We start from the raw sequence: 115,343 nt of genomic DNA on the forward strand, positions 1-115,343 counted from the left end.
TCTGCTTTATACGTACCTTTATCCGTTTCAATTTGTTCCACTCTTTCATTTCCTTTAAATGCTTTCACATTTTCATTCGTTAAAATTTCAATATTGTGTTTATCTGCTTCTTTATGTATATATTCAGCCATATCTGCATCATAAATCGTACCGATATGATCATTTCGCTCAATCATTCTTACTTTCTTACCAAGTTCGACGAATGTTTCTGCCATCTCCAGTCCAATCGCACCACCGCCAATAATGGTTACATCTTCAACTTTATTCGTTTCTAGCGTTTTTAATATACGCTCAGCATCTGGAATTGTTTTTAAAAGATGAACGCCTTGCAAATCTCGACCTTCCCACTCTGGCATAACAGGACGTACGCCAGTTGCAATTAATAAACGATCGTACGGAAATTCAAAAATATCTTTCGTCTTCGTATGCTCTGCGTACACCACTTTCTTTTCCGTATCTACTTTCGTTACTTCATGTCGTACTTTCGCATCAATTCCGTATTTATCACGAAACGTCTTCACATTACGCGCAATTAATTTTTCCGTTGAAGCGATAGCACCACTAATGACATATGGTAACCCACACTGCGCGTACGAATAAATTTCACCTTTTTCTAACGTTACAACAGTTGCATTTTCATCGTTTCTAACAATTTGCATAGCTGCGCTCATACCAGCTGCATCTCCGCCAATAATGACATAGTTCACTTTACCACTCCTTCTTTTCTACATACTCTTTACGTTTTCCATATTTTTCAGAAATAACACCTACTTCCATTGTAAAGAAAGATAATTTCATCTTCAAATTTGGTGCACAAACCTATGCCTGAATAGGTAGCCGTCGTGTCTTATAAATAACATGTTTAATATGCTATAACAGTAACTATCGAAAGTAGGTGAAACATATATGTGTGCCGGCCTTCTCGCTCAAACTCCAGAGGAACCGCAAGAACCGAAACCCGCCGTGTCACTTGACCAAGAATTTTCCATTAACGCAACATTATACAGCGCTCGCGCTTGGTTATCTAATGATGAAACCTTCGCACAAACGATTTGGAAAGGCTCTCACTTCGCTTCAGCATCACACGCTGGCAAGTCTATCTTACCAATCGGTACTGTAAAAATTTTAAACTTATCTGATGATACAATAACAGTTACTGCATCATCAGAATCAGATGATGCCCTCAAAATAGTGGTACCGCCTCATTCTGAAGGTGTGTTAACATCTAGTGCATTATCTGATGTGCAAGCAAGTACATCAGGAGGAGCAAGTAAAGTCACATTCCTCTTTCATATCTTTTTTTCAAGGGATCCTGGTTCAGCTAAAAAACCATAGAAAAGGTACAGCTATGCACTGTACCTTTTTCACATGTTTATTCTCTTGCTTTAATCAGTTCCACATTATAGGATTCAATATTGGTTAACGTTCCTGAAAAATACGGATTTTCTCTATACCAAGACTGTTTTGAAAAGTACGCTTGCATATCTTTCGTTTGAAAAATATTTCCATGTCTTGCGTATATTTCATTTCTAGCAATTTTCAACTGTTCTTTCGATAAATATGTTAATTCTGCACTCGTTAGTTTTCGAATATCACTATCCGGGAAGATGAAACCATTATATACATACCGAGTCGTAGGCGGCGGAGTAACATTGTAAACAACTGTTTTTTCCGCACTTTTCTTTTCGAATGGAAGATTATAAGACGAAAGTGCCGTTACCGTTTCTACCTTTGTCGTTTCCCTTCCACTTTCTCCATTTCGTTCTAAATAAATCGTCGCACTTCCATCAGTTGCTACAGGCCCCCATGTAATTTCTTCTCCTGCCAGCGCTGTAACTGGTTTTTGATTCACATACAATGTTGCACCAGGCACGTTCGTTTGAACCGTAATATATTGTCCTTGCAACGTTAAATCTATCGTTACGTTATTTTGACCTTGTTTCATAAGTACAACCTTTTCTTCACGTGATAGTTTCACATAATCATTTTTATATTCTGCTTGAAACACTTGAGTTCCTGGAAGAAACGGTCCATATTGCTTCTCAAACTTTTTGTCATCTGTTTTATCTATTTCTTTTCCGTTCATTTTTAAAGATGTACCTTTTTCATTTGTAAGCAATGTCGTATAATACGTCTTCGCTTTCAATTTATACCGATCAAATAAAAAGAAATACTTTCCGTCTTTCGTTAACGAAAAGTCTGCTCTTTCGATTCCGTTCCCTTGTTTTTCACCTATCCTCAACTGTTCTTTCAATTCATTCACATAAGATGAATTTTCTTTTATATACGAAAATAGTGGCATTAGACTCTCTCTCGTTACAGTAACTGATGGATCATCTGCCGTGACGATTTCAGCTAACTTCTCCCCGTTCCTCTCTTGTAAAATAGTAATGATCCGATCTACTTGTGCCGCCTGCTTATAATACGATGATCCGTACAAATACAGTCCAACAATCACTACAGCAAGTAATGTTAAAATTGTAATGCCAACCTTTGTACCGCTGCTCATTTTCTTCTTTACTGCAAGACTCTCCCTCTTCCTCCCGCAGCTTTGACAAAATTGCACACCATCTTCAAGCTGAGTCCCACACTTTGTACATACATTCATCCATTCAACCACCTTTTCTTTAGAGGCCCTTTAATCCCTGTGTAAAGGTTTGAATTATCGTGCTAATGTAAGACCACAGTACAATGAATGTTGCAATTCCAATGAAAATATTTGCGATAAAAAGAGTGTAAACAAGATCTAATCCACCGTTATCTAGTTTTACTGTAGCTACAATTATACTAATTCCCATATATGTTGTAGCCAGCCCTAATAAAATTGGTAAGAAAAAGATTAATAAAAAGCTAAACAGAAAAGAAAGCACTAATATAGCAATTACCGGAGTTGCTATCGTTCCCCATATTCCAAATACTTCAAGAAACGAAAAAGATGATTTCATCATCTTCCCACTGACAAAAATAATAAATCCGACAAATAAAGTTAAAATAAGTAAAAATAAAAAGACCGTTACAGAGTCCAAAAAGAATGTAGGAGTAGATATATCTGGTGCAAATGTTTTCGTAACAGCTGCTGCAGCACTCATCATTCTATAAAAAATACATGCCCCTAAAAAACAAATAAGAACAAGACTTACAATTCCATTTCGTACTTCAACCTTGCCACTTTTCATAATAGCTGTCGGTGCTTGTAATGCGTGTTTAAAAAACTGAAAGTAGCCACTTGCAAACCGCTTCGCTTGCTCTACCGTTTCATTTGATCGAGTTTCCTCTGCTGGTGCTACGCGTGCTTGTTGCTCACCTTCCTCCTGTGCACCACTCGCTACGGCTTCCTCCGTCAACGAATGTCCACAATTCCCGCAAAATTTTGCCTCTGCTGTATTTTCCGTATGACACGCCGGACATTTCATTATCGCATCCCCCCCCTTAAGCAGATACCATATAGGGTGTTACAAATTCAATATATGACTTTGTACATAAAACATGACTACAAGAAAAAGATTATGAAATCCTTCTTTCAAATGAAAATATATGTGCTAGCAATCTTGAAAAATAATGCTATTATGAAACAGAACAAATAACATTTTTAACAGATTGGATGACTGGTAATGGAATTAGTAAACTCAATTTTTCAAATACTCCTTACAAGCGTAATCCAATTATTTTCTTTAATTGGCGTTATCATTGTAATTGGATTTCTATTAGGTTATTTAGAATCTCTCACACGCATGTATTGGTCGAGAGCTTTCGGAAGAAAAGGATTCCTTTTAACGGCGTGGATTGGTGTTCCTATTCATGAACTTGGACATGCCATTATGTGTGTACTATTTCGTCATAAAATTGTAGCAACGCAGTTTTTCCCAACAGATACAAGCCAAGGTGCTTTAGGCTACGTACAACATCAATACAATCAAAAAAGTGTATATCAACGAATTGGGAACTTCTTCATTGGAATCGGTCCTATTATTTCCGGTATTACTGCGTTAATCCTTTTAATGCGCTATTTCGTACCAAATTCATATTTCTTATTTAATACAACCCTCGAAAAAACAATCGCTTCTACTTCTATTAATATAGAAATGGTTCAAAACATGCTTTTATCGACGTTTGTATTATTGAAAAGCTTATTTACAATAAGTAATTTATTAAATCCTTCTTTTTGGTTATTTTTATTTATCGCCATTTGTATTTCTGCACATATCGCTTTAAGTAAACCAGATATTAAAGGATCAATAGACGGTGTTATCGTCATGTTTATCGTATTATTTTTATTCAACATAATAGCAGGACTATTTCAGTACGACAGTAACCAGCTCATTGGAAAAGTGATGAAGTATAATATGTACCTCATTGCGTTTTCTAGTGTGGCTCTGCTGTTCTCTTGTATTTCTACACTTGTTAGTTTTGGGTTTTATAAAATAAGAGGAGGGCGTTCGTTTTGAACGCCCTCCTCTCATCATTTATTTCCCTTATAATCACAATGCTCAACCGGAACACGAGCATGTCCTTCTTCATCAGTACACCATGACTGTGATTGGAAGGCAAGAAAGATACCGATCCATTCTTCTTCCTTTTCAAAGTGAATAAGTATTCCCCCGTCTTGCCATATACCATTATCACCTTTCCATTTCTCTACATTCCCTTGATTCATATGAATATCGTGTATACCGTTTCCTGGCTCGAAATGAAAGTAAGAATCAGGTGTATTTTCTTCTGGTCCCCATCTTTCACCGAACGCATAAATAATTGCTTTTTCTTCTACCGCTCGTTTTATATAACGCTCTATTTTTTCATTTAAATCATTATCCACTCCTGCTTTTTCAGCTGGTAAAGGAATCATTTGCTTCGAATCAAATACATTACCTCTTACGTAGTCTAAAGCTACTTTCGGCTCATTGTTTTTAACTTCTGTAAAACCGAATGGTAATGTCGGTAAAATGTGAATCGCCTCTGACCGAATATCGGTACTCGCAAAATATAAAACCTCTGACGGATAACTTTGCGATTTCACGTTAATTGCAATACGATAATCTACTCCTGCTTCGCCTTGTAAATGAACTTGATAATGAGGTGTTTTCCCTTTTCCAATCTTTGATTGTATAACTGTACCTTTTAACACGCCGTAGTTTTTTAGGGGCATACATTTCATCTCCTATTCATTTAGTAGAAGCTTTTCATACTTAAGGCATTATCCATATAAAAAGAAAATCCTCCTTTCTCAGGAGGATTTCTTATTTTCTCAACAGATACCAAAAAATAACCTCTACCACTACAAGCAACACCGCACCAAAAATCATTAACGTCGTCTTCTTTAATAGTTCATTTTCACGATACGGTATATTACATAAATAAGCACCTAACGTAATCCGTGACGGGCAAGCGATTGTCGCTACTGATGATGCGGTGTTTTGCAGTGTTGTAACGTATTGCCAAGGGAGTGCTACGTTTTGCGCAGTTTGCATTTGTAGTTTTATGAACATCGCATTTGATCCTGCGTTACTACCTGTTAAAAAGCCACCGATTCCGCCGATAAACGGAGCAACGAAAACGAAAAATGTTCCAAATGTTTCACCAGCTGTTTTTGCCAGTAATGAATGCATGCCAGATGCACCCATTAGTTCTGAAATGGTGATAAACATTGTCGTTGTAATCGCAAAAGGAATCCATTGTTTTATCGTTTGCGAGAGTGATTGTTTAATAATATGAGATGGAATGCGGAAGAAAATAATAGTAAATAAGCAAGTCATACCGAGCCAAAATCCTGGTGAATATAGTAGCTCCAGTTTATAAGAGTATGATTTTAAATCAAGGACTGCATATGATCTGAATACATCATGTAATGCTGGTACGAGGCGAGAAAGTAAAATACAAACTGTTAGGAATATATAAGGGCTAATAATTTTTATAATAGATACTTCTCTCTCCGTTGCCGCAGCATGTTCTGTCATTAAATTTTGTTCATTTTTCCCTTTTAATTTAATGATAAGAAAGCCAAATGCAATTGTAACGATGGAACTTAATATACCTGCTAGTTCAACACTTACGTATGCGTTAGAAAGATAGATTCCGAGAGAAAATAATAGAAAGAAACCGAATCCTTCTTTCCACTTTTCAATAACAGCCTGCCAACCACCAACAACGTGTAAAGAAAGGATGACGAAATAAGCAAACATCGGAATGCTTAGTAGTGCCGTATTTGTGCCAAGTGTTGTAAGCGGCATATTTATAAGCTGCGAACCGATAATCGTACCAGTTGCCATTGCGCCCCATGAACTAGCTAGTAAACCAATAAATGAAAGTAGTACAGCTTGAAACGGTTTATAGCCTAATGATAGAAAGATAGGTGCTGCAACCATGAAGCCAATTCCGAATCCACTTACTGATTCGATTAGCGGACAAATACCAAAACACATAAGGAGCATTTGTAATAAACGATCGTGCGTCACTTCTTCTAGAAAACGTGCTACTTGATCGATGTACCCCATTTTGTTCATGAGGTGAAATAAAAAAATACCGAAAAACAACACGTACCCGACAATAAAACAAATTAACCAACCTTTAATCGTTGCGTGCACAGTTTCACTTATCCCTAGTTGAAACGTTGGCGAGAGTAAAACGATTCCAACAGACACAACGTAAGCAATTAAAGAGGACCTTAATGACGTTTGTTTAAATAAAAATAAACAAATGAAAATCATCATAATTGGGATAAGTGCCAACAATACGGCCATGTTATCATCTCTTTTCATTAAAAATACAATTTTTAACTATTATATAACAGATATCATAATTTTCAATTGTTTTTACTACAGATTCAAAAAAGGAGCCATTTAGCTCCTTTTTTGAATCACTCCCATTTTCTTTTATCCTGAAAAACGCTCTGCTGTCCAACTATTTTGTCTAATACAACAAACACAATATAAGCACATATTACTTGCAATACAACATTTCCAAATTTCATTAATTCAAATGAATGGATCCAGCGAAATAATTCGTTTAATAATACAATCGAAACGATACTAAATAGTTCTATACTAATCGAAAATATACATATTTCTAAAATAGATTGCTCTTGAATGCGATTTAAGTTGGAAAAGATGAATACATATCCTAAAAATAGAGCCATCACCTCTATTTTCGTCATGCTAATGAGCCAAGCGTATAATGGTACAGTTAGAAGAAGATATAGTAGTTTCCGTCTTAGCATGCTTTCTCACCCTCTAAGTTATATGTATTTTCTGTATATTTTAACATTTATTACGTAAAACAAAAAGAAGAGACTTATGCCTCTTCTTTTTGTTTTGTTGCCTGTATTAATTCACATATTTCTTCTCGTTTTTCATTTTCTAACAGCTCGATAACTTTACTTCCAACGACTACTCCATCACATATTGTAATCATTTCTTCTACATGTTCCTTCGTTGAAATACCGAACCCTGCCACTACCGGTAAATGTGTATGTGATTTTACTTTTTCTAAGTAACTATGAATCTCACCTTTAAAGTTTTGACGTACTCCTGTTACGCCCGCTACTGTAACAGCGTAAACGAACCCTTCTGATTCACTCGTAATTTTTTCAATTCGCTCAATTGGGCTCGTTACTGTAACGAGTGGAATTAGCGCAATGTTTGCCTCTCGAAGTAACGGGGCAATAATATTTTGTTCTTCATACGGTAAATCCGGAACGATCATACCGTCTACACCTGCTTCTATACAGTTTTCGATGAATCGTTCTTTTCCGAATGCGAGTACTGGATTTAAATATGTCATGAGTACAAACGGAATTTGTACTTTTTTCCTTACCTCTATTAATGCTTGAAAAATGCCTTTTAATGTTACACCGCTATCTAGCGCTCGTTTCCCTGCTCTTTGAATCGTTGGACCGTCTGCGACTGGATCTGAAAACGGAATACCGATTTCAACGATACTTGCTCCTGCTTCGTCTAGAAAACAAATTCTTTCTTTTAATTTTTCAAGGCCACCATCTCCGCCCATTACGTACGGAATAAATGCTTTCTTACCATTTTCAAACGCTGCTTTAATTTTTTCTACTCCCATTTTTTACACCTCTTCCATATAACGTTTTATACTCTCTACATCTTTATCCCCGCGGCCAGATAAACAAATGACAAGCCCTTCGTCTTTCTTCATTTGCGGCGCTAATTTTAATGCGTATGCGACAGCATGTGAGCTTTCTAACGCCGGAATAATCCCTTCTTTTTTCGTTAATAATTGAAATGCTTCTAACGCTTCTTCGTCTGTTATTGAATTATAAGAAACGCGTCCAATATCTTTTAGCAAGCTATGTTCTGGCCCAACACCTGGATAATCGAGTCCCGCTGAAATAGAATGTGCTTCTTGAATTTGTCCTTCTTCATTTTGCAGAAGGTACATCATCGATCCGTGTAAAACACCAACGCTTCCTTTCGTTAAAGTAGCTGCGTGCTTTTCTGTATGAACACCTTTCCCAGCTGCTTCTACGCCGTAAAGAGCGACTTCTTCATCGTGTACGAACGGATAAAACATGCCCATCGCATTACTACCACCACCAATACATGCAACGACTGCCTCTGGTAATTTCCCTTCTAACGCTTCATATTGTTTTTTCGTTTCTTTCCCAATTACACTTTGGAAATCACGAACAATTTGCGGGAATGGATGTGGTCCAAGAACGGATCCCATAATGTAGTGTGTATCGTGTACATGTGAAACCCAGTAGCGAAGCGCCTCGTTTACCGCATCTTTTAATGTGCCGCTACCTGCCGCTACGCTTTCTACTTTCGCTCCGAGTAATTCCATTCGGAACACATTTAATTTTTGACGTCTCACATCTTCTTCTCCCATAAAGATGACGCATTCTAATCCGAGTAGGGCACATACAGTAGCTGTTGCAACTCCGTGTTGTCCTGCTCCTGTTTCAGCGACAACTTTTTTCTTGCCCATTCGTACTGCAAGTAGTGCCTGACCGATTGTATTGTTAATTTTATGAGCTCCTGTATGGTTCAAATCTTCACGTTTTAAATAAATCTTTGCACCGCCGCAATACTTCGTCATATTTTCAGCGAAATAAAGCGGTGTTTCTCTTCCGACGTACGTTTTTAAATAATGATTTAATTCCTTTTGAAACCCTTCATCTTGCATTGCTTCTTTATATGTTTCTTCTAGTTCTAATACAGATTGCATTAACGTTTCTGGAACGTATCGTCCTCCGTATATACCGTAGTGACCTTTTTCATCTGGATATGCGTAATTCATTTGGAACACTCCTTCGCTTTTATAATAAATTGTTTTATTTTCTCTACATCTTTCTTTCCTTCTGTCTCCACTCCGCTACTTACATCGACCATGTATGGCTGAATAGTTCGAATCGCTTCTTCTATATTAAGAGCGTTTAACCCACCAGCTAATATCGTTTTCTCTCGCAATTTTTTTGACATATGTGCGAGTAACTCCCATGAAAATTTCTTTCCATTTCCCCCGTGAAACTTTTCTTTCGGACTATCAAACAATATATAATCCGTTTCATATGTTTGAGCATTTTTCATATCACTCTCTGAAGTTACCCCAAGTGATTTTATAGACGGAATATTCAATCTTCTGATTTGATGATTGTCTTCATCTCCATGTAGTTGCACATGTGTTAACCCGCAATCATCTGCAATTTTCTCGATTACTTCTACTGATTCATTTACGAAAACACCAACCTTTAACACGTTTGTTGGAAGCTCCTGAATGATTTCTTTCGCTAGCACTGGAGTGATTTTCCGCTTACTTTCTGCAAAAACAAATCCGAGTGCATCAGCTCCGTATTCGCAAGCACGTTTTGCCGTTTCAACATCAGTGATACCGCAAATTTTCACTTTCATATGTTCACCTTACAATATTCAAAAAAGGTATGAATAGAAGATGATGTCATAAGTGCTTCTCCAACTAATACACCTTTCGCTCCAGCTTTTTTAACACGGATAATATCTTCCTTTGAATGAATCCCACTTTCACTAACCCAAAGTAATTTCTCCTCGTTTAATCGTTTTCCAAGCTTTTCTGTTTGGCTTAAATCGACTTCGAATGTTTTTAAATTACGGTTGTTAATACCGATAACGTGCGGATTTAATTGAATTGCAATTTCTAATTCCTGCTCATCATGAACTTCAACAATTGCCTCTAATCCTTTTTCTAGTACGTAGCTGTACAGCTCTTTTAATTTTTCTTTCGTTAACGCCGCTACAATTAATAAAATAATATCTGCTCCAGCTTCATACGCCCTATCAATTTGAATCTTATCAATTATGAAATCTTTACATAAAAGCGGAATGTTACTTTCTGCTCTTGCCGTTTGTAAATCGTGAAACGACCCTTTAAAAAATTGACCGTCTGTTAAAACAGATACTGCTCCTGCGCCGCATTCTTCATATATTTTCACTTGTTTTCGTACATCAACGTGTAAATTAATATCTCCTTTTGATGGTGATGCTCGCTTTACTTCTGCAATGACAGTAAACTGCTGTAATGCTTCTACAAGTGAAAGTGTCTTTCTACTTTCTTTTAATGGCGTATACGTTTCATATAATGCCGCAACTTCCTTTTTCTTTTGGTCTACAATTTTATCTAAAATCGTCCCCACGTTAATTCACCCTTTCTAATTTTTCATTACTTGCTGCAATTAATAAGTTTAGTTTGGCTAATGCTTTTCCAGAGTCAATGCTATATGCCGCTAGTGTAATTCCTTCTTCAATCGTTTCTGCTTTTCCATTTGCAAAAAGGGCTAGACCTGCATTTAATAAAACTGTATCGCGGTAAACATTCTTTTCTCCGCTTAATACTCCGAGCGTAATCTTTGCATTTTCTTTCGAATCCCCGCCTCTAATCTCTTCGTTTTTCACTATTGAGAAACCATATTTCTTAGGTTCAATACTCGTTTCTACTATTTCATTATCTTTCAAAATGACAACATAATTCTCTCCTTGTAATGATGCTTCATCTAAAAATCCACTTCCGTTTACGACAAGCGCTTGTTTTCTGCCTAGTTTCTGTAATACTTGCGCAACTGGTAGTAACATATCTCGTTTATAAATGCCGACAAATTGTGTTTCTAAATTTACCGGATTTGTTAAAGGACCAATTAAGTTAAAAATCGTCGGCACATTCAATTCTTTTCTTATTTTCATAATGCGTCTTAATGCTGGATGCATCGCTGGTGCAAATAAAAATGCGATGCCGACATGCTCTAATAAATGATCAATTTCGTTTGGCGTACTGCTAATATTTACACCGAGTTCTTCTAATAAATCTGCACTTCCTGTTTTACTAGAAACAGCTCGATTACCATGTTTTGCAACCTTTACGCCAGCTCCTGCCAGTACAAATGCCGATGTTGTACTAATATTAAACGTTTGGGCACCGTCACCACCCGTCCCACAATTGTCCATCGCTCCTTGTATATGGTTCGAAAACGGTAATGCCTTTTCACGAAGAGCTCGAACAAGGCCGTATATTTCTTCTGCTGTTTCACCTTTCGCTTTCAGTAATACTAAGAAAGCTGCAATTTCACTCTCCAATATGTTTTCATTTAATAAAAGAAGCCCTGCTCTATACATCTCCTCTTCTGTTAAATGTTGTCCCTCCACTAATTTACGAAGATAGTTATTCATACTCTTTCCTCCTCCTTCACTTCTGTTAAAAAGGCACGTATTAACTTTCCACCTTCTTCTGTCGCGATTGATTCCGGATGAAACTGTAATCCGAATAGCGGATAATAATTGTGACGAACTGCCATAATTTCTCCATCGTCCATCGCTGTCGCTAGTATGTCAAAACACTCTGGCAAGCTCGTTTGCGCTGCAACAAGGGAATGGTAGCGCATCGCCGTTAATGGCTGTGTTACATATGAAAAGATTGAAGTTCCATTATGTTTTACACGTGATGTTTTACCGTGTTTAATGCGTCCTGCTCTTACAATGTCTCCTCCAAATGCTGATATAATTGCTTGATGACCAAGGCAAATACCTAATATGGGAACGTTCTTATAAAAATGACGAATCACTTCGATACAAATGCCAGCATCCTCTGGTTTTCCTGGTCCTGGTGATAGCACAATTCCTGTTGGATTCATCCCTTCTAACTGTTCTATCGTTATTTGATCATTTCTTACGACAACAATTTCTTCCTCGCATTCACCTAACAGTTGATACAAGTTATATGTGAATGAATCGTAATTATCAATTAGTACAATCATTTCATTACCTCCAATAGTGCTCTCGCTTTATTTAACGTTTCTTCATATTCAGCTACTGGGTCTGAATCATAAACAATTCCCGCTCCTGCCTGAACGTATGCTTTTTCATCCTTTACGACCATTGTTCGAATGGCGAGCGCCATATCAAGATTCCCTGAAAAACTAACGTATCCAACTGCACCTGCGTATACATTTCTTTTTTCATTCTCTAGCTCATTTATAATTTCCATCGCTCTAATTTTCGGAGCTCCCGACACTGTTCCTGCTGGTAGGCAATACGCTAATGCATCAAATCCACTCATTCTTTTTCGCAATATTCCGTAAACTTCAGATACAATGTGCATAACGTGAGAGTATTTTTCTACTTTCATATATTTATCTATCGTCACGGATCCAATTTCACTTACTCTGCCAATATCATTTCGCCCAAGATCTACAAGCATCATATGCTCCGCTCGTTCTTTCTCATTTTCTAACAGTTCTTTTTCAATTTCCGCATCTTGCTCCTTCGTTTTCCCTCTCGGCCTCGTACCCGCAATTGGATTCGTCATCACCTTATCTTCTCTAACTGATAACAAGCTTTCCGGCGAAGAACCGAGTACAACATAATCTTGAAAATCGATATAGAACATATATGGTGACGGATTGGCAATTCGAAGTTTTCGGTATAACGCGAATGGATCCCCAATACATTCACTTTGCAAACGCTGTGACAGTACGACTTGGAATATGTCCCCGGCTCTTATATGTTCTTTCGCCGTTTCTACCATCGCGCAAAATTCTTTTTCTGTTATAGAAGAAGTGAATGATAATGTTGATTTTATTTCAGTTACTTCCGCTTCTTCTCCCCTCAGCACTTCCTCTTTGTATACTTGCAATCTTTCATATACTTCTTCATAATCTGCTGAATCATCTTCCCTGCATACATATACAAATGATAATTTTTGACGTAAATGGTCATACACGATAAACTCACGATATAGTAAAAGGTGTACTTCTGGAATATTTAGTGGATCGTGTAAATCTGCTCCAATGTTTTCATATTGCCGAATGACGTCATAGCCAATATAACCAACTGCTCCTCCGCAAAATGGGAATGGACTGTCTACTTGAGCTGACGCGATTTCTTCTTCTAACACTTGTAGTACGTTACCTTGCAACTCTTCTGCCCGGCCGTAAATCGTTCGTTCTACTTCCGTACCAACACTTTTCACTTCACCATATGGATTACATCCTAAGTAAGAATAGCGTCCTTTATCTTGATGAAGCTGCGAACTTTCTAATAAAAACTTTTTCTTTCCCTTCATACGTCTATATAAAGAAATTGGCGTAATGCTATCTCCTTCTTCTTCAGCGATTACTAAAAATGCTCTTCCCTGTTCTTTTTGCTTCATAAATTCCTCTTTTGTCATCATGCCTTTCACCTCAATCTGAAAAATAAAAAAGTCCCCTACATATCGAAAATATGTAGAGGACGATAAATTTACCGTGGTACCACCTCATGTTGGACGCAAAAGCATCCCGCTTTATTCAGGTACAAAATATATACCTTATCCTTGTAACGGCGGAACCCGGGTTGCCTACTGAAAATAATTGTTCAGCATACCTCTCGTAAGCCCATTCCGTATATGGCACCGCACCGGGCTCCCACCTATCCCCGGTTCTCTGTAACGTCTCCAATATACGTACTCTTCTTACTTCAACGATTTCATTTATTTAATTTTTTGTACACAAAAAGGGAGTACTCATCCTATAGAAAGGACGGGTACTCCCGTGGTGCCACCTTAATTCGTTACGAATGTAACGCACTTTACCGTATCAAAAACAATACGTGTCTCTTGTATCGATGAGATCATGTCGCCAAAGCCTACTTCTTTCGTTTCGGTTTGGAAGCTCCGAAGCCCATTCCACATCAATTCCATACTGATTCGCACCAACCATCAGCTCTCTGACATGTTCATCATGTGTACTCTTCTTCATCAACGCTTGCATTTTTTTAAGTTGCACTCATTATAGACCTTACTTTTTTCATAAGTCAATACTTTTTAAAAAATTTTATTTTTCTCTCCTTTCAATATTATATTGACAAAACAACCTCTTTTTATGTAAATATAATAAATACTCTATTAAAAATAAGGTTTTTTGTATAAATATTATATATTAAAAAAGTAAAATGATATCAAAAAACGCTTACATTTCTGAAAATTCATATTTCTGTATGGATTTTTCAGAATAATCATGATAGATTATAAATATGCATAACGCATCAAAAGACATGACAAAAGGAAGGGGAACTTCATGAGTACGCAGATGTTAACTTTAACTTCAATCTCTATTTACATGCTCGGGATGTTAGTCATTGGCTATTTCGCCTATAAACGAACGTCCAACTTAACAGATTATATGCTTGGCGGGCGTACACTAGGCCCCGCAGTAACAGCATTAAGTGCTGGAGCATCCGATATGAGTGGTTGGCTTTTAATGGGCTTACCCGGTGCAATGTTTAGCGTTGGATTGAGTAGTAGTTGGATTGCGATCGGCCTAACACTAGGCGCATACGCAAACTGGCTTTATGTCGCTCCTCGCTTACGTACCTACTCTGAAATTGCAAACAACTCTATTACTATCCCAGAATTTTTGGAACACCGCTTCCACGACAAATCTCACATGCTACGCTTAGTATCCGGACTTGTTATTATGATTTTCTTTACTTTTTATGTAGCTTCAGGATTAGTTTCAGGCGCTGTATTATTTGAAAATTCATTTGGTATGAACTACCACTTTGGGTTATTCATTGTTGCTGGCGTTGTTGTCGCTTACACATTATTTGGTGGTTTCTTAGCCGTAAGTTGGACAGACTTCGTACAAGGAATCATTATGGTAATTGCTCTTATTCTTGTTCCTATCGTAACAATTATGAATTCGAACGGACTTGGGCCTGCATTTGATACAATTCGTTCTGTAGATCCAACACGTCTAGATATTTTTAAAGGTGCCTCTACTTTAGGAATGATTTCCTTATTCGCATGGGGCCTTGGTTATGTTGGACAACCTCATATTATCGTACGCTTTATGGCGATTTCTTCTGTAAAAGAGATTAAAAGCGCACGAAGAATTGGTATGAGCTGGATGATTTTCTCTGTTGTTGGAGCTATGTTTACTGGTCTTATCGGTATCGCTTACTACTCACAACAAGAGTTAACATTATCTAATCCAGAAACAATTTTCCTTGAACTAGGAAAAATTTTATTCCACCCACTTATTACTGGATTTTTATTAGCAGCTATTTTAGCAGCTATTATGAGTACAATTTCATCTCAATTACTCGTTACTTCTAGTGCTATAACCGAAGACTTATATCGTACCTTCTTTAAACGCTCTGCTTCTGATAAAGAGCTTGTATTTGTCGGTCGTATGGCTGTACTTGTTATTGCATTAGTTGGGTGCGCATTAGCGTTTAAACAAAATGATACGATTTTAGCTCTTGTTGGATACGCTTGGGCTGGTTTCGGTTCTTCATTCGGACCTGCTATTTTATTAAGCTTATATTGGAAACGTATGACGAAGTGGGGCGCACTTGCTGGTATGATTTCTGGTGCCGCTACTGTTATTATATGGACTCAATTCGAATTCTTAAAAGATTTCTTATATGAAATGATTCCAGGTTTCGCTATTAGTTTACTAGCCATCGTAATTGTTAGTTTACTAACACAACCTTCAAAAGAAGTTGAAGAGCAATTTGAGAATTTCGAAAAACAACATAGTCATAATCTATAAAGGAAAAGCTCTGCTGTTATCGTATCAGCAGAGCTTTCTTTTTATGAAAGTTCCACAATCTTCTACTCGAATTTAACAATTTCTTTATGTTTCGTTAAATTAAACATAACACTAGTCCTTTATAGTAGTACTATCAGCACTTATACAGGAAGGGGACTCCAACATGTTAGCAGCTTTCCAGCAACAACAAACACGAAAATTTTCACCTATTACAAATACTTCTGCGTCTCGTTTGAACATACAACCTAATCCACCTAAAATTTCAATCGCTCCTTCTGTTATTTCAGTCATTGGTGTTCATATGGAAAAAAATAAGTTGAAAGTAAGAACTGGACAAAGCACTGAGTTATCAGCCTCCGTTTTACCAGTGCAAGCAACGAATAAAGAACTTATTTGGACAAATATGAATGCTGATGTTATCACAATGTATCCAAAAGGTGATACGGTAACGATTACTGGAAAAAGTGCCGGAAGAGCAGTCGTAATTGTCACAACTACTGAAGGAAAGTTCCGTGACCTATGTATTATTCATGTACAACCTTATATGACAAATCCAAAGTAAAAGAGTGGCTTCCTAGCCACTCTTTTACTTGATTTCAATGTGTGAATTTTTACTTGTAACAAGGTTGATGAATTGGTCTTTATCTTTAGGAGAAATAACTTCTGTTTTATGTGCGCCGTAAACAATTTCAAGTCGATCCAATGACAATGCATGAGCAGCTATTGGATTTTTCGTATTTGAAATTTGTTTTATATCTCGTATAAATATGCTTTTTTTAACGAGACCTGATCTAATTGTAATTGTTTCTTCTCCGACGATGTATTTTGTCGAAAACCAACTCCACATAAATAATATTGCTAACGGAATTGTAAAAAATAAAAGAAAATACTCTTTTCCTGCAAATAGAGGAGCAAAACACGCTCCAATGACAACGAAAAAAATCGGATATAACCATATATCTTTTTTTGATGGAAATTCCATTAAACTTCCCTTCCTCCCCTATATTTCTGTAAAACAAAAAGAGAAGTATCACAACTTCTCTTTTCTCCTCTAACATTATAATTCCTGTGTATACGCCGGCTCATTTACTACATTTTTTGCTGTTCGTTTTTGTTGCTGTAGTAAGAAAACAGATACACCAAACAATACGAGCATGCTACCGATAATTTGCATGGCATTTAGTCTTTCACCGAGTAAGAAGAACGCTAATATAGATGCTCCAACTGGTTCACCTAAAATACTCATTGAAATTGTTGTTGCATTTACGTAGTTTAATAACCAATTATTAATGACGTGTGACACTGTCGGCACGACCGCAAGTAAAAGAAAAACGGTCCAATCCCACTTCGTATAACCTGTAAAAGGCACTTGCAATACTATATTATAAATCCCCATAAAAATACCTGCGAATGCAAAGACTGTAAAGCTGTAAATCCAATGTGATACTTTCTTTACCGTCGTTTGTCCGATAAATAAATAACCGACAACTGCTATTACACTTAAAAAGGATAATATATCTCCATAAATTGCTTGTTCACTTAATCCTAAATCTCCCCACCCAATACACATTACGCCTAGTATCGCTATTCCCATTGTCGCAATGGCTGAGTATGTTGTTCTTTCTTTAAATAAGAAAAAACCTCCAACTAAAGATACGATTGGTTGAAGTGCTAAAATAATCGTCGAACTAGCAACTGTCGTATGCTTTAAAGATTCAAACCACAAAAGAAAATGAAGCGCTAAAAAGAAACCAGATCCAATTAAAAATCCCCAATCTTTTATTTGAATCTTACTAAACTCTTCCTTTTTTTTCCAAACGATAGGCAGCATAATAAGTACGATAATCCATAATCGATACATACTTAATATTGAAGATGGTGCTGAGGACATCTTTACAAAAACTGCTGCGAATGAAATGGCTATAATGGAAATTGCTAATGGTAGTGCGATTGATCTTTCTTGTTTCAAATTCCGTCTCCCCTCTCACCTGTCAAAAATCCCACTTCATTATATCCGTTTTCTTTTATAACTTAAATACTAATTTTTTAGATTCTTCGTACCATTATGGTAAAATAGAAACGAAAGCACCTATTAGTGAATATTTCTTTCTTTTTCACTACAAGCGTCGCTCTTACAATCATTACAGTAAATTTTTATTTAGGGGGATCCACATGAATCAAACAATAGGGAGAATTGAAGAAATTTCATTTTATAGCGCATCACTTCAAGAAGATGTTACACTTCTCGTTTACTTACCAGTAAATTACACACCACTACACAAACATACAGTTGTAATTGCACAAGATGGTAGAGATTATTTTCAGCTTGGTAAAGCGCACCGTGTAATTGAGCGCCTTCGTGAAACTGAAGAAATTGACCGTACAATTATTGTCGGTATTCCATATAAAAATGTACACGATCGTAAAGAAAAATATTTCCCAAATGAAGTGAAAAACGCTGCGTATATTCGTTTCCTTGCTCATGAACTTGCACCATATATCGATGAAAATTATCCAACGTACCAAATCGGAAAAGGTCGTGTGTTAATTGGTGATTCTCTTGGCGGAACAGTTTCCTTTATGACTGCACTTATGTATCCGCATACATTCGGTAAAGTCGTTATGCAATCACCATTTGTCGATGACACAGTGATGAATTTGGCAAAAGACTTTAAAAATCCGGAGGCGCTAGACCTTTATCACGTCATTGGGACAGAAGAAACAGCTGTAAAACGCACTGATGGACAAGTATCCGATTTCGTTGGGCCGAACCGTGAGCTCAATACGCTTCTGACAGATAGAAATTTCATCACGCATTACGAAGAATTTGAAGGTAACCACACGTGGAAATATTGGCAAACTGATTTACCGAAAGCTTTCTCTCATATTCTATCAATGAAATAATAGAGAGCAGTATTCAGAATAATTTGATATAATAGATTAAGAGAGTTATTTTCTCAAAATCTAACTAGACTTACAAAGGGAGGAATTGGAACATGAAATTAGGCATTGTAATTTTTCCATCTAAAATGATTCAAGATAAAGCGAACGGATTGCGTAAACGTTATGATCCGCACTACGCATTAGTTCCGCCACATATTACATTGAAAACACCCTTTGAGACGCAAGATGAACAATTAGAATCGATTGTAAAAGAGTTACATACAATCGCAAGTAAAACGAACCCTTTCACCCTTCATGTCGGAAAAGTTGGTTCATTCGCACCTGTTAATAATGTTCTTTATTTTAAAGTAGAAAAAACACCTGAACTTACTTTCTTAAATGAGGAAATGCATAGCGAATTCTTTATACAAGAACGCGAGTACGCTTTCGTACCTCATTTAACAATCGGACAAGGCTTATCCGATGCAGAGCATGCTGATGTATTAGGTCGATTACGTATGAAAGATTTCTATTATGAACAACCAATTGATCGCTTCCATCTTCTATATCAATTAGAAAACGGAACGTGGACTGTATACGAAACATTCCACCTTGGAAAGGGGAACAACTAATTTGCACGCACAGATCGTACAAACGGACGAACAACTAAGAGATGCATTCTCTGTACGTAAGCAAGTATTTGTGAATGAGCAACAAGTTTCTGCTGACGAAGAGTATGATGAGTTTGAAGAAACTTCAACACACGTTGTTATATATGATAATGATGTTCCAGTTGGTGCTGGTCGTTTTCGCATACTGGATGGAATAGGAAAAATGGAACGCATTTGCGTACTAGCTTCCCATCGTAAAAAAGGCATTGGAAAAATTGTTATGGATGCACTTGAAGCGTATGCGAATGAAAACTCGCTACCAAAATTAAAGCTGCATGCCCAAACACATGCTGAAGATTTCTATAAGAAACTTGGATATGTAACGCATTCTGATGTATTCATGGAAGCAAATATTCCTCACGTCGTTATGATAAAAGAATTGTAATTTGAAAACAGGAGGTATCCCCTCCTGTTTTTTACATTGCTATTTTCTTTTTCTTCCGCTAAAGTTAAATGTTGATGCTATAGTTTTGAAGGTGAATATATGACACAAGAAAAATTTTCACAAAAATCATTAACGCACGCTGACATTCCGCGTGCAACATATCATATTCCGAAAACATCTACCCATTTAATTATGGAAGAAGATGCAGATGCGGCGTATTTTCGCGCTCTCGAACAACAAAATGTTTTTTTAAATGAAAAACAATTAGAGGCTGTGCGAACGACAGAAGGCCCTGTCCTTACATTGGCTGGTGCCGGAAGCGGGAAAACATCTGTTTTAACAACCCGCGTAGGTTATTTAGTAAATGTAAAACAAGTTCATCCACGAAATATTTTATTGCTTACATTTACACAAAAAGCAGCTGAAGAAATCCGAAACCGTGTAGCGAATTTACCAGGTATGAATCGCGCCGCAAGTAGCTACGTTGTTGCTGGTACGTTCCACTCTGTCTTTTTAAAATTACTTCGTAGTCAAGGATATAGTCAGCAAATTTTAGCAAACGAAAAACATAAACAAATTATGATAAAGAAAATTTTAAAAGAATTACGTTTAAAAGACGATTATGATGCTGAAACAATGCTCGCGATGATTTCACTTGAGAAAAACAAATTGAATCGTCCGAAAGATGTACAAGCAAAAACACCCGTTGAACAAGAATTTAAAGAAGTATACGAACGTTTTGAAGAAGTGAAACAACGATATAATTATATTGATTTCGATGACATCCTATTAGAAACATATTATATGTTAGAAAATAACGCTCCTTTGCTTACCCAATTACAACAACGTTTCCACTATATTGAAGTAGATGAGTTTCAAGATACATCGTATGCACAATATGAAATTGTAAAATTGTTAGCCACGCCAAGAAATAATTTATTTATCGCGGGTGATGACGACCAGGCGATATATGGCTGGCGAGGAGCAAGTCACCAAATTATTTTATCTTTTCCAAAAGAATTTGATAACACTACGATTATCGCACTTAATACGAATTATCGATCCAATCCTTTTATCGTCGGACTTGGAAATGAAGTTATCAAACTAAATCAAGAACGTTTTGATAAAGAGCTATATTCTGTGCGTGAAGAAGGTGTACAACCTTTTTACGCAAGACCTGCTACGACTCTTGATGAAGCAAATCAAATTTTGCAGCTCATTCAAGAAAAAGTAGATAGCGGCGAACGCAACTATAAAGATTTTTGTTTACTGTATCGCACACATTCTGTAAGCCGTTCGTTACTTGATCAGCTTACAATTCACAAAATCCCATTTATTAAGCACGGGGCGAGTCAATCATTTTATGAACATTCTTTAATTAAGCCTGTATTAGATCATTTAAGACTGGTGATTGAACCGTTTCGACTAGAATCACTTTCAAATATATTGCCAACTATGTATATCGGGCGTGATGATTGTATTTCATTTATTGAACGTGAACAATGGAAATATGGTGAGGGGCGGTTCCCTTCTCTTCTTCATTTCTTATTATTAAATCCGAGCTTAAAACCTTTTCAAGTAAAAAAGGTAAATGAGCGTATCGATTTTATTAAATTTATAAAAGAATTAGAACCGAAAAAAGCATTAAAAGAAATTATTCATGGTAAAGGAAAGTATTTAGAGTACTTACAAAGTAACGATCGTTCTTCCTTTACGATGCATAAAGATATACAAGAAGAAATGTTAGAAGAATTAATGGAGTCCGCAACTCGTTTTACCGATATTCCAGCTTATTTACAATTTATTGATGAAGCAATTCAAGGTCAAAAAGAAATGGAAGCATTAAAAACAATGCCGGAAAAAAATGCTGTTTCGCTTATGTCTATTCATAACGCAAAAGGCCTTGAATTTCCATGCGTCTTTTTACTTGGAGCGAGCGATGGTATTCTTCCCCATACTTCTTCTTTAAAAGATGCAAATGATCGTGTTACAGAGACTTCTGAAGCTTTAGAAGAAGAACGTCGACTACTTTATGTCGCAATTACACGTGCGAAAGAAGAACTTTACATTTCCTCTCCGCAATTTTTTAGAGGAAAAAAATTAGATATATCTCGTTTTTTATATACTGCGCGAAAAGATTTACCTGAAAAGACATCCACTAAATAAGGATGTCTTTTTTTATATTGCATTATGTACATCCCTACTATATAAATTCCCTGCTTTTATCGTAAGAATTAACGTAATATCAACCATATCTCATTCATATTGTAATAGTGTATGTCAGAACTCACGATAAGGAGTGAACATAATGAGCTGCAATTGTAACGAAGACCATCATCACCATGATTGTGATTTCAACTGTGTATCGAATGTCGTTCGTTTTATACATGAATTACAAGAATGCGCAACTACAACATGTGGATCCGGTTGCGAAGTTCCATTTTTAGGTGCACATAACAATGCATCAGTAGCGAATACACGTCCTTTTATTTTATACACAAAGACTGGAGAACCTTTTGAAGCATTTGCACCATCTTCAAGCCTTACTAGCTGCCGATCTCCAATCTTTCGCGTAGAAAGTATAGATGATGATGACTGTGCTGTATTACGTGTATTAACTGTAGTTTTAGGTGATGGTACCTCTGTACCACCTGGTGATGACCCAATCTGTACGTTTTTAGCTGTACCAAATGCAAGGTTAGTATCGACATCTACTTGTATTACTGTTGATTTAAGTTGTTTCTGCGCTATTCAATGCTTACGTGATGTTTCTATATAAAACTAAATATTAATTTAAGCATGGATTGGGTGGCAGAGTTTTCTGCCACCCAATCCATGCTTAAAAGCTATTATTATGTATTTTTCATAAAATTGGGAACTTGTCTAGAACATAGAACCTGTCCTTTTCATTAACTGAAAGTAGAAACAGATAAAGGAGTGAAAAACATGTTCTCTTCTGATTGCGAATTTACTAAAATCGATTGCGAGGCGAAACCAGCTAGTACACTACCTGCCTTCGGTTTTGCTTTCAACGCGTCTGCACCTCAGTTTGCTTCACTATTCACACCATTACTATTACCTAGCGTAAGTCCAAACCCAAATATTACTGTTCCTGTAATAAATGATACAGTAAGTGTCGGAGATGGTATTCGAATTCTACGAGCTGGTATTTATCAAATCAGTTATACATTAACAATTAGTCTTGATAACTCACCTGTTGCACCAGAAGCTGGTCGTTTCTTCTTATCATTAGGTACGCCAGCTAACATTATTCCTGGATCAGGTACAGCAGTTCGTTCTAACGTTATTGGTACTGGTGAAGTAGACGTATCCAGTGGTGTTATTCTTATTAACTTAAACCCTGGTGATTTAATTCAAATTGTACCAGTTGAGTTAATTGGAACTGTGGACATCCGTGCTGCAGCATTAACAGTTGCACAAATTAGCTAGTAAAAAGCGGTATTTCTTCATTAGAAATACCGCTTTTTATATTTATAATAAAAAACACTCACAGTAATATGAGTGTTTCATTCTTCATAATGTTTTATTGTGTTCTTCTTTTTCCCGCAATTACATCCCTTTTTCTTCACAAATCCTTGTTGTTGTAATTGTTCTTGGTATGCCTGTTGTTGTGCTTGGTGTTGTTGCTGTATATGATACCATTGCTGCAGGTCATATGAATTTTGCCTTGGACTATTACTCACAGCAAACATCTCCTCTACTGTCAATTCTGTCTATTTACTATATGAACAACTCTTTATTTCCGTTCCCTCATTCCTTTAAACTCCGCTTTTTCTCGTATTATGAAAATATATTATTCTCCCATAAAATATCCTGTAATCGTTTCAATGATTGCCGCTGCTCCTGCAATAGCTAATAATGCAAGTAAAGGCTCTGCAACGATAGGAATCCAATTATATAAAACTAATAAAAAAGCACTAACCCATACACCTGTACACCAATAACAGCTTAATAATTCGCCAACCCACTTTCTTAATCCTTTACCTTTTACTTTTGTAAAAGTTGATACACTTCCATCTGGCTCTGTAATCTCTAACTCATCAATAAACGGTCTTCGCAAAAAGGCTGTAATTTTATCATAAACAATTAAACGAGTGAGCCTAAAGGCAGCTAACGCAAAAATAAAAAATAAAAGCCAGCTTGTAAACAGCATGATTCCACCTTCCCTTATCTTCTTTCGCCTATTTAAAAAAAAAGGTCTTGAGATTGTGACCAAATCTCCTCGACTCCAATATCTTATTAATGTAAATACAAACAAGAAGATAAGGAGTGACATTAATGAGTTGTAACGAAAATAAACACCATAGCTCTTCTCATTGTGTAGTTGACGTTGTAAAATTCATCAATGAATTACAAGATTGTTCTACAACAACGTGTGGATCTGGTTGTGAAATTCCATTTTTAGGTGCACACAACACTGCATCAGTAGCAAATACACGCCCTTTTATTTTATACACAAAAGCTGGCACACCATTTGAAGCATTTGCACCATCTGCAAGCCTTACTAGCTGCCGATCTCCAATTTTCCGTGTGGAAAGTGTAGATGACGATAGCTGTGCTGTCTTACGTGTGTTAACTGTAGTATTAGGTGACGGTTCTCCTGTACCGCCTGGTGACGATCCAATTTGTACGTTTTTAGCTGTACCAAATGCAAGATTAATCTCGACATCTACTTGTATCACTGTAGATTTAAGCTGTTTCTGTGCGATTCAGTGCTTACGCGACGTTTCTATCTAATAAGTTAAGTAAACTAAAAAACTATTGGGGTGGTAGAAGATTTGCTACCACCTTTACATATTTAAAAGCCCGCCATACTAATCGATTGGATATCATCTATAGACAACTTAATATCTCGCATACTATTTGGCGGCATAATAGCTACAATTCCATTACGATACGATATGATTGATCCAACATATGAGACTGTAGCTGTTTTTATTCTGCACCTTATTTTCGGAATATAATGAGGGCGGTTTAATAAAAAATGAATCTTCTCTTCATTATTCATATCCTTAAATGATTTATTATACGGGACAGTTCTCACTGGCTCTTGTTGTTCTTGTTGTTCTTGTTGTTCTTGTTGTTCTTGTTGTTCTTGTTGCTCTTGTACTTGTTCCGCTTCTTCCATTTTTTCTTCTACTTGTTCCTCTTCTTGTTGCTCTATTACCTCTTCCACAGCACTACTTACAATGTTTTCGTTTCTATTACTTTCCTCTTTTCGATCTTCATTTTCAAAGTTTGTTAAGATAATTCTTTTTATTTTCGGTGCAGCAAGTTCCAAATTTACTTGCGCAATATATAACAACGGTTTTCCAACTGTTGAACTTTTATTTTTATTCTTCACACTCGTCCCTCCCACTTCCATACGTAGCTGAATAAATTGTGTACTATTATAGTTATATTCATAACGTGGTAAGAACTTTCGTTAAAAATTGTTCTTTCTAAGAACAAATAAAAAGGACAATCTCAACATTTAGAGATTGTCCTTTAAAAATTAATATTATATTTATCCTAGGATATGATACCCTGAATCAACGTGAATGTTTTCTCCTGTTACGCCGCGTGCTAAATCACTGAATAAGAATACTGCTGTATCCCCAACTTCTTCTGGAGTTGTTGTACGACGAAGTGGTGCGCGCTCCTCAATTTCTCTTAAAATTGAGTTAAAGTCGCCTACGCCTTTTGCAGATAACGTACGAATTGGTCCTGCAGAAATAGCGTTAACGCGAATGCCGTGTTGGCCTAAATCGTTAGCTAAATATTTTACGCTCGCTTCTAATGAAGCTTTCGCAACACCCATAACGTTATAGTTTTTCACAACGCGCTCGCCGCCAAGGTATGTTAACGTTAAAATATTTCCGCCTTCTGTCATTACTTTCTTCGCTTCTCTTGCTACAGCTGTTAAAGAGAATGCACTAATATTTTGTGCAAGTAAAAATCCATCGCGAGAAGTATCTACAAATTCACCTTTTAAATCATCACGATTTGCAAAAGCAATACAGTGTGCAACACCGTGAATTGTACCAACCTCTTGCTTGATTGTTTCAAAGCAAGCTGTAAGTTCTTCATCATTTGTTACATCACAAGGTAATACAAGTGATTCTTGTCCTTCTAATGTGTCCGCTAATTCACGAACGTTTCTTTCTAAACGTTCTCCTGCATATGTGAATATTAATTTTGCACCTGCATTATGCAAAGAGCGAGCAATTCCCCACGCAATACTTCTTTGGTTCGCAACGCCCATAACAACAAATGTTTTCCCTTGTAATAGTTCCATGATATATCCTCCCAGAATTACTTATACTTGTTATTAGTACCTGATACTATAATTATAGTACCATAAAACCTCTTAAAGGCAAACAAAAAAGTCATTAACTTAAATTTTGTTAATGACTTTTTGTTTCTATAAAAAACCGCTCTAATCCTTCTTCCCAAGAAGGCATTTGTGAAAAACCATTTAATCGTAGCATGTTATGTTGGAAAACAGAATATTTCGGTCTAGCTGCCGCCGATCCAAATTCTTCGGTTGAAACAGGTAATACATTCACTTTCATATTTGCATCCGAGAATATTTTTTTGGCAAATTCAAACCAAGAACATGAGCCTCTATTTGATACATGATACGTACCGTATAAAGAAGTGTGAATGAGCTTATTAATCATCACATTTAAATCCGCCACATAAGTAGGAGAACCAATTTGATCCGCTACAACAGATAATTCTGCTCTTTCTTTTCCTAACCGCATCATCGTTTTCACAAAATTGTTTCCATACTTACCATATAACCACGATGTTCGAACGATAAAATATTTATTATGTAACTCTTTGACAAACTGCTCTCCCGCATACTTAGAAGCCCCGTATACATTTATCGGTGATGGATTATGAAACTCATGATAGCCATCTGGTCTGTCACCTTGAAATACATAATCGGTACTAATATAAACTAATTTCGCCCCTACTAATTGTGAAGCAACCGCTACATTTCGAGCTCCTATTGCATTTATTACATAAGCAAGGTCTTGTTCTTTCTCAGCATGATCAACCTTCGTATACGCTGCACAATGAATAATTATATGTGGCCTTATTTCTTGTACCACTTGCTGCATTCGGGATATATTTGTTATATCTAGTAACTTTTTATCAAATGGATATATGTCATATTCTTCAGCATTTAACTCTTCTTGTAGTTGCTTTCCCAATTGACCATTTGCTCCCGTTATGATAATCCGTTCTTTCATTTATATGCCCCTTATTTTTCTTTTAGTGGTTTCCACCATTCTATATGATTTTCATACCATTCCACCGTTTCTTTTAGCCCCTGTTCAAACGTATACTGTGGTTCCCACCCGAGCTCATTCTTCATCTTTTGTGCATCAATCGCATAACGACGATCATGCCCTAAACGGTCTGTAACATACGCAATATCTTCTTTCGTTTTTCCTAAGAGAGAGATAATTTGTTCCACAACATCTACATTGTTTTTTTCATTATTTCCACCTATATTATATACTTCTCCTATACGTCCCTTATGCAGAATAACGTCAATCGCACTACAATGATCCGTTACATGTAACCAATCTCTTACATTTAATCCATCGCCATATAACGGTAGTTTTTTTCCTTCCAGCGCATTCGTAACCATTAACGGAATTAACTTTTCAGGATATTGATACGGCCCATAGTTATTGGAGCAACGCGTTACTATAACTGGTAATTGATATGTTTTATAATAAGATAAAGCTATCATGTCGGCGCTCGCTTTGCTTGAAGAATATGGACTATTTGGAGCTAACGGGGTTTTCTCGGTAAATCTACCTATCTTACCTAACGAGCCGTACACCTCATCTGTTGATACTTGCACGAGTTTAATATGTGGATATTTTTTTACTAATTCTAATAAGGTGACTGTCCCAATTACATTTGTATCATAAAAAGGGATCGGATTCTCAATACTACGGTCCACATGTGATTCAGCTGCGAAATTGACAATTACTTGCACATCACGTTCCTTAATAACATGCTCCAGCAGCTCTCCATTTTGAATTTCACCTTTTACAAAATAGTAATTCGGATGATCTTGAATAGACTTTACATTATTTAAGTTTCCACTATATGTTAATGCATCGAAATTAATAATTTTATATGTTTCATAGCTTTGTAACATATAATGCACAAAATTACTTCCAATAAATCCGGCCCCACCTGTTACTAATATATTCATACACAACTCTCCTACTCAAAAACTATCTTCATATTCCTGAAGTAACGGTAATATTCGATCTTTATCAGACAAAATAGGGCTTGTTACCGGCCATGGAATTGCTAAGTCTTTATCGTCCCAAAGTACCCCTGAGTCATGATTAGCACTATAATACTCATCTACTTTATACATAACAATAGTATGCGGGACAAGTGTACAAAAACCATGTGCAAATCCTTTTGGCACTAATAATTGCCGATGATTATCCGCGCTTAAAATATATCCTCTCCACTGTTTAAACGTTGGTGAATTTTTTCGCAAATCAACGATAACATCATAAATTGCTCCTTGCATAACTTGAATAAGTTTCGTTTGTGCTTTCGGATTTTTTTGAAAGTGTAATCCCCGAATCGTTCCCGCTTCTGCCGAATACGAAACATTATCCTGTACAAATGAATACGTAACTCCCAATGTTTCTAGCACCTTCTTATTATAACTTTCAGTAAAAAAGCCACGCTCATCTCCAAATAACCTCGGTTCTAACAATTTCGCGTCGGTAAAGTTTGTTTCTATAACTTTCATATTCTCACCTATTCTCCGTTAAACTGTTTACCAAAGTTTATATCCCGCGCTAACGTATTCGCCCTTTGAAGAGAAACATGAGTTCCTGCATCAGTCCACCAACCGCTCATTTCATTATAAGTAAGTACCCCTCGTTTTAAATACCAATTATTGATATCTGTAATTTCAAGCTCTCCCCTTGCGGAAGGTTTTAATTCTTTTATATAAGAAAAGACTTTCGGGTCATATAAATAAATTCCTGTGACTGCATAGGAACTTTGCGGCTCTTTCGGCTTTTCTTCAATTTCAATTATTTTACGATTTTGAATATTTGCTACGCCAAATCTCTCAGGATCACCTACAGATTGCAGCAGTACTTTCGCACCTTCTTTTTGATTTGCAAACTCTTCAACATACGGACGAATATCATCCGAAAAAATGTTATCGCCTAATATAACTACCATGCGATCATTCCCAACAAAATCTTCACAAAGCCCTAATGCTTGTGCAATTCCGCCAGCCTTATCTTGCACACGATACGTAAAGGACACGCCAAACTCTTGACCGCTTCCTAAAAAACTAACAACATCTCCCATATGCTCTTTACCTGTAATAATCATAATATCTGTAATCTCACATTGTTTCAGCTTATATACTGCATGATAAATCATTGGGTAACGTCCAACAGGAAGCAAATGTTTATTCGTTACTTTCGTTATTGGATATAGCCTCGATCCAGTACCACCTGCTAAAATAATCCCTTTCACTCTGCATCTCTCCCTTATGATGGAGATAAAATATCTTTATACTGTTCTACAAACACTTTTCGATCTTTCTCATATGTATCCGCATCAAATTCATCTCCGTTATAATGAATACACCATAAATTTGATTGATTTGGGATACCAATTAAATAACCAGCCCTTTGAAACTCTAAAGACTGTGATACATCATAAAAGTGGAACCCTTGAAACAAATCTTCTCGCCACGGAATATCATACTGCGTTGCCATGAATAAGCCATCAATTGCCTGCACCGACATAAAAGATTGGCTTCCATAAAACCCCTGATCTAAATTTAATAATTGATAATTCCGTCTTCTATACTCAATCACTTTCCCTACTAAATTTTTCCCTTCCCACCATATCCCGTTACTCGGTAAAAATTGGGCTCCAGCTACTCCAATTAAGCCGAGCTTTTCATTATCTTTAAAAAGGGAAATAATTGTATAGAACATCTCTCGATTAATAAGATAAGTATCCTGATGTATATAAACCTTATACTTCGCGGGATATGAAAGTGCTCGGTTATATGCGCTTGCCATACTTTTCGCATCTCGTATCGGAAAAATTTGTACGACATAATCAGGGGGAACAAAAAGGTTTCTTATTTGTCTCTCGCATTGTTCAAATAGCTCTTCATTATTTACACAAACAACAACTAATATTGTACGATCCTTCATTTTGTAGCCCCTCTATTCGTCTTGATTTACATCTGACATATAGTTCTCCACAAATATCTTTCTATACTTGTCATAGTTGGTCATATTCACATCAATATGATAGTGAATGCACCACGCATCACGCTGTACAGGAACCCCAACTGTATAGCCAGCTTTTCTAAATTCAAACGACTGAGATACATCATAATAGTCAAACCCATCAAACAAGTCTTCTCGCCAGGGAATATCGTATTGCGTTGCCATCAATAAACCGTCGATACATTCCACAGGCATAAATGTTTTTGACTCATGGTACGGCTGTTCTTGAGTTGCCATATAAAATAAATCGTTCATATAACCAATTACTTTCCCAATAACTCCCTTGCCTTCATTCCATATCCCGTTTGGAGGAACATATTGGGCTCCAATCATTCCAATCATTCCAAGATGTTCATGTTCGTTAAATAATTGAAGTAATCCATATAAAAATGCCACATTCATAATGAAAACATCTTGGTGTATATATACTTTATATTTCGCTGGATGCGAAATCGCTTGATTATATCCGCTCGTCATACTTTTCGCATTCCGAATTGGCATAAATTGTACAGTATACCCTGGAGGCACTGCTAAGCTCAATATATGTCGTACACACTGTGCATACATTTTCCGATCATTTATACATGTAACAAATAATATTGTTTTTTCAGCAGCACTCATAGCTGTGATTTTTCTGCTTCAATAATATACTGAAATACGACCGTCTCAGCCATGAAGCCACTTCCAAGACGATATTTTTTACAAATTCCATATAATTCCTCAATAAGTGGTTCGTACATTTTATGATCAACATATACACGATCTACTTTACTAATCGAATAACCTGCTTTTAAAAACATTCGGAGCATTTCATTAAATGTAAAGAAACGAATATGCGTTTTATCTAATAAACCATATTCTGTATACGTCCAATTTCCAGCAAGTAACGGCGCTAATACTGAAATGTGAGCAACGTTTGGTATACTTGCTAAAATCACACCATTTTCTTTTATATATGGCTTTACTTTTTCTATTACAGCCCACGGATCAAATAAATGCTCTAATACGTCTCCGAATATGACGCAATCAAATTGCTCCTCCTCATACGGCATATCCATTGTTTCTATATCGCCTAAAACAACATGATCTAGTTTTTCTTTTGCTTGTTCTGCCGCCTCTGGGAATGCTTCGATTCCTGATACACGTGTGCCATTTTCTTTTATGACCGCTCCCAATGCACCACTCGAGCAACCGATATCAAGAACTTCTTTCCATTCCTTTTTTATATGCTTTAATAAATTCGGATTCACTGCATTATAATAATGCCCGGACTTTTCTTCGTATAAAGAATTTTTTGGGGAATTCATTTTACACACTCCTTATGCAAATTGAATTTGAAATATAAATCTCATTCACCAAATATTGGTTCCATTACTGATACACTAATATATAACCAATCTATTAGTGTTAGAATAACGATAAATCATTTCTAACAAAACGAAACTTATTACACTTTATATTGTTTATCAAAAACACCCCGAAAATATTTGCGGTTATATTCAATTGCAGCATTATTCGGAACATAAGAAGCTGCTAGTTCATTGTAATAATAAGCTTTATCTTGCTCTCCTAACTTGCTATAACAAATACACATTTGTAAATAGGGAAGCCATGTGTAGCTCGCTGGACTATGAAACGGACTCTCCGTCGCCATTGGTACTTCCGTTGCAAGTTTAAACCAAAATATCGCTTCGTTATATTTTTGTTGTTCCATATATATATATCCTATTCTTGTACAATTCTCTCCTCTAGGAACATCATATCGAAACGACTTCACGCAAGATTCAACTGCTTTCTCCCACATTCCAATCTTTGCATAGCAATCTCCTAACTTACCACATGCATAAATTTTCTCTTCATACCATCCTTCGTCTTGATTAAGAAATGTTTCATATAGTAGAACTGCATCATCATATTTTTGATTATCCATAGATTCATTCGCGTAATAAAATAAATCTCTCGGACTCAATTCTTCTCCAGCTGCTACAGCATCTTGAAAAATTTTCAAATTACGATTTGTTACCTTTTTTTCTTTTTTATGTGTAATAGCAACATTACTACTAAAAGTTTCACCAGAAATAGCTAAATATTCATGAACCTTTCCAAACCATTGAAATTGTTTTTCACGCTTTACAAGTCGATTTCTTTTTGTACAATATAAAGGTTTCCCGTTAGAATCCATTGCAAGATGATACGGCATCGAAACTGCATCCACATTAGGATCTAATTCTCTTTTTAATAGGATCAATGCCTCTTGAGCATCTTCTAATAACACATCATCAGCATCTAGCCATAATATATATTCTTGTGTTGCTTTCGAAAAAGAAAAATTTCTAGCTGCCGCAAAATCATTAATCCATGGAAAGTCATATATGTTGGAAGTATATTGAGCTACAATTTCTTTCGTTCGATCAATGGAACCTGTATCAACTACAATAATTTCATCAACAATTTTTTCTACTGCCTCTAAACATCGACCTATTGTATCTTCCTCATCTCGAACAATCATACATAAACTAATTGTGATTCCTTGCTTGTTCAACATAATCACCCTCTTCCAAATCAATCATATGTTATACATACAATAAACTTTCCACTTTTTTAACTTACACAAGCAGTTTAAGATTTCTTTTCAATAATTCAAATGTCCGTGTCATTTTCTTCCGGTTTTGCATCTACTATATAATGAACGCTTTATGGAGGTGAATTTATGTCAAATAATAATTATTCAGATGGATTGAATCCCGATGAATCTTTATCAGCTAGTGCATTTGACCCTAATCTTGTAGGACCAACATTACCACCAATACCACCGTTTACCCTTCCTACCGGACCAACTGGGCCGACTGGGCCGACTGGGCCGACTGGGCCAACTGTACCAACTGGACCGACTGGACCGACTGGGCCGACTGGACCGACTGGACCAACTGGACCGACTGGACCGACTGGACCGACTGGACCAACTGGAGACACTGGTACTACTGGACCAACTGGGCCAACTGGAGACACTGGTGCTACTGGACCAACTGGGCCAACTGGAGACACTGGTACTACTGGACCGACTGGGCCAACTGGAGACACTGGCGCGACTGGACCAACTGGTGCTACCGGACCGACTGGACCAACTGGGCCAACTGGACCGACTGGACCATCAGGACTAGGACTTCCAGCAGGATTATATGCATTTAACTCCGGTGGAATTTCTTTGGATCTTGGACTTAATGCTCCAGTACCATTTAATACTGTTGGATCTCAGTTCGGCACAGCAATTTCTCAATTAGATGCCGATACTTTCGTAATTAGTGAAACTGGATTCTATAAAATCACTGTTATCGTATATACTGCAGCCGTAAGTCTATTAGGAGGACTTACAATCCAAGTAAATGGGGTACCTGTACCTGGTACTGGAACGACTTTAATCTCAGTTGGAGCACCTATCGTTGTTCAAGCAATTACGCAAATTACGACAACTCCATCATTAGTTGAAGTAATTGTTACAGGACTTGGATTATCATTAGCTCTTGGTACGAGTGCATCCATTATTATTGAAAAAATCGCTTAATTTTTTCCTTAGCAGTAAAACTGATATCAGTTTTACTGCTTTTTCATTGGTAAATTCAATCATTAAATCCTTCTTTTCTACATAGTCATAATGTTGTATGACATTCTTCAGGAGGCAATTATATGGAAAATAAATCGGCTGTCCAGCTTTATCTTGAGTTATTAAAGAAAACAATTTTATTTGAAATATGGCTAGAATACGAACCATACTTACCTGCTTCTTTACATATATCTAAAGAACTATCATATGAACCAGTTACGGTTCCACTTCCTTTATTTCTTAAGCAGTATATAGAAAATCACAATTTAAAAATCGTTAATCCTAATGTTTCAAACGATGAGCGTCAAGGTGGCAAGGATTGGCCAAGAGCTGCACACAGTATGGTTGGTCGAAAACGTATGAATCAATTACAAGAGGCGATGGAAACTGTAGTCAGGGAAAATATAGAAGGCGATTTTATTGAAACTGGTGTATGGCGCGGAGGATCATGCATTTTTATGAATGGGTTTTTACAAGCAAACAACATTAAGGATCGTACTGTATGGGTTGCCGATTCGTTTGAAGGTCTGCCCGCACCTAACTTAGAACAATATCCGAAAGATTACGGTGATTATTTGCACACATTCGATTACTTACGAGTTTCTTTAGAAACAGTGCAAGAAAACTTTAGAAAATATGATTTATTAAATGATCAGGTGAAATTTTTAAAGGGTTGGTTTAAAGATACATTGCCTTCAGCACCGGTAGAAAAAATTGCAATTGCTCGCCTTGATGGTGATATGTATGAATCAACGATGGATAGTCTTGTAAATTTATACGATAAAGTTTCAACAGGTGGCTTTATTATTATTGATGATTATGGATTGATAACATGCGCAGAGGCTGTAACAGATTTCAGAAGTGAAAGAAACATAAAAGCTCCTATGACTCAAATTGATGATTTCGGTATTTATTGGCGAAAAGAATAGGATACAATTTTATTTTTTTGAGGGGTTCTATCACACTACTTATTCATAAGGACCTATCATGTAAAGTTCCCCTCACTATAAATGATTAACTTATATATGCAATAAAAATCTCTTACTTTACTACAAGGACGGAGTGAATGTATGAACGAAAATGAGAAAAAAATCACATTAATTCCACCCCCAGAACTCGTTCAATATGTAGGTGGTGACTTTGAAGAAGTTGGAAAAGAGTTTATACAGTATTTTATTGAATTTGGAAATTTAAAATCAAATGAAACAGTGTTAGATATAGGCTGCGGCATCGGCCGAATGGCGGTTCCATTAATGAATTATTTAAGTGATGATGGTACTTATTATGGATTTGACTTATTCAATGCGGGAATTACATGGTGCAAAAATAACATTTCAACACGCCGTAACAATTTCCATTTTGAACATGTCGATATATATAATCAATTCTACAATCCCGAAGGAAAAGAAGATGCTTCCGAATACAAGTTTCCATATGAAGATGAATCATTTGATTTTATTTTTTTAACGTCAGTATTTACCCATCTCCTTCCGAAAGAATTAGAACATTACGTATGCGAGATTGCACGAGTTCTAAAAAAAGATGGGAGATGTTTTATTACTTTCTTTTTAATTAATCCTGAATCTTCCTATTACTTAAACGCAGGACTAAGTACGTTAGGTTTTTATCATCAAATTGACAATTGTTATGTTCTAAATAAAGATATCCCGAACTTCGCAGTTGCCTATCCTGAAGAAGATATTCGTATCCTATTAAATAAGTATGGGCTAGAAGTACAGACTCCCCCTCATTATGGTTCATGGTGTAGCAGAACTAAACACACAAGTTATCAAGATATTATTCTTACACAAAAAACTTCTGAAAGGTAGTTGTATATGAATAATATTAAAAATCCGCCTCTCGTTTCCATCCTTATTCCCACCTATAATCGACCACATTATTTTAAAATTGCTTTAGAAAGTGCATTAGCACAAACATATTCAAATATTGAAATTATTGTAGGAGACGATAGCACAAATAATGAAACAGAAAAATTAATATACAGACATTATTTACATAAGCATAAACATATAACGTACATTCGAAATGCTTCTACTCTAGGACAATTTCATAACGCCCTTATGCTCTTAGAACAGTCAAATGGAGAGTACATAAATTTCTTAATGGACGATGATATATTTTATAATAATAAAATCGAAAAAATGATGTCTTATTTCCAACAAGACTTAAATAAAAATCTCGCGCTTATCACATCCTATCGCACTTGGATTAATGATAATGGAGATATAATTGAACAACATCCCTCCATGAAAAAATTATATGATGAAGATACTCTACTAAATGGGAAAGCTTTTGGAAACCGTATGCTTATACTGGGACAAAACATTATTGGTGAACCTACGACTGTACTCTTTCGAAAAGATCTATTAGCAGAACCATTCGGCACTTTAAATGGTAGAAAATATGGTTGTAGTGTTGATATGGCCTCTTGGATAAGTTTACTGTCAAAAGGTGATGCAATGTATATAACTGAGCCCTTAAGTTCATTCCGCCTTCATACGGGACAGCAAGTACATTACAAATTCCTTGAAGGCTGTGAAGATTTTTTACATCTCGTTTTAACCTCCAAAAAATATGGTTTCTTACAAGATAGCACCCGTTATAAATCGAGTCTGTTAAAAGCTTGCGAATGGCACGATGATGCTGTGAATTTTTATCAGCTATACCCAAACCTCATTCCAACTTCCGATACACATGCCCGTCTCTCCTATTGTTTAAATATCATTACAAAAGAACTCCGAGAAATATAGTCCATCACACGGTAGGCACTATTCCTTCCGTGTGATGTATGACTTCCCACAAATAGTGGAATAAATGTATGCATAGTCTGCTTGTATATTATTTTTATCATGACATGATCCATATACTTACTAGGCGATAGAAAGGAATACATACATTGAAAGATCCAAATTCTCAATATCAAATAGACTACGTATTACTATTCATCTTATTTGCCATTGGGACTGTTAGTTGCTTTGCAATTGCAAGTGCACAAGCCTCTTTACCACCATTTTTGCAAAATGTAAATTTTGTATTAAAGCAAATCCAATGGTACTTCATTGGATTTATAGCCATCGGTTTTATTATGATTATCGATTTCGATCGTTATCAAAAAATTGCTTGGTATTTATATAGCTTTGCATTGGTACTACTAATTGGACTAGAACTTCAAGTACCAGGTGCCGTTACAATAAAAGGTGCGACCGCTTGGTACAGGCTTCCAGGCATCGGAAATTTCCAGCCTTCTGAAATTATGAAATTGTTTTTAATTATCGTCACCGGACGAATTATAGCAAATCACAATGAGAAATATTTTTTCCGAACAATACACAGCGATTTTTTATTACTCGGAAAAATATGTGCAACAAGTTTGCCACCCCTACTACTTATTGCAAAGGAACCTGATTTAGGAAACACAATGGTAATTTCAGCTATGCTCGCAGCAATGATACTAGTTTCTGGTATACGTTGGCGTTTTATTTTCGGATTAGTTTCTGGTATTTTTGTAGCTGGCGTTACATTAACGTATATTTTTTTTACTCATACAAAATTCTTTAAAGCACACATTTTACAAGAATATCAACTAAATCGCTTCTACGGCTGGTTAGCGCCATACAAATATGATGCGCAAGGCTATCAATTAAGACAAGCTTTCTTAGCTACTGGATCAGGGGAAATGCAAGGAAAAGGTTGGGAAAATGGACAAGTATACTTTCCAGAACCACATACGGATTTTATTTTCACCAATGTCGCTGAGCAATTCGGCTTTTTAGGCGCAAGTGTCATTGTTTCACTTTTTTTCCTACTTATTTTCCGCATGATTCATATCGCTTTAGAAAGTAATGACCCTTTCGGTAGTTACATCTGTGCTGGTACAATCGGAATGTTTACTTTTCAAGTATTTCAAAATATCGGGATGACCATCGGATTACTACCTATTACAGGAATTACATTACCCCTTATGAGCTACGGAGGAAGTTCCTTACTCACATACATGATAGCGATTGGCTTCGTTTTAAACGTTCGCTCAAGAACGAAAATCTTTATGTTTAAATGACGAGCAAAAACAGTATATTTTTATCTCTATCCTTTTTTAGATATACTAATGAAAAATATGGTGGAGGTTTAAATATGAAATTTGACATTATAGGGGATATTCATGGATGCTTTCAAGAGTTTCAAGATTTAACGACGAAACTCGGATACAACTGGAATAGTGACCTGCCGTTTCACCCTGACCAACGTAAGCTTGCTTTTGTTGGTGATATTACAGATCGCGGCCCTCATTCATTACGTATGATTGAAATTGTATGGGAACTTGTCATAAATAAAAAAGTAGCTTATTACGCTCCGGGAAATCACTGTAATAAACTATACCGTTTTTTCCTTGGGCGTAATGTGACAATCGCTCATGGACTCGAAACAACTGTTGCCGAATATGAAGCACTGCCTTCTCATAAACAAAACATTATAAAAGAAAAATTTATCACCCTTTACGAGCAATCCCCTTTATATCACGTACTCGATGAGAAAAGGTTAATTGTATGTCACGCTGGAATTCGGCAAGATTACATAGGAAGACAAGATAAAAAAGTACAAACCTTTGTATTATATGGCGATATTACAGGAGAAAAACATGCTGACGGCTCTCCTGTCCGTCGCGACTGGGCACAAGAATATAAAGGAAAAGCTTGGATTGTATATGGACATACACCAGTTAAAGAACCTCGCTTTGTAAATCATACAGTCAATATTGACACTGGAGCTGTATTTGGTGGCAAACTAACCGGACTACGTTATCCTGAGATGGAGACCGTTTCCGTCCCTTCCTCCCTGTCTTTTGTCCCTGAGAAATTTCGCCCAATTTCATAACTATCCTTATTTCAGATACCATTCACAAATTACGAGGATTACCGTATCATTTAGGCGGCTCTCCTATAAAAACTAAGTAAAGTAATTAAAAAAAGATGCAATAAAGTGCATCTTTTTTTAATTACACGGCATATACTGTCGCAGGAGGTGACAGAATGAAGAAAAAATCTTCTAAACAAAAAAGAAAATGCCCGCCTTTTTATCTGCCCATGTACGGAATTAACAACTGGTGCAGCATTCGAGCTGCAGCTTTAGAAGAACCGGACGGACAAGGGGCTTCCCCCAAAAACAAAGCTAAACCAAAATATGTCTCTTTAGAAAATGCTGTAATGAGCCGCATAATCGATAATAGAAAAACAAAGATGCAGCAAAAAAATAAACCTCTCTCTACTCACACTGAACAGGTTGTGCCTTCTGAGCAAACAGAGAAAAATACAGAAGAAGACATCCCTGTAGCAATAAATAAAAAAGCAGAATCAGAAATTCCAGCTGCTATTATAAATCAAGTGAAAAAAATAAGAAAAGCATTAGCACCATCCAATGATATACAAACAGAAAAAACGATCATAATTCAAACTCCTACACCTGAAAATACAAAAGTAAAAAAAGGGGGACGATATGCACATGCAGAGGGGCTTCACTCTAATGCAGAGGGTACAGCTTCACATGCAGAAGGACTTCTTACACACGCAAAAGCTTCTTTCTCTCATGCGGAAGGATCAAAAACGAAAGCAACTGGACATAGTTCCCATAGTGAAGGAAGTGAAACGACAGCAGGTGGCTCTTATTCTCATGCGGAAGGTAAACATACAATCGCTTTAGGCGAAGCAGCACATGCAGAAGGAACCGCGACTATCGCTAACGGATTCTCTTCTCATGCGGAAGGTAATCATACATCAGCAGCTCATTTTGCAGGTAGCCATATTATGGGGCGCTTCGGCACAGCAGAAGAATCTTATTCTTGGTTTATTGCAAACGGCACAAATGAAACCGATCATAATATCGGTGCAAAGTGGCTTGCTCATAATGGGGAAATGTATATTGATGGCGCTTCTTACAATGCAAGTGGAACTGATTTTGCACAAATGTTTGAAACAACAGACAATAATTTTATTGATGTAGGTTATTTCGTTACATTTAGTAGCGAAGAAAAAATTCGGATCGCTACTTCAAACGATTCATTCATTTTAGGAATATCTAGTGCAACCCCCGCCCTTATAGGAAATAGCGGTGCTTTAAGTTGGCAAAAACGCTATAAAACAGATAACTTTGGAAAACGCCAATATGTACGTACGGAATCGCAAGACATACAACCTCTTTTAAATACAGAATGGGATCCAACTTGCAAATATATAGCAAGAAAAGATCGTACCGAGTGGCTTCCTGTCGGATTAATTGGACAAATGTTAGTACGCGATGACGGCACTTGCGAAACGCATGGATATTGTCGTCCAAATAACGATGGCATTGCTACAAAATCCGAAAGTGGCTTTTTCGTTATAAAGCGCACGGGTGAAAATCAAATTTTAATATTATTCCGCTAAGAAAAAAGGGAACAAAATTCTTCGTTACATAAGAATTTTGTTCCCTTTTTAAGTATGCCTTAATACCTCTTCCATATCGCTTGGAATCGTTGTAGTGAAAGACATTTCCTTCTCTAAAATAGGATGATAAAACGTCAAAGATGTACTATGAAGTGCTTGACGTTTTATCACATCTCTTCTTCCTCCATATAAATCATCACCAAGTAACGGGTGGCCTATATGAGCCATATGTACACGAATTTGATGCGTTCTTCCGGTCTCAAGCTCAAGTGATACATGCGTCTTATGATTGGCGCTATCCATCACTCTAAAATGAGTAACTGCTCTTTGCCCATTTTCACAAACGGTTCGCTCAATAATGCTATCCGATTTTCGTCCAATCGGTGCATCAATCGTTCCTTCTCGTTCTATCATCTCACCGTGAACAATTGCTTCATATGTTCTTTTCACAGCTTTTTGTTGATGCTGTTTCGATAAAAGATGATGCACGAAACGATTTTTTGCAATAAGCATAAGCCCTGAAGTATCACGATCTAATCTTGTTACGATATGCACCGTACTTGCAAGATGCTGCTTATCATAATGAGATAAGAGCGCATTCGCAACACTACCTGCCGGATGTTCTCTAGACGGAATCGTTGACATGTTCGCCTCTTTGTTTATGACAAGAACCGCATCATCTTCATATACAATACATAAAGGGGTATCTTCTTTAATCATCCCTTCACTTCTTTCTTCCACTGGAAAAAAGACACGTAATTCTTCACCAGCTTGCAACTGATGACGAACACTGGCATGTTGATTATTTACTTCAATAGCTCCGCCGCGAAATTTTATATCCGTTAAGGCGGCTTTAGAAATCCCTTTTGTTTTTAAAAATTCTCTAACTAAAGTTCCCTCTTCAGCCGATTCTATATCCCATTTCAACGTAAATCTGTTCAAATATATAAACCCTTTCTATTTATCTGCAACAAACGAATCACGAACTCGTTTCCAGAACGGGAACGGACGGAAACGAACAAATCGTACTTTCTCGTTTGCAACGCGATACTGGATTGATTTCACATCTTGATGAACCATCGTTAAATGGTCCACCGTAATTTGTAAGTTCATTCCCGCAGCCGGCTTCAACACACATGTATGATGCTTCGGCAATACGAGTGGCGAGCCTACAGTACGAAACACACGGTTATTAATAGATGCCATTTCTGCAATTTGAATCGCTTCAATAGAAGGGTGAATAATCGCTCCGCCAAGCGCCTTATTATACGCAGTACTTCCCGAAGGAGTAGAAATACAAAGGCCATCCCCGCGGAACGTTTCAAAGTACTCTCCGCGTATTTCCACTTCTGTTACTAATGTACCTTCCGCACTTTTAACAGTTGCTTCATTCATCGCCAAATACTGTGACTCTTTACTCCCATTCACATAGCGAATAATCACTTCTAAAAGCGGATATTCCACCACTTGGAATGGTGTTTTAGCAATTGCAATTACTAATTTCTCTACTTCTGTCGGTAACCAATCTGCATAGAAACCTAAATGCCCTGTATGTACACCAACAAATGCTGTTTCATCCAATCGATTATAATAACGATGAAATGCATATAAAAGCGTTCCATCTCCCCCAACAGAAATTACAATATCGGGTTCCTTTTCATCCATTATAAATCCAAAATCTAGCAAGTATTCTTTCATCGTGCTTGCCAGTGTATCTGATGATTGATCTCCCTTTGACATAATTGTAAATTTCATCGCCCAACACCCTTTAGTTTATGATTCGGAATCTTTCGTTTCTTGTTTTCTTGAAAAAGCTTTCTGCGCTTCTTGAATCTCAAGACGAATAGAAGACATTTCTTCATCTAATAAAAACGCCGCTTCCGCTGCGCGTTGCAAGCGTATTTTAATATCTTCAGGAAAACGTCCACTATATTTATAATTTAAAGAATGCTCAATTGTTGCCCAAAAATTCATTGCTAACGTGCGTATTTGGATTTCTACCAATACTTTTTTTTCTCCCTGAATCGTTTGAACGGGGTAACTAATGACAACGTGATAAGAGCGATAGCCGCTATCTTTCTTTTGCGTGACATAATCACGTTCTTCCACGATTTCAAAGTCATTTCGTTTTCGAAGATATTCTACAACAGGCTTAATCTCATCAACAAATTGACACATCATTCGAAGGCCCGCGATGTCTTGCATATCTTCTCTCAGCCGATCTAGCGGTACATTTCTCTTCTCCGCTTTATCAATAATACTAGCAACCGACTTTACCCTACCTGTTACAAACTCAATTGGAGAATGCTCTGTTAACATTGCAAATTGAGTACGCATTCCTTTTAGTTTCACTTTCAGCTCTGCCACCGCTTGATGGTAAGGTGCTAAAAATTCTTCCCAATTTCGATTCATTTCAACCACCACCAAAATCAATCCATTTGCTTATAGAAATACTTTTTCTACAGCAGTTACTAGTTCTTCTCCGTAATTTGCATTACCTTCAATATTTTCAACTAAATATTCTACTTCTTCTTTTAAATTTTCTAATTCCATTTCAACGTCATTCACACGAACGAACATTACTATATCGTTATTCATCGCTTCATGCATTGCTTCCCAGCATGTGTGCGGAATACTTACATAAATGAAAGATGATTCGTTTTCTAAAATATATAAAAATGATAAATTGTCTGAGTCTACAAGTACGTGATTACGCGCACTTAACTCCTTTACCTCTATTTCATTATTTTCCGCACAAAAAATAAGCGCATTCTCTCTCTTTTCTACGCTCTTAACTTGAATTTTATTTTGCATGCTCTAACTCCTCCATCTCAACTTCCTGTCTTACTTAACAGTATTATTGTATCATAACATGGACGCAAACAAATAAAACATTGAACCAAATTTATGAAAAAGCGATAATGTGTAAAGAATTATTTTTTAAAAGGAGCGCGCATACAATGACACAAGAAATTGAAATTGAATTTAAAAATATTGTTACAGAAGAAGAATTCGATACATTATGTAAATCATTCTCTATTGAGGTATTTACGAAACAGGTGAATCACTACTTTGAAACACCGGGCTTCTCGTTAAAAGAAGCTGGCTCTGCACTTCGTATTCGTCATAAAGGAGAAACTTATACATTAACATTGAAACAACCTGCAGAAATCGGCTTGTTAGAAACGCATCAAGTCGTAACAGAAGACGAAGCAAGAATGATGATGGAAACAAACGGAATCATTCCAGGGGCTGTAATGGATCAACTACACAAATTACAAATTCCTGTTTCCACTTTAACTTATATGGGTAGTTTAACAACTGAAAGAGCCGAAACACTATTTGAAGGCGGAACGCTTGTCTTTGATCATAGTTTCTATTACAATCACGATGATTATGAAATTGAATTTGAAGTGCAAGATGAAGAAACAGGAAAAGCTGCATTTATTCATTTATTAAAACAGCACGACATACCAATCCGTCATACAAATAATAAAGTAAAACGCTTTTTCCTTGCCAAACAAAACAAAGCACGCTAAAGTGAAAATTCCACTAGTGAATACGTTCTACTAGTGGATATATCTCACTTTTTAAAAGGAAAAGATTCTTTTACATTTGAAAAATAAGCAAAGAACGTTATGAAGGCTGTTTATTTGCCCTCTAGAACATTCCATTGCTACAATAGATATACATTTCATGGAAAAAGGAGTTTATAAAGGATGAGCAAGCAACCGATGACACCATTTGAAGCAATTGGCGGTGAACAATGCATTGCAATATTAGTAGACACGTTTTATTCCTATGTCAGTAAACACCCTGACCTATCTCCCATCTTCCCGGATGATTTAACAGAAACCGCTAGGAAGCAGAAACAATTTTTAACGCAATATTTAGGTGGTCCTAATTTGTACACTGAAGAACATGGTCATCCTATGTTAAGAGCACGCCATCTTCCGTTTGAGATTACTCCAAAACGAGCAGAGGCTTGGCTATCATGTATGGAGCAAGCAATGGATGACACAGGAGTGCACGGTCATATAAGAGAGTTCGTTTTTGAACGTTTAGCGCTAACTGCTCAGCATATGGTTAATACTCCAAACGAAACAGGTGAAGTGTAATGGATAAGCAGGAAGCAATGCATATAAATATGCCATCTCCTTCCGCATGTGAGCATAAGTCTGTAGAAGCATATTTATTTATTGATCCACTTTGCAAAGATTGCTGGGAAATTGAGCCCTTTATTATTAAACTATGGCTTGAATACGGGAAATACTTCTCTATTCGTCATATCGTAACAGGAAAAGTGGATGGAACGAACGCTTCCTCACACAAATGGAATAAACCTGCTAATATTCGATTTGTGTGGGAAAAGACAACAAGTTTACAAGGTTTTTCATGTGATGGAAAGGTACATATGCAAGAAGCATCGTCAACACCATATTTAGTTTCGATGGCAATTAAGGCAGCGGAGTTACAGGGCCGAAAAGCAGGTTCGAAGTTTTTGCGAAAACTCCAAGAATACATTTTCCTTGAAAATGTATCAAACCCTGACTGCGAATTATTACTTGCATGTGCAAGAGATAGCGATATTGATGTAGAAGAATTTAAAAAAGACCTACATTCCGCTAGCGCAAAAAAAGCTTTCCAATGTGACTTAAAATTTACAAATGAGATGCACATTACAGAAATACCTTCTCTCGTATTCTTTCATGCGAATTCAGATGAAGAAGGTATTAAAATCGCTGGAACTTATTCCTACGACGTATACGTACAATTATTGAAAGAACTTGTAAAATGTGAAATCGAGCCAGAACCATTACCACCTTTAGAAGTGTTACTAGAAGCAACGCAATTTATATCTTCAAAAGAAGTAGCATTTATATATGACTGCTCGCAGCAAGAGATCGAGCGTGAACTGAAAAAATTACAACTGAAACGAAAAGTACAAATGATTGACGTAAAATGTGAGCGTTATTGGAAATGGATAGCAAAAGAAAAAGACCTGGTGTAAAACACCAGGTCTTTTTCTTTACGGCTTATAAAAATATTAAAGGGGATGGGAGAAATTTTCACGTTCAAACAAAGGGGTATATGTTTGTATGTGAATTCGTTCACGCTTATTATATTACAAGATTCGACGTCAGATGACAACCCCTTTTGTCGAATTTCACACTTTTGTCACATTCTAAACGTTTTCATTTCTGAATAAGCTATAAAAAAGCTATTTTGGAGGTGTTCCGTATGAAAAAAACGTATATTTTACTTATCTTACTAGCTGTCATCGTTTCTTTTTTCTTGTACATCCTCTCTCTACTACAAGCTTTTCCTAAAATTATTGCCTTCCCTCTTTTATTTGGAGTCATTGTCATCGCTCTCTCTTATTTCAACCATAAAAAACGATTTAAAGGGTTTTAACTACAAAAATCCCCTGTAAAACTGCCTTCTAATTTAGAAAAAAGAAAGAAATTCACCTTATTACTTCGACAAATATCGACAAAAAATATTAAAAACAAAAAAGACGAGGTAAATTCCTCGTCTTTACAATTACTTCTCTTCAAATAATAATGCTTCTAATTCATTTAATTTCTCTTCAAATACTTGTAGCGCTTCTTTTACCGGTTCTGGAGATGCCATATCTACTCCAGCTTTTTTCAGCACTTCAATTGGATAATCTGAGCTTCCTGCTTTTAAGAACTCATTAATGTAACGTTCTACTGCTGGTTGCCCCTCTTCTAAAATTTGTTTAGATAAAGCCGTTGCTGCACTAAATCCTGTTGCGTATTGGTATACGTAATAGTTGTAGTAGAAGTGCGGAATACGCGACCACTCTAAACCAATTTCTTCATCGATTACTAAAGCATCACCGAAATATTTCTTATTTAAATCATAGTAGATCTTCGTTAACATGTCTGGCGTAACCGCATGTCCTTCTTGTACTTTCTTATGAATAATATGCTCAAACTCTGCGAACATCGTTTGACGGAATACAGTACCACGGAATCCTTCTAAATAATGATTTAATAAGTATAGACGCTCTTTCTTATCTTCTGTCGTTTTTAATAAATAATCGTTTAGAAGTGCTTCATTACAAGTTGATGCTACTTCCGCAACGAAGATTGAATAATCACCGTATACGTGCGGCTGCGTCTTTCTTGTATAGTAACTATGCACGGAATGACCGAACTCATGAGCAAGTGTATATAAATTATTTACATTATCATGCCAGTTCATTAAAATATACGGATTTGTTCCATATGCACCAGATGAATATGCTCCGCTTCGCTTTCCTTTATTCTCATACACATCTACCCAGCGATTTTCATATGCTTCTTTTAAAATGTCAACATACTCATCACCAAGTACGTTTAAAGACTTTAATAACATGTCTTGTGCTTCTTCATACTTCACGTTCATTTTCACTTCTGGTACAAGTGGTGTATATAAATCATACATATGAAGCTCATCAAGTCCTAGTGCACGCTTACGAATATCAATGTAACGATGTAGCAAGTGTAAATTATCATTTACAGATTCAACAAGTTGATCATACACCGCTTCAGGAATATTATTATTACTTAATGCCGCTTGACGTGCAGAATCGTATTTACGAACACGCGCATTGAAATTATTACGTTTCACAGCTCCGCTTAACGTGCTTGCAAATGTGTTCTTATATTTCCCGTACGTTTCATATACAGCTTTGAATGCATCTTCGCGCACACGACGATCATCACTTTCTAAAAACTGAATGTAACGACCATGTGTAATTTCCACTTCTTCTCCATCCTCACCTTTAATAGATGGGAATTTCAAATCCGCATTATTCAACATACCAAATGTATTACTTGACGCACTCATTACTTCAGATGCTTCTGCTAATAGAGCCTCTTCCGCTTCAGATAATACATGCGGGCGTTGACGCGTAATTTCTTCTAATGCATGTTCATATACACTTAAGTCTCTATTTTCTGTCAAGAATGTTTGCAGTGTATCTTCTGAAATCGATAAAATCTCAGGCACAATATATGCTGTGCTACTAGATACTTGTGAATATAAATTTGTTGCGCGGTCATTTAATGCTTGATACACAGAGTTTGTTGTATCTTGATCGTAACGCATATGCGCATATGTATATAGCTTACCTAATCGCATTGAAATTTCGTCTTCATATTGCAATGCTTCAAGTAAATTGTTCGCAGAGTCACCAAGTTTCCCTTTAAATTCAGTTAACTTCGGTAATAGCTCTTTAATGGCTTGGAATTCTTTTTCCCATTCTGCATCTGTTTGGAAAATATCTTCTAGTCGCCACGTACTTGATTCTTCAATCTCTTTGCGATCTGGTAATGTTTTTGCTGTGTTTTGTTCAGACATCCTTTAAGCCCTCCTTTAAATATCTCTACTTACATACAATTCGATTTTTCTTATGTAATTCCTTCACGATCAGTCTTTATTATATCCCCTTTTCCTTCTCTCATGTTGTACTTTGCCTCAAATAAAGATAAGGCATACGTTAAGCAAATTTCATCATATTTTATAACTTCCTCCTCTGTTTTTAACATAACTACTTCTCTTTTTTTCCGGTACTTATAAGTCCCTACTTTCTGCAATACACCTACATAACATAAAAATGTTATATATTCAGCAACTGCTACTTTCCATATATGCCGTGAAAAGTACGGGAGCATGCGCCTTTTCGTATACGTTTTCACATAACTACATACATATCGAAGGGAAATACATTCCCCTACCGTAAGCTCACCTATACATTTTATATATAGAAAAGCTTGCCATATAAATGGATTTGTTTGAAAAGCAAATGAGGACGGGAGTGGCACACCGATTTCAGAAGGAAAATTTGCTGGGGTACATTTACATTGATATAAAAGGCGTAATAGTGACTTATGATTGTAATTCCAAATCGGCAGAGCATTTTGCCGAAAATAGCTCTTTCGCTTTTTCCATTCCTCACCTAATGTTTCTTTTCGGAAAGAGACGGGAGAAAAGAGCATTTCAAAAGTAGTCGTTTCAGTTGGTAAATAGATAATATGTGAGAAAGAGACGCTTGTAGAAAATGAAGTGAGAAACGCGCATTTCATAAATGATTTTTGTTTCGAACAGAAGAAAATAAGAAATGGCTGAGGATAAGATTGTAAGGAGAAAGCCATAAGTGAGGAGAATTTCATCCAATATGCTGATTGCCTTTTCAATTGATTTCCACCAATGATCCAAATGACCTGTATACCCGCTCGCCAATACGAATAGGTTCGTTTGTACAGCTGCTCTATAGAGAGATTGGCGCATTGGTATTCAATCGCAATTGTTCTCCCTGCTCTCTCTATGAAAATATCTGGTCGTTGCTGAATTTCTGGAAGATAGTGCTCTATATACACAGGAAAGTTTTGACGTTTGAACCACCTATATAACAATTCTTTACCGTGCATATGATACATAGATTCTGCTTCATAAAAGGCAAGACACGCGTCCATTTTCTTATGAGCAAAATGCCAACTTTTTTGTTTCCCTAATTTCATTTGCACTTCCTTCCCGCAAGCTATGCAAAAGAAGCTTTCCTTTTTACGCATACGATGTAAAAGCTCTTCATCATGATGATAGAGTAGATGGATTTTTTCTCCGTTTTCTCTTTTGGCGATAAACATCGGAATCACACCCTTTCAGCTCCTTATATTCTACAATTTATTACAAATTCCTTTTAAAAAAGAGATGTCCCAATTTCGGACATCTCTTTTTATAATAAAGGTGATAATAATCGATACGTCGATTCAACAATTCGTCTATGAAGACGCCTTTTATGAAAACGATCGACATGAATTTCACTTGATTCTTCTATATCCTCTTTATAATCTTGAACAAGTTTTCGAATGCTGTCTGTATCATATAAAAAGGCATTTACTTCAAAGTTCAAATGAAAACTTCTCATATCCATATTAGCAGTTCCAATTGAAGCTAAATCAGAATCGACAATGACAACTTTACTATGAAGAAAGCCTTTTTCGTATTCATATATCTTTACCCCTGCATCTAAAAGCTCTGGGAAGTACGATCTCGATGCGTAAAAGACGGTGCGCTTATCAGGCTTACTCGGCATTAACAAACGGACATCAATACCAGCAAGTGCAGCTACCTTTAATGCGGATAAAATATCATCATCTGGAATGAAATACGGCGTCGCAATCCAAATTGATTTCCGTGCAGATGAAATCATGGCAAAGTATAAATGTTTAATTGTTTCCCATTTATTATCTGGTCCACCTGCAACGAGCTGTACGCCTCCCCAATGATCACCCTCAACTGCTTTCGCTTGTAAATATTCAGGGGCCAACACAGCCTCACCAGTCATATAAAACCAATCTTGAAGGAAAATAAGTTGCAAACTTTGAACAGCTTCACCACGCAAATATAAATGCGTGTCTCGCCAAAAACCGAAATATTTATCCTTCCCTAAATATTCATCACCAATATTTAATCCACCGACAAATCCTTCATTTCCATCAATAATAACGATTTTCCGGTGGTTTCGATAATTAATCTTATCGTTTAAAATCGGAAAGCGCACAGGGAAAAACGGAATCATTTCTACTCCTGCATCATTCAATTCTTCAATATATGAATTCGATAATCTAAAACTTCCAACCGCATCATATAAAAAACGAACGACAACACCTTCTTTTGATTTCTGTATTAAAATATCTTTAATTTCTGTTCCAAGCTTATCATCACGCACAATGTAATATTCCATATGAATGTGGTGTTTCGCTCGTTTTAATCCATCTAAAATGGCCTGAAACGTTTCATCTCCATTTGTTAATGTTCTCGTTTCAGTTTGAAATGAAATATTTAAAGCGCCTAAGCGGTCCGCTAAACGAAATAACAGCTCTTGGTGCTTATGATTGCGTAAAATCCGTTCTTCGTAATCTTCATGCCCTTTATATTGTAAAAATGCTTGTTCATCGAGCAACGCCTTCTTTTGGAACATTCTCTTCCTCCGAAAGTTCTGTCCAAATAATAAATAAGCGAAGAATCCAAATACCGGAAAAATACCTAACACAATGAGCCATGTAAGTGTTTTAGACGGATGACGGTTCTCTAAGAAAATAACGCAGCCAATTAAAAATGCAGATACCGTAAATAAAATACTAATAATACCTAAAATCGAAACATCTTTTATACCAATTACATCCGAATAAAATGCTACATCAATAAACATACGTAACGAAACAAATAACGCGAACAATAGTAAAACAAAGAAAATCAACTTTAACGTATTTTTCATCTCTTACCTCCTTACTAAGAAAGCTTTCCTATTCTTCATATAAAAAGCCGATTTCATACTACAGAAATCGGCCTACGTTTTAGCAGGAAAATTATTGCGAATTGTTTCAAGCGCATGCTCTTTCACAATTTGTTTCCCATACTCACTTACACGATGAATTGTTAAAGTTGATTCTTCTCCGTATTCTAAAACAATACTTAAAATACGATCAATTTCTTCTTCATCATGTAGCACTTCATCGAATTCCACATATACATAATAGCGGTTCTCAAATGAATACAGCTCATCTTTTATATCTTCAAAGATAAGACGGTGGCTTAATGAAATGACATCTTCAAAATCATTAAATTTAATTAAAAATCCAAACGTACCATCTTCGTTAAAGTTTGTTCCTGCTTGTTCCTCTACCTCTTCCACTAATTCTTGCTGGAATAATGATTCAATGCCTTCATCTAGAGGAATGTCTATAATTTTATCTACACCTATTGGTAGTTCTAGCTTTTGTCCATCCTTTGAAAGCTCTGCTTTCGTTACAAGTACTTCAATCCCTTTATCGACTGCTTGCACTTGAATCCATAACGGTCCATCAATAAAGAAATCATCATGATCACGAGCTTCGTCCATCATCTCCCAAAAGAGCTCTTCACTTCGTTCGCGGTCATACCAAATTTCTTCACGATTAAACCCTCTATCCTCTATATCAATGTACGTAATAAAAAATTTCATCGTATGGTCATTAATTCTTTCAATATCCAAAATACAACTCTCCCTTCCTGCTTAGAATTGTTATGAAGGGATTCCCCACTCATATGACAAATCAATAGATTCTTGTACTCTCATTTTATGATAAGATTCTCCAGAATGGAAATAAAATCGATTTATTTTACAAAAATAGTTATATGCCTATCTTTATTCGACCATCTACACAAATATATCATTATAGCGATTTCTCACTCATGAAAAATTTGGACATACATTTCCACCCTCCCCCGTACACTGTAATAAAGTGAAACTTTTATTAGAGAAGGTGATTTAGTCTCTCTCTTCACCACATACATACAGTTCGCTTATTAAAACATTATAAATGGAGGCAGACGAATGGACTTAGAGTTTTTAACATCTGTACTAATGATTGTCGGTATCGATGTTGTATTAGGTGGTGACAACGCAATCGTCATCGCACTAGCTAGCCGAAATTTACCTGAATCGAAACGAAATAAAGCCATTTTGATTGGTACTCTTTTAGCAATCGTTCTAAGAATTATCCTTACTATACTAGCTGTCTATTTACTCGACATTCCATTTCTACAACTTATCGGGGGCGTTTTACTTACATTAATTGCAGTAAATTTACTAACTGATAATAGCAACGATCTTTCTGCTATTCAGGGGAAAACAACTTTATTTCAAGCTGTGCGTACAATTGTATTCGCAGATCTCGTTATGGGGTTTGACAACGTTATTGCCATTGCAGGTGCAGCTCACGGAAGATTTTTACTCGTAATAATCGGCTTACTCATTTCTATCCCGATTATTATTTGGGGCAGCAAACTTATTTTAATACTTATGGAACGCTTTCCATTCCTCATTTATTGCGGAGCAGCGATTCTCGCCTATACAGCAGGAAAAATGGTTACACATGAAGACAGGCTTGCAACGTTCTTTCATAATAATCCAAATTTCACCACAAACATGCCTTTCTTATTCATTTTCACTGTTCTATGCATCGGTATTATCGTGCAACAAGTTCGATTACGAAATGTGAAACATTAAAAAAAACCTTCTACTATATAATAGGTAGAAGGTTTTCATATTATTATAATTAATTTACAAGACGCTGTGCTTCACGTAATTGAAACGTTCTTACTGTACGTGGTAAGAAACGGCGGATTTCGTCTTCATTGTAACCTACTTGAAGGCGCTTCTCGTCAATCATAATTGGACGACGTAAAATCCCTGGATAGTCACGAATCATCTTATATAAATCTTGAAGTGGTAAAGACTCTAAGTTTACATTTAATTCTTGGAAAACTTTCGAACGAGTAGAAATAATCTCATCCGTTCCGCTTTCTGTCATACGTAAAATCTCTTTAATTTCCTCAATCGTTAATGGATCTGAGAAAATATTACGTTCTGTATAAGGAATATGATTTTCCTCTAGCCATAATTTCGCCTTTCTACAAGACGTACAGCTTGGAGAACTATATAATGTTACCATACAAAGCTCACTCTCCTTAAAGAGTACAAATTCTGTACTAATTACAGTTTAAATTTCTAAATTCAGCAATTTTTTACGATACCTTGTCTTATAACAAAGTGCAAAAAATCTCATTTCATGTAAGCAACAACTTTGAGCAAACAACAATTACTTTTAATAAGTAACTTCTATAATCATTATACAATAGATTTTGCAAGAAATATACAGTAAATTTCCTTCTAATTGAGAAAACTCTTCCGTGTATTCCACTGCTATGTAACATGATCACACTCACTTCAGCTGTAATTTAACAATAACCTTCAACCCTCTTAATACTGGCTTGTCATAGATTTTTCATGTGATATACAGTTATTTCCCCATAATCTTCTCTATGAAAAAGAGAACGTTTTCTTACCTTTTCTTCATAAATCAATTAAGAAATGTAAGACTATACAAGTGAGAATCGAAAGGAACATTTGTTCTCATTTTAACAAACATCCTCATCCATGTCTATACGATTTCTAAAATAAATCAATTATTTTTCTGACATTTCTTTCTTTTTTATCTTTTATCTCATACAATAAACATACAGACAGGCAAAGGGGGAATTTGCAAATGATTGCTTTTTTTATTGATTTTGTCACTGTTGCTGCCCTCATCATCGGAATCACAGCATTGATTGGTGTCATTACAAATAGCATTGGTGAAAAACTCTTTGGCGGTAAAGAAAAGATGAAGTTTGTTAATAAAAGTTTGGATGTACAATCCAGCTGGAACCAAGTTGGCGGGAAAGGTATTTATAAGAAACGTACGTATTAAAAAAAAAGCAGGCAATCACCTGCTTTTTTCTTATTTCTCTACTGACGCCCATTTAAAGCTTAAATCACCGCCATATTTATGGTTGTACATATTTTTAATTGATTCTCTTTGTATATATGCTCTACCACGTTGATATACTGGAACAATCGCAGCGTCATCAAGTAACATTTTCTCTGCTTCTAGTAAGTTTTTCCAACGGGCATTTACATCACTTCCATCTTTCTTCGCTTTCATGATAATTTCATCATATTTCGGATTAGAGTATTTCATTTTATTTTGCGATCCGTCCGTCACAAACATATCAAGGTATGTAACTGGATCTGGGAAGTCTGCACTCCATCCAGAGAATGACATGACAAAATCGCCTGCATCTTCTAGTTTTAGTTTTTGCGCAAATGGTTGTTGTTTAATTTTCACTGTTAAACCTGGTAAATTCTTTTCTAACTCACCTTTTAAATATTCACCTGTTTTCTTCGATAATTCAACATCTTCATTTAATAGCTCTAATTCAATTTCATTTTTACCAAGCTCTTTTTTACCAGCTTCCCAATATTTCTTCGCTTCTTTCACGTTTGGTTTTACAATATCTCCATTTACAGCACGGAAGTCTTTTTTATCCGGCCCTTTAATGAAATTATCAGGAATTAATCCTGTCGCTGGCTTAGAACCGTTATTTAATAATGTATCAACGAACGGTTTACGTTCAAAAGCAAGTGAAATTGCTTTACGAATATTTTTATTTGCTAACGCTGGATCTTTTTGATTTAAACGAAGGAAGAATACAGATGTATCTTCTACTGTTTGGAAATCTGGTTTTCCTTTATATTTATCGATGAACTCCGCTAATAACGTCGCTCGATCGACTGCGTTTGTTTCATATAAATTAATTGGTGTAGACGTATCTTTAACAATATTAAAGTTTACTTCCTCAATCTTCACTTCTTTATTGTCCCAATATGACGCGCTCTTTGTCATTTTAAAGCTACGTTCATGTTGCCAATCACTTAATGTAAATGGTCCGTTATAAAGTGTTGTATTCGCTTCCAAACCAAACTTCGTACCTTGTTCTTTTACAAACTTTTCATTCACAGGATAGAAGATTGGATATACCATTAAATCTACAAGGTATGGAATTGAATTGTCTAATTCCACTTCTAATGTATGATCATCAATCGCTTTTACACCTAATTGATCCGGACTCATCTCTTTTTTATTAATTTTCTCTGCATTTTTTATATCATACATAATGTACGCTGATTTCGCAGCTGTATCTGGGTTAATTGCTCTTTGCCATGCGTATACGAAATCTTTCGCCGTCACAGGCTCACCATTTGACCATTTTGCGTCTTCACGTAATTTAAATGTATATTTTTTACCGTCTTCTGACTTTTGGAATTCCTTCGCTACACCAGGAACTAGCTTATCATCTTTTCCTAAACTGTATAAGCCTTCCATCGTATTAGTCATTACTCTTGAAGAAACCGCATCAGCTGATAACGCTGGATCCATCGTTGGAATTTCTTGCGTTTCAATTAGATTAATAACTTGCTTCGCACCGCTTTTCCCGCTATCCCCTTTTGCGTTCGCTTGCGGTTCATCTTTTTGGTAGCTACATGCCCCTAACATCATGCTCATCGCTACTGTTGATACTACAAAAACTGGCATCTTTTTTTTCATACTTCCACCCTCCACAAAAATGTTAGCCCTTTCATTTTCAAACAAAAAGAAATATATATATGTTCTAACAATTCATATTATACACACAAATATATTTTTTGTATATTTATATTTCTATTTTATTAAAATTTTCTGTTAAAAAATATACCTTTGTAAACGTTTCATATTGCTGATTATCCTTACTAAAGTGTTGAAAATGAATGTTTTTATATTTTTCTAAATTATCAGAGAAAAATAATTTTTATATCCTATAATACTTTGTGCATAATTATCCTTCTCTTTTTATCATAAAATAGCGCTCCCTTCATAATAAAGATATGTAGGTTAAAATGAGTGCAAAGGATAAGAAAGTATGTTACGATACACCTTGCTAAAAATAGATATCGGTAAAGAGGGGACGGACATGGCAGCAATTCAGGCAAAAAACGGGCCGACAGAGAAATTAAGTTTATTCTTATTAACATGGCCTATTTTTCTAGAAGTTTTTCTATTTATGTTAATGGGGATCGCTGATACTTTCATGTTAAGTGCATTATCAGACGATGCTGTATCTGGGGTTGGTGCAGCGAATCAATATCTCCATATCGCTATTTTGGTACTAGAAGTCATCGGGAACGGCGCAGCTATCGTCGTATCTCAATACCTCGGTTCCAAACGTTTTATGGAAGCATCTAAAATATCAGCTTTAGCCGTCACATTAAATTTAGTGGTCGGACTCATTATAAGCGCTGGTTTTCTTTTATTTTCAAAACATATGATGATGGCAATGAACTTACAAGGCGATGTACTCATGTATGCGCAAAACTATTTATCCATCGTCGGAGGCGCTATTTTCCTTCAAGCTATTATTAATTCATTAGCCGCAATTATCCGCGTACACGGCTTCACAAAGCAAGCGATGTTTATTTCACTTGGAATGAATATTATTCATATCGCTGGAAACTATGTACTCATTTTCGGGAAATTTGGTTTCCCAGAACTCGGTGTACAAGGGGCTGCCATTTCTTCTGCTGTCAGCCGACTTATCGCACTTATCGTTTTCTTCTGGTTACTGTACCGCGTTATGGAATACCGTGTGAAATTACAATATTACTTCACCTTATCAAAGGAATACATCGGAAAAATTTTAAAAATCGGGATTCCATCTGCATTTGAGCAGGTTATGTATCAAGCTTGCCAAATTGTCTTCTTATACTATGCAACATACTTAGGAACGGAATCATTAGCGGCTAGACAATACGCTACGAACATTTCTATGTTCACTTATTTATTCGCGATTGCGATCGGTATGGGAACAGCCATTATTATCGGACGCCTCGTTGGCGGTGGTGAAAAAGATGAAGCGTATGAACGCGTATGGAAAAGTGTAAAATGGGCAATTGGCGTCACTTTATGTATGGTCGCTCTCGTCGTTACATTCCGTACACAATTAATGGGACTATTTACAGATAATCCGCACATTATTACGTTAGGTGCGTCAGTTCTTTTACTAAGTGTGCTACTTGAAACGGGACGTACGATGAATATCGTCATTATCAATTCACTTCGCGCAGCTGGTGATGCAAAGTACCCAGTTTTGATCGGAGCATTCTCTATGGTGTTAATGAGTTTACCACTCGGTTACTTTTTCGCCTTCCATTTAGATATGGGGCTCGTTGGTATTTGGTTAGCGATTGCTATTGATGAATGGACACGTGCCATTATTATGTTCTTCCGCTGGAAAAGTAGGGCGTGGGAACGTTATGCACTCGTTAAACCTGAAGAACAAGAGGAAATTGTTTCTGTTCAAGCACAGTAACACTCGTTTAATTAAGGTGTAGTCATTCGTAAAGGAAACTTATATCTGCGATTCTTTAAATATATCGACTTACCGAGAAATGTTGACAAATCTATTATATAGTAGAAAAAAGCCAATCTTCTTAACGGAAGATTGGCTTTTTTATTATTGATAAATCTCTTTATATTTCTTATACTCTGCTTCAGAACATAATACGAAATGTCCTGGGCGAATTTCACGCATTGTTGGTGCTTCACTAGCATAATCATGCTGAGATGGATCGTATACGATACGTTTACGATTGCGCTCATAATCTGGATCTGGAAGCGGAATTGCTGATAATAGTGATTTCGTATATGGATGAATTGGATTCGCATATAACTCTTCACTTGTTGTTAGCTCAACGATTTGACCACGGTACATTACGCCGATGCGATCACTAATGTATTTTACCATTGATAAATCATGGGCAATGAATAAGTATGTTAAACCTTTTTCCTTTTGTAACTTTTTCAGTAAGTTTACAACTTGCGCCTGGATTGATACGTCAAGTGCTGAGATTGGCTCATCGGCAATGATAAATTCAGGCTCTACAGCAAGTGCGCGAGCGATACCGATACGTTGACGTTGTCCACCTGAGAATTCATGCGGGAAACGGTTTGCGTGCTCTTTATTTAAACCAACTGTGATTAATAATTCATGAACACGGTCCATACGCTCTTTTTTGCCTTTTGCTAGTCCGTGAATATCAATACCTTCTGCAATAATATCCCCTACTGTCATACGAGGGTTTAATGATGCATATGGATCTTGGAAAATCATTTGCATTTTACGGTTGAATTTCTTTAGCTCTGCACGTGATTTTTTACCATGTACATTTTCACCATCGAACAACACTTCACCAGCAGTTGCATCATATAAACGAATAATCGTTCTTCCAGTTGTCGATTTACCACAACCTGATTCTCCTACAAGACCAAATGTTTCTCCGCGGTAAATATCAAATGAAATATCATTAACCGCTTTGACAACACCACCACTCACGTCGAAGTGCTGTTTTACATTTTTTACTTCAATTAATTTCTCACGTTGTTTAGTCATGTTGTTCACCTGCTTTCATTTGAAGAATGCGTTTTTCAACGACTGCCGGTGGTTTTACTTCTGGAGCTTGCTCGTGAAGTAACCAAGTTGCCGCATAGTGTGTATCACTTACTTTAAATAAAGGTGGGTCCATTTCAAAATCAATTTTCAATGCCTGTGGATTACGTGGTGCAAAAGCATCCCCCTTTGGCGGCTTTAATAAATCTGGAGGCGTTCCAGGGATTGCGTATAACTCTTCTTCTGAACCATCTAAACTTGGCATAGATGCGATTAAGCCCCAAGTGTATGGATGTTTTGGATTGTAGAAAATTTCATCAACCGTTCCAATTTCAACAACTTTACCTGCATACATAACTGCTACGCGGTCCGCAACGTTTGCCACTACACCTAAGTCATGTGTAATGAAAATGATTGCCGCTTCTGTTTTTTGCTGAATGTCCTTCATAAGCTCTAAAATTTGCGCCTGAATTGTAACGTCTAGCGCTGTTGTCGGCTCATCGGCAATTAATAATTTTGGGTTACAAGCTAACGCCATCGCAATAACTACACGCTGTCTCATACCACCTGAGAATTGGTGAGGATATTGTTTTAAACGCGCTTCTGGATTCGGAATACCTACAAGGTCGATTAATTCTAACGCAACTTTACGTGCGTCTGCTTTACTCATCCCTTGGTGTTTAATAAGACCTTCCATAATTTGATTCCCAATTGTCATCGTTGGATTTAATGATGTCATTGGATCTTGGAAAATCATCGCGATATCTTTCCCGCGCACTTGCTGCATTTCTTTTTCTGTCAGTTTCGTTAAGTCACGACCTTCAAATACGATTTCACCGTTTTTAATACGCCCTGGAGGATTCGGAATTAATCCCATTAACGCTTTAGAAGTAACTGATTTACCAGAACCAGATTCTCCTACAATCGCTAATGTTTCTCCTTTTTTTAAATCAAAAGTAACACCGCGTACAGCTTGTACTTCACCTGCATGTGTATCAAAGGAGACTTGCAAATCTTTTACCTCTAGCAATGTTTTCATTTTTACTTCTCCCCTCTTTTACTTACGCATTTTTGGATCTAACGCGTCGCGTAATCCGTCTGCCATTAAGTTGAATGCTAAGATTAACATACTGATGACAACCGCTGGGATGAACATCATATGTGGATACGTTTGAATTGATTTATAACCGTCATTTACAAGAGAACCAAGTGATGCGAATGGTGGCTGAATACCTAAACCGATGAAGCTTAAGAACGCCTCACCAAACACTGCTGTTGGAATTGTAAACATTGTCATTACGATAATTGGTCCCATTACGTTCGGGATTAAGTGTTTTACAATTAATTGTGTATTTGTTGCACCTAATGTACGAGATGCTAATACATATTCTTGATTTTTTAATTTCAGGATTTGTCCACGAACGATACGTGACATCCCTATCCAGCCTGTAATCGCCATTGCTAGTGTAATTGACCATATACCAGATCCCATAATGATTACCATTAAAATAACGATGATTAAGTATGGAATACCGTTAATAATCTCCATAACACGTTGCATAATATTATCTACTCTACCGCCATAGAACGCTGAAATACCTCCATAAGCAACCCCAATTACTAAGTCAATCGCCGCTGCTAAAAGAGCGATATATAATGATACACGCGTACCTTCCCATGTTCTTGTCCATAAATCGCGGCCAAGATCATCTGTACCAAACCAGAAATACTCTTTAATATCACGTTTTTCATATTGGTCAACACCATATTGATCCGTACCGTCAAATGGTAGCCAATGAACATTTTCAATAACAGGAATTTTCGGTGGTAATTTCGCACGACCTAAGTCTTGCTCTTTATACGAATGCTTACTTACCATCGGTCCTAAGATGGCTAGTAATATAATAAGCGCTAATAAAACGAAACCGAACATTGCTCCTTTATGTTGGAACAAACGTCTTCTTACATCTTGCCAAAACGTTAAGCTTGGACGGGCAATGACTTCATTATCAACATTATTTTGATTGGCTTGTTGAAATAAATCTGGAGATAATTTTTGTACATCTTTCATCATTTTTTCCCTCCCGCTAAACGAATACGAGGATCAATAATTCCGTATAAAATATCGACAATGAAAATAACTAAGATGAAAATCGCACTATAGAAAATTGTAGTTCCCATAATAACTGTATAGTCATTCACTGTAATAGATTTAACGAACTGTTCCCCTAGTCCTGGTACAGCATAAATTTGCTCAATAACTAATGTCCCTGTAATTAAACCTGCAACCATTGGTCCTAAAATTGTTACTACTGGAATTAACGCGTTACGAAGTGCGTGTTTAATAATGATAACACCTTGGCTAATTCCTTTCGCTTTCGCTGTTAAAATGTAATCAGCTTGCATAACTTCAATTAACTCTGCACGAGCGAAACGTGCGATTGTTGCGATAACTGCCATCGATAAAGCGATTGTAGGCATTACGGTAAACTCTGGTCCTTTCCAGAATGCTACTGGGAACCACCCAAGTTTTACCCCTACGAAATATTGTAGTAATGCGGCGAATACGAACGATGGTACCGACATCCCGAGTACGGAAATAATTGTCGCCCCATAATCGACCCACGTATTGTTACGAAGTGCCGCAACGATTCCTAAAATTAAACCGATAAATGTTCCTAATATAATCGCTTGTAAACCAAGTTGTGCTGATGGTCCAATGCGATCCACAATCATATCTGTTACTGGACGGTTATCATATTGGAATGATACCCCTAAATCACCTTTTGCTAAGTTACCTAAGTAACGTGCATATTGAACTGGTACTGGATCATTTAAGCCATATTTTTCAAGAATGATTTCTTTTTGTGCCGGTGATAGTTTCTCCTGGTTTTTAAGCGGAGAACCCGGAAGTAATTTCATCAAAAAGAAAGTCAGTGTAGTAATTAAAAATAATGTCAAAGCCATGTACACGAAACGTTTTAATACATAACGTCCCATAGTCAAGCACCTCCCCGTTTTTCTCAAAAGCAATAAGATAGTTTAAAATATTCTTACTTTTATTTTTTTAAAATAAGAGCATACGCCCATCATAGGCATATACCCTTATTCATGATGGAAACCATTTTTAGTTTTTTAGTTCAACCCACTTATAGCTAAATTCTCCGCCATATTTATGTTCTAATAGGCCAGTAATTGAGCCACGTTGTAAATAAGCTTTTCCTGGTTGATATACTGGAGCAATCGCTGCATCTTCAAGCAGTTGTTTTTCTGCTTGTAATAATGCATCCCAGCGAGCTTGTACATCAACTTCTGTTTTCGCTTTTTTAATTAAATCATCATACGCTGCATTTGCGTAATTTACTTTGTTTTGCGCATTACCTGTCGTATACATTTCAAGGAATGACATTGGATCCATATAATCTGGACTCCATCCCGCGTATGACATTGCGTAATCTCCACTTGCTTCAAGTTTTAATTTTTGTGCAAATGGCTGCATTTTTGTTGAAACTGTTAAACCTGGTAAGTTCTTTTCAAATTGGCCTTTTAAATACTCTCCGATTTTTTTAGCATCATCAGTATCAAAGTTTAATAGCTCTAACTCTACTTTGTCTACACCAAGTTCTTTTTTACCAGCTTCCCAGTATTTTTGAGCTTCTTTAATATCCTCTTTTATAAGCTTTCCGTTTTCTTCACGGAAGTCTTTTCCATTCGGACCTTTTGCTAAGCCTTTCGGAACAAAACCATATATCCCCTCTGAACCATCGTTTAAGATAACTTTCCCGATATTTTCACGCTCAAAGGACATTGCAATTGCTTTTCGGATATTTTTATTTGCTAAAAATTTATTCTTTTCATTTAAGCGAATAAATTGTGTAGATGGTCTCTTAATCGTTTTAAAGTCAGCATCTGATTTGTATTTGTCTACAAACTCTGATGTTAAGACTACACGATCAATTGCTTTCGTTTCATATAAATTTATAGCAGTTGAACGATCCTTAACAATATTGAAGTTTATTTCCTCAAGTTTTACTTCTTTATTTTCCCAATACGTTGGATTCTTCGTAAGTTTGAAGCTTTGTTCATGCTTCCATTCATTTAATACGAATGGACCATTATAAAGTGTCGTATTGGATTCTAATCCAAATTTTGCTCCTTGTTCTGTTACAAACTTCTCATTCAAAGGATACAATGTTGGATAGACTGTTAAACTTACAAAATAAGGAACAGGGTTATCTAATTCCACTTCAAGTGTATAATCATCAATTGCCTTTACACCAAGCTCTTCAACTGGCAATTCTTTTTTGTTAACTTTCTCCGCGTTTTTAACATCAAATAGTATGTAAGCAAACTTGGCACCTGTGTTTGAATCTACAGCTCTTCGCCAAGAATAAACGAAGTCTTTCGCTGTTACAGGTTCACCATTAGACCATTTCGCATCTTCACGTAACTTAAACACATACTTTTTGCCATCCTCTGATTTCTCATAAGATTTAGCGACACCTGGAACAAGCTTATCGTCTTTCCCCAGACGATATAATCCTTCCATTGTGTTATTCATGATGTTAGAAGATGCTGCATCTGTTGATAACGTCGTATCCATAGTTGGGATTTCAGCTGTCTCGGTTAGATTTAACACTTGCTTGTTTGAGGATTTTTCTTTTGCGCCTGCTTTATTATCCTCTTTTTGGTAACTACAAGCTCCTAACATACTGACAGTCAACGTCGATGCAAGTAATAACGGTATCTTTTTCTTCATGTTGTGTTGCCTCCCCTAATTGCACTTCCTGTACCCTCACTTGTAAAAAAGTAGAATTGAAAGAATAATCTCCAAGTTTCTACAATTTTCATTATACATATAATATAACAATTGTGAATATAATTTTTTGTTTTTTTGTTAAAATTTTTAATAAAATGTTTATTTTTTTATTTTTTTGTAAAGGAATACGTTAACATTGCTACCATCATCTTAAAATCAGACCTTTAATTGCGTATAATTTTCAAAAAATTAATTCTAGTACATATTATAGCTTTTATAGTATAATAATTCTAGTAATATTTTGACGGAGGGGAACATTTTGAATAAAGTTTTTTTTCATACTTGTATACTAATTTTCATAGCGATAATCGCTTCTAGTATTGGCGCAATCCTCGTTTCATCGCGATTTTTGTTGAATTTTGTCAATATATCGTTTTATGCCGCACTATTTTTTATTCTTGTCGGCGGTTTTTTATTCATATTTCAAAATGGATTTTTTAACGTAACAATTTACGCCTTTCAAAGAGTGTTTGGTACGAACAAAAAAATTGACTCTTTAATTGAAGAAGCAGAGGAACCTGTCGATAAGAAAGAACGTATTTATAAAACATATTCATTCAAATGGACGTATCCAATTTGTATTACAGGTATCGTTCTTGGGTTGTTCTCAACCCTCATTAGCTTTACTATTTTGATGTAGTTTGCAAACACTATCCCATATGATATAATAATCAGCAAAACATTTTGTTATAAAACTTTAGTTCTTTCATATTAAAAGAGCTTAGGTAACAATAAATAAATTTATATGTATGCGATGATAAAGAAGAGTACATATTGAGGCAATTTCAGAGAGCTTGTGGCTGGTGTGAACAAGTAATTGCGCAGTATGGAATGGGCTTTTGAGCACCAAACCGAACCGAAAGTAGTAGGCTTTGGCGTTATATCCAAACGTTATTATGGATTAGAGAGATTTCACAGTAGTGAAATAATTAGGGTGGTACCGCGGTCCATTCGTCCCTATAGTTTTTGGGATGAATGGGCTTTTTTGTTTGCCTTCTCTTCCCCATCACGCATTCAAATTTAGGAGGAATTACTTATGTCAGTTATCTTTTCTGGTATTCAGCCGAGTGGAACGATTACACTTGGAAACTATTTAGGAGCTATGAAGCAATTTACAGAGCTTCAAAATGAACACGACTGTTATTTCTGTATTGTAAACCAACATGCGATTACAGTACCTCAAGATCCCGTACAACTTCGTAAAAACATTCGCAGTCTTGCTGCACTTTATGTAGCATGCGGCATCGATCCTGAAAAAGCTACTTTATTTGTACAATCAGAAGTACCAGCACACGCTCAACTAGGATGGATTATGCAATCAGTTGCTTACGTTGGAGAATTAGAGCGTATGACTCAATATAAAGATAAATCTTCTGGTAGAGATTCAGTTCCAGCTGGATTACTAACGTATCCACCATTAATGGCGGCTGATATTTTACTTTACAACACTGAAATCGTACCTGTTGGTGATGATCAAAAACAACATATGGAATTAACACGCGACCTAGCAGAGCGTTTCAACAAACGCTTCCGTGAAGTGTTCACTGTTCCTGAAATTCGTATTCCAAAAGTAGGAGCTCGCGTTATGTCATTAACAGAACCTACGAAAAAAATGAGTAAATCTGATCCGAATCCAAAAGCAATGATCAGTATGCTTGATGAACCAAAAACAATTGAAAAGAAAATTAAAAGTGCTGTAACTGATTCTGAAGGTATCGTGAAATTTGATAAAGAAAACAAACCTGGAATCTCTAACTTATTAACAATCTACTCTTCATTCTCTGGAAAAACAGTTGAAGAAATAGAAGCAATGTACGAAGGAAAAGGATACGGAGACTTCAAAGGCGACCTAGCAGCAGTAGTCGTAGAAGCAATTCGTCCAATCCAAGACAAATATAACGAACTAATCAACTCACCAGAACTAGACGAAATTCTAGACAAAGGTGCCGAAAAAGCAAACCGCGTTGCATTCAAACAACTACGCAAAGTAGAAAACGCAATGGGACTAAGCAGAAAACGTAGGTAACATATAAAGCGGAGGCGACTGTTTAGCCCTGACGGCTAAGGTTCTTTCCCACAGAAGGTGCTTTTTACCTTCTCGTGGGGAAGGTTCTTAGACGCGAAGGGCTAGGAGCCGGAGCTGGATTTCTTATAAAGCGGAAGCGGCTCGCTTAGAATGTGAGGGGGATGGAGCTCCTGACGTAGAGGCGCTTTTTGCCTCGCAGGAAGGCGCGAAGCCACCGAACATTCTTGCCGCTGGAGCTAAGTTACAACAAATTAAAAAACCGCCAATTGGCGGTTTTTTTAATTTACCTTTTGCTCGTTTTCCATTTCCCATAACTTTTCAAAAAATGGCTGTCCTTTTACGAGACGCTCGCATAATTGTTCGTGCTTCTCAGACCAGCCTGTTTTCGCTTCATCATACAGTTTAGCCCAAATATCTTCAAATTCCATATGTTGAACCATTCCGTATGCTGATGGATCCCACTCTGTGAACCAATAGCGAATTTCTGCTGTGTTTTTCGTTGTATGTAATTGATCTAACGCCATAAATAATAATTGTTTCAGCTGTCTTTCTTTACGAGTTAAGCCATTCATAATGAAAGGTGATGGTGATAAAATATGATGTTCTTTTTCCATTTCTTCTACTTGGAACTCATACTTTTCTGCTTGTACGTTTTCTACCATCTCATATACCATCTGCTCTTGGCGCGGTATAAGTCTGCTCTTTCGAATTGGTACATTGTAACCAATTGTGTCAATCGCAATAATTCCTTTTCCATCTGTAACAACAAAGCAATACTCTTGCTGCAAACGTTCATGATTTTTACGAATATATGCCTTATGATGTACGTCTTCCAACAATTTTTGCGGAAGCTCTAACAATTCGTCCTCGATGTAATGATATAATGTGGCATCTACTTTTAATAATGGCACTTGATCTAATAGCTCAATCGTATCATCTTTCCGCCATTCGTAAAAATGACAAACGTTATACCCATTCTCTTCACCTTCAAACCAATTTACCCATACATCATGTAGATATAACATTCACTACCCCTCACTTCACTACTGTTTGTATCAATCATTATGTTCAATTTTTCTTAACTTTATTCCACCTAAGGAAATATATTCTAATTATTATTTTTTCTTCTATTAATACTAAAAAAAACAGGAAATAGAGCTCCTGTTTTTTATATATGAAATGTATTTGCTTTATTCAATATTTCTTTTGCATCTATAGATAATAAAGAAAGTGTATCTTCTCCTTCCAATGTCACACAATCTTTGACAATATGAAATCCAAGCGCATAGCCCAGCATCTTTGGATAAGAGTGAAATCCATTTAATAAGATGTCGTGCTCCCTTGTTCCTCGTTTTATACTTATTCTTTCATGTACAACATTTTTCCAATAATAAATAGCCTCTTCTTTTGAAAGATACGTCGTCCACGGTGCATTGTTTTTTTCTGAATATCTTTCCGTTACCGCTTGCTCAGCTAGCCCTTCCATAATCATCGTATCAAGTAATGTATATTCTGTTTCTTTCGTCTCAATTTGATGTAACCTGCATATGTGATGATATTCATGCGCCAATAACACCTTTAATTCTTCCACCGAATTCCGTCCACATACGAATAAGAAAATAACGTGACGCATAGATAATCCCGCCCTACCGTTATACTCTTCTTGTACAGTTCGATTATAGGAATCTGATAATAAAATAAAGACAGGGACATCTGGACCTTTTAACCAGGTTTTCAGTTTCTCATACTCCGTACGTAACTCTTTCCAAACTTCCTTTTCCTCTAACTCTTTTACTTCTTGTTCTCCTCGTATAACTGGGCGGTACATACCTTTAGAAATTAAAAAGCGATACAACCTGTCTTTTGGCAGCGGGATATACTTCGTAAACTTTTCACACAGCTTTTCTGGCCGTCCATAATATAGATGTAACCACTCAGCAGTTTCAACAATCCCCATCTTTATCCCTCCTTTTTCTTATGTATATGCAAAAGGAGAAAAAGACGTAAAAATAAATAAGGAGTTTTTTCGCAATATATTGCGAAAAAACTCCTTATCTCATCTATTATTTATACGATTTAAATACTAATACTGCGTTATGACCACCGAATCCTAGTGAGTTACTTAATACTGCATTTACTTCTTGTTGTCTCGCTTTATTCGGTACGTAATCTAAGTCACATTCTGGATCTGGTGTTTCATAGTTAATTGTTGGAGGGATTACTCCGTCTGTAATTGATTTAATTGAGAAGATCGCTTCAACAGCACCAGCTGCTCCTAATAAGTGACCTGTCATTGATTTCGTTGAGCTAATTGCTACTTTGTACGCATGCTCACCGAACGTTTCTTTAATTGCCATCGTTTCATACTTTTCATTCGCATCCGTACTTGTACCGTGCGCATTAATGTAATCAATATCTTCTGGCTGTAGACCTGCATCTGCTAAAGCTTGACGCATTGCACGCACGCCGCCTTCACCGCCAGGAGCCGGCATTGTAATATGGAATGCATCACCAGTTGCACCGTAACCAGCGATTTCCGCATAAATGTGAGCACCACGAGCTAATGCGTGCTCTAATTCTTCGAGAATTAAAATACCTGAACCTTCACCCATTACGAAACCACTACGGTTTTTATCAAATGGACGGCAAGCTGTTGCTGGATCTTCATTAAATGTTAATGCTTTCGCTGAACTAAATCCTGCAAATGCCATACTTGTTAACGGCGCTTCTGCTCCGCCTGTTATCATTGCATCAGCATCACCGCGTTGAATTGCTTTAAATGCATCACCAATTGAGTTTGCACCAGATGCACAAGCCGTTACAGAACAAGTGTTAATTCCTTTTGCTCCTGTTGCGATCGATACTTGACCTGCTGCCATATCTGGGATCATCATTGGTACGAAAAATGGGCTCACGCGGCGCGGACCTTTCTCAGTAAAAATCTTAAATTGTTCTTCGTATGTTTCCATACCACCAATACCAGAACCAATCCATACACCAATTCGAGGTCCGTTTTCTTCTGTAATTTCAAGCTTTGCATCTGCAACTGCCATTTTCGCTGCTGCTACTGCATATTGTGTAAAGCGATCCATACGGCGCGCTTCTTTTTTATCAATATATTTCTCGACTTCAAAGTCGTTAATTTCTGCTGCTACTTTTGCTGGAAACAGTTCCGGATCAATTCTTGTAAGTCGTCCGATTCCAGATACACCCTTTTTAATGTTTTCCCACGCTGTTTCAACATCTGTTCCGATCGGTGTAACAGCTCCTAGTCCTGTAATTACGACCCTCTTTTTCTCCATACAAAATACACTCCTTTTTTTCTCTCAGTCCTTATTTACCCCAACGAAGAGCAACTGCTCCCCATGTTAATCCGCCGCCGAAACCAACAAGTATAATTAAATCACCATCTTGAATACGTCCATTTTGCAATTCCTCTACCATTGCAATTGGAATTGAAGAAGCTGATGTATTACCAAACTTTTCAATTGTCATACTCATTTTTTCTTGTGGTAAATTTAATCTCTCTCTTGCAGATTCCATAATACGAATATTCGCTTGATGTGGTACTAAAAAATCCACATCCTCTTTCGTAAGTCCCGCTTTTTCTAACACGCGAAGACAGGAATCACCAAGTTGGCGAACAGCAAATTTAAAGACTTCTCTGCCGTTCATCATAACATACTCGTCTTGATAAAGATGCTTACCGCCGCTTCCGTCTGCTCCTAATTCGAAAGATAGAACGCCTCTTCCTTCTGAAACCGCCCCCATTACGATAGCACCGGCTCCGTCTCCAAATAGTACTGCTGTATTTCGATCATTCCAGTCTACAATTTTAGATAGTTTATCACTACCAACTACTAATACATTTTTATAAGTTCCCGTTTGAATAAATTGTTGCGCTGTAATCATTCCGTACATAAAACCAGCACACGCTGCACTTAAATCCATTGCGGCTGCGTGTTTTGCGCCAATGGCTTCTTGAATGACACAAGCTACTGCTGGGAATGCGCGATCTGGTGTTACTGTTGCCACTAAAATCAGGTCGATATCCTCTCCGCTAATCCCGGCATCTTCAAGTGCTTTTTTAGAAGCCTCTACCGCCATATATGAAGTATCTATTGTATCATCGGCAATGCGTCTTTCTGCAATTCCCGTTCTCGTACGAATCCATTCATCAGATGTATCTACGATTTTCTCTAAATCGTGATTTGTGACTACTTTTTCTGGCACATATCTTCCGATCCCTAAAATGCCCACGTTCACATCGCAGCCCTCCGTTTTATATCAATTATTATGACTTGGTACTAATTTTAAAACATAAATGTATTTTTGTCTAGAATATATTTCAGCTAAAACATAAATCCAGCATTATTCACTTTATTGTTTATTAAAAGAAACAGAAACATACCTTTCCTGTTTCTTTTGAAATATAAAAAGGCCCGAACCGCTTCTATCCACGGTTCGAGCCTCTCTTCCCTTCCAAAAAAGAAGGTTTTATTCTTTATCTGCTTTCCCAAGCTCATATGCTTCGTTCATAACTTTCATCAATAACTCTAATACTGGTTGTGCTTTCTCCATATCAAGCGCAATTCCATTCGAATCTAAGATGGCCTTTGCTTCTGGTAAATGCTTCATTGCGATTTGTAAAAATTGCATGCTTTTCTCATTCATATTATGTTCTTCCTCTCCATTAAAACTTTCACATACATAGTGTAACACGCTCGCTATCCTTCGTATAACTCTTTATATTTTTTCATATGTGCCAATTGTTTATTTAAACCGTATTCTAACGGGGTATTTCTTTTTATCGAAATAACCTCGACAGCATCATTTCGTTCTTCCTCATTCTTTTTATTCACTTTATCCGCTGCACGTAAAAGGTTCATACCTTTTTTCCATAATGACTTTTTACCACTAAGTAAATTGTATATGCCGAGATGCTCCTCGTTCATTCCATTTTCCCATAAGTATTCACATACATCTTCCACGTACAATAGATCACTTCCATTTTCCTCGCTCGCATAATGGCACTCTTTCTCATCCAGTTCTGATAAAATGAGCTGATGATACATCATAAAAGATGGTTGCCATGGCCCATATAATGTAGGAACTCGAAATACACTATATGGTGCCTCTCCTTTTTTCAATCCTTCTTCCACTTTCAAAAATAAACGTTTATTTTCAGATTCATCTGCGTTTCCTACTTCAATAGAAGAAATTAGATTTAACTTCACTTTCTGCTCTGCACACAGTCTTATAATCCGCTTTAAATACTGTAATATAACTCTTTCATTCCGAAAACCACTTTGTTGATTTGGCTCATACAAGCAAAAGTAAACCGTATCGAACTTCTCTCCTTCTACTGATCTCCATCCATCTTCATCTCTTATCGAATAATACGTAAATAACGCATTTCGTCCAATCAACAATAACTTCTCTTCATTAATTTTTTTCATATTCTCGAATTCATCAAAATCAAGACCGTACACTTCTACTTCTTCTGCAATCATTTTATTCACAAGGTGATAACCTACAAACGTAAGTGCACCTATAATTAGCACGCGCTCCATACCACCAACCCTTTCTCCTTGAAACAAATAGCTCCTCATTTATGTATATGGGAGCTTCACAATTCTTCTTCATATTTTTTAAAGAAATCAGTCGTTTGCCTAACCATTTTATATTTCACATCTTGCAGATGGAATAAGACAGAAGTATCGCATTGATTGAATTGCCTCATTTTCTCATATTTACGTAACAACTGTTTTCTTCCTCTTTTTTCTTGTGTTGATACGAAAACTTTAACAGGTACACAAGACGGAAGAAGCGTAAATGATTTCTTATTTATTTTGGATTCTAATTCTTCTTCTTTGGAATCATACGCCAAACTTAATTCCTTCACTAATCTTTTGTAAAAAAACTTATGCTCTTTTTCAAACTCCACATATTCTGGTAAATCTAAACATGGATTTAACATAATGACAGAGCGTATACATTCAGGGTATTTGTTCATCATTTCAAGTGCTACAAGTGCACCCATACCATCTGCCATAATGTGCATTTTCGCATTTAATGTCTCTTTTCTCAAAACAACGTCATATAAACGTTTTGCTAGACGAACAGATTGGTCGTTTCCCCAATGTCTTCCGTATAAATTAGAGGAAAAGACCGTGTAGCCTTCCTCAATAAGGCCATGTAAAAAATAAGATCTACCTGCATGCTGTGTCCATAAACTTGTACCATTCTCAATAAAGTAGTTATAATCACCGAGAAGCATAACAGAAAATCCATTTGGCTTCTCCGGTAAATAAATGACACATGGTTCTTTTTCTAAATAAAAAAAACGTTCCGTAATACTCATTTTTCCCCCGCCTTATTTTCTAAACGTATAAAAGTACTCTTCTATAATGTATGAACGGAATGCAAATTTGCGTTGAAAAATCTACAAATATTTTTCTATATTCTTTTTTCAATTGTGTTACAATAAGGACAGATTGAACGAATAGAGGTGTAAAATATGCGTTTCATTTGGGCATTAATTTGGTCGTTCGCGCTTGTACATATGATGAGCTACGTAATCGGCTCTATGACTGGCGGTACATACGATTTTAACCAAGCGTCTATTTTCTCAGTTGTTCTTGCGGTATTAGTACTAGCAATTTCAGCTACAATTCCAAACGAGCCAGTAGAACAACACTAAAAAAAGAGTCCGGATTTTATCCGAACTCTTTTTTATTTTACTTTACATGAACGACTAATTCGTTATTTTCTACATCAACAACTACGTGACTGTTATCAGTAATTGTTCCTGCAATTAATTCTCTCGCTAATTTCGTCTCAACTTGACGCTGTACATATCGTTTTAATGGACGAGCTCCGTACATCGGATCAAAGCCAGCTTCTACAACAAATTCTCTCGCTGCGTCTGTTAATTCTACTGTAATATGACGGTCAGCTAAACGACCTTGTAATTCTTTTACAATTTTATCAACAATACCTTTAATTTCATTCGTTGTAAGAGGTTTGAATAAAATAATTTCATCGACACGATTTAAAAACTCTGGTCGGAAATGTCCTCTTAATTGCCCCATTACAAGTTCTCTTGATTCCTCTTTAATTGAGCCATCTGCTTCTAATCCATCTAACAAATGAGCAGATCCAATATTTGAAGTCATAATAATAACCGTGTTTTTAAAGTCTACTGTACGTCCTTGAGAATCTGTAATGCGTCCATCATCTAACATTTGTAATAAAATGTTGAATACTTCTGGATGTGCTTTTTCGATTTCGTCTAACAAAATAACTGAATACGGTTTACGTCTTACCGCTTCTGTTAATTGACCGCCCTCTTCATATCCAACATATCCAGGAGGCGCACCAATTAAGCGTGACACAGCATGTTTCTCCATATACTCAGACATGTCGATACGAATCATTTGCTCTTCACTATCGAATAAAGACTGCGCTAACGTTTTTGCAAGTTCTGTTTTACCAACACCTGTCGGTCCTAAGAAGATGAAGGAACCAATTGGACGGTTCGGGTCTTTAATACCAGCGCGTGCACGAAGAACTGCGTCTGATACTAAGCTTACCGCTTCCTCTTGTCCGATGACACGCTCTGATAAAATTTGCTCTAAGCGTAGTAATTTCTCGCGTTCACCTTCAACGAGTTTTGCGACAGGAATACCAGTCCAGCGTGAAACAATATCAGCAATCTCTTCTTCACTTACTTCCTCACGTAATAAGCGATTCTCTTGTTTATTATGTGCACCCATTTCTTCTGCTTCTTTTAACTCTTTTTCAATTGCAGGAATTTTCCCGTGACGAAGTTCCGCTGCTTTATTTAAATCGTAATTACCTTCTGCTTCTTCTAATTCACGGCGCAGACGCTCTAAATGTTCACGTAAGTCACGCACTTTATGAATATCTTCTTTTTCTTTTTCCCATTTCGCTCTCATACCACTTGCAACTTCTTTTAAATCCGATAATTCACGTTGCAACGTTTTCAGGCGTTCTTGGCTACCAAAGTCCTTCTCTTTTCCAAGAGCCGCTTCTTCAATTTCCAGCTGCATAATGCGGCGCGTTACTTCATCTAATTCTGTTGGCATAGAATCAATCTCTGTTCGAATTGTTGCACACGCTTCGTCAACAAGATCGATCGCTTTATCTGGTAAGAAACGATCCGAAATATATCGATCTGATAAAACGGATGCTGCTACAATCGCGCGGTCATGAATATTTACACCATGATAAATTTCAAAACGCTCTTTTAAACCACGTAAAATGGAAATTGTATCTTCAACAGTTGGTTCTTCTGCTAATACTTGTTGGAAACGTCTTTCTAGCGCTGGATCTTTCTCAATATATTTACGATACTCATCTAACGTTGTCGCCCCGATACAATGCAGTTCACCACGCGCAAGCATCGGTTTTAACATATTTCCTGCGTCCATCGCACCTTCTGTTTTACCAGCGCCGACGATTGTGTGAAGTTCATCAATGAATAATAAAATGCGACCTTCACTCTTTTTAATTTCATTTAATACAGCTTGCAGACGCTCTTCAAACTCACCACGGAATTTCGCTCCAGCTACAAGCGCACTCATATCTAATGCGAAGATTGTTCTATCTTTTAATCCTTCTGGTACATCCTTCTTCACAATACGCTGTGCTAATCCTTCAACGATTGCTGTTTTACCAACACCGGGTTCACCAATTAAAACCGGGTTGTTTTTCGTTTTACGTGAAAGAATGCGGATTACACGTCGAATTTCACTATCGCGACCGATAACAGGATCAATTTTCCCTGCTCTCACTTCCGCCACTAAATCACGACCATATTTTTCCAACGCTTCATAAGTTGCTTCTGGATTTTGACTAGTCACTCTTTGATTCCCCCGAACTGTCATTAAAGACTGTAATAAGTTATCTTTCGTAATGTGAAATCTTGTAAGTAATTGATTTATATCGCCTTTTTCTTCTGAAAAAGCAAGCAATACATGTTCAACTGAAATGTATTCATCTTGCAATTTCTCTGCTTCTTTTCCTGCTCTTACAAGTAGTTGTTGCAGAGCACCTGTTATATATAATTTTCCTACTTCTGCACCGCTTCCCGTTACAGAAGGTTTTTTCTTAATTAAACTTTCGGCGCCTTGCTTTAACGCTTCTATATCGACATTCATTTTTTGAAAAATACGCACTGCTAATCCATCTTGCTCTTCTAATAATGTAAACAAGAGATGAACAGTATCTACTTCTTGATGATGATGAGATACCGCTAAAGATTGGGCACTCATAATCGCCTCTTGTGTTTTTGTTGTCATTTGATTTAAGTCCATCTTTACAGTCCTCCAAATGTTTGACTTTCTTTGACCTTTGATTTGATTATACGCCAACTGACTTTTTTATACAATAATTTTGCTTATGTATTTTCAAACTTATTATTGGAAAAAGAAAAAGGGAACATTCATTATACAACTGAAAAAATATACGCAATGCGTAACGACAAAAAAGCCGCAATAATGATTGCGGCTCCTGTTACGGTTTTCTTTTATATGTCCACTGACGGTTATGATTCGCGTTATCTGGAAATTTTTCACCCGCAGTTAATTTCACCATTTGCGGATCTTTTACCATACTTCCTGTTTCACCAATTTCTACGTAAATACCATCGTTTGGCGCTTTTTGTCCAGAACGAAACCTGCGATTTTGTCCCATTTCCATTCTCCTTCCATGACGTCTTTGCCTCATTAGTATATCCATTTTAAAAGAAAGCTTTTCTGTCATGTTTAGGAAACAAGTACTACATTTCGTTCTTGTACATATACATGAATGACACAAGCTTAGGAAGGGATTTCTTTCCTATTTGTAGAAAAAAAAGAAACCAACCTACTATAGGCTAGCTTCAAAGGAGAGTCAAACATATACGAGAAGATTACATGTTCATTATAAGCCTCATCATACGAGCAATGTAACCCTTTTCACAATTTGTACATAATGAAAGAAACATTGTTTGAACTTTCTAAAAAGACGTTGACTTTTCTTAATTTCCAGCGAGAAATAGTAGACACCGCAGCACTTTGCGACGTAAGATGGATATATAGTGAACTTTCCATCTTTGGTGTTCTCACCCAGTTTAACCTCTTATTTCTGCATATTAAAAACGGAAATACAGATAGAAACAAAAAAATATTATAAGAGGTGAAATTATGAATAAACAGCATTTAATCGCATTAGACTTAGACGGCACTTTATTAACAGACAACAAAATAATTTCCACTCGAACAAAACATACAATTGCAAAAGCAAAGGAGCAAGGACATATTGTCGTTATTTCAACGGGACGTCCCTTCCGTGCTAGTTTTGATTACTACAAAGAACTCGGTCTTAATACACCAATCGTAAACTTTAATGGTGCTTACGTACATCATCCTCTTGATTCAAAGTGGGGAACACATCACTCTCCCCTTGAGCTAGCAACAGCCCAAGAAATTGTCCGAGCTTGCTTTGATTTTGGTGTAAAAAATATATATGCTGAAGTAATGGACGATGTGTATGTTCGTGAAATTGATGAAGATAAAAAACATATTTTCGAATTCGGTTCTCCAAAGATTTTTACAGGAGACTTATTAAATATTTTAAACGATCATCCAACCTGCTTATTAATTGACGCACATGACGAGCATTCCAGTGCAATTCGTCAACATTTAACTGATATGCACGCTGAAGTAATCGACCATAGAAAATGGGGCGCACCTTGGCCGATTATTGAAATCGTGAAAAGTGGGTTAAATAAAGCTGTCGGATTACAAAAAATTTCTAGTCATTACAACATTCCACAAGAGCGAATTATCGCTTTCGGTGATGAAGATAACGACTTTGAAATGATTGAATTTGCTGGTCACGGCATCGCAATGGGTAATGCAATTCCTGAATTAAAATCACTCGCAAATCATACGACATTAACGAATGAAGAAGATGGTATTGCGCTATATTTAGAAGAGGTTCTTGGATTATAATCTAAAAATTCCCTGCTTATAGTTTCTCGTCAAACGCTCATACTATTATTAGACGCAAAAGTCAGCGCGTCGATTGTTTTCAGCTAAATAAAGGGGGTTTTTCGAATGGGTAAAAAGAACAAATCAAAACGTTTTATCCAACAAGGAGCCGATGCTGTTATGAAGCATGATGCAAGATTCCCGTACCGTGGTACATTAGCTGAGGCAGAAAAAGCGAGAAGTAACTCTTCTTTTGGAGGGGTTTAAATGGGGAACTTACTATTCCAACAAGCTAGAGATGCCGTTGCAAATGCCGTCACTTGTTCAAGCGGTACTGAGCAACAAGATCTCGTATATAGAGCAAAAAACGCTTTGCACTCTGCTTATGCAAACTCTTCAACAGCTGAAAAAGTTCAGCTACGTGAAATGCAGGAGCAGTTGCAAAATATTACGAATTTACATTAAAAAAGAGGACCAGCTTTGGTCCTCTTTAATCTTTTCGAAACAAACCAAACACTCCGACCGTCTGTAATACGTTTGTAAATGCACCTGGGTCCACTTGCCTAATAACCCTTTCTAATTCATATAACTCATAACGCGTAATAACAATCATTAACATTTCCTTATTTTCATTTGTATAAGCGCCTGTTGCTGGTATAGTTGTAATCCCCCTCACTAAGCGTGAATGAATCGCCTTTCGTACATCTGTCCCATTCTTCGTAACAATTAGTGCTGTAATTTTCACATGACGTGTATGAATCGCATCAATAATTCGCGTTGACACATACAAAGTCACCAAAGTATATAATGCTTTTTCCCATCCATACACATAGCCAGCCGCAATAATGATAAGTGCATTAAAGAAGAAAAAATACGTACCGACAGGCTTATCTTTAATCTTTGATAAAATCATGGCGATAATATCTAAACCACCTGTAGAAGCCCCCCACTTCAACGCAATCCCTACCCCAATCGCTGAAATAATCCCACCAAAAATCGCATTTAATATAATATCGTTCGAAACCGCTCTAACCGGGATAATTTCTAGAAACAAAGTCATAAATATCACGCAAAGAAAACTAAAGAAAGTAAAGGCCTTTCCAACCTTTTTCCATGCTAAAATAACGACGGGAATATTAAACAAACTAAACAATACCCCCGTTGATATGTGAATAGATAAAAAGTCCCCTAATATTTGTGATAACAATTGAGACAATCCAGCAAAGCCACTCGCGTACACTTTCGCTGGCGTTAAAAATAAATTCATTCCAATCGCGTTTAACAAACCTGCGACAATTACAACGATTAACTTCTTTATAAGTTCGGTATAATTCAACTTCAAATCCATTTCTAATCCACCTTTATTATTCATGAATGCACTGCTATACATAGTCTTTACGAAAAAGGAAATGATAAACGTACAACGGTTAGAAATGGAGTTGATACATATGCCACATACGAGTGATAACGACAAAAAAGCACGCGATAATAATGCAAAGCGCACACAAAAAAATGAGCAAGAACAAAAAAATATTCAGCAAGGTAAGCGTGCCTATTCTAAAAAGACTGATCACCTTTGATCCCATCGTACATCAACAATATTGTTGATGTACTTTTTTTACATTTTACAGGGAAAAAACATTAAAAATTCACTTCATGTTCACTTCTATATTCTACAATAGCGATAACATATTCGGATGAGGTGTTGGCATGAGAGGGAAACACATTTTCATTATTACTGCACTAATAAGTATATTAATGCTAGCTGCTTGTGGACAAAAAAACAGCTCAGCTACAGTCGCTACAGCAACAGATTCAACCATTAAGAAGAGCGACTTCGAAAAACAGTTGAAAGATCGTTACGGAAAAGACATGCTATACGAAATGATGGCACAAGACGTTATCACGAAAAAATATAAAGTATCTGACGATGATGTAGATAAAGAAGTACAAAAAGCGAAAAATCAATATGGAGATCAATTCACAGCAGTACTCGAAAACAATCGTTTAAAAGATGAAGCTGATTTCAAAAATCAAATTAAGTTCAAACTTGCTATGAATGAAGCAATTAAGAAAAGTGTTACAGAAAAAGACGTGAAAGACCACTATAAACCAGAAATTAAAGCGAGTCATATTTTAGTAAGTGACGAAAATGAAGCGAAAGAAATAAAGAAAAAATTAGATGCTGGCGCTTCATTTGAAGAATTAGCAAAACAAGAATCGCAAGATCTACTATCAAAAGATAAAGGTGGAGACCTTGGATACTTCAATTCAGGCAGAATGGCGCCTGAATTTGAAACAGCTGCCTATAAACTAAAAGTCGGACAAATTAGCAATCCCGTTAAATCACCAAACGGTTATCATATTATTAAATTAACTGATAAAAAAGATTTACAACCTTACGATGAAGTGAAAGACTCCATCCGTAAAAACTTAGAAGCAGAACGTATTGCCGACCCTACATTCAGTCATAAGTTAATACAAAAGGAATTAAAAAAGGCAAACATTAAAATAAATGATAGTGACTTGGAAGATACGTTTACTCTTGCACATGAGCAAGGGAATTAAAAAAGCACCGCCTTATTTTTACAGCAAAATAAGGCAGTGCTTTTTATTTAATTTACTTCTTAAAATACGTCCAACCTTCTTCTTGGTAAATCTTTTCTTCTTTCATCAACTTACCAAGCGCACGCTTAAACGCAGCTTTACTCATGTTGAAACGTTCTTTAATATCTTCTGGGTGGCTCTTATCCCAAAACGGCATTGCTCCGCCTCGTTCTTCCATATATGCATAAATTACAGTAGCATCATCTTCCATTCCTTCTTCTTTACGAGGAAGAAGTGAAATATTAATTGTACCGTCATCTTTCACGTCAATAATACGGCCCGTTACACGTTCACCGATGCGGACTTGTTCTTTTCTTTCAGTATGGTGTAAGAAAGCACGGAAATGCTCATCAGTTAGTATGAATGAACCAACTTGAAGTGAACGATACACACGTCCATTTACGTTTTTATTACGCATAGATGGCGTCGCATCTACGATAATTTCTTGCATATCACTGTCTCTTGCGGGAAGAGCGATAAGGCGATCACGATTCGTTAATTTTAACGTACAATATAATTCGTCTCCAACCTCTGGCCATACTGGCATATAAATCGGGAACTCATCAGCTGGGATTAGTATATCTTTTGATACACCAATATTAACAAACACACCTAAACTAGGAATAACTTCTACAACCTTTACCCAGTTCCAATCAAAAGTTGTAATAAGCGGCTCCTTCATTGTTGCTGAAATACGATTTTGGTGATCAAGGTATAAGAATACATCAATCGTATCGCCTTCTGCAATTTCTCCAACTAATTCGTTTTTATGTAAGAAGATTTCTTCTTCTTCATTCCCAACCATATAGCCGATTTCCGTTTCGCGTAAAACAGTTACCTGTTCAATCGATCCTAATTGTAAATACATATTTTTTAATTCCCTTCTATATATATAAAATTAACTTTTTTATATTTTTTATCATTCCAAACAAAAGTTAATTATAACACGATTTTTCCTTTATTTGTCCAACTGCCCAAAATTCACTATAATAAAATGAGGTTACATAAATATAAGTATGAAAACACTTAAGTCTAGGCTCGTTTTCAGCTATACTTTAGTATGTACAGTACATAAAAAGATTAGAAATTTATTTGGAGGTGCTAACTATGGCAAAAGATAGTTCTTTTGACATCGTTTCGAAAGTAGAATTACCTGAAGTAACAAACGCAATTAACATCGCATTAAAAGAAATCCAAAACCGATATGACTTTAAAGGAAGTAAAAGTGATATTAAATTAGAAAAAGAAGTACTTGTTTTAACTTCTGATGATGAGTTCAAATTAGACCAAGTAAAAGACGTTCTAATTTCTAAACTTGTAAAACGTAACGTTCCAATTAAAAACTTGGATTACGGAAAAGTTGAAGCTGCGACTGGTAACACTGTTCGCCAACGCGCAACACTTCAACAAGGTATCGATAAAGATAACGCGAAAAAAATTAACAACATCATTAAAGAAATGAAATTAAAAGTAAAAACACAAGTACAAGATGACCAAGTACGTGTTACAGCGAAAAGCCGTGATGACTTACAAGCAGTTATCGCAGCAGTTCGCAGTGCTGACTTACCGATTGACGTACAATTTATTAACTACCGCTAAAAAGAAAAACACCCTCTGTGTAGAGGGTGTTTTTCTTTTTAGCGTGTAGAGAAAATATTACAAAGTCTAAGATTACGAGCAATCGGATAGTTAGAATAAGTATTTAATTATTATGCATAAATGAAGAAGGTCCTTTTAATAATCGGCGCAAAACCTCCCTCCCTACTCAAATGTAACAAATTATGAGTATAAGAATATTTTCCACCCTTTCATGTAATGTAAAATTAGTAAGGAATTTATTTTATGAAAAAATGTTAATTAAACAAGAGTTAGAAGTGGTTATTTGAAGAAATTAATACTATGTTTTTTATTAACTACATTCTGTCTATATATTGCAGGGTGTTCTAATAATATAACTACACCCGAGGATACACCTAAAGCTTCAACACCTGCGAAGTGTAAATACATCAACAAAGCTTGGTATAAGAAACCTATAAAATGTAATAATTGATGATATAAGTTATAAAAAAGACACCGTAAGGTGCCTTTTTTTATAGAAATTAATAAGATATTCATCAGAAATTATGAATCATTTTTTATTTTGTTTTTCAAAATATTTTTCTTTAACCATTTTTATTAGATTTTCTTTTTCTGTTAGTTCAAAGATAAATAATGCTTTTTTCATGTTGTCAGCCACATCTTCTTCATTATATTGTTCTAACTTTAGCAAGTTCCAAGCTTTTCCATAATATAATTCGCCTAATAAATATAAAGTATTTAGATTAATAGCTAATTTAATCCCCATATCATTGTATTTTATTGCCTCTTCATGTTGATTTGCAAGACCTAAAATTTTCGCCAAATTAAAAATGATTTTTAATTTAATCTCTTTATCTCTAGGAAAATCTAACTTATTAAAATTAGTTAAACACCTTCTTAATATAGTAATACTCTTTTCATACTCTTTATTTGCCCAATGAAATATAGCCATCGACTGCATAATATCTATTTCTCTTTCTGATAAAAAATCAACATTCGTTACAGTTAGTTTTAGTGCACTATTTAAAAGATTTAAAGCAGTTTTTATTGATTTATTTACATGAAATATAGCAATGGCTTCATGCCATATTAGAAATTGTTTATCTTCTTTTAACTGGAAATTATTTTCGTTTTTCTCTTGTTTCACTATTTCGTAAAGTTCATTATATTGTTTTTGTTTTGTACAATCTCTCATTACATATTTTACATTTTCTACATATTTTAGTTTTTTATTTTGCGTTAGTGCGAAAATATTATTTGAATCAATACCAAGTCTTTCAGATAATTGATATAACAATATGCTAGATGGATAAATCATACCTTTTTCTATTTTGCTAATTTGACTTTGCGAACATATTCCATGACACAATTCAGATTGTGATATATTCTTTTTCATTCTAAGTTCTTTAATGGTAATACCCAAATCGTAAAATTCCATTTTTCCTCCTCAAATATAGCCCTCAATGAGTAACAGAATATTTTTCACCCTTTAATGTAATGTAAAATCAATATAGTTGCAATTATTGTTTTTCTAAAGGTCTTTTCATTTCTTTTCTCAGCTGCATTTCGAAGCGAGAGTCTTACTTCACAGAAAAACAGACTAGGGAGAAAGTTTTCTCCTTAGCCTGTCCCACCGAGATTTCGCATTTATTAAGAGCAACACCATATTGCTTTATCAAATGATTTTTTAGGTATGTATACTTTATCATTTTCGATTTTGTATTTTATATCGTTTCTTTTCAGAACTGCCGTATCAACAGAATGAACACTATCGCCCCACCGAACAAATTCCCCTTCATCACGCTTTTCCCAAAAATAAAAACTTACGAATACGATAAAAACACATAAGCATAGAGCGAACCACTTCTTTTTCCGCAAATACCTCACCACCTTAAACTGAAGAACTACTAAAAAAACGCTACTCATTTCCGTCTCTTTTTAACCGCAATTAAAAAAGCAATAAACAATACGTTCACACCGACGATTAAAGAGATAAATAGCCAATTCACACCTGTTTCCCCGTTAACTTTATATACATTTGATTCTTCACGCTTTAAAACAAGATAAAACTTTCCGTTTTCTTCTCTTATAATTTCATCTTCTAACAATCCTCTTAACTCTTGTTGTTCGCCAATTGCACTTACAGGTAAAGCAACTTTTTGTGTTTCTTTCGTATTATTAATCGCTACTAATGTTACTTCATCTTTATACTTTCGTTTCAGTACACTCATTCCATCTTTATCGTATAAAAGCTCAAACGTTCCATGGCGTAAAGATGGTCTCGCTTGTCTAAGCTCACCGAGTTTCGTTATGTGCTGCACAAATTTTTCATCTGATTTGAAATCCATTAATCGTCTATTATCCGGGGTATCCCCTCCATCTAATGCAATTTCAGTCCCGTAATAAAAATTCGGAATACCTGGTGATGTTAATAAATATGTAAGGGCTAGTTTCAAACGAGATGGTGGATAATTCATATTCTCTTTTGCAATACGGGCAAACCTTTTTGTATCTTGATTATCTAAAAATGTAACGAATTCCCCTTCTTTTTTACTCACATCATATAAAGGTTTCACCGATACATCCACTTTAGAAAACGATTCTACTATTTTTTCGTTATATTCACTATCTTCCTTTGTCATAATACGAAAATCTTTCTTTATCACTTGCATATCTTTTTGCACGTCATCCCAGAAAGAACGCGACTTTTTTTCACTATGTATCACATAACTTCCATCTAAATCGACTTCTTTGATCCACCATTTCATCGCGTCTATAACTTGTTGTTCGTTTTCTCCAAGCGGAAATTGGAATATAACTTTCATCCCTTTTGCATGCGCTTCTTGTACAAGTTCTTTCACATCATTTTCTGTTCCGAAATGTTCATTTACCTTTTGAAAATTTTGTACATCTAACCCATCGTACTTTCCACTTTCAAAAAACGGTGAAAGCATAACAGTGGTAAAACCCATTTCTTTTATGTAATCCAGTCTTTTCATAATCCCTCTTATATCTCCACCCTGATATCCTTCTAAATTTCCAACTTCTAACTGTTTGTCATTTTTCGGTTCTCCATTATTGAAGCGATCAATCATAATGGAATATACGACTTCGTCTCGCCACTCTCTTTTTTCATCTGCAAACGTATGTATTGGCACAAACAAAACGACAGCTAAACAAAAACAAATAAATAATTTCCTAGTCCGTATTTTCCTCACACGCATCCCCCATGTTTTTTAATTGTAAGAATATTATACCAATTTTCAGGACGAATCACATACGTTGATTTCATTCCCCCAAAAATACTTCATGTTAGATTCCCTAACATGAAGTATAAAGTTTTCCGAATTTTTAGTTGATTTTTCATTTCATTTCGAATATGATATGAAACATAACAAATCGATGTTATTTTTTCTAACATCATAGGAGGAGAGAGAATGAATACAGGAGATACGGTTTTTATGTTTGTAACGACAGTAATGGTCATGTTAATGACACCAGGATTGGCACTTTTTTATGGGGGCATGGTTCGCAGTAAAAACGTACTCAGTACGACAATGCATAGTTATAGTGCAATGGCTATCGTTTCGATTCAGTGGATTGTGATCGGCTATTCTTTATCATTCGGACCAGATTGGAACGGACTTATCGGTACACTCGATTGGTTCGGTTTAAACGGAGTTACCTCCGCACCAAATCCAGACTACTCATCTACTATTCCTCACAATTTATTTATGATGTTCCAACTCATGTTCGCCATTTTAACTCCCGCTTTAATTTCAGGTGCATTCGCCGAAAGAATGCGATTTTCTGCTTTCCTTATTTTCATCCTTCTATGGACAACAATCGTTTACAATCCTGTCGCTCATTGGGTATGGGGCGTTGGCGGATGGCTAAGAGAACTCGGCGCATTAGACTTCGCTGGTGGTAACGTCGTTCATATTACATCTGGCGTGGCTGGCCTTGTATTAGCTATTTTCCTCGGAAAACGAAAAAACATAAACGGTACTTCTCCTCACCATTTACCATTTACAATGTTAGGCGCAGGCTTACTATGGTTCGGCTGGTTCGGTTTTAACGTCGGAAGTGCATTATCTTTAAACGACGTAGCTTTAACCGCATTTATTAATACAAATATAGCAGCAGCTGCATCCGCATTAACTTGGATGCTTTCAGAATGGTTCTTCCAATCAAAACCGACTGCGATGGGAGCTGCTTGCGGTGTAGTTTCCGGTTTAGTCGCTATTACACCAGCTTGCGGGTTCGTTACACCTTTCTCCGCTCTTCTTATCGGAGCAATTGGCGGCGTATTATGCTTCGGAGCAGTCTTTTTCTTAAAAACAAAATTCGGATACGACGATACACTCGATGCATTCGGATGCCACGGTATCGGCGGAACTTGGGGCGGTATTGCAACAGGACTCTTTGCAACTACTACTGTAAATGCTGATGGCGCTAACGGATTATTTTACGGAAACGCTGCTTTACTGTTTAAACAACTGGTAGCAATTGGCGCAACATATGCATTCACAATCATAATGACGTACGCCATTATTAAAGCAATTAACTTCTTTCTCCCTGTTCGGGTAGATGAACACGAAGAACATATGGGACTTGATATTTCGATGCACGGAGAGAAAGCTTATGAGTACACAGAGCGAGTGAACTAAAAAAAGAGATGCAATCTATTGGTAGTAGATTGCATCTCTTTTTATTGTACTTGTCGGCGCAGTATACCCCACCTAGTATTCCGGTGAATATATCAACGATTCTTCGGATATATCGACGATTTTTTAAATATATCAGCGATTATTTCAATATATCGACGTTTCGACACGATATATCCATTTACCAACAAATTCCGACATGACGAAACTGAAAAATACCCCGGCGTAACTTTACATACATACAAAAAAGACGACCGTTTAACAGTCGTCTTTTCCTACTTATTTCGGAGAATTCCCCACATATTGCGTAATATCAACATTTAGCGCTTGTGCTAAACGCATACCGTACTCTTGATCTGCACGGAAGAAGTTACAAACAGCTAGTAATTTCGTGCGCTCATTTACGTCTTTTAAGTCATTTGTTAAGTTTGCAATTAAGTTGTCTTGCTCTTCTTTAGAGAATGAACGGTAACGCTCACCTGCTTGTTTGAAATCATTTGGTTTGTCAATTTTTTCACGAGATACGTAGCCTTCTACTTTCATAGTTGAATCGCGGTAAGTTGGGTCTTCAACTGGATTTTCAGCATGACGGCTCGGTTCGTAGTTAATTGTAGATGGGTTTTGATTGATTTGCATCGCACCATCACGTTGTTGGTTGTGAACAGCTGCGTATGGGCAGTTTACAGGAATTTGTAAGTAGTTTGCACCAAGACGGTAACGCTGTGTATCTGGATAAGAGAATAAACGACCTTGTAATAATTTATCTTCAGATGGTTCAATACCATTTACAGTTGCACTTGGAGAGAACGCCACTTGCTCTACTTCCGCAAAGAAATTTTTCGGATTACGATTTAACGTCATCGTCCCCACTTCAATTAATGGGAAGCGATCTTCTGGCCATACTTTCGTCGGATCTAATGGATCGAAATCTAAAGAATCCGTTTCATCTAGTTGCATCACTTGTACGTGTAAATCCCACTTCGGATAATTTCCTTTTTCGATTGCATCGAACAAGTCACGAGTTGCATGGTTGAAGTCTTTTCCTTGTACTTCTTGCACCTCTTCTGCACTTAAGTTACGTACACTTTGCTGTGGTTTCCAGTGATATTTAATGTAGACGATTTTACCTTCTGCATTAATCCATTTAAATGAGTGAACACCGAAACCTTCCATTTCACGATAGCTTGCTGGTGTACCGTAATCAGAAAATACCCACGTCATCATATGTGTAGATTCCGGGCTTAACGTCATGAAATCCCAGTAACGATCTGGCGTTTGAATGTTTGTATCAGGTGCTGGTTTTAAAGAATGCACCATATCAGGAAATTTAATTGCATCACGAATGAAGAAGACCGGTAAATGGTTACCTACGATATCGTAATTTCCTTCTTCTGTATAAAATTTAACAGCGAACCCACGTGGGTCACGAGCTGTTTCCGGAGAACCTTGACCATGAATAACCGTTGAGAAACGAACAAATACAGGCGTTTCAGTTCCTTCATTTTGTAAAAATGCTGCCTTCGTATATTGCTTCATGCTGTTTTTCGTTACGAATACACCATGAGCACCTGCACCACGTGCATGCACAACACGCTCTGGAATACGTTCACGATCAAAGTGAGCTAGTTTTTCTACTAAATGATAGTCTTCTAATAATACCGGTCCACGGCGACCAGCTGTACGAGAATTTTGGTTATCTCCAACCGGAGCACCTTGGTTTGTTGTTAAGCGATTATTTGGATTCATCTAGGGGATCCTCCTCTTTCTCTTTTAGTAATCATTGTTTATTTAAAATTATTATAAACTAATTATTATTTAAAACTAGATTCTTGTCAACTATTTCCTTCATTTTTTTGGAAACAATTTCAGCTAAGCAATCAATAAATACAGATTGTGAATTTGGCATATTCGGTCTAAAATATGCCACGTTTAATTCATCAGTTACAACTTTACATTCGTAATCATTGTCATATAAAACTTCTAAATGCTCTGCCACAAACCCAACCGGACAGTATACGAAAGATTCATAGCCATGCTTTTCAAATAAATCTCTCGTTAAATCTTGCACATCCGGACCAATCCATGGGTCAGGCGTATTTCCAGCACTTTGCCAACCCGTTGTATAGTTTGGAATATCGGCAGCCTCCGCAATTAAATCCGCTGTATGTTGCAATTGCTCCACATAAGGGTCTCCTGCTGCAATAATTTTCTCTGGTAAACTATGTGCTGAAAAAATCAAGACAGCTTTCTCTTTATCTTCAATCTTTGTAAATGTTTCTTTTAGTTGCTCTGTCCAATACGAAATAAATTTCGGTTCATCGTACCATTGTTCAATCGGTTCAATAACAGGACCACCAATTTCTTCCGAAAGACGAATAGCACGGTCATTATATGCTTTAATGCTAAATGTAGAATAATGCGGTGCTAATACGATACTAATCGCCTGCTCAATTCCATCTTTCTTCATCTCTTCTACTGCATCCTCTATAAATGGAGCTATATGTTTTAATCCTAAGTAACAAGTAAATTCATACTCTTTAAATATTTTATTCATTGAATCTGTTAATTTATGCGCTTGCTCTTTCGTAATTTTTGCAAGTGGTGAAATTCCGCCAATCGCTTTATAGCGTCTGATTAAGTCTTGGAGTGCTTCTTCTGAAGGTTTATGCCCGTGGCGAATATGTGTATAGTACGCTTCTACATCATCTAATGATTCTGGCGTTCCATACGCCATTACGAGTAAACCTATTTTTTTCTTTGTCATCTATATAACACCTCAATTTTATAAATGAGAATCTTTTTCAAGAACATTTGTTTCCAATTATAACAACTAATAATAAGTACGTCAAAATAATTATTCTAAATAAGTATTATTTCTAATATGATTTTGAATTTTATATGACAATTTATTTAATAGAAAAGCGACTTACTTTTATGCAAGTCGCTTTTCTTCTATTCTTTAATATTTATCCCATACTCTTTAAACCAAACATGAATTTGCGCTAAATGAGCTAAAAGCTGCGGACCAGTCATTAATTGACCGAACCAAGGGGATTGAAATGCACTGCCACCTGACTCAATTAATCCACTCAGCTGTTCTTTATCAAATAGTTCATGCAAAATTGAGCCTTTATCTGTTAATAAATCTTGTAGCCATACTGTTACCGCTTTTGTATAATGCGGATTATGGGTTTTCGGATACGGGCTCTTCTTTCTATATAAGATATCATTTGGAAGTAATCCTTCTAACGCCTTACGCAATAGACCTTTTTCGCGGTTTTTATACATTTTCATTTCCCAAGGAATATTCCACGCATATTCGACAAGTCGGTGATCCGCAAATGGAACACGTACTTCTAAGCTTGCCCCCATACTCATACGGTCTTTTCTGTCTAATAATGTTGTCATAAACCATACCATGTTCAAGTAAAATAATTGTCGTCTCTTTGCTTCAATTGGGCTTTCTCCCTCTAAAACAGGAACTTCTTGAATGGATTCTTCATAACGCTGCTGTACATATTGTTGTAAGTTTAATTTATTTCTCCATTCTTTCTTTAGCAGTTGTTCACGTGCTTCTGTAGAGCGCATCCACGGAAATGCACTCGATTGCAAATCATCTTCTCTATAAAACCACGGATAACCACCAAATATTTCGTCTGCACATTCCCCAGATAAACCGACGACAAAATCTTGTTTAATTTCACGGCAAAACCATAATAATGACGAATCGATATCTGCCATACCAGGCAAATCACGAACGAGTACCGCTTCTGTTAAATACTGTGCTAATTGTTCATTTGAAATGACGCAGCGATGATGGATTGTTTGAAACGTCTCAGTCATCAAATGAATAAATGGCGCATCTGAATTCGGCTGAAACGCATTCGCTTTAAAGTATTTTTCATTATCTTCATAATCAACAGAGTATGTGTGTAATTGCCCTTTTCCTGACCTTGCGTATTCTTTCGCAGCAATCGCTGTAATGGCGCTCGAATCTACACCACCTGATAGAAAAGTACATAGTGGTACATCAGAAACGAGCTGCCTTGTAATCGCATCTTGTAATAAAAAGCGTGTTTTCTCTACTGTTTCTTCAAAGGAGTCTTCATGTTTTTTGCTTTCCACATTCCAATATCTCCATATACATAAACCGTTCTTTGAAAATGTCATCGCATGCCCTGGACGTAATTCTTTTATACCAGCATAAATGCCATGACCAGGTGTTCTAGATGGTCCAAGACCGAATATTTCGGATAACCCTTCTAACGTTACTTCCGCTTTCACATCTGGATGCGCTAATATCGCTTTTAACTCTGAACCAAATAGTAATCGCCCACTATCATATTTATAAAATAGCGGTTTTACACCTAGTCGATCTCGCGCAATAAATACTTGTTCTTTCTGTTCATCCCATACAGCAAACGCATATATACCGTTTAAATGATCGACACATTCTTCTTTCCATTCAATATACGACGCTAATAGCACCTCCGTATCAGAATGACCTTTGAACGTATATCCTCTTCTTAATAATTCCTTTCGAATATCTTCTGTATTATACAATTCACCGTTATAGCAAATTGCATAATTCGTTTCATCTTTTAAACAAGTCATCGGTTGTTTACCACCCTCAGGATCAACAACGATTAACCGTTTATGCCCAAATGCGACATTGCCTTTAATCCAAACTTTATTATCATCCGGGCCACGCTTTGCTAACGTCTCAGCCATCTTCGTAACGACGTCCCATTCTCCTTCTAATGAGCGTTTATAATCCACCCATCCTGTAATCCCGCACATACGAATCATCCTTCCATCTTATTTCTTTTCCTAAACAAGCAGTAATCCACACCTTAGAGGTGCGGATCAAAAAAATGACAAACTTGACGATAATCTACTATCCACATACGGAATAGCTTTTTCACTCAGTAAAACGTGTTTTATTGTATGCCCACCTATGTCTAGATGTGTCTAGTTATAAAGAATGCACGAACTGTCTATAACAGAAATAACTACTTTTTATAAAGGAGAAATCGTGTATGATACAACGTAACCATATTTTATATAACCAGCCTCGCGCTCATACAGTCGGTAATGTAGAATATATAAACAATGAATGGGTATTCTTTGATGATGAAAATGATGAAGCATTTTTATTAGAAGATATTGCCGAAGATGGCTTTGAGATTTTATATAACAACAACTGGCTACCAGCTCGTTTCTATGAACAAGATGTATTACAAATCGCCAACGAACAGCACCATTTACAAAACGGAGAAATGATACGAATTCGAAAAAAATTACTTCTTAGCTATACGGAATGGCTCGAGGAATTACCTGACTCTGTCTTTACATTATTAACCGAATCATTGCAATCCCTTCATTACTCTTTATATGATTGCATGTATTGTCATAATTATTTATCTTTCTTACCGAAAGAGGAAGCATGCGAAGGAGTAAATATTCTTTTGTTTGATAACGAAGAGATGATTTGTACATTGCAGCACCATTTTGTTCGTCACGCTACGTCAAATAAAAACATGTTTCGTTTTACGAAAGTAAACGGAGAAGAGTTGCATATCGATGCAACATAAAGTAAAAAAACCACCTTATCTCCCAAGTCTTTGAGATTATAAGGTGGTTTTATTTTTTATTAGAATACTTGCCAGCCAATCGGTAATTTCAGTCCAAGGTAAAATACCGCTACAAGCGCGATAACAAATAATCCCCAAAATGCCCCTGTTGCCTTGTTCTTGCTCATTTTCACAAGAACCATTTCCATTCCAGCGATAACTAAAATACCAGCTACCATTTTTAAACCATACCACATGTGCACGTTACTTGTTGCAGTCTTCATAATACCCATGTACAACATGAAACCTGTCACAATAATGATAATGTACATAAGACGAAGCCCCATATGTACACCTTTACCTTTTCTTCCTGCTGAATAAAGTGAATACGCAACGAAGAATAAAATTAAACCTAACGCCCATGCTGTAATATGCATATGTACCATCGTATCCCCTACCTCCTCTTTTCACACTTTTTCACTCTATATGATAACATGTTCATTTATTTTCAGGAAATGTTTCGCTTTTTTACATTTAAATGATATAATATTTAGAGTATTTACAAACTTCTTGTAATAACAAAAGGGGGAACAATCATGATTCAAACTAAGGATATTATCGAACTTACAGACACATACGGAGCAAATAACTATCACCCACTTCCGATCGTTATCTCTAAAGCAGAAGGCGTTTGGGTAGAAGATCCTGAAGGAAATCGCTATATGGACTTATTAAGTGCATATTCTGCAGTAAACCAAGGTCATCGTCACCCAAAAATTATTAACGCTTTAATTGACCAAGCTAATCGTGTTACGTTAACTTCTCGTGCTTTCCATAGCGATCAATTAGGTCCTTGGTACGAAAAAGTTGCGAAACTAACTAATAAAGAAATGGTACTTCCAATGAATACAGGTGCAGAAGCTGTTGAAACTGCAATTAAAACAGCTCGCCGCTGGGCTTATGATGTGAAGAAAGTAGAAGCAAACCGTGCTGAAATTATCGTTTGTGAAGATAACTTCCACGGCCGTACAATGGGTGCTGTTTCTATGTCTTCGAACGAAGAGTACAAGCGTGGATTCGGTCCAATGCTTCCTGGCATTATCGTAATTCCTTACGGTGATTTAGAAGCGTTAAAAGCTGCTATTACACCAAACACAGCTGCATTCATTTTAGAGCCTATCCAAGGTGAGGCAGGAATTAACATCCCACCAGCTGGTTTCTTAAAAGAAGCTCTTGAAGTATGTAAAAAAGAAAACGTTTTATTCGTAGCAGATGAAATCCAAACTGGCTTAGGCCGTACTGGTAAAGTATTTGCTTGTGACTGGGACGGTGTAACTCCTGACATGTACATACTTGGTAAAGCACTTGGCGGCGGCGTATTCCCAATCTCTTGCGTAGCAGCAAACCGCGACATTTTAGGCGTATTCGAGCCAGGTTCTCACGGTTCTACATTCGGTGGTAACCCACTTGCATGTGCTGTTTCTATCGCGGCTCTTGAAGTGTTAGAAGAAGAAAAATTAACAGAGCGTTCTCTTCAATTAGGCGAAAAATTAGTTGGGCAATTAAAAGAAATTGATAACTCAATGATTACTGACATTCGTGGTAAAGGCTTATTCATCGGTATCGAATTAAACGAGCCAGCTCGTCCTTACTGCGAACAATTAAAAGCAGCTGGTCTATTATGTAAAGAAACACACGAAAATGTAATTCGTATCGCACCACCGCTAGTAATCTCTGAAGAAGATTTAGAGTGGGCGTTCCAAAAAATTAAAGCGGTATTATCATAATAATAAAGAGGTTATCCTACATGTTGGGACAACCTCTTTATTTTTTTAGTAGTTTACTGTAAATTTAGATTGAATATTCAGTTTATTTTACAGGGGGTAATTGTATGCTTTTGAAATACGGCAAACATATTAACTATTTAGCTACTATTCTCATTTCCATTACATTCATCGGATTCCTATTATCTATAACGTTACTCAGGTACTACTCAACACCTCATACATTCATGCTACTTAAAATCTCATTTTGGGCTGCTGTTTTCCTTACAGCTATCGGTTTTGGCCGCGAAAGAAGTTCTCTTGCCGTTATGCTAATCGGGATTTGTACGTTAATACTCATCGGATTATATATTTTTGCTATTTTAGATTTTTTCAATAACCCATGGCCATAAAAAAGAGCTATCTATTAATAAGATAGCCCTTTTCTTCATTTCACTACATTTCGCAAAGTACCAATTCCTTCTACTGTAATGACCACTTCATCACCCGCATGCAAAAACTTCGGTGGTGTGAAACCTTTTCCGACACCAGCCGGCGTTCCTGTTGCGATAATATCGCCTGGCTCTAACGTCATTCCTTTACTTATCGTTGAAATGATTTCTTCTATTGAAAAAATCATTTTATTTGTATTTGAAGTTTGTCTTACTTCCCCATTTACTATTGTTTCAATGTGTAACGCATTTGGCGTTTCAACCATTGATTTATGAATTAGATACGGTCCCATCGGACAAAATGTATCGAAACTTTTTCCAAGAAAAAATTGTTTATGCTTCCTTTGAATGTCGCGAGCAGTTATATCATTTATAATGGTATAACCAAAAACATGCTCAAGCGCTTTTTCTTTTTTTATTTGTTTCCCTCGCTTACCAATGATGATAGCTAGTTCTCCTTCATAGTCTAGTTCATTCGTTGCGTGGGGATGACTATTAATTTTTTCATTCATTCCAATAACTGTCGTTGGCGCTTTCGTAAAGATCATTATATTTTCCGGAATTGACTCTACTCCGCCCATTTCTATCGCATGCTCACGATAGTTCTTTCCAACGCAAAGAATATTCTTCCTTGGCCTTGGAATTGGTGCTAATATTTTCACCTCAGTTAACGGATAATACGCCGCCCCTTCATTTTCCTTCGCCCAATTTACAATATCACATATTTTTTCAAAGCATTCGGTTCCTCTTTCAATACACTCTAACATTGTAATCGGAATCGTAACCTTTTCCCCTTTTTGTCTTTGCGCTTCTCTTACATGCAATACCTTCTCTTCCTCTTCATCCACAATACCTACAAATACCTTTTCATCTTTTTTCGCCGTTACCAAACGCAATATTTCCACTCTCCATCCTAAAACTCATGACCTTTAATTGTATTCGCATCCGTCAGAAAAAAACCTTCTCATGCACGCTAATTTTTACAATATTCTTCTCATATTCTATTCGTTACTCCTTTATATTTGGCATAAAATGTAGAAATTTTACTTTTTTTAGCGAAGGTGTTTCTTTTTTATTGGTTTTTTGTATAATATGTACTACATATATACTAAAAATTTCATTTAGAGATGGAGCCGATTTCAATGTTTGAGCAAGCGATTGAAAAAAAACGTGAAAAAATGATTTATTTTGCTGAACGCTACGGAATGACTTCTCAAAAAACAGTGGATTGTAGCCAAGAACTGGACAGGCTCTTAAATGTAATTTGGCATGTACATACGGATTTTTACCCTAATCAAACACTCAATACACACACGCAATAACGTGTGTGTTTCTTTTATAAAAAAAAACACATTTTATTGAAAACGCCCATACAATAGTAGAAAAGAAAATTTAAAAAACGAAAGGTGTTTTGTATGCCAGCTATGGTCGGACATATTCGTATCGTCAATATTGGATCAAGTGGTATTTTTCATATTGGAGATGTATTTGCGATTAGGCCTATTAGTTATTCACGCGCTTTTGCTGGGGCCGGCTCTTTTAATGTTGGAGATAACGTTTCTGTCTACAATTATCAAAGCGCAACGACTGTCAATGATTCAGATGTAATTGATCAAGCGATAATTGGTTCAACTTAGAGGAGGCGATTGCATTGAATTTTTATGTAAACCAAAGCATCATCATTAATAGCATTAGAATTGATAGCATTACAACCTCTTCTGTATTCCAAATTGGTACTGCAGGAAGTATTAAAGCTCTATCTAAATTCTCAAATAGCGGTGGATTTACAGAGCCCCTTCGCCCATTGCAGGCGAAAGGACAAATTATTTCTATCAAACCATCAACTAGTTCTTCTTAAGACATCCTTGTCATAAATATATAGCAGGAATATTTTTACCCTCCCTACTGAAAAGGAGGTTTCACAAAATGAATCAAGATATATATACTTACTTACACCAACTTCAACAAGCTCTTCAAGCACAACAAGCAGCCATCCTTAACCTAGAAGATCAAGTTCGCCAACTCCAAGAAGAGCTTAACGAATTAAAAAATCGCCCCTCCTCTTCTGTAGGAAAAGTGGAATACAAATTCGATCAATTAAAAGTAGAAAATTTAAATGGTACTTTAAATATCGGTTTAAATCCGTTTTCAGCAAAAGGACAGCAAATTGAAGATTTCCAAGTGGATACAGAAACATTAAAAGTAAATCCTGAAACAGATACAAACCCAGATTTTTACCAAGGCATCCTTCAAGAAATGCATCGTTACTTAGATGAAGAAGCATATAATCGAATTCTCCATTTTGAACAAGAAGAGAGAACGCCGCTCGATGAAATGTATCGACAAATGATGGTTGATGACATAAAAAAACAGATGGAGCATAGACTTCCTTATTATTTATCACAAACGCAATCCTATGAAGGGATTTCAACAGATCCAGATTATTTACGAGATATCATTATTCAAGCAATGAAACATGATATCGACAAAGCTTTCCTCTCTTTTATTCAACACATACCGGGCAATTTCCGAAAGGAGTAAGTATGTATGAATCTTAACGTTGTAAATCGCGAATTAAAAGTCGGCCAAATTAAAATGAACGGTGTATCGTCGTCCGCACTCTTTTTAATTGGGGATGCAAATTTCCTCATACTATCTTCTATTCTTGATACACCATTTGAAACTGTTACAGAGGGTCCATTTGTACCATTAGTCACAGATGTCCCTCCTACTCCAGGTTAAGGAGACTGAGAAACTATGTTACATCATGTGTCTGTTGTCCAAAATGTTTCTATTATTTCTTTAGGGATTAGTGCCGTATTTCAAGTTGGAGATGCCAATCAAATGGAATTAAAAAGTAGAGCTCTTGCCGTCCATAGGGAAATTCCTTGTTATATAAAAGACGAAGGCCGCTTAGACGCATTTGAAATCTTTACAGATGAACACATCACAATCCCAAAACGAACGACAGATGTAAAATTAAACATTGTAAATGAATGCCCTTTTATTGAAGTAAACAATGTTGAATTGCGAACACTTTTAAATTCTGGTTGCTTTCAAATTGGAAATGTTGATTATGTTTTTAATAACTCTCGTATTATGCAAATCCGCCAATATATTACGGATGAACCTTCCGCACAATAATTCATATAGTAATTAAAAAGCTTAGTAAAGTAGGTGGATGGTATGCCTTCTGTTGTTGGAAATCTCGTCGTTCAAAACAGTAATGGTTCTTTTAATTTAGGGGATTTTTATAACGTGTCTCCGAAAGAAAATACGAAAGCTTATAATGGTTCCGGAGCTTCCAATGTTGGATTTGTCGTGAATACGTTTAACGGTGTTAGTGCAACAAATACGTTTGATTCTGATGTGGCTGATCAAGATCAAATTGGAACAGCGTAAAAAAAAGTAGGAGAATATCTCCTACTTTTTTCTTTTACCTCATTCAATATTATCAAAAACTCCACTGTTTACTGTTTCATTTTATTTAAATGATAACCCCTTCTCCTCCAAAGCATTTCTAAGCTTCGGCATAGACGCAGGTCCCATACCATGTAGTTTTAAAATTTCTTTTTCACTATACTTTGAGAGTTCTTCTATCGTGTGAATTCCATGGTGTTGCAGCGCATTTCGTGCTGGTGATGAAAGAAGTGAAAGAAATCCTGTTTTTGGTTTCTTTTCTTTCTCACAGGTTGGGCAAGTTGGACAATCGCTACTTTTATAATATTCATGTCCTTTTTCACATGTTCTTAACGTTTTTTCCGTTGTCATTTTCAAGCCTCTCTATTCTTCAATTTTTACAACATGGTTGCCATCAAAGAAGTATAAGCATTTCTCTTTCACAGGATGTTGCAAGCTTTTTTCAAGTGCCTTTGCATATAAAGAAAGCTGCACTTTATATCGATCTTCTAAAATTGGTTTCGCTTGATCGAATCCGCCTGGGAACTTCCCTTCAATCGTATCCGTTTTAAAGTCGATTAGCGTGATACCATCTTCCTCTTCAATCATGCAGTCAATAACCCCTTGGACAAGAATTGATTCCCCGCTCTTCCCTTGCCAATCTTGATATGCTTCTTCTGCTGCAAGCATCATCGTAAATGGTACTTCACGCTCAACACTTTTCGCCGCTAATACCCTTTTACCTAGATCACTGTCAAAGAATGAAATCACTTTTTCAATTGCTATTTCTTCTGCTTGTTCGAATGTTAATAATTCTTTATTAACCATGCCATTAATTTGCTCCCGAATCACTTCTTCTGTAATCGGCTTCTTCAAATCAACATGCTGCATGACAGCGTGAACTGCCGTACCTCTTTCAGCGTACGTTAATCCTTTTTTCTCCATAAAACGAGGGCGTGTTTTAATTGGTGCACGTAGTTTTTTAATAAAGGCATTATCGCTACCTTCTTCAGATTGATAATTTCTCTTTATTTCTGTAACAGACTGTTTCGCACGATGAGATGTCGCTTCCTCATATCCGTACTTCCACATTAATCTGTCATACACTTCTTCTTTTCGTTCACTTTGCAGGGGAACAGCTTTTTTCTCACGAAGTGCTTCTAACAATTCTTGTTTCTCTTCTTGAACTGGTTCTGGCGCAAGTAACGTGTTACCGTCAACAACTTCTACTTTCCAGCTCGTGTCATAGCCATAAATTTCACCTGGAATGCTTCCTTGTCCTAATTCAAGAAGCATTTCACTATCACGATGTCTATATAATGAAGGTGCAATCCAATCTAAATAACAAGACGCTCCGGCACGTATATGGTCTGGTAATAACCATTCACTATGCTCTCTTGCATCAAGCCATTTTTCCATTTCTTTATTTGCATCCTTAACTGTTCCAATTAAAATTAACTTCTCTTTTGCACGCGTTAACGCTACGTATAATACGCGCATTTCTTCCGCAATTAATTCCATCTTCATTTTACGCTTAATCGCAAGTTGCGATAATGTCGTATATTTAATACGTTTACGAGGATCAATAAATTGTGAACCGAAACCGAAATCTTTATGCAGTAAAAAACGTTTCATTAAGTCTTGTGTATTAAAACGACGACCTAGTCCCGCTACAAATACGACTGGGAACTCAAGTCCTTTACTTTTATGAATCGTCATAATACGAACGACATCTTCTTGTTCACCTAAAGCTCTCGCCGTTCCCATATCATCACCGCGTTCTAAAATACGCTCAATAAAGCGTAAGAAGCGGAATAATCCTCTAAACGATGTTGCTTCATATTGTCTTGCACGGTCATAAAGTACACGCAGGTTTGCTTGCCTTTGCTTTCCGGCTGGTAAACCGCCAACAAAGTCGTAATAACCTGTCTCACCGTACACTTTCCAAATTAAATCAGAAAGTGACTGTTGACGCGCGAATTCACGCCATCCTTGCAGTAAGTTATAGAACCACTCTAATTTATCATGTAATTCTTGTTCTTCTTCAAGCGGTGCCCCTTTTAAGAATGAGCTCATTACTTCATAAAACGAACCTTTCTTTCCGTGAGCACGCAATGTTGCAAGTTCTTCATCATTTAGTCCAACTATTGGTGAACGAAGTACGGCGGCAAGCGGAATATCTTGCATCGGATTATCGATCACTCGGAATACATTCATCATAATATTTACTTCTGTCGCTTCAAAGTAACCAGTCGCAAGATCAGCGTATACTGGAATTCCTTGCAGCTTTAACTCTTCCATAATTTGCGGCGCCCATGGCATAGAGCGAAGTAAAATAACGAAGTCGCGGTATTGTACAGGGCGCATACTATCCGTTTTACGATCATACACTTCATAACCTGAATCAACCATCGCTTTAATACGCTGCGCCATAAGGCGAGCTTCAAGTTGCGCTTTTTCTACTTCCGCACCTTCTTCACCGTCTAGCACTTCTTCTTCTGTTTGCTGAATACATAGTAGTTCAGCTGTTACATCTTCACCTTCTGGATAGCTAGCACCTAACTTTAATTCAGCGTCAGCATCATAGTCGATTTCTCCGACTTCTTCGCCCATAATTTGTTTGAAAATAAAGTTCGTACCTGCTAACACTTCATGACGGCTACGGAAGTTTTTCGCTAAATCGATTTTCATTCCGCCGTCTAATCCTTCTTGCGTAAAGCGTTTATACTTTCCTAGGAACAGGCCTGGTTCTGCTAGTCGGAAACGATAGATCGACTGCTTCACGTCACCTACCATGAACAAGTTCCCTTCACTCTCAGAATCTTTCGTTACGAATTTAATAATGGATTCCTGCACAAAGTTCGTATCTTGATATTCATCGACTAGTACTTCAGCAAATTTATTACGATATTGAAGCGCTACTGCTGACGGCTTCATTTCACCGTTTTCACTTTGTTCACTTAAAATTTGTAGACAGAAATGCTCTAAATCTGTGAAATCAACCATCCCTTTATCACGCTTCATCGCTTGGAAACGCTCTGTAAATACTTTTACAAGCTGTACGAGTTTTTCTAATACAGGATGCATATCTTGAAAATCTCGTAAGAAACTTTCAGGTCTGCGGCTAAATAACTCTTCTTGTAATTTCTTCACTTCATCTTTCGCTTTATTACGAAGAGAGTCTACTTGTTTTACAACATCCTCGTTGTAATCACTTTTCTTAATACGCTTTAACGTTTGCCACGATACATTTTGCATCGCTTCATACACATTTGTCCATGACTCACAAGCAGCTGATGACAACGTTCCAAGTAAAACTGCATCTGCTTGCAGGGTTTCAACGCGGGGCGCCGGACCGTCAGGAAGCATCGCGAGTTCAGTCGCTTTACGAATATGTGTCTCTGCTGTTTCAAGCTGGAATTTCACATCTTCTAATAAGTAAGAAGCGTACACTAAATCTTCAATTGTCTTTCCTTCCACGTCGTATGCTTCTACTAATTTATCGAGCCATTTTTCCGGATTTGGATGCGCTCTTGATTCTGTATGAAGCGCTAAAATCATACGCTGTAAGTCATCATCACTACGGTCACTCGTATAACGGTCAACGAGTTCAAAGAAAATACTATTATCTTCAATTCCATACTCTTCTTCTAATATGTCATCTAACACTTCTTCTTTTAATAATTCGTTTTCTGTTTGATTCGCAATGCGGAAACGAGGATCAACATCAAGCATGTAGTAGTATCCTCTAATTACTTGTAAACAAAATGAATGGATCGTTGAAATAGAAGCTTTATTTAATAAGCTAAGCTGCTTTCTTACGTGCTGCGATCCTGGCTCATCAATTAATACCTTTTCTAACGCTTCCCCAATTCTGTTTTTCATCTCTTGCGCCGCTGCATTCGTAAATGTTACAACGAGCAGGCGGTCGACATCGACTGGATTTTCTTCATTTATAATCTTTTTAATAATACGTTCAACTAATACTGCTGTTTTCCCTGATCCAGCTGCTGCCGCGACTAATATATCACGTCCGTTCGCTACAACCGCTTTCCACTGGTCATCCGTCCACTGACTACCTTCTGGTTTTTTAGGCCAATTTTCAATCATTCTCCGCCAACCTCCTCTCTAATTTTCTCCATCGCTTCGCTATCTTTCATATCTTTTAGCGTACGGAACTGGTTATCTTCGAGTGATTCATCGAACTGACAAACAGATTTGAAGTTACAGAACGTACACGCCGCTTTATTCCCCTTCTTATAAGGAGCAATATCAATAACGCCTTCTGTAATGTCTTTTCCAATATTTTCAAACGTATGGTGTACGTATTTTTGAAGTACGTTAAACTCTTGTTCACTTGCAATACTCGAACGCGCACTAAAACTGCCGTCTTTTTTCAAACCAGCAGAAATAATATCAGAGCTTCCTGTCGAAAGTTTGTTATCCATTAAACGAACAACATCAGCATCTCCTAGTACAAGTCCTTTCATTTTAAATTTCTTTAAAATCTCTTTCTCAATTTCTGCTTCAGATGCGTCACCCTTCATCTCAACGATCGGGTTATGGATATGGAAGTACAGTACACCAGCCGGTGATGCAGTACCTCCCTTTTTCATCCACGTATGTGCATTCGAAGTAACAACATCTAAATACGTTAACATTTGAAGTGCTAATCCGTAATACACTTCCGTTAAGTCTAACGCTTTTGAGCTTGATTTATAATCAATAATACGTAGGAACGTCCCATTTTCATCTTCCGCCTTATCAACACGGTCAATACGACCAACTACTTCCATCTTTACACCATTTGGTAATGAGAATTCCATCGGCGGAAGCGATCCTGTACCGCCCATACCGAATGGCACTTCTAAATCAACTGGTACGAAACCGCTTGACTTCGCATGTTCACGAAGAATGATTGATGTACGGAAAATGATTTGTTGTAGTTTTTGTTTTAAATAGAAATGACGATTTGAACTTAATAAAATTTGTCTTTGTAATAACGGTGCAATCTCTTCTATTACTACAGCAGAAAGATGCTCACACTCTTTTATTGATAAATCCGCCCAAGTACGGTTTTCGCGTAATAGCCTGTCCGCAATTCTCTTCAGCGCTGCATGGAATAGTTCCCCGATATCGGGTGCATCCAGTTTGAAAATGTCACGCTCTCTTAACGATAAACCGTGCTGCGCGAAATGAGCATATGCGCAACGGTTAAATAGTTCCATACGAGATACGCTTCCTTTTATTTTATCTCCATATAAATCTCTACTTACAACTGTACTTAGCTTTTGCGCACGATTTCGGTAGAATAAACTTGATAATACGCGGCTACTTTTTTGTTTCCATTCATCTGAAGTTACGTAGAAGTTATATACATCCCACCAAAAATCTAAATTCCCTTCAAATCCATATCGCTTCCACGTTTGAAGTTGCTGCATAACATATGACAACGTTACTTCTGGCGTTGCTACGTATGAAATTTGTTCCGAACGTGATAAATCATTCACGTCATTCGTAATAAATGTATCTTTCACATCAGGGAACATTCTTTTTATTTTCTTAATAAAGCTAGACGCAAGTAACGTCTTCCCTTCCTCATCTGCAAGCGGGCATGAAATATATAATTTCTCAGTTGCTCTCGTTACCATTTGGTACATAACGAACTGTTCTTCTAATAAGGTTTGTCTCGTCGTTGGTGCTAATTCGATACCTGCAACGCTAAGAACATCTCTTTCCTCATCAGAAAGCATCCCTTCATCCATCGGTGCTGCCGGAATAACTCCTTCATTCACGCCAATGACAAATGTTGCTTTCACATTTGATAATCTTGAACGATCAATATTAGCAATTAACACTTGGTCTAATGACGGCGGAATGTTTGCGAATTGAAGCGCCTCAAGACCTGTCGACATAACATCTGTGAACATAGAAAGTGACATTTTCTCTTCGCCAAGCATCTCAACGAACGTATCAAAAAGACTCATTACTTCTTCCCATACTTGCTCATGATCTGTCGCAAATAAGAAATCTCCGCTCTCTTCTGCACGAATACGTAATGCTTCTAGTTTTTTCGGAACGTCTAGCTCTTCTAAAAATAAATAAACAGCTTCGCACATTTGCATCACTGTTCCCGCTCGCTTCAGTCTTTTTTGCATACGAATAACAGGCGTTCTTACAACGTCGCGCAGTCGATTTATTCTCTCTTCCATTTCACGTTCACTGTCTGTAATCATCTCGTCCGTATCGTCAAGAGAACGATAGCGGCGATACATCCACGGATCCTCAGAAGTCCATCTCTTCCCTTGTACACCGTACGCTAAACAGTAGTTTTCAAACTCATCCATCTCTTCGCGCATCGTTTCTTTTCTTACGTCTAATGGATATAAAAGCTCTGTTTTCACGCAGCGGAACACTGCATCATAACGCCAATTTCCACTAATAATCTCGAGTGCAGAACGAATGCATTCTACTAGCGGATGATGTGACATCGGGCGTTTTTCATCGATGAAATGTGGGATATTATAATCTGTAAATAGCGTTCGCATCACATCGTAATAACTTTCTCCGTTACGAAGAAGGACTGCAATATCTCGGTAACGATAGTCTTCATCCGCCACAAGTCTACGAATTTCACGCGCAACACCTTCTACTTCAGCTCGTAAATTCGCTGCTGTACTAATCGTTACACTTGCTTCTCCGTGAAACTTTTCATTTGGACGTGCTTCGTAATGCGTTTCTAAATGCGCTAATGCTTGCGAATGAAAACGCGGTTGTTCCATAAGTGGAATCGTTTTTTCAATTTCTATCTTCTCTTCACGCGCCACTTGCTTTATTTTTTCATACGTTAACGTCGTTTCATAAAATAAATCTAGTTCATTTACTGGCTGCGCTAACGTTTTTTCATCTATCGTTAACGTGATCGTAACTCTCGCACCGCAAATCATAAGCTGTCTTACAATTTCTAGTTCTTGCGGTGAAAATGAATGAAATCCATCTATATAAATTTCAGCCCCATTTACATATTCAGAATGTGGAAGCTTTTCGACTAGCAATTGTAGGTAGTCTTCTGAATCCAAATATTTTCCGATTAAAGCACGTTCAAAATCATCATATAATAGTTGTAAATCATACACTTTATTCGCTAATAGCTTTTGTTCTGCACTGCTACTATGTGCGTCTAATTGTTGCCACATTTCATATACGTTAGATGGCGTCACATTGTAACGTTTAAACTCCGCAATCATACTACCAAGATGTTCAAAGAAACCGTTTTGCTCCGCTGCTTTTTGGAACACCGATAATCCATCTTTACGAGACTCTACAATTTTACGAAGTAACATATGTACGCCCGCTTCATCAATGTGAAGGCGACTCGCTCCACCAACTTCTTGCAGTACCTTCCACGCTAATCGTGAAAAACTAAAAACTTGTGCCCGAATAGAACCTCTTACATCCCCACTACCAATTAACGCCTGCTGCGTTTGGAATGTCATCTGTTCTGGCACAAGATATAATATTGTTTCCCCTCTTGGACGCTGCTTTAACTCTTCTTGCACTTCGTGTAAACAAAGTGTACTTTTTCCACTTCCCGCTCTACCAATCACAAATCGAAGTGACATGTAACCCCACCTTTCACTTACATAACGAACGTTAGTTTGCTACTATAATTGTATTATAGGACACGAAAAAAGACAAACAGAGTAGTTTGCCTTTTTCTATACTTCTATCTATTATATCAACCTTTTGAAAAATTCGTTTGCACCTCTTGAATTGGCCAATATCGTAAATCAACTTTACCGACAACTGTATCAGCTTTTACAAATCCAAAGTGTCTACTATCCCAGCTCCCGAGGCGGTTATCACCCACTACAAAAATATAGCCAGGTGGCACCGACTTTTCTTTCGTTAACTCTTCTAGTTTAAAATCACCTGTTAGTTGTCGTCCATTTATCTCTTTCTTATACGTTTCTAAATAAGGTTCATCCACGAATTGTCCGTTTATATACAGTTTATCATGCTTATATTCAATTTGATCTCCAGGTAAACCGATAATTCGTTTTACGTAGTCCTCTTTTTTATTCGCATGAAACACAACAACATCAAACCTGTTCAAGTCCCCCACTTGATAACTCACCTTATTTACAACGAGCATATTACCATCTTGCAATGTCGGCATCATTGACTTCCCCTCTACAACGTACGTCGAAAAGAAAAACGTTCGAAAAAATACAGCTAATAATACACCAATTAAAATTGTTCGTATCCACTCTATGCCTTCTTTTTTCAAAGTTTTCTTCATCCGCTTCTCCCCTTATCCTTTAATAATGAAGCTTTCCTTTACAAAGAAGACTATTCTTAATGTAGTTCTAACTTTACTTCGATTTTCTTACCGACATACCATAAAATAAAAATACCAATTGCTACAATGACTGATTTCACCGGATTATGAATAAATGACATTAAATCATGACCGATATACGTTAAAATAAAAATCATCACAAGCTTTCCGAACGCAAGCGCAAGCCCGAACTGTTTTACACTAATGCGAGATAAACCAGCGACAACGTTTATAAGCGCAGACGGTGTAAACGGAAAACAAAATATGACGAAAATCGGCGCAAATCCTTTCCTTTCAATCCATCCCATTGCCTTCCTTACTTTCTCATGTTTATTTACAAAAGAAAAGAAACGACTTCGTCCAAAATGGCGGATAATGAAAAAGACAAGTAAGGCACCCATTACTGATCCAAGCCAAGAATAAAGAAAACCGAGCCAAAATCCAAATGCAACAGCATTTGCCAGTACAAATACGATGAGTGGCAATGCCGGTATTAACGCTTCTATCATCGGTAAACCAATACCGAGAAGTGGTCCGAATGCTTTATAACTTTCAACAATATGATCCATATTTTCTGGTGAAAAATACTCTTTGATTGTCTGAAAATCCATTCTACACTTTACCCCTTTACTCTAAGTACTACCTCTACTGTATCATTGCTTATATGAAAGAGGAAATGGTAGATACGACATATGGAGATGTAATTATTAAGTTTCCATATCTTCCATGAGAATTCCTTCATTATTATGCTATGATAATCTATCAATATTCGACAAGACGTTTTGCGATTTTGGAAATGATCCTTTTGTTTTAGTGGCAAATTCCTCAGTAACTGAAATTATATCGACGATTTTCTGAATATATCGATTGTAACTCGCATTTTATCAGCGATTTTTCAAATATATCAACCACAACTCGATTTTTATCAGTGATTTTTCGAATATATCGACTTACCGATAAAAACTGACAAATAAAAAAGATGGGGATTTTTCCCCATCCTCTTAAACTTCCTCTTCTTTCACAAAATATACTTTCTCGTATGCTGGTTTTAATCGAGATTCTTGAGTTTTATCAATCTCTTTAAAACAAGGATTCCCTTGTTTTTTTCTACGATCTTCATATTCAGTACGCAATTTCGCTGTACGATTTAGTTGATTTTCAAAACTGCTTTTTGATATTTCTAATTTCACAGCAAATCCATTTATAAATCTAACAATAACATTTCCATCTTTTGACTCTTTATTACTTTCAATATAAAAATGAGACAACCAAGCACACTCTTTTCTAGAGTATGAATAAGTGGGAAAAAAATAAAGTTGATCTGTCGGACTAATCGCAATCGGTGCTTTATGTGTAATATGAGTTAACTCTTTCGTTCCTTCTTTTCTGCCTAAGAAACTAGAGCCATGCTTGCGGCAACTTCTTTCTATAATATCTAGGGGCTTTTGAAATACGAAAAAAGAATCTTCCATCTCAACAACTCGTGTAACGATTTTCTTTTCACTTAGAATAACAGGAAGTAAGGCCATTGTATTTTTATTTACCACATAGTTTTCGACATAGCGTTCTACTTTACTTTCCATATTCTACTGTCTCCTTTTTTCTATTTATATTAGCAGCTGCATATATAATTCTAGCACCTATGAAAAGGAAATGGCTTACAGATTCCGCTTTTTTACAATACTTTATCATTTATCAAACATCTTTTAAATTATAAAATAACAATATAGTGTTTTTGTAATAAAAACCTATATAAAATGTATTTATACTACCAATAAATGTTTACAACTGCTTCCTCATTTCGCATCATTACGACAATTAACTTTGCTATAATTAAAAGTAAAATCCAATAAATGGAGGTCCACTATGGAAGAAAAAGAAATGCAACCAACGATTCAAATGAAAAATAGCAGCATTGTAATCGTGAAAAACTCATCCAGCATTATATTCGGCTTATTTTTCATTCTACTATTCTTTGCAAAGCCTTTTCGTAAATCGAAATGCTCTGAATGTAAGAAACGCGAAAAGAAAAAGATTGGAAAAGAAGAGTAAAAGGCCTTCCATTTTGGAAAGCCTTTTACTCTTCTTCGTCCTCAAAAAAACGACTATTTTTTCTTATTCATCTAAAGCGAGCGAATGAGATTTCTTCAATCGTATTGTGTAGATCTTCTTTATTCCCGCTACGAACATCGAGTATGACTTCATTTGTATACTTTTCCCCCAAATATAATCATTATGCTCGTATATTACAACAAAAAAAGGATGGCAGCAGCCATCCTTTTCCATAATGAACTATAAAATTATAGTTTGATTACGTTTTTAGCTTGAGGTCCACGGTTACCATCTTCGATTTCGAAGCTAACTTTTTGACCTTCTTCTAGAGATTTGAAACCTTCAGTTTCGATTGCAGAGAAATGTACGAATACATCGTTTTCGCCTGGAACTTCGATGAAACCGAATCCTTTTTCGTTGTTAAACCATTTTACTTGTCCTGTTACTGCCATAATTATTTCCTCCTAAAGAAAACACAATTTATTTTAGTCTTCCTGTATAAAAAAAGAATCCACACATTATCAAACACGAAACATAAACTAGTTCTCACATACTTTTTCTCGTTCGTTTTTCGGCACTTGATAATATATGGATTGCTTAATTTAACTATTCAACTGACTTCATCATAGCATACTTAAAATGAAATGTACAATCTTTTTTGAAAATAACTGACAAATTAAATTGATTGTACATTCGTAAATAATTGATTTTAGTATGTGCGGATTTCACTATAAAGTGAACACATACATCATTTGAATACGATTACATCCCTTGTTCTGAAGTGTTACAATATAATCGTACAGTCGTTATATTGGAGGGGATTATATGTCAAACTACACCAACGAAGAAAAGCTTACAGGGGGAAATGTATCAAATGTGTATCGTTCTGAAAATACTGTTCGGCGAGAATTAAAGCCAGGCAGTGCAAAAATTCATACATTATTACAGCACTTAGAAAACAAAGGGTTTCATCATGCTCCAAAGTTTTTAGGTGTAGATGAAAAAGATAGAGAGATTTTATCCTTTATTGAAGGAGACGCTGGGAATTATCCTTTAAAAGAATATATGCGATCTAATGATGTTTTAAAGGAAATAGCAAAGATGCTCCGCCTTTATCATGATGCGGTAAGTGACTTTCCCTTATCAGATGAATGGCAACCGATGGATCTTACTCCAAATGACATTGAGGTTATTTGCCATAACGATTTTGCTATATATAACATTATTTTTCATGACGAGAAACCAGTAGGTATTATTGATTTCGATGTTGCTGCTCCTGGTCCGAGAATTTGGGATATCGCTTATACGCTTTATACTTGTGTACCTTTAAGTAGAGTGTATTATACAGAATCGGGTGAGGCAGTTCATTATGAATCGGCACAACATGCTAGCCGTATGAAAGAAAGAGTGAAATTGTTTGTCCAGTCCTACGGTAAACATATGGACGAAGATTACTTAGGAATAGTGTTACTACGATTAGAAGCATTATGTACATATGTGAAAAGAAAAGCACAAGAAGGCGACTTGAATTTCCAAAAAATGATTGATGAAGGACATTTAGAGCATTATGAGAAAGATATGAAGTTTATTCGCGATCATAGAGCTGAGTGGATTTGATAATATCGTCTTTTTTGTTAGTAAATCGATATATGTGAAAAATCGTTCCGAAAATAACAAGGAGCACCCTTCAAAAAGGTGCCCCTTCCTTTTATTTCGTAAACTGTGCTTCTTCTGTAGATCCTTTTAGCGCTGTCGTTGATGAAGTACCGCCTGTAATAACTTGAGCTACTTCATCAAAGTAACCTGTTCCTACTTCGCGTTGGTGACGAGTTGCAGAGTAGCCGTGTTTTTCTGCTGCGAATTCTGCTTGTTGTAGTTCAGAGTATGCTGCCATGCCGCGCTCTTTATAGCCACGTGCCAATTCAAACATGCCATAGTTTAATGAGTGGAATCCCGCTAGTGTTACGAACTGGAACTTATAACCGTAAGATGCGATTTCTTTTTGGAAGCTTGCAATTGTTTTTTCATCTAATTTTTGTTTCCAATTAAATGAAGGTGAACAGTTATATGCAAGCAATTTCCCTGGATGCTCTTTATGAATTGCATCCGCAAATCGTTTTGCATCTTCTAAATTCGGTTCAGATGTTTCGCACCAAACGAGATCTGCATAAGGAGCGTATGCTAAACCACGTGCAATTGCTTGATCAAGACCTGCTTTCGTACGGTAAAATCCTTCTGGAGTTCTTTCACCTGTAATAAATGTTTTATCAACCGGATCGATATCGCTCGTAATTAAATCTGCTGCATCCGCATCTGTTCTTGCAACAATAATTGTCGGCACTCCCATTACGTCTGCTGCAAGGCGTGCCGAGATTAAATTACGCACCGCTGTTTGCGTTGGTAGTAATACTTTTCCGCCTAAATGTCCACATTTTTTCTCTGAAGATAATTGATCTTCAAAGTGCACACCTGATGCCCCTGCTTCAATCATACCTTTCATCAGTTCAAATACGTTTAATTGTCCGCCAAATCCAGCTTCTGCATCTGCTACAATCGGTACGAAATAATCTGTATCACCGCTTCCTTCCATATGCTGAATTTGATCCGCACGTTGAAGTGTTTGATTAATTCGTTTTACTACAGCAGGTACGCTGTTCGCTGGATATAAACTTTGGTCTGGATACATATGTCCAGAAAGGTTCGCATCCGCAGCAACTTGCCATCCACTTAAATAAATTGCTTTTAGCCCAGCTTTCACTTGTTGCATTGCTTGGTTTCCTGTTAATGCGCCAAGTGCGTTAATATAATCTTCCGTATGAAGCGATGACCAAAGCTTTTCAGCACCGCGGCGCGCTAATGTATGTTCAATATCAATTGACCCGCGCAAGCGAATTACATCTTCTGCCGAATATGGACGTGTAATCCCTTTCCAGCGCTTATCTAGTTCCCAGCTCTCTTGTAATTTCTCAATTCTTTCGTTTTTCATTTGTTCCATCCCCTTTTCACTTTATAAAATTTCATAACCCGGTAATGTTAAAAATGGTACGAATTCATCATTCCGAACGAGAGTTGTAAACAACGTTGTCGCCTCTTGGAATCTCCCTTTTTTAAAGGCTTCTTTACCAATCTCTCTTTCTATTTTTGCTAGTTCTTCTTCTTTTAGCTCTTCCATCAATTCAAGCGTAATATTACGACCGTCATTTAGCTTTCCACCTTCATGGCGAATCCATTGCCATACTTGTGCCCTAGAAATTTCCGCTGTTGCCGCATCTTCCATTAAGTTATAAATGGGTGCTGCTCCCCGTCCGCTTAACCAAGATGCAATATATTGAATACCTACGCTAATATTTAGGCGAAGCCCATTTTCTGTAATCGTTCCCACTGGTACTTCTAATAAATCCTTTTCTGTAACATGTATTTCTTCACGTTTTCTAAAAATTTGATTCGGTGTTTTCATAATGTGATTAAATACTTCCATCGCGACTGGTACAAGTCCCGGGTGGGCAACCCAAGTCCCATCATGACCGTCTAAAGCTTCGCGCTCCTTATCTGCACGCACTTTTTCAAAAGCTGCTTCATTCGCTTCTGGATTGTTTTTAATCGGAATTTGTGCCGCCATTCCTCCAATAGCTGGTGCATTACGACGGTGACACGTTTGAATGACTTTCAAAGAATACGCGCGCATAAATGGCGCCGTCATCGTGACTTGCGCTCTATCTGGAAGTAAAAATTTATTATGTTTACGAAAGCTCTTTAGAAAGCTGAAAATATAATCCCATCTTCCGCAATTTAACCCAGCAGAATGATCTTTAAGCTCATACAAAATTTCATCCATTTCAAACGAAGCGTGAATCGTTTCCAGTAACACCGTCGCTTTGATCGTTCCGTTTGGAATACCAATATATTTTTGAGCAAATACGAAAACATCATTCCATAACCTTGCTTCTAAATGGCTTTCCATTTTCGGTAAGTAAAAGTATGGACCGCTTCCTTTTGCTAAAAGAGCCTTTGCATTATGGAAAAAATAAAGTCCGAAATCTACTAAGCTACCAGACATATTCTTCCCATCAACTTGCATATGTTTTTCTTCTAAATGCCATCCTCTTGGACGCACAATTAATACTGCTGTTTTACTATTTAAACGATATTCTTTTCCGTTTTCATTTTTATGTGAAATCGTTCCCTGCACTGCATCTCGTAAATTTATTTGACCTTCAATTGCATTTTCCCAAGTTGGTGAATTCGAATCTTCGAAATCTGCCATAAAAAGATGCGCTCCTGAATTTAAAGCGTTAATAACCATCTTTCTATCCACTGGTCCAGTAATCTCTACGCGGCGATCCTCTAAATCTTTTGGCAATTGAGCAATTGTCCAATCCGCTTCACGTATGCGCTTTGTTTCTTCTAAAAACTTCGGAAACTCTCCTGCATCAATTCTCTTTTGTTTCTCCGCACGCTTTTGTAAAAGTTCTATGCGGCGCTTATTAAAATTTTCATGTAGTTCCTTTAAAAAACTAAGCGCCTCAGGTGTCAATATTTCGTTGTACGCTGGTAACATTTCTCCGGGCAATGTAACCCGTGAAGTTTGCGTCGACATATTAGCATCCCCTCCTTAAACTGTTTTATAACAGATTTGATTTTATGTTTTATATTATATAACAAATCTTCAGAAAAGGAAGTTTTTTTTGAAAATTTAATTGCTTTTTTTACAAAACTATATTCTTCCACCGGCATTACATATAAAAAAGAAGCCAGTGTTATACAACACCGGCTCCTTCTTTATTATTTATTTAAACATTGAATTAAATAAGAACTGAGCATATTGTTCACGTGTTACTTTCATGTTCGGAGCGAAGTTACCCTTTCCATCTCCTACTGAAATACCATTTGAACCTACTGCATTAATCGCATTTTCTGCCCAATGTCCCTTTGGTACATCTTTAAATTTTGCTGTTCCTTGTACTTGTAATCCAAATGCCCTTGTAAGAACTTGCGCCATTTCTGCACGTGTTAACGTAGCTTTTGGTCTGAAGTTCCCATTCTCGTCACCTGTAAAGATACCTAATTCTGTTACTGCTAAAACTTCAAAAGGAAACATCGTTGAGTTATCATCAACAATATCATTATATGGGCTTTCTAATACCTCATCTTCACCAAATTCTTCATCAAGATCTAGTGCGCGATAAATTAAAGCGGCTACTTGTTCACGATTTACGTTATGTCCAAAACCGAACACACCATTTCCGTAACCAAGCATAATTTCATGTTCTGCTAAAGTTTGAATTGCTTTATAAGACCAATGTCCTGCTGGTACATCTGTAAAGATTGCCTGACTTGCTTGTTGTGGCTTTGCAGCTAATTCAGCTTTTGCTGTAGTCCCCTCAGCACTAAATGCTACTCCACCCATAATTGTTAAAGCTGTTGCTACTTTTAAAATTTTTTTCTTCAAAGTATTCTCTCCCTAAAAACATATTTTTTTCTAATATAAAGAATTAACGAAAGCGTAACAATACAATTCCCATGTGATTTTTGTCTAATTTATGAACTATATTTCATATACTTTTATTTACACTCTATTAATAATAAAGTTACTAAATCTCATATTTAAACAAGAAAAAGTTACTTTATTCAATCTCTTCTTATCCACTAAATTCCAACAACTAAATTATGAATAGAAAATTTATATACTTATTAATAATATAAAACAATAAAAAAGCGTGGAATTCCCACGCTTTTTTATTACTTTATATTATATCGATATAATTTAAATGTCCTTATATTTTAACTTTCATTCATAATCCTCATCTTTTACAGGAAAATAAAAAACAGCTTTATTTAAAAACGTTGCATATTGCTCACGTGTTACAACTTTATTCGGTTCAAATTCCCCATTTCCTGTTCCTACTATGACATGATTAGACTGCAGTGCACTGATCGCATTTTTTGCCCAGTGATTATTTGGTACATCTTTAAATGTATGGTTCTTCTTCACCTCAAATGTAAATGCCTTCGTAAGAATTTGCGCCATTTCTGCACGTGTTACAGGTGCGGCTGGTCTAAAGTTTCCTTTTTCATCACCTTCAAAAATACCATGCTTTGTTAATACTAAAATTTCATCTAAAAACATTGTTGCCCTCTCAGAAATATCTTTGTATGGATTTTTTAAAGGTCCTTCTTTTTTCAAATTCAATGTACGATAAAGTACTGCTGCTACTTGTTCTCGTGTTACATTATCTCCTACACCAAACTTACCATTTCCATAGCCTAACATTACTTTATTGTATACTACGTCCATTATATCGTCATATGCCCAGTGGTTTACTGGAACATCATCAAAAACAATCATTTCTGGATATTCTTCTGCTTTTACGTTTGTAACATTTGTACTTACAAACAAGCCGCCCATAATAGTTACCGTTGCCATTATACGTAACATGTTCTTCTTCATTGCCCTCTCCCCTTTATCTCCATTTAAAAAACGGAAAATAATAGACTGAAATCCTTTCCAATATTACATATGTTGCCTTCGCACCCGTTATGCAATATATTACATTTAAAAAATCTATTATTGTGAGAATCACTACTAAAGGAGAGCCAATTCGCTCTCGATTTCAACTTTTATACCCAATTGTACGCAAATCAATTTTCTTCCCTGTATTCATGTAAAGGTGTTTCTATAATATAAATATTCTACTTTTTTTAAAAGAAATCCTTCACATTTTAAGAGTTCATTTTCTAGACAAAAAATGCAATTATATCGACTTAACTACAACATACGACAATATTAACCTATCTATTAATAAAAGCTCATAATGAGCGGAAGATACCGCTTCCACAAATTATGAGCTTTCTCTTTATCTATTCCATTTTCCCTGGAGAATTATCAATTGCTCGTTGTAAAAACTTCGCAAATTGCCCACGTGTAACGAGCATTTCAGGCTCGAACTTGCCATCTCCCGTTCCTACCGCTACATTATTAGACTGTAATGCGCTAATTGCATCTCTTGCCCAATGGTTTTCTCGTATATCTGTAAATGTATGCGGACGCTTTGTTTTCAACTCATATGCTTTCGTTAAAATTTGTGCTAATTCTGCACGAGTCAGTGTATCTTTCGGACGGAAATTTCCATTTTCGTCTCCTTTAAAAATACCAATATTCGTTAAATGTAAAATTTCGTAAGGAAACATTGTTGATTTCCCACTAATATCTCCATATGGATTTTCATTAAACACACTTCTTTTTAAATGAAGTGCACGATGTAATACTGCCGCCGCCTGTTCACGTGTTATATTATCTTCTACACCAAACTTACCATTTCCATATCCATACATAATTCGATGATATACTAAATTCGTAATTTCATCATATGCCCAATGACCTGTTGTTACATCATCAAACTCTATCATAATATTAGGACCAGATTTTTGGGGAACATCAGTATTTGCAGACACACCATTTGCACTTACAAATATTCCTCCCATTAAAGTTAACGATGTCGCTATCTTTACTAGCTTTTTCATCTCTCTCATCTACCTTTTATATTGTACAAAAAATAAGGGAATTTTCAATAGAATACACCTAATTATTTACAATTAAGAATACAAACTTTCTTTTACCGCTATTTTTTCGTCCTTTGTTTTTCGAAAAGTAAATGCCATTCCTACAAATATAAGAACAATCCCTACTACTTGCATACTAGTTGGTCTAAATCCGGTAAAGACTGTATCTAATAGGATTGCAACAGCAGGATCTAAAAACACTAATACAGAAATTAATCTCGTCGATAAACCTCTTAAACTGTCAAAAAATAAGTAATATACAAATCCCGTATGTATAAGACCTGTCGCTGTGATCATCATCCAGTTCATCTCTGTTAACCCTTGAAACTTGCCAAAGTCTACGAATGGTAGCAATAAAAATATACCTAAAAATGTTTGTAAAAATGTCATCGCATATGCGCTCGTATGCTGAATTCCTTTTCCTAATAAAGTGGTAAAAGCATAAAATAATGCTGCAAGAAGTGCCCATACCATTCCAGATGACATCAGTTTTTCAAACGATAGACTTCCATCTACTCCAGCTACTAAAACTGTACCGATAAAACAAATGACAATGGACATAACCGCAAACACTGTAAGTCTCTCTTTAAATACAATACTACCAATCATTAATACGATAATGGGTGCAAGATGATAAACTGAAATCGCAATTGTAATCGACATAACTTCAAACGCTTTAAATAAAAATACCCAGTTAAAAACGAGAAATACACCGCATGCTAATATTTGCATTACTTCTTTTTTATTCCATTTCTCACTTTTATACTGTCCTGTTACGAGCCAACATAATGCTAAAAATATAGTCGCACAAATGCAACGAACGAATACTAATTCAAAAGACGGTAAACCTGTTTGAGTAGAAAAAAATCCAATTGATCCAAAAATAGACATCGAAAGGATCATTTTTATAGCCGGCATTGATTTTTTATTGAACACCCTTTCTCTCCTCCTATAAACTATCTTTTACAAATGAAAAATCTCCAAAACATTACGTATTATTATATATTACAATCGGAAAATTGTAAAAAATTAGAATATATTAAGTGATAACTGCACAAAATTCCCATAAAAAAATCATCCTTTGTTATATAGGATGATTTTTTTTATTTATTGAATGGAATTTTTCTATATTAAAACTTAAATATACTACTACTTTTGAAGAGTAAATTGGGCAACTATTTGTTTTAATCCTCCTGCTGCATTATGCATATGTTCAATTGAAACCGAGATCTCTTGAACAGATTTTTCTTGCTGTTGAATAGACTCTTTTACCCTATCAGTGCGGTCAGATGATCTTTGGGATATTTGAGCCATGTCTTCTGCAGAAGCC

122 protein-coding genes and 3 other annotated features (2 of these 125 cut by a window edge) are annotated in these 115,343 nt (G+C 36.5%); of the genes, 47 read left to right on the forward strand and 75 right to left on the reverse strand.

What is annotated here, in order from left to right; translation table 11 throughout:
* A protein-coding gene (locus CER22_RS05740) for an FAD-dependent oxidoreductase (protein WP_079245213.1) crosses the window boundary here: on the reverse strand, positions 1-707 show its 5' portion. 628 nt of this gene lie to the left of the window's left edge; only the first 707 of its 1,335 coding nucleotides appear in the window; it begins with the start codon at positions 705-707; its stop codon lies off the left edge, out of view.
* A gap of 199 nt (positions 708-906) precedes the next feature.
* Here CER22_RS05740 and CER22_RS05750 point away from each other — a divergent pair, with 199 nt between their 5' ends.
* Positions 907-1,335, forward strand: coding sequence for a hypothetical protein (locus CER22_RS05750; RefSeq protein WP_088062526.1), 429 nt, complete (start codon positions 907-909; stop codon positions 1,333-1,335).
* Between the two features lie 37 nt (positions 1,336-1,372).
* Here CER22_RS05750 and CER22_RS05755 read toward each other — a convergent pair whose 3' ends face one another.
* The gene (locus tag CER22_RS05755) at positions 1,373-2,608 is read right to left on the reverse strand and encodes a TcaA 3rd/4th domain-containing protein (RefSeq protein WP_088062524.1); all 1,236 of its coding nucleotides are present in this window, start codon (positions 2,606-2,608) and stop codon (positions 1,373-1,375) included.
* Positions 2,609-2,627: 19 nt separating this feature from the next.
* Positions 2,628-3,413, reverse strand: a complete 786-nt coding sequence (locus CER22_RS05760; protein WP_088062522.1) for a zinc ribbon domain-containing protein — start codon at positions 3,411-3,413, stop codon at positions 2,628-2,630.
* A gap of 198 nt (positions 3,414-3,611) precedes the next feature.
* Here CER22_RS05760 and CER22_RS05765 point away from each other — a divergent pair, with 198 nt between their 5' ends.
* Complete coding sequence (locus tag CER22_RS05765; protein ID WP_046958289.1) at positions 3,612-4,445, forward strand: hypothetical protein; 834 nt, start codon at positions 3,612-3,614, stop codon at positions 4,443-4,445.
* A 14-nt stretch (positions 4,446-4,459) separates the two neighbouring features.
* Here CER22_RS05765 and CER22_RS05770 read toward each other — a convergent pair whose 3' ends face one another.
* The 10 genes from CER22_RS05770 to trpE all read right to left on the reverse strand — a co-directional run bounded on the left by CER22_RS05770 (position 4,460) and on the right by trpE (position 13,653).
* Positions 4,460-5,143, reverse strand: a complete 684-nt coding sequence (locus tag CER22_RS05770) for a DUF2278 family protein (RefSeq protein ID WP_088062520.1) — start codon at positions 5,141-5,143, stop codon at positions 4,460-4,462.
* A gap of 91 nt (positions 5,144-5,234) precedes the next feature.
* A complete protein-coding gene (locus CER22_RS05775) occupies positions 5,235-6,734 on the reverse strand; it encodes an L-lactate permease (RefSeq protein ID WP_088062518.1) in 1,500 nt (499 codons plus the stop codon).
* Between the two features lie 116 nt (positions 6,735-6,850).
* A complete protein-coding gene (locus CER22_RS05780) occupies positions 6,851-7,210 on the reverse strand; it encodes a DUF4029 domain-containing protein (protein ID WP_087984759.1) in 360 nt (119 codons plus the stop codon).
* A 74-nt stretch (positions 7,211-7,284) separates the two neighbouring features.
* Positions 7,285-8,061 carry a tryptophan synthase subunit alpha gene (gene trpA / locus CER22_RS05785; RefSeq protein ID WP_048545100.1) on the reverse strand — a complete coding sequence of 259 codons (777 nt, stop codon included), beginning with the start codon at positions 8,059-8,061 and terminating at the stop codon, positions 7,285-7,287.
* 3 nt (positions 8,062-8,064) lie between these two features.
* On the reverse strand, positions 8,065-9,258 hold the full coding sequence (trpB, locus tag CER22_RS05790; protein WP_088062516.1) for a tryptophan synthase subunit beta: 1,194 nt from the start codon (positions 9,256-9,258) through the stop codon (positions 8,065-8,067).
* Complete coding sequence (locus CER22_RS05795; RefSeq protein ID WP_088062514.1) at positions 9,255-9,869, reverse strand: phosphoribosylanthranilate isomerase; 615 nt, start codon at positions 9,867-9,869, stop codon at positions 9,255-9,257. The genes trpB and CER22_RS05795 overlap by 4 nt, the downstream gene beginning before the upstream one ends.
* Entirely contained in the window at positions 9,866-10,627 is a 762-nt protein-coding gene (trpC, locus tag CER22_RS05800) for an indole-3-glycerol phosphate synthase TrpC (protein ID WP_088608362.1), read from the reverse strand. The genes CER22_RS05795 and trpC overlap by 4 nt, the downstream gene beginning before the upstream one ends.
* A gap of 1 nt (position 10,628) precedes the next feature.
* Complete coding sequence (gene trpD / locus CER22_RS05805) at positions 10,629-11,654, reverse strand: anthranilate phosphoribosyltransferase (RefSeq protein WP_088062510.1); 1,026 nt, start codon at positions 11,652-11,654, stop codon at positions 10,629-10,631.
* Complete coding sequence (locus CER22_RS05810) at positions 11,651-12,238, reverse strand: aminodeoxychorismate/anthranilate synthase component II (RefSeq protein ID WP_000636313.1); 588 nt, start codon at positions 12,236-12,238, stop codon at positions 11,651-11,653. Before CER22_RS05810 ends, trpD begins: the two co-directional genes overlap by 4 nt.
* Entirely contained in the window at positions 12,235-13,653 is a 1,419-nt protein-coding gene (gene trpE / locus CER22_RS05815) for an anthranilate synthase component I (RefSeq protein ID WP_141542785.1), read from the reverse strand. Before trpE ends, CER22_RS05810 begins: the two co-directional genes overlap by 4 nt.
* A gap of 52 nt (positions 13,654-13,705) precedes the next feature.
* Positions 13,706-13,950, reverse strand: a binding site (T-box leader).
* A 42-nt stretch (positions 13,951-13,992) separates the two neighbouring features.
* Positions 13,993-14,230: a binding site (T-box leader), on the reverse strand.
* A gap of 306 nt (positions 14,231-14,536) precedes the next feature.
* Between trpE and putP the strand changes: the two genes are divergently transcribed.
* Positions 14,537-16,015 carry a sodium/proline symporter PutP gene (gene putP, locus CER22_RS05825; protein WP_087984752.1) on the forward strand — a complete coding sequence of 493 codons (1,479 nt, stop codon included), beginning with the start codon at positions 14,537-14,539 and terminating at the stop codon, positions 16,013-16,015.
* A 163-nt stretch (positions 16,016-16,178) separates the two neighbouring features.
* Positions 16,179-16,577, forward strand: a complete 399-nt coding sequence (locus tag CER22_RS05830; RefSeq protein WP_046958298.1) for an Ig-like domain-containing protein — start codon at positions 16,179-16,181, stop codon at positions 16,575-16,577.
* Positions 16,578-16,601: 24 nt separating this feature from the next.
* On the opposite strand, the gene CER22_RS05835 is transcribed toward CER22_RS05830, so the two are convergent.
* Together CER22_RS05835 and CER22_RS05840 are read right to left on the reverse strand one after the other, a co-directional pair.
* A complete protein-coding gene (locus CER22_RS05835; RefSeq protein ID WP_088608363.1) occupies positions 16,602-16,997 on the reverse strand; it encodes a PH domain-containing protein in 396 nt (131 codons plus the stop codon).
* A gap of 75 nt (positions 16,998-17,072) precedes the next feature.
* Positions 17,073-17,984 (reverse strand): DMT family transporter, encoded by a 912-nt coding sequence (locus tag CER22_RS05840; protein ID WP_088062505.1) that lies wholly within the window; start codon positions 17,982-17,984, stop codon positions 17,073-17,075.
* A gap of 203 nt (positions 17,985-18,187) precedes the next feature.
* Here CER22_RS05840 and CER22_RS05845 point away from each other — a divergent pair, with 203 nt between their 5' ends.
* The 6 genes from CER22_RS05845 to exsF all read left to right on the forward strand — a co-directional run bounded on the left by CER22_RS05845 (position 18,188) and on the right by exsF (position 23,404).
* Entirely contained in the window at positions 18,188-18,919 is a 732-nt protein-coding gene (locus CER22_RS05845; protein ID WP_088062503.1) for an alpha/beta hydrolase, read from the forward strand.
* A gap of 92 nt (positions 18,920-19,011) precedes the next feature.
* Complete coding sequence (locus CER22_RS05850; protein ID WP_000765870.1) at positions 19,012-19,530, forward strand: YjcG family protein; 519 nt, start codon at positions 19,012-19,014, stop codon at positions 19,528-19,530.
* Position 19,531: 1 nt separating this feature from the next.
* On the forward strand, positions 19,532-19,954 hold the full coding sequence (locus CER22_RS05855; protein WP_088608364.1) for a GNAT family N-acetyltransferase: 423 nt from the start codon (positions 19,532-19,534) through the stop codon (positions 19,952-19,954).
* Positions 19,955-20,053: 99 nt separating this feature from the next.
* On the forward strand, positions 20,054-22,120 hold the full coding sequence (locus tag CER22_RS05860; RefSeq protein ID WP_088608365.1) for an ATP-dependent helicase: 2,067 nt from the start codon (positions 20,054-20,056) through the stop codon (positions 22,118-22,120).
* 142 nt (positions 22,121-22,262) lie between these two features.
* Positions 22,263-22,733, forward strand: coding sequence for a spore coat protein CotY (cotY, locus tag CER22_RS05865; protein WP_001277699.1), 471 nt, complete (start codon positions 22,263-22,265; stop codon positions 22,731-22,733).
* Positions 22,734-22,900: 167 nt separating this feature from the next.
* Positions 22,901-23,404: an exosporium protein ExsF gene (gene exsF, locus CER22_RS05870; RefSeq protein ID WP_000492937.1), complete on the forward strand. Its 504-nt coding sequence runs from the start codon at positions 22,901-22,903 to the stop codon at positions 23,402-23,404.
* A gap of 77 nt (positions 23,405-23,481) precedes the next feature.
* On the opposite strand, the gene CER22_RS05875 is transcribed toward exsF, so the two are convergent.
* Positions 23,482-23,667: a hypothetical protein gene (locus CER22_RS05875; protein ID WP_033657682.1), complete on the reverse strand. Its 186-nt coding sequence runs from the start codon at positions 23,665-23,667 to the stop codon at positions 23,482-23,484.
* Positions 23,668-23,768: 101 nt separating this feature from the next.
* Positions 23,769-24,128: a DUF1360 domain-containing protein gene (locus CER22_RS05880; protein ID WP_000899663.1), complete on the reverse strand. Its 360-nt coding sequence runs from the start codon at positions 24,126-24,128 to the stop codon at positions 23,769-23,771.
* A gap of 125 nt (positions 24,129-24,253) precedes the next feature.
* Here CER22_RS05880 and exsY point away from each other — a divergent pair, with 125 nt between their 5' ends.
* Complete coding sequence (gene exsY, locus CER22_RS05885; RefSeq protein ID WP_088062499.1) at positions 24,254-24,712, forward strand: exosporium assembly protein ExsY; 459 nt, start codon at positions 24,254-24,256, stop codon at positions 24,710-24,712.
* Positions 24,713-24,773: 61 nt separating this feature from the next.
* On the opposite strand, the gene CER22_RS05890 is transcribed toward exsY, so the two are convergent.
* The 10 genes from CER22_RS05890 to CER22_RS05935 all read right to left on the reverse strand — a co-directional run bounded on the left by CER22_RS05890 (position 24,774) and on the right by CER22_RS05935 (position 32,824).
* Positions 24,774-25,340 (reverse strand): spore coat CotO family protein, encoded by a 567-nt coding sequence (locus tag CER22_RS05890; RefSeq protein WP_088608366.1) that lies wholly within the window; start codon positions 25,338-25,340, stop codon positions 24,774-24,776.
* Between the two features lie 141 nt (positions 25,341-25,481).
* Positions 25,482-26,252, reverse strand: coding sequence for an enoyl-ACP reductase FabI (fabI, locus tag CER22_RS05895; RefSeq protein WP_000421885.1), 771 nt, complete (start codon positions 26,250-26,252; stop codon positions 25,482-25,484).
* A 109-nt stretch (positions 26,253-26,361) separates the two neighbouring features.
* Positions 26,362-27,216: a dTDP-4-dehydrorhamnose reductase gene (gene rfbD, locus CER22_RS05900; protein ID WP_046958302.1), complete on the reverse strand. Its 855-nt coding sequence runs from the start codon at positions 27,214-27,216 to the stop codon at positions 26,362-26,364.
* Positions 27,217-27,227: 11 nt separating this feature from the next.
* A complete protein-coding gene (gene rfbB, locus CER22_RS05905; protein WP_088062495.1) occupies positions 27,228-28,199 on the reverse strand; it encodes a dTDP-glucose 4,6-dehydratase in 972 nt (323 codons plus the stop codon).
* Between the two features lie 15 nt (positions 28,200-28,214).
* Positions 28,215-28,760, reverse strand: a complete 546-nt coding sequence (gene rfbC, locus CER22_RS05910; RefSeq protein WP_088062494.1) for a dTDP-4-dehydrorhamnose 3,5-epimerase — start codon at positions 28,758-28,760, stop codon at positions 28,215-28,217.
* Between the two features lie 8 nt (positions 28,761-28,768).
* Entirely contained in the window at positions 28,769-29,506 is a 738-nt protein-coding gene (locus CER22_RS05915; RefSeq protein ID WP_088608367.1) for a sugar phosphate nucleotidyltransferase, read from the reverse strand.
* 14 nt (positions 29,507-29,520) lie between these two features.
* Positions 29,521-30,201 (reverse strand): glycosyltransferase family protein, encoded by a 681-nt coding sequence (locus CER22_RS05920; RefSeq protein ID WP_088062490.1) that lies wholly within the window; start codon positions 30,199-30,201, stop codon positions 29,521-29,523.
* A gap of 12 nt (positions 30,202-30,213) precedes the next feature.
* The gene (locus CER22_RS05925) at positions 30,214-30,900 is read right to left on the reverse strand and encodes a glycosyltransferase family protein (RefSeq protein WP_088062488.1); all 687 of its coding nucleotides are present in this window, start codon (positions 30,898-30,900) and stop codon (positions 30,214-30,216) included.
* A complete protein-coding gene (locus tag CER22_RS05930) occupies positions 30,897-31,586 on the reverse strand; it encodes a class I SAM-dependent methyltransferase (RefSeq protein WP_088062486.1) in 690 nt (229 codons plus the stop codon). The genes CER22_RS05925 and CER22_RS05930 overlap by 4 nt, the downstream gene beginning before the upstream one ends.
* A 140-nt stretch (positions 31,587-31,726) precedes the next feature.
* Entirely contained in the window at positions 31,727-32,824 is a 1,098-nt protein-coding gene (locus CER22_RS05935) for a glycosyltransferase (RefSeq protein WP_088062484.1), read from the reverse strand.
* Between the two features lie 165 nt (positions 32,825-32,989).
* Here CER22_RS05935 and CER22_RS05940 point away from each other — a divergent pair, with 165 nt between their 5' ends.
* The 7 genes from CER22_RS05940 (at position 32,990) to CER22_RS05970 (ending at position 40,317) form a co-directional block, all read left to right on the forward strand.
* Positions 32,990-33,841 carry a BclA C-terminal domain-containing protein gene (locus tag CER22_RS05940; protein ID WP_088608368.1) on the forward strand — a complete coding sequence of 284 codons (852 nt, stop codon included), beginning with the start codon at positions 32,990-32,992 and terminating at the stop codon, positions 33,839-33,841.
* A 122-nt stretch (positions 33,842-33,963) separates the two neighbouring features.
* Positions 33,964-34,809, forward strand: a complete 846-nt coding sequence (locus tag CER22_RS05945; RefSeq protein WP_088062481.1) for a TylF/MycF family methyltransferase — start codon at positions 33,964-33,966, stop codon at positions 34,807-34,809.
* Positions 34,810-34,950: 141 nt separating this feature from the next.
* Positions 34,951-35,709: a class I SAM-dependent methyltransferase gene (locus tag CER22_RS05950; protein ID WP_088121629.1), complete on the forward strand. Its 759-nt coding sequence runs from the start codon at positions 34,951-34,953 to the stop codon at positions 35,707-35,709.
* Positions 35,710-35,715: 6 nt separating this feature from the next.
* Entirely contained in the window at positions 35,716-36,651 is a 936-nt protein-coding gene (locus CER22_RS05955; RefSeq protein WP_088608369.1) for a glycosyltransferase family 2 protein, read from the forward strand.
* A gap of 146 nt (positions 36,652-36,797) precedes the next feature.
* Positions 36,798-37,958, forward strand: coding sequence for an FtsW/RodA/SpoVE family cell cycle protein (locus CER22_RS05960; protein WP_088062475.1), 1,161 nt, complete (start codon positions 36,798-36,800; stop codon positions 37,956-37,958).
* A gap of 74 nt (positions 37,959-38,032) precedes the next feature.
* On the forward strand, positions 38,033-38,773 hold the full coding sequence (gene prpE / locus CER22_RS05965) for a bis(5'-nucleosyl)-tetraphosphatase PrpE (RefSeq protein ID WP_088062473.1): 741 nt from the start codon (positions 38,033-38,035) through the stop codon (positions 38,771-38,773).
* Between the two features lie 155 nt (positions 38,774-38,928).
* Entirely contained in the window at positions 38,929-40,317 is a 1,389-nt protein-coding gene (locus CER22_RS05970; RefSeq protein ID WP_088608370.1) for a peptidase G2 autoproteolytic cleavage domain-containing protein, read from the forward strand.
* A gap of 48 nt (positions 40,318-40,365) precedes the next feature.
* Here CER22_RS05970 and CER22_RS05975 read toward each other — a convergent pair whose 3' ends face one another.
* From CER22_RS05975 to CER22_RS05990, 4 genes are read right to left on the reverse strand one after another with little or no spacing between them, the layout of a single operon-like run.
* Entirely contained in the window at positions 40,366-41,259 is an 894-nt protein-coding gene (locus CER22_RS05975) for an RluA family pseudouridine synthase (RefSeq protein ID WP_088608371.1), read from the reverse strand.
* Positions 41,260-41,274: 15 nt separating this feature from the next.
* The gene (locus CER22_RS05980) at positions 41,275-42,072 is read right to left on the reverse strand and encodes an NAD kinase (RefSeq protein WP_000673190.1); all 798 of its coding nucleotides are present in this window, start codon (positions 42,070-42,072) and stop codon (positions 41,275-41,277) included.
* A gap of 18 nt (positions 42,073-42,090) precedes the next feature.
* Positions 42,091-42,729, reverse strand: coding sequence for a GTP pyrophosphokinase (locus tag CER22_RS05985; RefSeq protein WP_001081480.1), 639 nt, complete (start codon positions 42,727-42,729; stop codon positions 42,091-42,093).
* Positions 42,730-42,759: 30 nt separating this feature from the next.
* Positions 42,760-43,131: a hypothetical protein gene (locus CER22_RS05990; protein WP_001179996.1), complete on the reverse strand. Its 372-nt coding sequence runs from the start codon at positions 43,129-43,131 to the stop codon at positions 42,760-42,762.
* A 146-nt stretch (positions 43,132-43,277) separates the two neighbouring features.
* Here CER22_RS05990 and CER22_RS05995 point away from each other — a divergent pair, with 146 nt between their 5' ends.
* From CER22_RS05995 to CER22_RS32960, 4 genes are all read left to right on the forward strand, one after another.
* Entirely contained in the window at positions 43,278-43,856 is a 579-nt protein-coding gene (locus CER22_RS05995; RefSeq protein ID WP_048545155.1) for a CYTH domain-containing protein, read from the forward strand.
* A gap of 180 nt (positions 43,857-44,036) precedes the next feature.
* Positions 44,037-44,435, forward strand: a complete 399-nt coding sequence (locus CER22_RS06000) for a globin domain-containing protein (RefSeq protein WP_000043382.1) — start codon at positions 44,037-44,039, stop codon at positions 44,433-44,435.
* Entirely contained in the window at positions 44,435-45,328 is an 894-nt protein-coding gene (locus tag CER22_RS06005) for a ClpXP adapter SpxH family protein (RefSeq protein ID WP_000360671.1), read from the forward strand. The genes CER22_RS06000 and CER22_RS06005 overlap by 1 nt, the downstream gene beginning before the upstream one ends.
* Positions 45,329-45,558: 230 nt before the next feature.
* Positions 45,559-45,732, forward strand: a complete 174-nt coding sequence (locus CER22_RS32960) for a hypothetical protein (protein ID WP_046957017.1) — start codon at positions 45,559-45,561, stop codon at positions 45,730-45,732.
* 129 nt (positions 45,733-45,861) lie between these two features.
* Here the strand turns inward: CER22_RS32960 and pepF are convergent, their stop codons facing one another.
* The 4 genes from pepF to mecA all read right to left on the reverse strand — a co-directional run bounded on the left by pepF (position 45,862) and on the right by mecA (position 51,364).
* Complete coding sequence (gene pepF, locus CER22_RS06015; RefSeq protein ID WP_087984733.1) at positions 45,862-47,688, reverse strand: oligoendopeptidase F; 1,827 nt, start codon at positions 47,686-47,688, stop codon at positions 45,862-45,864.
* Positions 47,689-47,738: 50 nt separating this feature from the next.
* Positions 47,739-48,983: a competence protein CoiA gene (locus CER22_RS06020; protein ID WP_088608372.1), complete on the reverse strand. Its 1,245-nt coding sequence runs from the start codon at positions 48,981-48,983 to the stop codon at positions 47,739-47,741.
* A gap of 80 nt (positions 48,984-49,063) precedes the next feature.
* A complete protein-coding gene (locus CER22_RS06025) occupies positions 49,064-50,608 on the reverse strand; it encodes a cardiolipin synthase (protein ID WP_000799209.1) in 1,545 nt (514 codons plus the stop codon).
* A 72-nt stretch (positions 50,609-50,680) separates the two neighbouring features.
* Positions 50,681-51,364, reverse strand: a complete 684-nt coding sequence (mecA, locus tag CER22_RS06030; protein WP_000350711.1) for an adaptor protein MecA — start codon at positions 51,362-51,364, stop codon at positions 50,681-50,683.
* A 342-nt stretch (positions 51,365-51,706) separates the two neighbouring features.
* Here mecA and CER22_RS06035 point away from each other — a divergent pair, with 342 nt between their 5' ends.
* Positions 51,707-52,381, forward strand: a complete 675-nt coding sequence (locus tag CER22_RS06035; protein WP_060489329.1) for a TerC family protein — start codon at positions 51,707-51,709, stop codon at positions 52,379-52,381.
* A 49-nt stretch (positions 52,382-52,430) separates the two neighbouring features.
* On the opposite strand, the gene spx is transcribed toward CER22_RS06035, so the two are convergent.
* The gene (gene spx / locus CER22_RS06040; RefSeq protein ID WP_000258267.1) at positions 52,431-52,826 is read right to left on the reverse strand and encodes a transcriptional regulator Spx; all 396 of its coding nucleotides are present in this window, start codon (positions 52,824-52,826) and stop codon (positions 52,431-52,433) included.
* 594 nt (positions 52,827-53,420) lie between these two features.
* Here spx and CER22_RS06050 point away from each other — a divergent pair.
* Positions 53,421-53,624 (forward strand): hypothetical protein, encoded by a 204-nt coding sequence (locus CER22_RS06050; protein ID WP_088608373.1) that lies wholly within the window; start codon positions 53,421-53,423, stop codon positions 53,622-53,624.
* 30 nt (positions 53,625-53,654) lie between these two features.
* Here the strand turns inward: CER22_RS06050 and CER22_RS06055 are convergent, their stop codons facing one another.
* Positions 53,655-55,301, reverse strand: a complete 1,647-nt coding sequence (locus tag CER22_RS06055; protein WP_088062468.1) for a peptide ABC transporter substrate-binding protein — start codon at positions 55,299-55,301, stop codon at positions 53,655-53,657.
* A gap of 352 nt (positions 55,302-55,653) precedes the next feature.
* Here CER22_RS06055 and CER22_RS06060 point away from each other — a divergent pair, with 352 nt between their 5' ends.
* Positions 55,654-57,099 (forward strand): MATE family efflux transporter, encoded by a 1,446-nt coding sequence (locus tag CER22_RS06060; protein ID WP_046957012.1) that lies wholly within the window; start codon positions 55,654-55,656, stop codon positions 57,097-57,099.
* A gap of 144 nt (positions 57,100-57,243) precedes the next feature.
* On the opposite strand, the gene CER22_RS06065 is transcribed toward CER22_RS06060, so the two are convergent.
* The 5 genes from CER22_RS06065 to CER22_RS06085 form a co-directional block, all read right to left on the reverse strand.
* Positions 57,244-58,179, reverse strand: a complete 936-nt coding sequence (locus CER22_RS06065; RefSeq protein ID WP_000166340.1) for an ABC transporter ATP-binding protein — start codon at positions 58,177-58,179, stop codon at positions 57,244-57,246.
* The gene (locus tag CER22_RS06070) at positions 58,172-59,215 is read right to left on the reverse strand and encodes an ABC transporter ATP-binding protein (protein WP_000854346.1); all 1,044 of its coding nucleotides are present in this window, start codon (positions 59,213-59,215) and stop codon (positions 58,172-58,174) included. The genes CER22_RS06065 and CER22_RS06070 overlap by 8 nt, the downstream gene beginning before the upstream one ends.
* Positions 59,216-59,233: 18 nt before the next feature.
* Positions 59,234-60,250, reverse strand: coding sequence for an oligopeptide ABC transporter permease (gene opp3C, locus CER22_RS06075; protein WP_000974096.1), 1,017 nt, complete (start codon positions 60,248-60,250; stop codon positions 59,234-59,236).
* Positions 60,247-61,176: an oligopeptide ABC transporter permease gene (opp3b, locus tag CER22_RS06080; protein WP_000534165.1), complete on the reverse strand. Its 930-nt coding sequence runs from the start codon at positions 61,174-61,176 to the stop codon at positions 60,247-60,249. The genes opp3C and opp3b overlap by 4 nt, the downstream gene beginning before the upstream one ends.
* Positions 61,177-61,303: 127 nt before the next feature.
* A complete protein-coding gene (locus CER22_RS06085; RefSeq protein WP_088062466.1) occupies positions 61,304-62,935 on the reverse strand; it encodes a peptide ABC transporter substrate-binding protein in 1,632 nt (543 codons plus the stop codon).
* Between the two features lie 319 nt (positions 62,936-63,254).
* Here CER22_RS06085 and CER22_RS06095 point away from each other — a divergent pair, with 319 nt between their 5' ends.
* Positions 63,255-63,635 carry a DUF3899 domain-containing protein gene (locus CER22_RS06095; protein WP_088062464.1) on the forward strand — a complete coding sequence of 127 codons (381 nt, stop codon included), beginning with the start codon at positions 63,255-63,257 and terminating at the stop codon, positions 63,633-63,635.
* A gap of 105 nt (positions 63,636-63,740) precedes the next feature.
* Positions 63,741-63,957 (forward strand) — a binding site (T-box leader).
* Between the two features lie 74 nt (positions 63,958-64,031).
* Entirely contained in the window at positions 64,032-65,021 is a 990-nt protein-coding gene (trpS, locus tag CER22_RS06105) for a tryptophan--tRNA ligase (RefSeq protein ID WP_000110998.1), read from the forward strand.
* Positions 65,022-65,299: 278 nt separating this feature from the next.
* Here the strand turns inward: trpS and CER22_RS06110 are convergent, their stop codons facing one another.
* The 7 genes from CER22_RS06110 to CER22_RS06140 form a co-directional block, all read right to left on the reverse strand.
* Positions 65,300-66,046, reverse strand: coding sequence for a YjbA family protein (locus tag CER22_RS06110; protein ID WP_000966116.1), 747 nt, complete (start codon positions 66,044-66,046; stop codon positions 65,300-65,302).
* Between the two features lie 143 nt (positions 66,047-66,189).
* On the reverse strand, positions 66,190-66,978 hold the full coding sequence (locus tag CER22_RS06115) for a DUF2268 domain-containing protein (RefSeq protein ID WP_088062463.1): 789 nt from the start codon (positions 66,976-66,978) through the stop codon (positions 66,190-66,192).
* 106 nt (positions 66,979-67,084) lie between these two features.
* Positions 67,085-68,323, reverse strand: coding sequence for a beta-ketoacyl-ACP synthase II (fabF, locus tag CER22_RS06120; RefSeq protein ID WP_000412643.1), 1,239 nt, complete (start codon positions 68,321-68,323; stop codon positions 67,085-67,087).
* 31 nt (positions 68,324-68,354) lie between these two features.
* Positions 68,355-69,287, reverse strand: coding sequence for a beta-ketoacyl-ACP synthase III (gene fabH, locus CER22_RS06125; protein ID WP_001100551.1), 933 nt, complete (start codon positions 69,285-69,287; stop codon positions 68,355-68,357).
* Positions 69,288-69,518: 231 nt separating this feature from the next.
* Positions 69,519-69,695, reverse strand: coding sequence for a ComZ family protein (locus CER22_RS06130; RefSeq protein WP_001003337.1), 177 nt, complete (start codon positions 69,693-69,695; stop codon positions 69,519-69,521).
* Between the two features lie 53 nt (positions 69,696-69,748).
* The gene (locus tag CER22_RS06135; protein WP_137013517.1) at positions 69,749-70,621 is read right to left on the reverse strand and encodes an NAD-dependent epimerase/dehydratase family protein; all 873 of its coding nucleotides are present in this window, start codon (positions 70,619-70,621) and stop codon (positions 69,749-69,751) included.
* Positions 70,622-70,650: 29 nt separating this feature from the next.
* Positions 70,651-71,385: a hydrolase gene (locus tag CER22_RS06140; RefSeq protein ID WP_048545174.1), complete on the reverse strand. Its 735-nt coding sequence runs from the start codon at positions 71,383-71,385 to the stop codon at positions 70,651-70,653.
* A gap of 156 nt (positions 71,386-71,541) precedes the next feature.
* Here CER22_RS06140 and CER22_RS06145 point away from each other — a divergent pair, with 156 nt between their 5' ends.
* Positions 71,542-71,724 (forward strand): YjzD family protein, encoded by a 183-nt coding sequence (locus CER22_RS06145; protein ID WP_001211113.1) that lies wholly within the window; start codon positions 71,542-71,544, stop codon positions 71,722-71,724.
* 37 nt (positions 71,725-71,761) lie between these two features.
* On the opposite strand, the gene clpB is transcribed toward CER22_RS06145, so the two are convergent.
* Both clpB and CER22_RS06155 read right to left on the reverse strand, forming a co-directional pair.
* Positions 71,762-74,362 (reverse strand): ATP-dependent chaperone ClpB, encoded by a 2,601-nt coding sequence (clpB, locus tag CER22_RS06150; protein WP_088062459.1) that lies wholly within the window; start codon positions 74,360-74,362, stop codon positions 71,762-71,764.
* Positions 74,363-74,561: 199 nt separating this feature from the next.
* A complete protein-coding gene (locus CER22_RS06155) occupies positions 74,562-74,741 on the reverse strand; it encodes a YjzC family protein (RefSeq protein WP_000531420.1) in 180 nt (59 codons plus the stop codon).
* Positions 74,742-75,232: 491 nt separating this feature from the next.
* Between CER22_RS06155 and CER22_RS06165 the strand changes: the two genes are divergently transcribed.
* From CER22_RS06165 to CER22_RS06175, 3 genes are all read left to right on the forward strand, one after another.
* Positions 75,233-76,042 (forward strand): Cof-type HAD-IIB family hydrolase, encoded by an 810-nt coding sequence (locus CER22_RS06165; protein ID WP_048545178.1) that lies wholly within the window; start codon positions 75,233-75,235, stop codon positions 76,040-76,042.
* Positions 76,043-76,147: 105 nt separating this feature from the next.
* The gene (locus CER22_RS06170) at positions 76,148-76,288 is read left to right on the forward strand and encodes a hypothetical protein (RefSeq protein WP_000516816.1); all 141 of its coding nucleotides are present in this window, start codon (positions 76,148-76,150) and stop codon (positions 76,286-76,288) included.
* A complete protein-coding gene (locus tag CER22_RS06175) occupies positions 76,289-76,486 on the forward strand; it encodes a DUF3813 domain-containing protein (protein WP_046957006.1) in 198 nt (65 codons plus the stop codon). It abuts the gene before it with no gap.
* A gap of 25 nt (positions 76,487-76,511) precedes the next feature.
* Here the strand turns inward: CER22_RS06175 and CER22_RS06180 are convergent, their stop codons facing one another.
* Positions 76,512-77,369, reverse strand: a complete 858-nt coding sequence (locus tag CER22_RS06180) for a YitT family protein (RefSeq protein ID WP_060489317.1) — start codon at positions 77,367-77,369, stop codon at positions 76,512-76,514.
* A 100-nt stretch (positions 77,370-77,469) separates the two neighbouring features.
* Between CER22_RS06180 and CER22_RS06185 the strand changes: the two genes are divergently transcribed.
* Together CER22_RS06185 and prsA are read left to right on the forward strand one after the other, a co-directional pair.
* The gene (locus tag CER22_RS06185) at positions 77,470-77,601 is read left to right on the forward strand and encodes a DUF3941 domain-containing protein (RefSeq protein WP_001120851.1); all 132 of its coding nucleotides are present in this window, start codon (positions 77,470-77,472) and stop codon (positions 77,599-77,601) included.
* A 130-nt stretch (positions 77,602-77,731) separates the two neighbouring features.
* Complete coding sequence (gene prsA, locus CER22_RS06190; protein WP_060489315.1) at positions 77,732-78,589, forward strand: peptidylprolyl isomerase PrsA; 858 nt, start codon at positions 77,732-77,734, stop codon at positions 78,587-78,589.
* Between the two features lie 52 nt (positions 78,590-78,641).
* Here the strand turns inward: prsA and CER22_RS06195 are convergent, their stop codons facing one another.
* A complete protein-coding gene (locus tag CER22_RS06195) occupies positions 78,642-79,496 on the reverse strand; it encodes a CvfB family protein (RefSeq protein WP_064056836.1) in 855 nt (284 codons plus the stop codon).
* 239 nt (positions 79,497-79,735) lie between these two features.
* On the opposite strand from CER22_RS06195, the gene CER22_RS06200 reads away from it, so the two are divergent.
* Positions 79,736-80,227, forward strand: a complete 492-nt coding sequence (locus CER22_RS06200) for a YajQ family cyclic di-GMP-binding protein (protein ID WP_001040146.1) — start codon at positions 79,736-79,738, stop codon at positions 80,225-80,227.
* Between the two features lie 529 nt (positions 80,228-80,756).
* Here the strand turns inward: CER22_RS06200 and CER22_RS06205 are convergent.
* From CER22_RS06205 to CER22_RS06215, 3 genes are all read right to left on the reverse strand, one after another.
* On the reverse strand, positions 80,757-81,644 hold the full coding sequence (locus CER22_RS06205) for a helix-turn-helix domain-containing protein (RefSeq protein WP_088608374.1): 888 nt from the start codon (positions 81,642-81,644) through the stop codon (positions 80,757-80,759).
* A gap of 212 nt (positions 81,645-81,856) precedes the next feature.
* The gene (locus CER22_RS06210) at positions 81,857-82,084 is read right to left on the reverse strand and encodes a hypothetical protein (protein WP_060490094.1); all 228 of its coding nucleotides are present in this window, start codon (positions 82,082-82,084) and stop codon (positions 81,857-81,859) included.
* Positions 82,085-82,128: 44 nt separating this feature from the next.
* Complete coding sequence (locus CER22_RS06215; RefSeq protein WP_088608375.1) at positions 82,129-83,430, reverse strand: alpha-amylase family glycosyl hydrolase; 1,302 nt, start codon at positions 83,428-83,430, stop codon at positions 82,129-82,131.
* A 213-nt stretch (positions 83,431-83,643) separates the two neighbouring features.
* On the opposite strand from CER22_RS06215, the gene CER22_RS06225 reads away from it, so the two are divergent.
* Entirely contained in the window at positions 83,644-84,876 is a 1,233-nt protein-coding gene (locus tag CER22_RS06225; RefSeq protein WP_088608377.1) for an ammonium transporter, read from the forward strand.
* 276 nt (positions 84,877-85,152) lie between these two features.
* On the opposite strand, the gene katB is transcribed toward CER22_RS06225, so the two are convergent.
* From katB to asnB, 3 genes are all read right to left on the reverse strand, one after another.
* The gene (gene katB, locus CER22_RS06230; protein ID WP_088608378.1) at positions 85,153-86,619 is read right to left on the reverse strand and encodes a catalase KatB; all 1,467 of its coding nucleotides are present in this window, start codon (positions 86,617-86,619) and stop codon (positions 85,153-85,155) included.
* Positions 86,620-86,677: 58 nt separating this feature from the next.
* On the reverse strand, positions 86,678-87,637 hold the full coding sequence (gene hemH / locus CER22_RS06235) for a ferrochelatase (protein WP_088608379.1): 960 nt from the start codon (positions 87,635-87,637) through the stop codon (positions 86,678-86,680).
* 188 nt (positions 87,638-87,825) lie between these two features.
* Positions 87,826-89,673, reverse strand: a complete 1,848-nt coding sequence (gene asnB / locus CER22_RS06240) for an asparagine synthase (glutamine-hydrolyzing) (protein WP_088608380.1) — start codon at positions 89,671-89,673, stop codon at positions 87,826-87,828.
* A gap of 239 nt (positions 89,674-89,912) precedes the next feature.
* Between asnB and CER22_RS06245 the strand changes: the two genes are divergently transcribed.
* Complete coding sequence (locus CER22_RS06245; protein WP_048559584.1) at positions 89,913-90,467, forward strand: DUF2777 domain-containing protein; 555 nt, start codon at positions 89,913-89,915, stop codon at positions 90,465-90,467.
* A gap of 59 nt (positions 90,468-90,526) precedes the next feature.
* On the opposite strand, the gene CER22_RS06250 is transcribed toward CER22_RS06245, so the two are convergent.
* Positions 90,527-90,892 (reverse strand): YisL family protein, encoded by a 366-nt coding sequence (locus CER22_RS06250; protein ID WP_087984725.1) that lies wholly within the window; start codon positions 90,890-90,892, stop codon positions 90,527-90,529.
* 150 nt (positions 90,893-91,042) lie between these two features.
* On the opposite strand from CER22_RS06250, the gene rocD reads away from it, so the two are divergent.
* Together rocD and CER22_RS06260 are read left to right on the forward strand one after the other, a co-directional pair.
* Complete coding sequence (gene rocD / locus CER22_RS06255) at positions 91,043-92,233, forward strand: ornithine aminotransferase (protein ID WP_088608381.1); 1,191 nt, start codon at positions 91,043-91,045, stop codon at positions 92,231-92,233.
* A 104-nt stretch (positions 92,234-92,337) separates the two neighbouring features.
* Complete coding sequence (locus tag CER22_RS06260; protein ID WP_046958323.1) at positions 92,338-92,622, forward strand: hypothetical protein; 285 nt, start codon at positions 92,338-92,340, stop codon at positions 92,620-92,622.
* Between the two features lie 35 nt (positions 92,623-92,657).
* Here CER22_RS06260 and CER22_RS06265 read toward each other — a convergent pair whose 3' ends face one another.
* The gene (locus CER22_RS06265; protein WP_001241717.1) at positions 92,658-93,557 is read right to left on the reverse strand and encodes a fumarylacetoacetate hydrolase family protein; all 900 of its coding nucleotides are present in this window, start codon (positions 93,555-93,557) and stop codon (positions 92,658-92,660) included.
* A 246-nt stretch (positions 93,558-93,803) separates the two neighbouring features.
* Here CER22_RS06265 and CER22_RS06270 point away from each other — a divergent pair, with 246 nt between their 5' ends.
* The 7 genes from CER22_RS06270 to gerPF all read left to right on the forward strand — a co-directional run bounded on the left by CER22_RS06270 (position 93,804) and on the right by gerPF (position 96,063).
* Positions 93,804-93,983 carry an aspartyl-phosphate phosphatase Spo0E family protein gene (locus tag CER22_RS06270; RefSeq protein WP_046958324.1) on the forward strand — a complete coding sequence of 60 codons (180 nt, stop codon included), beginning with the start codon at positions 93,804-93,806 and terminating at the stop codon, positions 93,981-93,983.
* Between the two features lie 93 nt (positions 93,984-94,076).
* Positions 94,077-94,298 (forward strand): spore germination protein GerPA, encoded by a 222-nt coding sequence (gene gerPA / locus CER22_RS06275; RefSeq protein WP_001111187.1) that lies wholly within the window; start codon positions 94,077-94,079, stop codon positions 94,296-94,298.
* Positions 94,299-94,312: 14 nt separating this feature from the next.
* The gene (gene gerPB / locus CER22_RS06280; protein WP_001012513.1) at positions 94,313-94,519 is read left to right on the forward strand and encodes a spore germination protein GerPB; all 207 of its coding nucleotides are present in this window, start codon (positions 94,313-94,315) and stop codon (positions 94,517-94,519) included.
* Between the two features lie 68 nt (positions 94,520-94,587).
* On the forward strand, positions 94,588-95,202 hold the full coding sequence (gerPC, locus tag CER22_RS06285; RefSeq protein WP_088608382.1) for a spore germination protein GerPC: 615 nt from the start codon (positions 94,588-94,590) through the stop codon (positions 95,200-95,202).
* Positions 95,203-95,208: 6 nt separating this feature from the next.
* Positions 95,209-95,403: a spore germination protein GerPD gene (gene gerPD / locus CER22_RS06290; RefSeq protein ID WP_001052804.1), complete on the forward strand. Its 195-nt coding sequence runs from the start codon at positions 95,209-95,211 to the stop codon at positions 95,401-95,403.
* Between the two features lie 15 nt (positions 95,404-95,418).
* The gene (locus CER22_RS06295; RefSeq protein WP_000902337.1) at positions 95,419-95,805 is read left to right on the forward strand and encodes a spore germination protein GerPE; all 387 of its coding nucleotides are present in this window, start codon (positions 95,419-95,421) and stop codon (positions 95,803-95,805) included.
* Between the two features lie 42 nt (positions 95,806-95,847).
* Positions 95,848-96,063 carry a spore germination protein GerPF gene (gene gerPF / locus CER22_RS06300; protein ID WP_001141566.1) on the forward strand — a complete coding sequence of 72 codons (216 nt, stop codon included), beginning with the start codon at positions 95,848-95,850 and terminating at the stop codon, positions 96,061-96,063.
* A gap of 81 nt (positions 96,064-96,144) precedes the next feature.
* Here gerPF and CER22_RS06305 read toward each other — a convergent pair whose 3' ends face one another.
* The 6 genes from CER22_RS06305 to CER22_RS06330 all read right to left on the reverse strand — a co-directional run bounded on the left by CER22_RS06305 (position 96,145) and on the right by CER22_RS06330 (position 105,984).
* Complete coding sequence (locus tag CER22_RS06305) at positions 96,145-96,432, reverse strand: RNA polymerase alpha subunit C-terminal domain-containing protein (protein WP_060489297.1); 288 nt, start codon at positions 96,430-96,432, stop codon at positions 96,145-96,147.
* A 12-nt stretch (positions 96,433-96,444) separates the two neighbouring features.
* Entirely contained in the window at positions 96,445-100,170 is a 3,726-nt protein-coding gene (addA, locus tag CER22_RS06310) for a helicase-exonuclease AddAB subunit AddA (protein WP_088608383.1), read from the reverse strand.
* Positions 100,167-103,682, reverse strand: coding sequence for a helicase-exonuclease AddAB subunit AddB (addB, locus tag CER22_RS06315; RefSeq protein ID WP_088608384.1), 3,516 nt, complete (start codon positions 103,680-103,682; stop codon positions 100,167-100,169). The genes addA and addB overlap by 4 nt, the downstream gene beginning before the upstream one ends.
* Before the next feature lie 116 nt (positions 103,683-103,798).
* The gene (gene lepB, locus CER22_RS06320; protein ID WP_048567025.1) at positions 103,799-104,362 is read right to left on the reverse strand and encodes a signal peptidase I; all 564 of its coding nucleotides are present in this window, start codon (positions 104,360-104,362) and stop codon (positions 103,799-103,801) included.
* 56 nt (positions 104,363-104,418) lie between these two features.
* Positions 104,419-105,012 carry a TVP38/TMEM64 family protein gene (locus CER22_RS06325; protein WP_000347516.1) on the reverse strand — a complete coding sequence of 198 codons (594 nt, stop codon included), beginning with the start codon at positions 105,010-105,012 and terminating at the stop codon, positions 104,419-104,421.
* A gap of 390 nt (positions 105,013-105,402) precedes the next feature.
* Positions 105,403-105,984: a competence protein ComK gene (locus CER22_RS06330; RefSeq protein ID WP_060489289.1), complete on the reverse strand. Its 582-nt coding sequence runs from the start codon at positions 105,982-105,984 to the stop codon at positions 105,403-105,405.
* A 283-nt stretch (positions 105,985-106,267) separates the two neighbouring features.
* Between CER22_RS06330 and CER22_RS06335 the strand changes: the two genes are divergently transcribed.
* The gene (locus tag CER22_RS06335) at positions 106,268-106,453 is read left to right on the forward strand and encodes a hypothetical protein (RefSeq protein WP_000391440.1); all 186 of its coding nucleotides are present in this window, start codon (positions 106,268-106,270) and stop codon (positions 106,451-106,453) included.
* Between the two features lie 248 nt (positions 106,454-106,701).
* Here CER22_RS06335 and cspA read toward each other — a convergent pair whose 3' ends face one another.
* The gene (gene cspA, locus CER22_RS06345) at positions 106,702-106,905 is read right to left on the reverse strand and encodes an RNA chaperone/antiterminator CspA (RefSeq protein ID WP_000301521.1); all 204 of its coding nucleotides are present in this window, start codon (positions 106,903-106,905) and stop codon (positions 106,702-106,704) included.
* A gap of 373 nt (positions 106,906-107,278) precedes the next feature.
* Between cspA and CER22_RS06350 the strand changes: the two genes are divergently transcribed.
* Positions 107,279-108,070 (forward strand): phosphotransferase, encoded by a 792-nt coding sequence (locus tag CER22_RS06350; protein WP_088608385.1) that lies wholly within the window; start codon positions 107,279-107,281, stop codon positions 108,068-108,070.
* A gap of 91 nt (positions 108,071-108,161) precedes the next feature.
* Here the strand turns inward: CER22_RS06350 and aceA are convergent, their stop codons facing one another.
* The 7 genes from aceA to CER22_RS34260 all read right to left on the reverse strand — a co-directional run.
* Complete coding sequence (gene aceA / locus CER22_RS06355; protein ID WP_088608386.1) at positions 108,162-109,439, reverse strand: isocitrate lyase; 1,278 nt, start codon at positions 109,437-109,439, stop codon at positions 108,162-108,164.
* 21 nt (positions 109,440-109,460) lie between these two features.
* Positions 109,461-111,050, reverse strand: a complete 1,590-nt coding sequence (aceB, locus tag CER22_RS06360) for a malate synthase A (protein ID WP_088608387.1) — start codon at positions 111,048-111,050, stop codon at positions 109,461-109,463.
* A gap of 189 nt (positions 111,051-111,239) precedes the next feature.
* Positions 111,240-111,902, reverse strand: a complete 663-nt coding sequence (locus tag CER22_RS06365; protein WP_088608388.1) for an S-layer homology domain-containing protein — start codon at positions 111,900-111,902, stop codon at positions 111,240-111,242.
* A 339-nt stretch (positions 111,903-112,241) separates the two neighbouring features.
* Entirely contained in the window at positions 112,242-112,901 is a 660-nt protein-coding gene (locus CER22_RS06370; protein WP_087984704.1) for an S-layer homology domain-containing protein, read from the reverse strand.
* Positions 112,902-113,311: 410 nt separating this feature from the next.
* Complete coding sequence (locus CER22_RS06375; protein WP_088608389.1) at positions 113,312-113,983, reverse strand: S-layer homology domain-containing protein; 672 nt, start codon at positions 113,981-113,983, stop codon at positions 113,312-113,314.
* Positions 113,984-114,046: 63 nt separating this feature from the next.
* The gene (locus CER22_RS06380; protein WP_088062426.1) at positions 114,047-114,949 is read right to left on the reverse strand and encodes a DMT family transporter; all 903 of its coding nucleotides are present in this window, start codon (positions 114,947-114,949) and stop codon (positions 114,047-114,049) included.
* A 213-nt stretch (positions 114,950-115,162) separates the two neighbouring features.
* A protein-coding gene (locus CER22_RS34260; RefSeq protein ID WP_412678003.1) for a methyl-accepting chemotaxis protein crosses the window boundary here: on the reverse strand, positions 115,163-115,343 show its end. The gene runs 773 nt beyond the window's last position; 181 of the gene's 954 nt are visible here — the last part of the coding sequence; the start codon falls outside the window, past its right edge; the stop codon is at positions 115,163-115,165.

This window comes from Bacillus sp. K2I17 (assembly GCF_002209985.1).
Lineage (GTDB): Bacteria > Bacillota > Bacilli > Bacillales > Bacillaceae_G > Bacillus_A > Bacillus_A wiedmannii.

Coding starts and splice junctions, on each gene's coding strand:
- CER22_RS05750 (WP_088062526.1), top strand. CDS start 907: ATGTGTGCCGGCCTTCTCGCTCAAACTCCAGAGGAACCGCAAGAACCG.
- CER22_RS05755 (WP_088062524.1), bottom strand. CDS start 2,608: ATGAATGTATGTACAAAGTGTGGGACTCAGCTTGAAGATGGTGTGCAA.
- CER22_RS05760 (WP_088062522.1), bottom strand. CDS start 3,413: ATGAAATGTCCGGCGTGTCATACGGAAAATACAGCAGAGGCAAAATTT.
- CER22_RS05765 (WP_046958289.1), top strand. CDS start 3,612: ATGGAATTAGTAAACTCAATTTTTCAAATACTCCTTACAAGCGTAATC.
- CER22_RS05770 (WP_088062520.1), bottom strand. CDS start 5,143: ATGCCCCTAAAAAACTACGGCGTGTTAAAAGGTACAGTTATACAATCA.
- CER22_RS05775 (WP_088062518.1), bottom strand. CDS start 6,734: ATGGCCGTATTGTTGGCACTTATCCCAATTATGATGATTTTCATTTGT.
- CER22_RS05780 (WP_087984759.1), bottom strand. CDS start 7,210: ATGCTAAGACGGAAACTACTATATCTTCTTCTAACTGTACCATTATAC.
- trpA (WP_048545100.1), bottom strand. CDS start 8,061: ATGGGAGTAGAAAAAATTAAAGCAGCGTTTGAAAATGGTAAGAAAGCA.
- trpB (WP_088062516.1), bottom strand. CDS start 9,258: ATGAATTACGCATATCCAGATGAAAAAGGTCACTACGGTATATACGGA.
- CER22_RS05795 (WP_088062514.1), bottom strand. CDS start 9,869: ATGAAAGTGAAAATTTGCGGTATCACTGATGTTGAAACGGCAAAACGT.
- trpD (WP_088062510.1), bottom strand. CDS start 11,654: ATGAATAACTATCTTCGTAAATTAGTGGAGGGACAACATTTAACAGAA.
- CER22_RS05810 (WP_000636313.1), bottom strand. CDS start 12,238: ATGATTGTACTAATTGATAATTACGATTCATTCACATATAACTTGTAT.
- trpE (WP_141542785.1), bottom strand. CDS start 13,653: ATGATGACAAAAGAGGAATTTATGAAGCAAAAAGAACAGGGAAGAGCA.
- putP (WP_087984752.1), top strand. CDS start 14,537: ATGAGTACGCAGATGTTAACTTTAACTTCAATCTCTATTTACATGCTC.
- CER22_RS05830 (WP_046958298.1), top strand. CDS start 16,179: ATGTTAGCAGCTTTCCAGCAACAACAAACACGAAAATTTTCACCTATT.
- CER22_RS05835 (WP_088608363.1), bottom strand. CDS start 16,997: ATGGAATTTCCATCAAAAAAAGATATATGGTTATATCCGATTTTTTTC.
- CER22_RS05845 (WP_088062503.1), top strand. CDS start 18,188: ATGAATCAAACAATAGGGAGAATTGAAGAAATTTCATTTTATAGCGCA.
- CER22_RS05850 (WP_000765870.1), top strand. CDS start 19,012: ATGAAATTAGGCATTGTAATTTTTCCATCTAAAATGATTCAAGATAAA.
- CER22_RS05860 (WP_088608365.1), top strand. CDS start 20,054: ATGACACAAGAAAAATTTTCACAAAAATCATTAACGCACGCTGACATT.
- cotY (WP_001277699.1), top strand. CDS start 22,263: ATGAGCTGCAATTGTAACGAAGACCATCATCACCATGATTGTGATTTC.
- exsF (WP_000492937.1), top strand. CDS start 22,901: ATGTTCTCTTCTGATTGCGAATTTACTAAAATCGATTGCGAGGCGAAA.
- CER22_RS05875 (WP_033657682.1), bottom strand. CDS start 23,667: ATGTTTGCTGTGAGTAATAGTCCAAGGCAAAATTCATATGACCTGCAG.
- CER22_RS05880 (WP_000899663.1), bottom strand. CDS start 24,128: ATGCTGTTTACAAGCTGGCTTTTATTTTTTATTTTTGCGTTAGCTGCC.
- exsY (WP_088062499.1), top strand. CDS start 24,254: ATGAGTTGTAACGAAAATAAACACCATAGCTCTTCTCATTGTGTAGTT.
- CER22_RS05890 (WP_088608366.1), bottom strand. CDS start 25,340: ATGGAAGTGGGAGGGACGAGTGTGAAGAATAAAAATAAAAGTTCAACA.
- fabI (WP_000421885.1), bottom strand. CDS start 26,252: ATGGAACTATTACAAGGGAAAACATTTGTTGTTATGGGCGTTGCGAAC.
- rfbD (WP_046958302.1), bottom strand. CDS start 27,216: ATGAAAGAACGGATTATCATAACGGGAGCAAATGGTCAATTGGGAAAG.
- rfbB (WP_088062495.1), bottom strand. CDS start 28,199: ATGAATATATTAGTAACAGGTGGGGCCGGATTTATTGGAAGTAATTTT.
- rfbC (WP_088062494.1), bottom strand. CDS start 28,760: ATGAAAGTTATAGAAACAAACTTTACCGACGCGAAATTGTTAGAACCG.
- CER22_RS05920 (WP_088062490.1), bottom strand. CDS start 30,201: ATGAAGGATCGTACAATATTAGTTGTTGTTTGTGTAAATAATGAAGAG.
- CER22_RS05925 (WP_088062488.1), bottom strand. CDS start 30,900: ATGAGTGCTGCTGAAAAAACAATATTATTTGTTACATGTATAAATGAT.
- CER22_RS05930 (WP_088062486.1), bottom strand. CDS start 31,586: ATGAATTCCCCAAAAAATTCTTTATACGAAGAAAAGTCCGGGCATTAT.
- CER22_RS05935 (WP_088062484.1), bottom strand. CDS start 32,824: ATGTTGAACAAGCAAGGAATCACAATTAGTTTATGTATGATTGTTCGA.
- CER22_RS05940 (WP_088608368.1), top strand. CDS start 32,990: ATGTCAAATAATAATTATTCAGATGGATTGAATCCCGATGAATCTTTA.
- CER22_RS05945 (WP_088062481.1), top strand. CDS start 33,964: ATGGAAAATAAATCGGCTGTCCAGCTTTATCTTGAGTTATTAAAGAAA.
- CER22_RS05950 (WP_088121629.1), top strand. CDS start 34,951: ATGAACGAAAATGAGAAAAAAATCACATTAATTCCACCCCCAGAACTC.
- CER22_RS05955 (WP_088608369.1), top strand. CDS start 35,716: ATGAATAATATTAAAAATCCGCCTCTCGTTTCCATCCTTATTCCCACC.
- prpE (WP_088062473.1), top strand. CDS start 38,033: ATGAAATTTGACATTATAGGGGATATTCATGGATGCTTTCAAGAGTTT.
- CER22_RS05970 (WP_088608370.1), top strand. CDS start 38,929: ATGAAGAAAAAATCTTCTAAACAAAAAAGAAAATGCCCGCCTTTTTAT.
- CER22_RS05980 (WP_000673190.1), bottom strand. CDS start 42,072: ATGAAATTTACAATTATGTCAAAGGGAGATCAATCATCAGATACACTG.
- CER22_RS05985 (WP_001081480.1), bottom strand. CDS start 42,729: ATGAATCGAAATTGGGAAGAATTTTTAGCACCTTACCATCAAGCGGTG.
- CER22_RS05990 (WP_001179996.1), bottom strand. CDS start 43,131: ATGCAAAATAAAATTCAAGTTAAGAGCGTAGAAAAGAGAGAGAATGCG.
- CER22_RS05995 (WP_048545155.1), top strand. CDS start 43,278: ATGACACAAGAAATTGAAATTGAATTTAAAAATATTGTTACAGAAGAA.
- CER22_RS06000 (WP_000043382.1), top strand. CDS start 44,037: ATGAGCAAGCAACCGATGACACCATTTGAAGCAATTGGCGGTGAACAA.
- CER22_RS06005 (WP_000360671.1), top strand. CDS start 44,435: ATGGATAAGCAGGAAGCAATGCATATAAATATGCCATCTCCTTCCGCA.
- CER22_RS32960 (WP_046957017.1), top strand. CDS start 45,559: ATGAAAAAAACGTATATTTTACTTATCTTACTAGCTGTCATCGTTTCT.
- pepF (WP_087984733.1), bottom strand. CDS start 47,688: ATGTCTGAACAAAACACAGCAAAAACATTACCAGATCGCAAAGAGATT.
- CER22_RS06025 (WP_000799209.1), bottom strand. CDS start 50,608: ATGAAAAATACGTTAAAGTTGATTTTCTTTGTTTTACTATTGTTCGCG.
- CER22_RS06035 (WP_060489329.1), top strand. CDS start 51,707: ATGGACTTAGAGTTTTTAACATCTGTACTAATGATTGTCGGTATCGAT.
- spx (WP_000258267.1), bottom strand. CDS start 52,826: ATGGTAACATTATATAGTTCTCCAAGCTGTACGTCTTGTAGAAAGGCG.
- CER22_RS06050 (WP_088608373.1), top strand. CDS start 53,421: ATGATTGCTTTTTTTATTGATTTTGTCACTGTTGCTGCCCTCATCATC.
- CER22_RS06055 (WP_088062468.1), bottom strand. CDS start 55,301: ATGAAAAAAAAGATGCCAGTTTTTGTAGTATCAACAGTAGCGATGAGC.
- CER22_RS06060 (WP_046957012.1), top strand. CDS start 55,654: ATGTTACGATACACCTTGCTAAAAATAGATATCGGTAAAGAGGGGACG.
- CER22_RS06065 (WP_000166340.1), bottom strand. CDS start 58,179: ATGACTAAACAACGTGAGAAATTAATTGAAGTAAAAAATGTAAAACAG.
- CER22_RS06070 (WP_000854346.1), bottom strand. CDS start 59,215: ATGAAAACATTGCTAGAGGTAAAAGATTTGCAAGTCTCCTTTGATACA.
- opp3C (WP_000974096.1), bottom strand. CDS start 60,250: ATGATGAAAGATGTACAAAAATTATCTCCAGATTTATTTCAACAAGCC.
- opp3b (WP_000534165.1), bottom strand. CDS start 61,176: ATGGGACGTTATGTATTAAAACGTTTCGTGTACATGGCTTTGACATTA.
- CER22_RS06085 (WP_088062466.1), bottom strand. CDS start 62,935: ATGAAGAAAAAGATACCGTTATTACTTGCATCGACGTTGACTGTCAGT.
- trpS (WP_000110998.1), top strand. CDS start 64,032: ATGTCAGTTATCTTTTCTGGTATTCAGCCGAGTGGAACGATTACACTT.
- CER22_RS06110 (WP_000966116.1), bottom strand. CDS start 66,046: ATGTTATATCTACATGATGTATGGGTAAATTGGTTTGAAGGTGAAGAG.
- CER22_RS06115 (WP_088062463.1), bottom strand. CDS start 66,978: ATGGGGATTGTTGAAACTGCTGAGTGGTTACATCTATATTATGGACGG.
- fabF (WP_000412643.1), bottom strand. CDS start 68,323: ATGGAGAAAAAGAGGGTCGTAATTACAGGACTAGGAGCTGTTACACCG.
- CER22_RS06130 (WP_001003337.1), bottom strand. CDS start 69,695: ATGAATGAGAAAAGCATGCAATTTTTACAAATCGCAATGAAGCATTTA.
- CER22_RS06140 (WP_048545174.1), bottom strand. CDS start 71,385: ATGAGTATTACGGAACGTTTTTTTTATTTAGAAAAAGAACCATGTGTC.
- CER22_RS06145 (WP_001211113.1), top strand. CDS start 71,542: ATGCGTTTCATTTGGGCATTAATTTGGTCGTTCGCGCTTGTACATATG.
- clpB (WP_088062459.1), bottom strand. CDS start 74,362: ATGGACTTAAATCAAATGACAACAAAAACACAAGAGGCGATTATGAGT.
- CER22_RS06155 (WP_000531420.1), bottom strand. CDS start 74,741: ATGGGACAAAATCGCAGGTTTCGTTCTGGACAAAAAGCGCCAAACGAT.
- CER22_RS06165 (WP_048545178.1), top strand. CDS start 75,233: ATGAATAAACAGCATTTAATCGCATTAGACTTAGACGGCACTTTATTA.
- CER22_RS06170 (WP_000516816.1), top strand. CDS start 76,148: ATGGGTAAAAAGAACAAATCAAAACGTTTTATCCAACAAGGAGCCGAT.
- CER22_RS06175 (WP_046957006.1), top strand. CDS start 76,289: ATGGGGAACTTACTATTCCAACAAGCTAGAGATGCCGTTGCAAATGCC.
- CER22_RS06180 (WP_060489317.1), bottom strand. CDS start 77,369: ATGGATTTGAAGTTGAATTATACCGAACTTATAAAGAAGTTAATCGTT.
- CER22_RS06185 (WP_001120851.1), top strand. CDS start 77,470: ATGCCACATACGAGTGATAACGACAAAAAAGCACGCGATAATAATGCA.
- prsA (WP_060489315.1), top strand. CDS start 77,732: ATGAGAGGGAAACACATTTTCATTATTACTGCACTAATAAGTATATTA.
- CER22_RS06195 (WP_064056836.1), bottom strand. CDS start 79,496: ATGTATTTACAATTAGGATCGATTGAACAGGTAACTGTTTTACGCGAA.
- CER22_RS06200 (WP_001040146.1), top strand. CDS start 79,736: ATGGCAAAAGATAGTTCTTTTGACATCGTTTCGAAAGTAGAATTACCT.
- CER22_RS06205 (WP_088608374.1), bottom strand. CDS start 81,644: ATGGAATTTTACGATTTGGGTATTACCATTAAAGAACTTAGAATGAAA.
- CER22_RS06215 (WP_088608375.1), bottom strand. CDS start 83,430: ATGCGTGTGAGGAAAATACGGACTAGGAAATTATTTATTTGTTTTTGT.
- CER22_RS06225 (WP_088608377.1), top strand. CDS start 83,644: ATGAATACAGGAGATACGGTTTTTATGTTTGTAACGACAGTAATGGTC.
- katB (WP_088608378.1), bottom strand. CDS start 86,619: ATGAATCCAAATAATCGCTTAACAACAAACCAAGGTGCTCCGGTTGGA.
- hemH (WP_088608379.1), bottom strand. CDS start 87,637: ATGACAAAGAAAAAAATAGGTTTACTCGTAATGGCGTATGGAACGCCA.
- asnB (WP_088608380.1), bottom strand. CDS start 89,673: ATGTGCGGGATTACAGGATGGGTGGATTATAAACGCTCATTAGAAGGA.
- CER22_RS06245 (WP_048559584.1), top strand. CDS start 89,913: ATGATACAACGTAACCATATTTTATATAACCAGCCTCGCGCTCATACA.
- CER22_RS06250 (WP_087984725.1), bottom strand. CDS start 90,892: ATGGTACATATGCATATTACAGCATGGGCGTTAGGTTTAATTTTATTC.
- rocD (WP_088608381.1), top strand. CDS start 91,043: ATGATTCAAACTAAGGATATTATCGAACTTACAGACACATACGGAGCA.
- CER22_RS06260 (WP_046958323.1), top strand. CDS start 92,338: ATGCTTTTGAAATACGGCAAACATATTAACTATTTAGCTACTATTCTC.
- CER22_RS06270 (WP_046958324.1), top strand. CDS start 93,804: ATGTTTGAGCAAGCGATTGAAAAAAAACGTGAAAAAATGATTTATTTT.
- gerPA (WP_001111187.1), top strand. CDS start 94,077: ATGCCAGCTATGGTCGGACATATTCGTATCGTCAATATTGGATCAAGT.
- gerPC (WP_088608382.1), top strand. CDS start 94,588: ATGAATCAAGATATATATACTTACTTACACCAACTTCAACAAGCTCTT.
- gerPD (WP_001052804.1), top strand. CDS start 95,209: ATGAATCTTAACGTTGTAAATCGCGAATTAAAAGTCGGCCAAATTAAA.
- CER22_RS06295 (WP_000902337.1), top strand. CDS start 95,419: ATGTTACATCATGTGTCTGTTGTCCAAAATGTTTCTATTATTTCTTTA.
- gerPF (WP_001141566.1), top strand. CDS start 95,848: ATGCCTTCTGTTGTTGGAAATCTCGTCGTTCAAAACAGTAATGGTTCT.
- CER22_RS06305 (WP_060489297.1), bottom strand. CDS start 96,432: ATGACAACGGAAAAAACGTTAAGAACATGTGAAAAAGGACATGAATAT.
- addA (WP_088608383.1), bottom strand. CDS start 100,170: ATGATTGAAAATTGGCCTAAAAAACCAGAAGGTAGTCAGTGGACGGAT.
- addB (WP_088608384.1), bottom strand. CDS start 103,682: ATGTCACTTCGATTTGTGATTGGTAGAGCGGGAAGTGGAAAAAGTACA.
- lepB (WP_048567025.1), bottom strand. CDS start 104,362: ATGAAGAAAACTTTGAAAAAAGAAGGCATAGAGTGGATACGAACAATT.
- CER22_RS06325 (WP_000347516.1), bottom strand. CDS start 105,012: ATGGATTTTCAGACAATCAAAGAGTATTTTTCACCAGAAAATATGGAT.
- CER22_RS06330 (WP_060489289.1), bottom strand. CDS start 105,984: ATGGAAAGTAAAGTAGAACGCTATGTCGAAAACTATGTGGTAAATAAA.
- CER22_RS06335 (WP_000391440.1), top strand. CDS start 106,268: ATGGAAGAAAAAGAAATGCAACCAACGATTCAAATGAAAAATAGCAGC.
- cspA (WP_000301521.1), bottom strand. CDS start 106,905: ATGGCAGTAACAGGACAAGTAAAATGGTTTAACAACGAAAAAGGATTC.
- CER22_RS06350 (WP_088608385.1), top strand. CDS start 107,279: ATGTCAAACTACACCAACGAAGAAAAGCTTACAGGGGGAAATGTATCA.
- aceA (WP_088608386.1), bottom strand. CDS start 109,439: ATGAAAAACGAAAGAATTGAGAAATTACAAGAGAGCTGGGAACTAGAT.
- aceB (WP_088608387.1), bottom strand. CDS start 111,050: ATGTCGACGCAAACTTCACGGGTTACATTGCCCGGAGAAATGTTACCA.
- CER22_RS06370 (WP_087984704.1), bottom strand. CDS start 112,901: ATGAAGAAGAACATGTTACGTATAATGGCAACGGTAACTATTATGGGC.
- CER22_RS06375 (WP_088608389.1), bottom strand. CDS start 113,983: ATGAGAGAGATGAAAAAGCTAGTAAAGATAGCGACATCGTTAACTTTA.